This is a genomic window from Pseudomonas sp. GL-B-12 (assembly GCF_019955895.1).
Classification (GTDB): Bacteria; Pseudomonadota; Gammaproteobacteria; order Pseudomonadales; family Pseudomonadaceae; genus Aquipseudomonas.
In genome coordinates this window covers 57,672-173,014 of the sequence record NZ_JAHBCX010000088.1, presented here as the reverse complement: position 1 = coordinate 173,014, position 115,343 = coordinate 57,672, and the positions used below count along the sequence as shown (strand labels likewise).

Sequence of the window (115,343 nt, the reverse complement as noted above, 5' to 3'; positions counted from 1 at the left end):
GGAATTCTTCTTCGCTCAGCTCGCCTGCCAGATAGCGTCGGGTCTGATCACGGAACTGCTTGACGCGGTCCTCGATGATCCGCTGATCGTATTCGTCGTATACGTACATATAAGTCCTGTTCTCAGGCTTGGGCCGGTCGGAAACAGCGGCGTTTTTTTGGCTTGCTGGCGTCCGATAAAACCTCGGCAATTCTGCGCGCACGGCCGCGCACTCCCTACGGAGCCGGGGCAAGATACCAGTTTGCGTTTATGCGTAAAAGTGATGTTTGAGCATATGTAAAGAACCAAATCGCCTAATGAGAATCGTTGTTGCAAAGACCCTGTTTGTGATGCGGGCAATCGTCGTCTTTACTCTGCTCGAGTCTTTATGCAATCACCGATAAAACCGACAAGAGGCGATGCAATGAGCAACCCAACCAAAGCACGGAAAAGCGATAGCACCGTTGATGCATGGGCAATTTTGTTCCTGATCATTCTGGTCGTGGGGACGGCGGTTTTCTGGGTCAGTCATCAGTAAGCGACCCCGTCCGGGCCCGGTTCCGACGATTGTCTGACAAAAACCGGAAAAGTCGCCGTTTTACGGACGTTCGCTGGCTATAATGCACCGCGAATTTCCGGGGGCTCGGACGACCAATGTTGAAGTTTCTGTGTGGCGTATTACTGGCGCTTGGCATGGTCGTGGGACCCTGTGCCCAGGCGGCGTCAGTGCTGTTCCTGAACCCGGGAACCCCCACGGAAGCTTTTTGGGTGAGTTACTCGCAGTTCATGCAGGCCGCGGCGACCGACCTGGGGATGGACTTGCGCATCCAGTATTCCGACCGCGTCTCCGAAAACACCCTCCGCCAGGCTCGCGAAGCCCTTCAGGGCTACCATCGTCCCGACTACCTGGTCTTCGTCAACGAGCAATACATCGCCCCCGAAATCCTGCGGCTGGCCAAAGACAGTGGTGTGAAGCTGTTCATGGTCAACAATGCCCTGACCCCGGATCAGACGAAACTGATCGGTGCCCAACCTGACAAGTACCCCGATTTGCTCGGCAGCCTGGTGCCCAATGACGAGGAGGGCGGCTACCTGATGCTCAAGGAACTGATCCGACAGCACGGCCCGGTGGCCCCCGGCCAGACCATCGATTTGCTGGCTTTTTCCGGTTTGAAGATCACCCCGTCCGCGCAGTTTCGCGAGAAGGGCTTGCGGCGCGCCTTGGCCGAGCATCCGGAAGTGCGTTTGCGGCAGTTGGTGTACGGCGGCTGGACCCGGCAGCGTGCCTATGAGCAGGCCCGGTTGTTGTTCAAGCGCTACCCGCAGACGTCGCTGGTCTGGGCCGCGAATGACGAAATGGCGTTCGGTGTGATGCAGGCGTATGTCGAAGCGGGAGGTGTGCCAGGCAAAGGCGCGTTGTTCGGCGCGATCAACACTTCACCCGCCGCGTTGCAGGCACTGCTGGACCATCGCCTGAGTGTCTTGCTGGGCGGGCACTTCAGTCTGGGTGGTTGGGCGCTGGTGCAATTGCATGATTACGATGAAGGCGTGGACTTCAGTCAGTACGGCGGCCGTGACCAACAGATTCGGTCGTTGCAACTGATCGATCGGACACAGGCCAAACGACTGCTGGCGATGGGCACGGCGCAGGACTTCGGCGTGGACTTTCACAAACTCTCGGCCAAGGGACGTCCCGCGTCCTGGCGTTACCCGTTCACCCTGCAAACCCTGATGCACTGAGTCGCATCAAACCCCGGCCAGAAGCAGCACCAGCTTGACGATGCCGAACAGCATCAATGCAAACACCGCCGTGAACACAATCCCCAGAATCACGAAATGACTCGGCTTGCCGTGAGTGAAATCACGGGCCCGGTTCTTCCCGCTCTGCACCCCGAACGCCGCTGCCATGATGCTGTGCAGCATTTGCCAGAAGGTCGGTGGTTTGTTGTTGGCCGGATCGTCCATAAATCCCTCGCCTGAAGGTTAGTCCTCACAGCATAGCCAATCTGCCGATTCGTGCCGTGGCTGACTGAAACGCGTTGTCTCGCCTTTTTGAACTTGCGGTAACTATGTACCGCAGGTGTCCAGGCCTGGGGTGGTGTTCTGTCGCTCCATTTACCAGGAGAGACAGTATGAGTATTTCATCTCGCACTTCGCCCCCGACGTCGAAGGTGCAGTCGCCTATCGAAGGTTCAGAGTCGAAGCCGTTGCTGCCAGGGAAAAGCAGCATGCACAGTGAATCGCTTGAACGCATGACCCCCGACTGGTTGATCAACGCGACCTCCACAAGGCGCGCCGCAATCAAAGATAGCGCAACACGCCTGCCTGACTGGTACGTGCATGCATCCGGCGCGCAACAGCAGGCACTGAGGGCAAGTTTCAACGCCAGTTTTATTTCGCAGACCCGGCTGGACCAGACAATGTCCACGCTGCACGACGCCGAAACATTCTCCGGGCCGATATTGGCCAAGGCTCTCAAGGACAGGTTCTCGATCGACGTCGACGTCAACAAGACCTGGGTGTGCTTGCGGCGCCCCCTGGAGGCTGGCGTGTTCGATATCGAAATCTCGTCTTTCGAGGTGTTGAAGCTTTCCTTGCTCCAGGCGGGATTGCACAACTTCGAGGCCTCGGAGTGTGAAGAAGGGGCCTTTCACCGTGGTTCAGGGTTCGTCGTCGAAACGCCGACCCCCGGTACGTTCAAGGATGTTGCGCTGGGCATGACGGTCAGGCAGTTCTTGTCGCTGTGCCGATCGCTGGACATCGGAGCGCAGTATCAAACCTTCGTGAGCGGTTTTTTCCAGCCAGCCGATACGCGGGCGGAAGCCAACCTGCGCGAGCAATTCATCGACAGCCAGAAAACCGCAATGAGGGCCGCAGCCGACCTGGCGTTGTTGAAAAAGGACATCGAACCGCAAGATTACACGATGATCCTTTCGATCATTGGCGGGGAAGTCCATCCCCGGATGGGCGACAGACAGGTCTGGTTTCGCGATCTCATCCTGATGAAGCGTCGGATGACCGGCTGCGTGGTGTTCAGCATCAGCGAGCAGTATCGCTACACCAGCGATTTCATCGTCTACATCCCCCATGATCCCGAACATCCGCTCAAGCGCTACACCTCGGCGCAGCTGCGTGACGAATTCAAGCGCCAGTTCACGGCCGGCAATTCACGGTCTGCAAGCGATGGCAGGCCGACCGCACACCAGCGCTTTTTCAGTCAGTTCGTGGCTTACGCCGACCGCCCTTACTACTTCAGCCAGTTCACCCGCAAGGCCGCGGATTCTCCGAGCGATCCGTTGCACTCCATCTGGGTCAAGGTCGCCCGGTACATTCCTCCGATCTCCACGTTCGTCGGTATCAAGGAGCTGCCCCCTGAAGCCCAGGGCAAGCGCGAACCGGTGGAAGATCCTTACCTCGACCCAATGGGTACGACGCGTAATGGCGTAGCCGGAATCTGGTCTGCCAACACCGATCTGTGGACTTATCTCTACGAGCAAAACTGCGCCAAGGTCATCGCCGATGCGCGCAGCCATGCCGTCCCGACTGCTGAGGTCGATGCGAAGGTTCGGGCGGCAAAGCTCAATCACCTGCTGGAAATCGGCATGCTGGGCTTGAACATGGTGTCGATGTTCGTACCGGTGCTGGGCGAGATCATGCTGACGGTAATGGCCGGGCAATTGCTGTACGAATCGTTCGAAGGGGTTATCGAATGGAGTGAGGGGGATCGCGTTGCTGCCAAGGCGCACCTGATCGATGTGGCAGAAAACCTGGCGTTGATCGCGGCGATGGCCGGGGCCGGCAAGGTGCTCGGCAAGATCGCGCCGGTTGCACCGGAGCCCGTGATCGAAGGGCTGGACGCCATCAAGCACCCCGATGGCGCGACACGGCTGTGGAAACCCGACCTGAAGGCCTATGAGTGCAACGTTGAACTGGGCGATGACATCGCCCCCAATGCTTTGGGCCAGTTTCGTGCGAACCGCAAGACTTACATCCGCCAGGCGAGCAAGGTGTATGAGATCACCTTTGATTCCTCGCTGAAGAAATGGCGCATCAAGCATCCGTCCGATGTCAGGGCCTGGCGGCCGATTCTCGAACACAACGGCCACGGTGCCTGGCGCCATACGCTGGAGCGTCCTCTTGAGTGGGATCGCCTGACCTTGTTGCGGCGCATGGGCCATGCGACCGAGGCCCTGACTGACGAACAACTGCTTACCATCGCCGATGCCAGCGGTACCCATGACAATGCCTTGCGCAAGATGCACCTCGATCGCCTGCCTCCACCTCCCGGGCTGGCTGAGTTGTTGGCGGCGTTCGAGGCTGGCCCGGGGAACACCGAGGTGGTCAAGGGGCCGGTGGCGATGCTGCAGCGAGCTTGCCCGGGGCTGAGTGAATCGGCTGCCAACAGGGTGTTGCTCGATGCCAATGCCGAGGAGCTGGAACGGTGGCAAACGACGCGGCGGATTCCCTTGAACATGCTTGAAGAGGGCCGCTGGTATGCACGGCAAGGGCGCGTCAACCAGGCCTTTGCCGGGTTGCTTCTGGAGCGTATGGCATCGGCGGACAGCCGATGGCTCGCCCTGCATTCCCTGGAAAAGCTGCCGGGCTGGTCCGACGGCGTGCGCCTGGAAGTGCGCGACGGTCACGTCGAGGGGCCGCTGATCGATGGCATTGGCAGTCAGGCTGCCGACACGCGCAAATATGTGGTCAAGAAAGGGCCGGCTTACCAGGCGTTCGATGAGCGCGGCGAGGAACTCAACGGTATCCCCCGAAGCAGTGACAATTTTTACCCGTCGATCATGCACGCCTTGCCCGACTCGGCGCGCCAGGCGCTGGGTGTTCCCCATGTGGCTCAGGGCGGCCAGTTGCGTATGGCAATCATCGATTATGCCGTCACCCATCGTGGCGAGCTGGCGAAAGGCCTGGAGACACACACCGGCAAGAAGGCGACGTTCAAGCCTCCGGTTCGGGTCAATGAACGGTTGGTGGGGTACTACGCCAGCGGGCGCGGGCAAGGGATCAATCCTTCGCTGGCGATACGGGTTCGGAATGTTTATCCGGCGCTGACCGACCAGCAGGCCAACGGATTTGTCCTGGCGCAGTTGCGGGCAGGAAAAACCGACGCGCAGATTTACGGTTTGTTGCAGACCCGCCTGCGGGAGTGGGAGACGCTTGAAGCGACGCTCGATCAATGGGTTGGCGAGCCATCGCCGAGCTCTGCCCTGGAGCGCATGCTGGGCGGTAAGGCCTCGGTCGCGCAGAGTCTCAAGGATAGCTGGCGCAACTCGCCGTTGGCCGCAGAGCAGGCGCGCTTCACATTGCTTGACCTGACCTGTGACGAAGCGCTTCCTTCGTTGTCGGCGGATTTCTCCCATGTGCGTGATCTGTACGTGCGGGGCAGGTGCATCACCGACGCCAATGCCGATGCGCTGTTGGTCAATTTTCCCAGGTTGAAAAGACTGCGGATCAACGCCACGGGCAACCAGTTCAGCAATGTGCCCGAGGCCATCGGCACGATGCCGGAGCTCACCGATCTGAGCCTGTATTCAGCTGCTCCCTACGCCGTCGACATGCCGTCGAGGCTGAGCGCGCTGACCAGGCTTGAGGACCTCACTGTCTATTGTTCGGGGTTCACGCCGATTGCGCTGGATGTCAGCCAATTGCGCAATCTGCGCCGGCTGGATGTGCTGGCACTTCCGATGTTTGAATGGCCCGCCGGGATTCTTGAACTGCCGCGCCTTGAGCGATTGAACCTCAAGGGCACCGGAATCAGAACCTTGCCCGAGGGCATTTTCAATGGACATGAAAAGCTCTGGTCCGGGCTGTCGCTGGACTGGTCGAATGTCCTTCGTGAAAATTTCAGGCCAGCGTATGAGTACGCCAAAAGGCAATCCCCACACCTTGTTGATCTCGAGGAAATGGTCAGGGATTACAGCAAGGGTGAGTTGAGACGCCTTGGCGAGGGCATCAACGAGAATCACGAGGCCTTGTTCAATCGGTTTGTCGAGCAGTGGCAGGACGCCGAGGCGAGGTACGGGGCGATCGAAGCCTTGAGTGAGCAACACCATGTACTCAATCGCAACCTCAATGACTGGTCCTATCGTGCGCTTAAACTGCCAACCGCGATCAACGAAGTGACAGGTCGGACATTAGCGGCAAACTCCCTGAGAGCCTGCTGGCGCAACGGCGTATTCAAGCGTTACGGCGCTACAGCCAATGCCTCAGTGCTCGACTTGCCCAATCTGGGGCTGAGTAGTTTTCCCGAGCTGCCGGCCGGCGCTTTCCCAGAGGTGAAAACGCTATATTTGAGGGGGAGTAAAGCGCCTGCAGCACAGATTCGCGGTTTTATCAGCGGGTTTTCCGAACTTCAAACACTCGACTTGCGTAGTTGCGGCTTGACCGAAATCCCCATCGGCCCCAACGATCTCGGAAAATTGACTCAGCTGGATCTCTCCAGTAACGCGATTGTTGTCGATTCAGGGGTTCAGCAAGGTATTGATGGGTTGCAGAAACTCGAATATTTGGACCTGAGCAGCAATCCCGTGAACACCTTGGACGTCAGCGCAATGACTCGCCTCAAGGCCTTGAATCTGCGCGCGACAGAGCTGCGGGAGTGGCCGGCAGGTGCCCAGGACTTGCCGGAGTTGACCTGGCTGGATTTGCGCGACAGCAAGATTTCCGAGCTGCCGGTGGCTGTGCTGGAAAATGAGGTATTGCTCAAAACCAATCTCGGCGGTTCGCCCTTCACACCTCAGGCTGGCGCAATGCTCAAGACCGCCTGGCAGCGGATAGAAGTTGCCAGAGTGCTGCCGGAGGGTGCCCTGGAGCGGTTCGCCATGGAGCCGATACCGCTTGGTTTCCCGCCGTCCGATAGTGGGTTTTCCATTGCGCAGCATTTGCTGGCGCTGCCTGAGGTTGCGGCGGGAGACGGCGCCGAGGTTCTCACAAAGCGCCTGCAACGTTTGAAGCCGACACTGGCGGATGATGAAGCCTTGCAAGCGCTGGAACAGATGCGCGAGCGCGGGGCGACCGAGGTGCAAATCAGCGAGCGCCTTGCCGGTTGGGAACAGACCTTCGAAGCGCTTACGCGTCAGTTGAACGGCTGGATCTTTACCCGGGGAGTGCGCGGCACAGGCTGGATGACGTCCTCAAGCATTCGCAGGCTGGGCGCCTTGCGCATCCTCGAATGCTGGCGCGAAGGCCTGACCGGCGTGGAGGGTGTTGCCAATGCAGTATTGGATCTGAGCGGCCTGCAACTGGGCGATCTCCCAGAGATGTCGGCAACACTCGAGCACGTCGGCAGGTTGAACCTGACCGGTGTAAAACTGACCCGGACAGGCTCCGACGGGTTCCTCGCCGCCTTTACCCGGCTCAAGACCCTGGAACTCAATGGCAATGGACTGGAGGCAATACCCGAGCCGGTCCAGCACATGGGGATGCTCGAGCGGCTGGAACTGTCTTCGAATCGGCTGGACGATGCCGAGCACCTCTACGCCTCGTTGAGCAATCTGGAACGCCTGAAGTGGCTTGACCTGGGCTACAACGAACTGGATTCCTTCGATCTCGACGTTTTCGATGCTCTGGTGACACTCGATCTGCGCAATAACAATCTGACGCAATGGCCGGGCGGTGTGCTGGATGCCGCCCACCTCAGAGTCCTGAATCTGAGTGGTAACGACATCACATCGGTTCCGGCGCAGGCACTGGACGGCAATCACAACGTCCTGATGATCGGCATCGATCTGAGCGACAACAACCTGGCGCTTGAGAGCCTCGAACGCTTGAGGGCTTACCGTGACTCGGGAGCACGCGACACCGTGCTGGGGCTCTCGCGCGCTGAACTCGACGAGTTACTTGATGATGCTCACGACGAAGGCGACAGTGACAGCGTCGAGTCGGATGAAGAACTCCCTGACGTTGAGCCTGATTCCGCGCAAAAGACCCCATGGCTAGCCAATATGCCCCCGGAGGAACTGGCCGGTAAAAGCGAAATCTGGAATCGGCTGGCGGCCGAGCCGGACAATGCTGCGTTCTTTCATTTGCTCTCGCGATTGCAGGACACCCGGGAGTTTCGGGTGGCCAATGCCGACTTGACGCGACGGGTCTGGACAGTGATGGAAGCCGCGGCCAGCAACAGCGAGCTTCGGGAAGTCCTGTTCGCCAGTTCGAGTACCCATGGCACCTGCGTCGACGGGCGAATCCTCACGTTCAGCGGGCTGGAAAGCAAAGTGTTCACCCACAATGCCGTGCTCGACATTCCGCCTGGAGGCCTGAGTGTGAAGGGCGAAGCACTGCTGAAACTGTCCAGGCAGCTGTTTCGACTGGACAAGATCGATGATCTGGCGACCAAGGCCGCGGCTCATTCCGGCGAGGATGAGGCCGAGGTGCGCCTGGGCTATCGAATCGGCCTGACGGAGGGCTGGGATGACGGCCTGATCCTGCCGGGTCAGCCGAAACACATGACGTATGCCTCGGGCGTCACGCGGCAACAACTGGCGAACGCGCGCGTGGAAGTCGTCAATGCGGAGCGGTCCGACGGGTTTTTCGAAGACTTGATCCAGCGCGACTATTGGGTGGGTTATCTCAAGGAGAAATACCCTGAAGTGTTCAGGGCACTTGATGAGATGGAGAGCCAGGGAGGGGAAGATGATGGGGTTGAGAGCGCCGATGATGCCGCATTCATGAGTCAGCTTTTCGAACTGGCGGCGGCGCGCAACGCGAAGATGATCGAGTTGTCCCGCAAGGAGGTCTCGGAGCTGGCAGGTGAAGAACCGCAGCTCTGGACATCGACAGTCTGACGGCTGCCTTGACCGGCTCAGCCGCCGGATTACTACTGTAGGAGCGAGCTTGCTCGCGATGGACTCAAGAGCGCTGTGTTTAATCAGTAAACACGCGTTATCGTTAACGACCATCGCGAGCAAGCTCGCTCCCACAGTGGGTCACTCAGTTGTCGTAACCCAGATTCGGCGCCAGCCAGCGTTCGGTCACGCTCAACTCCTGGCCTTTACGCGAGGTGTAGCTCTGCACCTGGTCCTTGTCGATCTTGCCCACGGCAAAGTATTGCGCCTGCGGGTGAGCGAAGTACCAGCCGCTGACCGCTGCCGCCGGGAACATCGCGTAGTGCTCGGTGAGGAACACGCCGCTGCGGCCTGCGCGCATTTCCTGGGCCTCTGGATCGAGCAGGGCGAACAGCTGGGCTTTCTCGGTGTGGTCCGGGCAGGCTGGGTAGCCCGGTGCCGGACGGATACCGCTGTACTGTTCCTTGATCAGTGCCTCGTTATCCAGCGTTTCATCCTTGGCATAACCCCAGTAGTCCTTACGCACCTGCTGGTGCAGCCACTCGGCGCAGGCCTCGGCCAGGCGGTCGGCCAGGGCCTTGACCATGATCGAGTTGTAATCGTCGCCGGCGTCCTGGTAAGCCTTGGCCACTTCTTCGGCGCCGATCCCCGCGGTGGTGATGAATCCACCCACGTAGTCAGTCACTTCACTGCCCTTGGGCGCGACGAAGTCGGCCAGGGAGAAGTTCGGCTTGCCGTCGGTCTTGATGATCTGCTGGCGCAAGTGATGCAGCTTGGCCATTGGCTTGCCGTCATCGCCATAGAGCTCGATATCGTCGTCATGCACCTGGTTGGCTGGCCAGAAACCGAACACCGCACGGGCGCTGATCAGCTTCTCGTCGATCAGTTTGCTGAGCATTTCCCGGGCATCGTTGTACAGCGAGGTGGCAGCTTCGCCGACCACTTCGTCCTGGAGGATGCGCGGGAACTTGCCGGCCAGGTCCCAGGAGATGAAGAACGGCGTCCAGTCGATGTACTCGGCCAGAACGTTGAGGTCGATGTTGTCCAGCACCCGGCTGCCGGTGAAAGTCGGTTTGACCGGCGTGTAGCTCGCCCAGTCGAATTGCGGCTTCTTGGCGATGGCCGCGCCATAGCTCAGGCGCTCGGTGCGGGCGCTGCGGTTGGCGGTGCGCTCGCGAACCTCGATGTAATCCTGGCGGGTTTTCTCGACGAAACCGGCCTTGAGCTCCTTGGACAGCAACTGCGTCGCCACGCCCACGGCGCGGGAGGCGTCGGTGACGTAGATCACCGCATCGTTGCTGTACTTGGGCTCGATCTTCACCGCCGTGTGCGCCTTGGAGGTGGTGGCGCCACCGATCATCAACGGCAGGTGGAAGTCCTGGCGCTGCATTTCGCGGGCGACGTGGACCATCTCATCCAGCGACGGGGTGATCAGGCCGGACAGGCCGATGATGTCGCACTTCTGTTCCTTGGCCACCTGGAGGATTTTCTCCGCCGGGACCATCACGCCGAGGTCGACGATGTCATAGCCGTTGCAGCCCAGCACCACGCCAACGATGTTCTTGCCGATGTCGTGCACGTCGCCTTTGACGGTCGCCATCAGGATCTTGCCCTTGGCTTGCGGCTTGTCGCCTTTTTCCAGTTCGATGAACGGGATCAAGTGGGCCACGGCCTGCTTCATCACGCGGGCGGATTTCACCACTTGCGGCAGGAACATTTTGCCGGCACCGAACAGGTCGCCGACGATGTTCATGCCGGCCATCAGCGGACCTTCGATCACTTCGATCGGGCGAGCGAAGGACTGGCGCGATTCTTCGGTGTCTTCGACGATGTGGGTGGTGATGCCCTTGACCAGTGCGTGCTCCAGACGCTTGTTGACGTCCCAGTTGCGCCATTCTTCGGTCTCGGCTTCCTTGACGCTGCCGTCGCCCTTGTACTTGTCGGCGATGGCGAGGAGGGCGTCGGTGCCTTCCGGGGTGCGGTTGAGGATCACGTCTTCCACGGCATCGCGCAGCTCCACCGGGATCTGGTCGTAGATCTCCAGTTGCCCGGCGTTGACGATACCCATGGTCAGGCCGGCGCGGATTGCGTATAGCAGGAACACCGAGTGAATTGCCTCGCGCACCGGGTTGTTGCCACGGAACGAGAACGACACGTTGGACACGCCACCGGAGGTCAGCGCATACGGCAGTTCGTCGCGGATGTAGGCACAGGCATTGATGAAATCGACGGCGTAGTTGTTGTGTTCTTCGATACCGGTGGCGACGGCGAAGATGTTCGGGTCGAAGATGATGTCTTCCGGCGGGAAGTCCACTTCGTTGACCAGAATGTCGTAGGAGCGTTTGCAGATTTCCTTCTTGCGCGCTTCGGTGTCGGCCTGGCCGGCTTCGTCGAAGGCCATCACCACCACCGCGGCGCCGTAGCGCTTGCACAGCTTGGCGTGATGGATGAACTGCTCGACGCCTTCTTTCATGCTGATCGAGTTGACGATGCCCTTGCCCTGGATGCACTTGAGGCCGGCTTCGATCACTTCCCACTTGGAGGAGTCGATCATGATCGGTACGCGGGAGATGTCCGGTTCGCCGGCAATCAGATTGAGGAAGGTCACCATGGCCTTCTTCGAATCGAGCATCCCTTCGTCCATGTTGATGTCGATTACCTGGGCACCGGCTTCGACCTGCTGCAGGGCGACTTCCAGGGCTTCGGTGTAGTTGTCTTCGCGGATCAGGCGGGCGAACTTGGCGGAACCGGTGATGTTGGTGCGCTCGCCGACGTTGACGAACAGCGAGTTGCGATCGATGGTGAACGGCTCAAGGCCCGAGAGGCGGCAGGCTTTCGGAATGTCCGGAATTTCCCGCGGTGCATAACCGGCCACGGCCTTGGCGATGGCTTCGATGTGGTCCGGTGTGGTGCCGCAGCAGCCGCCGACGATGTTGAGGAAGCCGCTTTGGGCGAATTCTTCGATGACCTTGGCGGTTTCCGACGGCAATTCGTCGTACTCGCCGAACTCGTTCGGCAGGCCGGCGTTCGGGTGCGCGGAAACGTGGGTGTTGGCCTTGTTCGACAGCTCTTCGAGGTACGGGCGCAATTCGCGGGCGCCGAGGGCGCAGTTCAGGCCGACGGAAATCGGTTTGGCGTGGGCCACGGAGTTCCAGAAGGCTTCAGTGGTCTGGCCCGACAGCGTGCGGCCCGAGGCGTCGGTGATGGTGCCGGAAATCATGATCGGCAGCTCGATCCCCAGTTCCTCGAACACGCCTTGGACGGCGAAGATCGCCGCCTTGGCGTTGAGGGTGTCGAAAATGGTTTCGATCAGGATCAGATCGGCGCCGCCTTCGATCAGGCCTTTGGTGGACTCGGTGTAGTTTTCCACCAGTTCATCGAAGGTCACGTTGCGGTAGCCGGGGTTGTTCACGTCCGGTGACAACGAGCAGGTGCGACTTGTAGGACCGAGCACGCCGGCGACGAAGCGTGGTCGGTCCGGGGTTTCCAGGGTCTTGGCGTCGGCGACCTTGCGCGCCAGGCGTGCGCCTTCTACGTTTAACTCATACGCCAGGCCCTGCATGCCGTAGTCAGCCAGGGAGATCTGGGTGGCGTTGAAGGTGTTGGTTTCCAGAATGTCGGCGCCGGCGTCCAGGTAGGCTTTTTCAATGCCGCCAATCACGTCCGGGCGAGTCAGTACCAACAGGTCGTTGTTGCCTTTGACATCGCTTGGCCAGTCAGCGAAGCGTTTGCCACGGTAATCCTGCTCTTCGAGCTTGTAGCTCTGGATCATCGTGCCCATACCGCCATCGAGAATCAGGATGCGCTCTTTGAGGGCGTGCTTGAGAGCTTGAAGGCGTACGCTGCGATCGGACATTTGGACTACTCGGTAAGACCATGACGAAGGGCCGGGATGATAGCAAACCTGTGCGCTTTTAGAGCATGACTCGATTTTGCATGAATATCGTTCATGTTGGTAAGGATGACAGACCGGTAGAATCGCGGCGTTTTTTCAGGATTCAGGACCAGGGACATGTCGTATCGCTTCGTCATCAGCACATTGTTGTTGTTTTTAAGCTGGGGCGCTCTGGCGCAAAGTCCGGCGATTTCCTCTGCCATTTCATACAGCCGCGACATTCAACCGATCTTCACTGAAAAGTGCGTGGCCTGCCACGCCTGCAACGACGCCGCCTGTCAGCTCAACCTGGGCAGCGGCGAGGGCGCGGCACGGGGCGCGACGAAAATCCCGGTCTACGACGGTGACCGCCGCCAGGCCGTTGCGCCGACCCGACTGTTCTATGACGCCTCCGGCAAACAGGCCTGGCAGCAAAAAGGCTTTTATTCGGTACTCGATGCCCAGGGCAGCCAGGCTGCACTGATGGCGCGGATGCTGGAGCTTGGCCACAAAACTCCGTTGCAACCCAACGCGAAGCTGCCGGAGGACATCGTCCTGGGCCTGAACCGGGAAAACATGTGCGCCATGCCCGGGGAGTTCGACGGCTACGCCGCCAAGCATCCGAAGGAGGGTATGCCGCTGGCAGTGACCGGCCTGACCGACCAGCAGTACCAGACGCTGCAACGCTGGCTGGCGGCAGGCGCGCCGATCGATCAGCAGGCGCTGGCGCCCAGCGCCAAGGAAACCTTGGAGGTGGTGCAATGGGAAAACCTGCTCAATTCGCCGGGCGCCCGGGAAAGTCTGGTGGGGCGCTGGCTGTTCGAGCACTGGTTCCTCGCCCATCTCTACTTCAAGGATGGCGAGCCTGGGCATTTCTTCCAGTGGGTGCGTTCGCGCACGCCCACCGGCCAGCCGATTGACCTGATCAACACCCGTCGCCCGAACGATGATCCGGGCACGCAGTTCTACTATCGCTTGTGGCCGGTGCAGGGCGTGATCGTGCACAAGACCCACATCACCTATCCACTGAGTCCGGCGAAGCTGGCGCGGGTCAAGAGCCTGTTCTACAGCGGCAATTGGCAGGTCGACGCGTTGCCGGGCTATGGGCCACAGAGCCGGGCCAATCCGTTTGCCACCTTCGAAGCGATTCCGGCCCAGGCGCGCTATCAGTTCATGCTCGATAACGCCGAGTACTTCGTGCGTACCTTTATCCGTGGGCCGGTGTGTCGTGGTCAGATCGCCACGGACGTGATCCGCGATAATTTCTGGGCGCTGTTCCAGGCGCCCGAGCACGACCTGTATGTCACCGATCCGAACTATCGCGGGCAGGCCACGCCGTTGCTGGCGATGCCGGGGCAAAACGATGATGTCGGCAGCGTCCTCAGCCTGTGGCACGACTACCGCGACAAGCGTAATGAATACGAAGCCTTGCGCCGGGACAGCTATGCCGACGAACCTGCACCGAGCTGGTCGACCCTGTGGGCCGGTAACGACAATGCGCTGCTGAGTATCTTCCGCCATTTCGACAGTGCTTCGGTGACCAAAGGCCTGATCGGCGAGGTGCCGCAAACGATATGGCTGTTCGACTATCCGCTGCTGGAGCGCACCTACTATCAACTGGCGGTGAACTTCGATGTGTTCGGCAACGTGTCCCACCAAGCCCAGACGCGCTTGTATTTCGACCTGATCCGCAACGGCGCCGAGCAGAACTTCCTGCGCCTGATGCCTGCCGATTCCCGGGATGGCTACCTTGACGACTGGTATCAGAATAGTGGCAAATTCAAGATGTGGCTCGACTACGAGACCATCGATGACGACACGCCGACCGCGCTGAAACTCAACCCGGCTGATCCCAAGCGTGACTTTGCCAATCAGTTACTGGCCCGATACGGCGACCTCAATGCCAGGCCCGACCCGATCAATCGCTGCGACGGCGCTTACTGTTCGCGGCCGAACATCGACCCGGACCTGCAAAATGCCGAGCAGGCGCTGAGCCGCCTGACTTCGCGTCCGGCTGCCGGGCTGAAGGTCATCGATCAGTTGCCGGAAGCCACCCTGCTGCGTATCGAAACCAGCAGCGGCAAGCGTGAGGTCTATAGCCTGTTGCGTAACCGTGCCCACAGCAACGTGGCGTTTTTGCTCGGTGAATCACTGCGCTATCAGCCGGGACTCGACACCCTGACGATTTTCCCGGGTGTACTCAGTAGCTACCCGAACTTCATGTTCAACATCCCGGCCGGGCAAGTGCCGGAGTTTGTGGATGCGATGGAAAGCGCCAAGGACACCGACAGCTTCGAGAAAATCGTCGAACGTTGGGGAGTACGTCGCAGTCATCCGCAATTCTGGGCTTATTTCCATGACCTGAGTCGCTACATCCAGGAAAACGATCCGGTGGAAGAGGGCGTGCTGGACATGAACCGCTACGAGAACCTCTGAAATACCACTGATCTCTTGTGGGAAATGTCAGGAATCTTTCCCGACAAAAATACTAGGACTTTGTCCGGCGCGTTGATTGGCGTAAACTGCGCCCAAGCCTGCGAGGAGTTTCCATGACCGCTATTACCATCACTGACGCCGCCCACGATTATCTGGCTGATCTGCTCTCCAAGCAGAACACCCCGGGCATCGGCATCCGCGTCTTCATCACCCAGCCTGGCACCCAGTACGCCGAAACCTGCATTGCCTACTGCAAGCCGGGCGAAGAAAAACCCGAAGACACCGCGCTGGGGCTCAAAAGCTTCACCGCGTACATCGACCACTTCAGCGAAGCCTTCCTGGACGATGCCGTTGTCGACTACGCCACCGACCGCATGGGCGGCCAGCTGACTATCAAGGCGCCAAACGCCAAAGTACCGATGGTCAACGCTGACAGCCCGGTCAACGAGCGCATCAACTACTATCTGCAAACCGAGATCAACCCGGGGCTGGCCAGCCACGGCGGTCAGGTCAGCCTGATCGACGTGGTCGAAGACGGCATCGCTGTCCTGCAGTTCGGCGGTGGTTGCCAGGGCTGCGGCCAGGCCGACGTGACGCTGAAGGAAGGCATCGAGCGTACCTTGCTCGAGCGCATCCCGGAGCTGAAAGGCGTTCGCGACGTGACCGACCACACGCAGAAAGAAAACGCCTATTACTAAGGTGTTCGCTGCGAAACGAAAAAACGGCGCTGTGGCGAGGGAGCTTGCTCCCGCTTGATGGCATAGCCATCACAAAATCAGTCAATGCATTTTCCCGTGATGAATGCGTTGGCTGATGTTGGGACCGCTTTGCGGTCCAGCGGGAGCAAGCTCCCTCGCCACAGGTGCTTTCAGGGTCTGTAGAGATGCGCATGCCCCGCGCGATACAGCGATGACTCGCTGAAGTGATCACTGCCCAGCACCCGACCCACCAGAATCAACGCCGTACGACGAAAGCCCTTGGCTTCAACCTTCCCGGCAATATCCTCGAGCGTGCCCACCACCCAATCCTGATCCGGCCAGCTCGCGCGGTGAACCACCGCAATCGGGCAATCGGCGCCGTAATGGGGCAGCAGTTCCTCAACGATCTTCGCCAGGTGATTGACCCCCAAATGAATTGCCATGGTCGCGCCGTGCTGCGCCAGGCTGGAGAATTCCTCTCCCGGTGGCATGGCGGTCTTGTCGGCGTAGCGCGTCAGGATCACGCTCTGCGAAACGTCCGGCAGGGTCAGTTCCGCACCCAAAAGCGCTGCGCAAGCGGCTGTGGCCGTCACGCCGGGTACGATTTCGAACCCAATGCCCAACTCACGCAGATAGCGAATCTGCTCGCCAATGGCGCCATACAGGCTTGGATCGCCGGAGTGCACCCGAGCCACATCCTGACCTTTGGCGTGGGCGTTCTTGATCAGGTCGATGATCTGTTCCAGATGCAGTTCGGCGCTGTTGACCACCTGCTCGGCACAATGACCTTCCAGTACGGCGGCAGGCACCAGCGAACCGGCATAAATGATCACCGGACAACTGCGAATCAGCCGCTGGCCCTTGACGGTAATCAGTTCGGGGTCGCCGGGACCTGCGCCAATGAAGTAGACGGTCATCGTCGGTTCCTGTGGGGAAAAAAGGGGCTGAACAGGGCTTCAGATGAAGAATGTTCATGATCAAAGCGGGGGATTATCGGTTTTTTACGCAGCGCCAGCCAATGCCAGTGTTGCCTGGGCGTATTTTTGTCGTGGAATCAGCAGTTTTGCCGGGGCCTGGGCCAGTTGTTCCGCCAGGGCCAGTGCGGCGCTTTCCGCCACGCCGTAGCAACCGGTGCGTTCAAACGCTATTTGCGATTGATGACTGAGTTGCGGTTCATAAGCGGCCAGTTGTTCACTGCTGAAATACATCAATTCCAGGCCAAGCTGCTGAGCCAGTTCGATTAACGCGGGTTCGTCGCGCTTCGAATCGATGCTGGCCAGCGCCTTGATTTCATGACGAGCAATCTGGTGTGCCTCCAACGCCTGATCGAGCAGCGCCAGCAACGTGCTGACGGGGCAGCCCCGTTGGCAGCCCAGGCCGACCACCAGGGTCGGCGCTGTGCTGATGTCAGTCATGCGTGGTATTGGCCATCGCTTTTGCGACGGAACAACCAGGCGCTGATCAGGCCCAGGGCCAGCCAGAACGCCACGTTGGTCAGTTGCGAAGCGATTTTGAACTGGGCTTCCAGCGCCTCTGGAGCAAGCATCGAATGCACTTCCGGTTGCGGTGCGCCAATCACATGGGGAACGGCGATGATCGCCGCGCCGAGGACTTTCATCAGCCAGTGACGGCTGAACACGATCAGCGCGATACCGACGGCGGTGGAGGCGGCGGTACCGATCCACCACAGTTGCCGTTGTGCCAGGTCCGCTGCGGCAGTGCCGGGCAATTCAGGTGGCAGGCCGAGGGTCGGCGCGAGCACGAAGGTCGCATAACCGGCCAGGCCCCAGAGCAGGCCTTGCGAGGTTTTGGTCGGCGCACGCAAGGTGTACAGGCCGGCCAGCATCAGGGCGAAACCGACGGCCACCACCAGGTTACCGCCGGTGGTCGACAGCACGCGCTGCCAGCCGTCTTCCGGTTCCCAGGCTTGTGCATCGTGGGTGTGGGCAGCCATGGCGCCATCGGCGTGTTCATGCATTTCAACAGCGGCCGGTTCGGCTTTTTCGTAGGTTTCGGCCTGCAAAATCAGCGGGGCGACCCAGAAGCTTTGCAGCAGGGTCAGCAGCAGGGCGGCCAACAGCCCGGTGAAACCTGCGGTTTGCGCAATACGCTTGATCATGTCGACAGCTCTCAATGGCACGGGAATGCGGAGCTGTGACGGGTATCGTGGGCGGCATTGTGCACCGCTTCGATGTGCGAGAAACCGGCGAAATACACAAGGCACGCGCCCAGGATCGACGCGCAGACGGCGGCGGCCAGACGTTGGGTCAGGGTTGAGGTGGTGCTCGCGGATGTGTGTTCGGCGCTGCTGATGATCGACATGGCGTTTCCCTCTGGTCTGTCAGCGGGGAATAAGAGCGCATGCAAACCCCCGCACGACCTGGCGCGCAGAGGTTCAAACAGCGCCCGCCCACCGCGGGTTTGTTGGTTCAGTGATCGTACTCGTCACTTTGTGTTGCGGGCCGGTCTCCGGGCTCACGAGGGGCAAAGGCTTGCGCCTGAACCTGAAAACATCACCTTCCCATGCCGCAATGGCACAGTGGATCTGACGCTTCGCTCGCTTACCGTTGCGGGGGCAGCACCGGACTGACATGGCTTAAGAGTAAAGCATATGATTCACCGGTTTCCCGTTTCACCCTGTGAAGGGCACCCGTAACAAGGTGTGTAGGAGAGCATGGGCGGGGGTTGGGCGTCAATTGGCAAGGGTTCTCACTTGAAATTTACACAAGACCCTGTGGCGAGGGGGCTTGCCCCCGTTCGGCGGCGAAGCCGTCGCAAATCCGGAGTGCAGGCTTTGTCTGGATAAAAGTAAGAGGGGTCGCTTCGCACCCAACGGGACGGTGCGGCGATCCGACAAGCCCCCTCGCCACAGGGATCGCAAGCATTGACCCGCCCCAATACCATGCGTAGCCTTGCGCTTTCGAGGTTCTTCGGCGTTTGCCGAAGCTAAGAAGGGAACGCGGTCGATGCCGCGGCTGCCCCCGCAACTGTGAACGGTGATGTTCGTTGCCACGCCACTGCTGACTCAATCCATGAGGCCGGCGGGAAGGCGCAGCGAATGCCAGGCTCAAGGCCGGCACACCGTCAGCCAGGAGACCTGCCTCGTCACAGATTCTCACTTTCAACCGGGCGGGGTGATCCGGTGGCGAACTCCTCAGGCACGCGCCTCCGCGTTGCCGGTCGTCGTCCCGTATGCCCGCCACATTAGCCATAGGGCATCCGATGAAAACACTGGCCAAACTCCCCGTCACCATCGTCACCGGCTTTCTCGGCTCGGGCAAGACCACGCTGCTGCGGCACATGCTCGACAACGCCCAGGGTCGCCGCATTGCGGTGATCGTCAACGAATTTGGCGAGTTGGGCATCGACGGCGAAATCCTCAAGCAGTGCTCCATCGGTTGCACCGAAGAAGAAGCCAACGGCCGTGTCTATGAGCTGGCCAACGGCTGCCTGTGCTGCACCGTCCAGGAAGAATTCTTCCCGGTGATGCGCGAACTGGTGGCCCGTCGCGGCGATCTGGACCACATTCTCATCGAAACGTCCGGTCTGGCCCTGCCCAAGCCGCTGGTGCAGGCCTTCCAGTGGCCGGAAATCCGCAGCGCCTGCACGGTGGATGCGGTGATCACCGTGGTCGACAGCCCGGCCGTGGCCGCCGGCACCTTCGCCGCGTTCCCGGATCAGGTCGACGCCCAGCGCAAACTCGACCCGAACCTGGACCACGAATCGCCGCTGCACGAACTGTTCGCCGACCAACTGGCCAGCGCTGACCTGGTGATCCTCAACAAAACCGACCTGATCAACCCGGCGGACCTGGCCCGCGTGCGCCTGGAAGTCGCCGAAGAATTGCCGCCAGCGGTGAAAATCATCGAAGCCAGCAGCGGTCGCCTGCCGCTGGACGTGCTGATCGGCCTGGGTGCCGGCTCCGAAGAACACATCGACAGCCGTCACAGCCACCACGACCATCATCACGATGGCGACGACGATCATGATGACCACGATCACGACGCCTTCGACTCGATCTCCATCGAACTGCCGCAAGCCGACGAAAGCCTGCTGCTGGATGCGCTGACCCAACTGGTGGTCCAGCACGGCATCCTGCGGGTCAAGGGTTTTGCGGCGATCCCGAACAAGCCGATGCGGCTGCTGATCCAGGGCGTGGGCACGCGTTTCGACAAGCACTTCGACCGCCAGTGGGGCGCCGAAGAAGCACGCATCACCCGCCTGGTGCTGATCGGCCAGGAACTGGACACCACTGTTCTCGAAGCGCAATTGCGCGCCGCGCTCAGCGTGTAAGCCATGCACCTGCTCAGGACCCAGCCCGGCGGTTTCGTGTCGGATGACAACATTGCCGACCTTGGACAAACCCCCGCCGAGCTGGTGATCCTGTGCAGCGGCGACTCCAGCCTGGCGCTGCTCGCCGAAGCGGCGCAGCAGTTGCCCGACGATTACCCAAGCGTGCGCCTGGCCAACCCGATGCAGGTGCAGAACCATGCCTCGGTCGATTTGTATGTCGATGAAGTGCTGCGTCACGCCAGGGTGATCCTGATTTCGCTGCACGGCGGCATCGCCTATTGGCGTTACGGCATCGAGCGCCTGGTGGAGCTGTCGCAGCGCGGCGTGCAGGTGATTCTGGTGCCGGGCGATGATCGCCCGGACCCGGAACTCAGTGACCTGAGCACCGTCGGTACCGAGGATCGCGACCGGCTCTGGCAGTTTCTGCGCCAGGGCGGCATGGGTAACGCCCTGGATTTTTTCCGCTGTCTGGCCAACCGCTGGCTGGCGCGTGATTACAGCTGGGGCGAGCCGCAAACCCTGCCACGTACGGCGATTTACCATCCGCACAAACACTCCGCCGCACTGAGCGACTGGCAAGCCGACTGGCACGCCGATCAACCGGTGGCGGCGGTGCTGTTTTACCGCTCGCATTTGCAGGCGGCGAACACCGCTTTCATTGATATTTTTTGCCAGCGTTTGCAGGCGGCGGGGTTGAATCCGCTGCCGATTGCGCTGGCCAGCCTGAAAGAACCCGGTTGTCTTTTCGTGGTCGAGGACTGGCTGGATGAGGCCAGCGTCTCGGTGATCCTGAATACCACCGGCTTTGCCCAATCCAGTCCTGAAGCACCGCATCTGCGCCCGTTTCGCCGCAATATTCCGGTGATCCAGGCGATTTGCGCCCAGGACAACGAACCCGGTTGGCGCGCCAGCGAACAGGGCCTCGGCCCCCGTGACCTGGCGATGCACATTGCCTTGCCGGAACTGGACGGCCGAATAATCAGCCGCCCGATCAGTTTCAAGGACCTGGCGTGGCGCAGTGAGCGCAGTCAGTCGGATGTGGTCTGCTACCGGGCCCAACCGGAACGCATGGATTTCGTTGCCGAACTGGCGCGGCGCTGGGTCGATCTGGCGCGGGTGCCCAATGCGGAAAAACGCATTGCCTTGATTCTCGCCAATTACCCGACCCGCGACGGCCGCATCGGCAACGGCGTCGGCCTCGATACCCCGGCAGCGGCGCTGAATATCCTGCGGGCGCTGCATGCCGAAGGTTATCCATTGCCGGCTGAATTGCCAGGCAGTGGCACCGCGCTGATCCAGCAGTTGCTGGGCGGCGTCAGCAACGATCTCGAGACCCTCGACCTGCGTCCGTGCCAGCAAAGCCTGGGGATGGATGACTATCTGGCGATGTTCAACGCTCTGCCCGAAGCCAATCGTGCGGCGGTGCTCGAACGTTGGGGCGCGCCGGAAAACGACCCGATGTGCCGCAACGGGCGGATGATGATCGCCGGCCTGCGTTTTGGCCTGACCTTCGTCGGCATTCAGCCGGCGCGGGGTTATCAGGTCGACCCGAGCGCGGTGTATCACGACCCGGACCTGGTGCCGCCCCACGGCTACCTGGCGTTTTACTTCTGGCTGCGCAACACCTACGGCGCCCATGGCGTGATCCACGTCGGCAAACACGGCAACCTCGAATGGCTGCCGGGCAAAGGCGTCGGGCTCTCGGAAAACTGCTGGCCGGACGCACTGCTCGGGCCGCTGCCGAACATCTATCCGTTCATCGTCAACGACCCGGGCGAGGGCGCCCAGGCCAAGCGGCGTACCCAGGCCGTGATCATCGATCACTTGATGCCCCCGCTGACCCGCGCCGAAACCTACGGCCCGCTGCGCAACCTCGAACTGTTGGCCGACGAATACTACGAAGCGCAGCTGCTCGATCCGCGCCGCGCCCGAGAGTTGCAGCGCGACATCCTGCAACTGGTGCGTGACACCCACATCGACCGTGAATTGCAATTGGACGAACAGCTCGACAGTGATGCCGACGCAGCGATCTGGTTGCCGCGACTCGACACTTATCTGTGCGATTTGAAAGAGTCGCAGATCCGCGATGGCCTGCATGTGTTCGGCGAATCGCCCACCGGGCGCTTGCGCATCGATACCTTGCTGGCGTTGTTGCGCATACCACGGGGCGATGGCCGGGGTGCGCAGTCGAGTTTGCTGCGGGCACTGGCCAAGGCCTTCGTGTTGGGCTTCGACCCGCTCGATTGTGCGCTGGCCGAACCGTGGACTGGGCCGCGCCCCGAGGCTCTTGTGGACATCAGCGAAGATACCTGGCGCACGGCGGGCGATACCCGCGAACGCCTGGAACTATTTGCCGCGCAGTTGATTTCGGACGCGTTGAATAGCACCTGTGGGAGCGAGCCTGCTCGCGATGGTGTGTCAGCCACATTGATGTCAACTGATACACCATCGCGAGCAGGCTCGCTCCTACAGGAGGCGGACTGGATTGAGGTACAAGCCATTATCGAGGGTTTGCGTGACGTCATTGCCCCGCGTCTGGACGCCTGCGGTCCGGCGGAAATGCGCGGATTGCTCGATGCCCTGAGCGGTCGCTTCGTCCCGGCCGGTCCCAGCGGCGCGCCGAGTCGTGGTCGTCTGGACGTGCTGCCCACCGGTCGCAACTTCTATTCGGTGGACGTGCGCAACCTGCCGACCACCACGGCGTGGCGCATCGGGTTCCAGTCGGCCAACCTGATCCTCGAACGACACCTGCAAGACCATGGCGATCATTTGCGCCAGCTCGGCCTGTCGGTGTGGGGCACCGCGACCATGCGCACCGGCGGCGATGACATCGCCCAGGCCATGGCGCTGATGGGCGTGCGTCCGGTGTGGGCCACCGGCAGCCAGCGGGTCGATGATTTCGAGATTCTGCCGTTGAGTTTGCTCGACCGTCCGCGTGTCGACGTGACCTTGCGTGTGTCCGGTTTCTTCCGCGATGCCTTTGCCAATCTGATTCGCTTGTTCGACGCGGCGGTGCAAGCGGTGGCTGACCTCGATGAGCCAGACGACCTCAATCCGCTGGCGGCCAAGGTACGCGCCGAGCGCGCAGCCTTGCTTCAGGCGGGGCTCGACGAAGACGCTGCGCGACGCCAGGCCGGCTGGCGGATTTTCGGGGCCAAACCCGGTGCCTACGGCGCGGGTGTGCAGGGCGCCATCGATGGTCGCCTGTGGCAGAGCCGAGAGGACTTGGCCGAGGTTTACCTTAACTGGGGCGGCTACGCTTATGGCGGTTCCGACGAGGGCACCGCCGCCCGCGAACAGTTCAGCCAGCGCTTGAGCCAGGTACAGGCGGTGCTGCAAAACCAGGATAACCGCGAGCATGATTTGCTCGACTCCAACGATTACTACCAGTTCCAGGGCGGTATGCTCGCGGCGGTGGAAAGCCTGAAAGGCGAGGCGGCGGCCAGCTATCATGGCGACCACAGCCAGCCGGACCTGCCGAAGATTCGCACCTTGAAGGAAGAGCTGAACCGGGTGATCCGCTCCCGGGCGGCCAACCCGAAGTGGCTCGAAGGCGTTAAACGTCACGGCTACAAAGGTGCGTTCGAAATGGCCGCGACAGTCGACAATCTGTTTGCCTTCGATGCCACCACGCAGTTGATCGACGATCACCAGTACGCGTTGCTGGCCGATGCCTACTTGCTCGACCCGGACACCCGGGATTTTGTCCGTGAACACAATCCCCATGCCTTGCGCGACATGACCGAGCGCATGCTCGAGGCGCAACAACGGGGGATGTGGAAGGAGCCCGGCGAGTACCGCGAGGCGCTGGAGAATCTGTTGCTGGATATAGAAGAAGACGGCTGACACAGAAGCCCGGGGCCAACACTAACCTGTGGCGAGGGAGCTTGCTCCCTCGCCACAGAGATCAAGTTTGTCCTTTGGATTGTTGATCGACACAACCGACCATGATGAGACGCCTGACATGACCGACACCCCCCATTTCCCGCTCTCCGCCGTGGTCGGCGCCGACGATTTGAAACTGGCCCTGTACCTGACCGCCATCGACCCGAAGATCGGCGGCGTGCTGATCGAAGGCCCGCGGGGTATGGCCAAGTCGACCCTGGCCCGCGGTCTGGCGGACCTGCTGGCCAGCGGTCAGTTCGTCACCTTGCCGCTGGGTGCCACCGAAGAGCGTCTGGTCGGCACCCTCGATCTTGACGCGGCACTGGGCGAAGGTCGCGCACAGTTTTCCCCCGGTGTGCTGGCCAAGGCTGACGGTGGCGTGCTCTACGTCGACGAGGTCAATCTGTTGCCCGATCACCTCGTTGATCTGTTGCTCGATGTGGCCGCCAGCGGCACCAATCTGGTGGAGCGTGACGGCATTTCCCATCGGCATTCGGCGAAGTTCGTGCTGATTGGCACCATGAATCCGGAAGAGGGTGAACTGCGTCCGCAATTGCTTGACCGTTTCGGCTTGAATGTCGCCCTCGGTGGCCACACCGCGCCGGCCGAGCGCGGTCAGATCATCCGCCGTCGCCTGGATTTCGACAACGATCCGCAAGGTTTCTGCGCCGAATGGGAATCCGCGCAGGCGTCTCTGCGCGAACGTTGCCAGAACGCACGCAATGCACTGCCGAACATTCCCCTCGACGATCAAGCACTGGCGTATATCACCGAACGCTGCTTTGCCGCTGGCGTCGATGGTTTGCGCGCCGACCTGGTCTGGCTGCGCGCCGCCCGGGTGCACGCCGCCTGGCGCGGGGTGAACGCGATCGCCGAGGAAGATATCGACGCCGTTGCCGAGTTCGCCTTGCGCCATCGTCGTCGCGAGCATTGCGCACCGGCGCCTCAGCCATCCCAGGCTGCGCAACCTTCTGCGCCGCAGAACGCCAACCCGAGCGAAGGGCAGGGCCAGTGGGGCGAATTGCCTGCCCAAGCGCTGGCGGTCGGCGCACGACGTGAAGTGCCGAGCTGGCCAAAAAAGCTCTAGGCATTCGTCCTCGCTCCGACGCGGGGGCGAATGCCAGACCCCGCGCCGGGCGGCTGGACCACGGTAAACAGGGCAAGCGTCACACGGCACGCAGCGGCTCGGTCAACTGGCCGGGCACTTTGCTCAATGGCCGACCGCGTCAGCGCGACGACCTGTTGTTTCACCTGCGCACTCGCTCGCCCCATGAACTGTGGCTGGTGATCGTGGATGCCTCCGCTTCGACCCGCCGTCATCAGGCATTGAGCGATGCCAAAGGCTTGCTGGCGCAATTGTTCGACGATGCCTATCGCCAGCGTGCGCGACTGGCTCTGCTCACGGCCAGCGGTGCTGCACCCAGGTGGCAGGTGCAGGGATTGAAGGCTTCGACGGGGTTGCGCCATTGGCTCGATGACCTCGGCGCCGGTGGCGGCACGCCGTTGCTGGCAGCTTTGAACGAAGCGGGGCACTGGCTTGCCGTACGACAAAAGCGTTTTCCGGCAGAGCAGCAGCGGTTGTTGCTGGTGACCGATGGCCGGCTAAAGGACTGGCCGTTGTTGCCCGTGTTGGAGTGTCCGGGGTTGCTGATCGACATCGAGCGTGGGCCGATCCGGCTTGGGCGCAGCAGGGTGTTGGCGGCGCAGTTGCAGGCTGAATACCGGCATATCGACGAACTGCTTCCAGGCTGAACTCTCCTTTGCCCGGGCCGGCCTCTTCGCGAGCAAGCCCGCTCCCACAGGGGGGAACGCATTCCAAATGTGGGAGCGGCGGTGCGGCGATCCGACTTGCCCGCGAAAGCGGTGGGTCAGTCAACATCAATTCCGGATCACTTGCCCATCGCCTGCCGATACTGCCGGGTGCGCTTGCCAATGTATAACCGGTCGAGAATCAACGCCCACAACGCCGAGACTTCAGGCCGGGGCTTGCGCCCACGGCTCAAGCGATGCAGCTGGAACTTGACCACCGCCATGCTCGCCAGCGCCGCCAGGGGCTTGCGCTTCCAGCGGATCGGCGGCAGTTGCGGATGGCTGTCCTGGCCTTCGCGCCACTGCTTGACCAGGTGCGGTTCCACGGCCAGCGCGGTGCCAATGCCGGCCATGGCAAGGCCGCTGTCGAGCACCTGTTCGACGATCGCCAAACGCCGGATCCCGCCGGTCACCATCACTGGCATCCGCGCCACGCTGGCCAGTTCGCCGGCCATTTCCAGAAAGTACGCCTCCCGTGCCAGGGTCCGGCCGTCGCGCGCTTCGCCTTGCATGGCCGGTGCTTCGTAACTGCCGCCGGAGAGTTCCAGCAGGTCGATCGGTTGTTCGTTAAGCCACTGGATCACTTGCCGCGCATCATCGGCATCGAAACCACCGCGCTGGAAATCCGCCGAATTGAGTTTTACCGACACACAAAATTGCGGCGACACCGCTTGGCGAACCGCCTCGACGACGGACAACAGCAGGCGCGCACGATTTTCCAGGGAGCCGCCCCATTGATCGGTGCGCCGATTGGTGAGCGGCGAAAGGAACTGACTGATCAGGTAGCCGTGGGCGGCGTGGATCTGCACACCGGTAAAACCGGCTTTCTCCGCCAGTGCGGCGCTGGTGGCGAAGCGTCGGATCACCTCCTGGATATCGTCCTCGGTCATGGGCTTGGGTTCGGCGAACATCTTCGAGAACTGGCCGAGGTCCAGCGCAACTGCCGAAGGCGCCAGCGCTTGCTGGCCGAGGTTGGCCATGGTCTGGCGGCCAGGATGATTGAGCTGCACCCAGAAATGCGCACCGCCGGCCCGACCGACGCTGGCCCACTGGCGGAAGCGCTCCAGGTGGCGCTCGTCTTCCAGCGCTACACCGCCGGGGCCGGTCATGGCGCGGCGGTCGATCATCACATTGCCGGTCAGCAGCAAGCCGGCTTCACCCTTGGCCCAAGCCTGATACAGGCGAAGCAGCGCCTCATCGGGCACTTGATCGGTGTTGGCGAGATTCTCTTCCATCGCGGCTTTGGCAATGCGATTGCCGATGGTCTGGCCGTTGGGTAAATTCAATGTTTGGAAGGGCGACATGCTTGACTCCTCGTGATGATCAGCAGAGGCTAAGCTTAAAGTTAACTTTAATGTCAAGCAGGGAAATGAGGCCGCAATGAAGATTGGTGAATTGGCGCAGTTGAGCGGGTTGACCGCATCGCGCATCCGTTTTTACGAGTCTCAGGGCTTGATTCGGCAGGTCGAGCGCTCTGCCAACGGGTATCGGCGTTACTCGCAACAGGCGCTGCAGACCCTGCAAATCATCCAATGCGCACAACAAGCGGGTTTCAGCCTGGAAGAGCTCAAACAGTTACTGCCGGATAATGTGACGGGCGCGTTCAAGCACGATGAGTTGATGGCCGGCCTGCATCGCAAGATCGCGCAGATCGAAGAGATGCAACGACACCTGGCCCATAGCAAGGCGCAGTTGCTGGGCTGGATCGACACCATCCAGGCCCGGCCCGAAGGCATGAGCTGCGATGAAAATGCCGAGCGAGTGATGACGTCATTCAAGCACTAGGTCAGGACGGATTGATCATCAGCGTACCGGCCCTCCACATGCCCGGCAGTGCAGGCAACACTGGTCACACAAAGGTATTGCGGTGAACACATTTCTCACGGGATTTTTACGGTTGACCGGGCAATAAGGCAGTCGGATGGGAGTTGCCCAATGGGCTGCCCTGGCTCGCAGGTCTTGCTTCGAATGGGGTCATGTGCGCCCAATTGTGAACCAGATACCCGCCTCCCTGTAGCCAACGGTAGCGCCAGTCTGCCCGTGCGTTTGGTAACGTTTTTTCCTCCTCTCGCGCATCCCTCTGATTCAAAACAAATTTCAATCTCCCTCACATTCCCTCCACATCCTGTGGCACACTTTCTGCTGTCTATTCCGTTGTTACATACCATGTTCCGGTATAGCGGAATAAACATCACCCTGGAGTGCTTGCCATGCATCGCCGTCCTTCCTTGTTCAAAGCGTGTGTTTTTCTGTTCGCGGCTTCTGCCGCTGCCATGGGTGTAGCCCAGGCGGCGGACAGTAAGCTCGATAGCGTTCTGGCCCGCGGCAAACTGATTGTAGGCACCGGCAGCACCAACGCGCCGTGGCACTTCCAGGGCGCGGACGGCAAGTTGCAGGGTTTCGATATCGATATCGGGCACATGATCGCCAAGGGTTTGTTCAACGACCCGACCAAGGTTGAGTACGTGGTGCAGTCGTCCGATGCGCGGATTCCCAACCTGCTGACCGACAAGGTCGACATCAGTTGCCAGTTCATCACCGTGACGGCCAGCCGCGCGCAGCAAGTGGCGTTCACCCTGCCTTACTACCGCGAAGGTGTCGGCCTGCTGCTGCCGGCGAACAGCAAATACAAGGAAATCGATGACATGAAAGCCGCCGGTGACAGTCTCACCGTGGCGGTGCTGCAAAACGTCTATGCCGAAGAACTGGTGCATCAGGCGCTGCCCAAGGCCAAGGTCGATCAGTACGACAGTGTCGACCTGATGTACCAGGCCGTGAACTCCGGCCGCGCCGATGCGGCGGCCACCGACCAGTCGTCGGTGAAGTACCTGATGGTGCAGAACCCTGGCCGTTATCGCAGCCCGGCCTACGCCTGGAGCCCGCAGACCTATGCGTGCGCGGTCAAGCGCGGCGATCAGGACTGGCTGAACTTCGTCAACACCACTCTGCACGAAGCCATGACCGGCGTTGAGTTCCCGACTTACGCGGCGTCCTTCAAACAGTGGTTCGGTGTAGACCTGCCGACCCCGGCCATCGGTTTCCCAGTCGAATTCAAATGATCCCGTGAGAGCAGGGCGCCCAAATGCGCCCCGCTCAAGGTACTGCTGACCATGAACTATCAGTTGAACTTTGCCGCCGTCTGGCGCGATTTCGACACCTTGCTGGCGGGGCTCGGTATGGGTCTTGAACTGGCCCTGGTGTCGATCGCCATCGGCTGCGTGATCGGCCTGATGATGGCGTTTGCCTTGCTGTCCAAGCATCGCGCATTGCGGGTGCTGGCGTCGGTGTATGTCACGGTGATTCGTAACACGCCGATCCTGGTGTTGATCCTGTTGATCTACTTTGCGTTGCCAAGCCTGGGGATCCGCCTGGACAAGATCCCCTCGTTCATCATCACCCTGTCGCTGTATGCCGGGGCGTACCTGACTGAAGTGTTCCGCGGCGGTTTGCTGAGCATTCCCAAGGGTCTGCGTGAAGCAGGGTTGGCCATTGGCCTCGGTGAGTGGCAGGTCAAGGCCTACGTCACCGTGCCGGTGATGCTGCGCAATGTGTTGCCGGCGCTGTCGAACAACTTCATTTCGCTGTTCAAGGACACCTCGCTGGCGGCCGCGATTGCCGTACCTGAGCTGACCTATTACGCGCGCAAGATCAATGTCGAGAGCTACCGGGTGATTGAAACCTGGCTGGTGACCACGGCGCTGTATGTGGCGGCCTGTTACCTCATTGCCATGATGCTGCGTTACCTCGAACAGCGTCTGGCGATTCGCCGATAGGAGGCCCCCATGTACGAATCCCCCAGTTGGTTGCATGAGTTGTGGGTGGCGCGAGAGGTGCTGTGGCAGGGCTTTCTGACCAGTGTCCAGGTGTCGGTGCTGGCGATTGTGCTCGGCACGCTCGTTGGCGTCGTCACCGGGTTGGTGCTGACCTACGGCAAATTCTGGATGCGCGCGCCGTTTCGTTTTTATGTTGATGTGATTCGCGGTACGCCGGTGTTCGTGCTGGTGCTGGCGTGCTTCTACATGGCGCCGGCACTCGGCTGGCAGATCAGCGCGTTCCAGGCCGGTGCACTGGGTTTGACGCTGTTCTGCGGCTCCCATGTCGCCGAGATCGTGCGCGGTGCATTGCAGGCATTGCCGCTCGGGCAGATGGAGGCGAGCAAGGCCATCGGCCTGACGTTCTACCAGGCCCTCGGTTACGTGCTGTTGCCCCAGGCATTGCGGCAGATCCTGCCGACCTGGGTCAACTCGTCCACCGAGATCGTCAAGGCCTCGACCCTGTTGTCGGTGATCGGCGTGGCGGAATTGCTGCTCAGTACCCAGCAGATCATTGCCCGGACTTTCATGACCCTGGAGTTTTACCTGTTCGCCGGTTTCCTGTTCTTCGTCATCAACTACGGCATCGAGTTACTCGGCCGGCACATTGAAAAGCGGGTGGCTTTGCCATGACTCAGACTCCAACCAATGCACAAAACGGCCAACCGCTGCTGGACATTCGCGGCCTGCACAAGCGTTACGATCAGCTCGAAGTGCTCAAGGGCGTGGACCTGAGCATGCAGCGCGGCAACGTGGTGACGTTGATCGGCTCCAGCGGATCGGGCAAGACCACGCTGCTGCGCTGCGTGAACATGCTCGAAGAGTTCCAGGGCGGGCAGATTCTGCTCGACGGCGAATCCATCGGTTATGACGAGGTCAACGGCAAACGCATTCGCCACCCGGAAAGAGTCATTGCCCGCCATCGCGCCATGACCGGCATGGCGTTCCAGCAGTTCAACCTGTTTCCGCACCTGACTGCATTGCAGAACGTCACCCTGGGCCTGCTCAAGGTCAAGAAGCTGCACAAGGACGAGGCGGTGTCCCTGGCCGAGAAATGGCTGGAGCGCGTCGGCCTGCTGGAACGTCGCGATCACTTTCCCGGTCAGTTGTCCGGCGGTCAGCAGCAGCGCGTGGCGATCGCCCGGGCGATTGCGATGAACCCGAGCCTGATGCTGTTCGACGAAGTGACCTCGGCCCTCGATCCGGAACTGGTGGGCGAAGTGTTGAGCGTGATCAAAGGCCTGGCCGAAGACGGCATGACCATGCTGCTGGTGACCCACGAAATGCGCTTTGCGTTCGAGGTCTCGGACAAGATCGTTTTCATGAATCAGGGGCGTATCGAAGAGCAGGGGCCGCCCAAGGAACTGTTCGAACGCCCGCAGTCGCCACGACTGGCGGAATTTCTCAAAAGCACCCGTTTTTAACCTTCTATTTCAATCAGGAGAAACACCCATGAGCATTACTCGTTACGGCACCGGCAGCACCGCCGCTGGCGGTCAGCCTCGCCCTTTCGCCCGCGCCGTTGAAGCCGATGGCTGGTTGCACGTTTCCGGGCAGGTGCCGGCGGTGGACGGCGAGATCATTACTGGCGGCATTGTCGAACAGACCCACCAGACCATGAAGAACCTGATCGCGATTCTCGAAGAGGCAGGTTTCGGCCTGGAAGACGTGGTGCGTGCTGGCGTGTGGCTGGAGGATCCGCGGGATTTCACGAGTTTCAACAAGGTCTTCTCCGAGTACTTCAAGCCTGAACACGCCCCGGCGCGAGCCTGTGTACAGGCGAACATGATGGTCGACTGCAAGGTCGAGATCGACTGCATTGCTTACAAGAAAAAGGCTTGAACCGAGGTGGCTTCATCGCTAGCAGGCTCGCTCCCACAGGGAAACGCATTCCAATGTGGGAGCGAGCCTGCTCGCGAAGGCGGCCTAACGATCAACCCACCACTCTCGGTAAACTCCCGGCGACTATGAATGGGAACCACTGAAATGACCGAAGACACCATCAAGCGCCGGGCACGCGGTCTGGACCGGGCGTTCGATATCCTCGATTTCCTCAAGGAGATCGGCCAGCCCCTGCGCCCGAACGACATCGCCAACGGCATCGGCAGCCCCAAATCCACGGTCTACGAACTGGTGGCCTCGCTGCTGGAACGGCGCATCCTGGAGCCGGTAGGCAAGGACGGTCATGTCTACCTCGGTCGTCAGTTGTATTTTCTCGGGCAGGCACACCTGCGCCATTTCGACCTGACCCGCGAGGCCGATCACGCCTTGCAGGAAATCGTCAGCCAGACCCATGAAACGGCGCAGATGTGCCTGCTCAACGGGCGCAAGTACACCGTTGCGCTGATGAAGGAGGGGGAGCGGCATTTCCGCATTTCCTCGGACATCGGCGAAAACGCGCCCATTCCCTGGACCGCCTCCGGGCGCCTGTTGCTGGCGCACCTGAGCGACCAGGCAATCGTCGACCTGATCGACCGCGACGACTTCATCCTGCCCGATGGCGAACGCTTGCCTCTGGAGCAATTTCTCAAGGAAATCCGTCAGGCCGGTATCGATGGTTTCTTTTCCTTCGATAGCGTCGCCGACACCTTTACCCATTGCTTCGCCGCTCCGGTCAAAGACCCCGGCGGCGTGGCCATCGCGACCCTGTGCATCGTCGCCCCACGGGCCGATGCGAAGAAAAACTACAACGACTACCGCCGGGTGCTGATCGAAAGCGCCAACAGCCTGGCCCGTCGCATCAACGAATAACAGCGGCTGCCAGCGGCCGCGTGAACGAGGAGTTCGACCATGTCTTCTGCCCCCAATACTGCCACCGTGGAAAAAGGCACCGCGCCCATGGGCGCCAGCCTGGTGCGTGACGTCAGCCTGCCTGCGCTGGTACTGCACCGCGAGGCGCTGGAACACAATATTCGCTGGATGCAGGCGTTCGTCAGCGACAGCGGAGCCGAACTGGCGCCCCATGGCAAAACCAGCATGACCCCGGCGTTGTTCCGGCGCCAACTGGACGCCGGTGCCTGGGGCATTACCCTGGCCAGCGCCACGCAAACCCGTGCGGCCTACGCCCATGGTGTGCGCCGGGTGCTGATGGCCAACCAGTTGGTCGGCACGCCGAACATGGCGTTGATCGCCGACCTGCTGGCCGACCCGACGTTCGACTTCTATTGCATGGTCGATCACCCGGACAACGTCGCCGACCTCGGCGCCTATTTCGCCTCCCGCGGCGTGCGCCTGAATGTCATGATCGAATACGGCGTGGTCGGTGGTCGTTGCGGTTGCCGCAGCGAGCAGGAAGTACTCGATCTGGCCAAGGCCATCGCTGCGCAACCGGCGCTGGCCCTGACCGGGATCGAAGGCTACGAAGGCGTGATTCATGGCGATCACGCCGTGACCGGCATTCGCGATTTCGCCGCTTCACTGGTGCGCCTGGCGGTGCAATTGCAGGACAGCGGTGCGTTCGCCATTGCCAAACCGATCATCACTGCGTCGGGTTCGGCCTGGTATGACCTGATTGCCGAGTCCTTCGAAGCACAAAACGCCGCCGGGCGTTTCCTCAGCGTGCTGCGTCCCGGCAGTTACGTGGCCCACGATCATGGCATCTACAAGGAAGCGCAGTGCTGCGTACTCGACCGTCGCAGCGACCTGCACGAAGGCCTGCGTCCGGCGCTGGAAGTGTGGGCGCACGTGCAGTCGTTGCCGGAACCGGGGTTTGCGGTGATTGCCCTGGGTAAACGCGACGTGGCCTACGACGCCGGTTTGCCGGTGCCATTGCTGCGTTACAAGGCGGGCGTGGTGCCGGCCAAGGGCGATGATGTGAGCGCCTGCAAAGTGACCGCGGTGATGGACCAGCATGCGTTCATGACCGTGGCGCCGGGGGTTGATCTGCGGGTGGGTGACATCATTTCGTTCGGCACTTCGCACCCGTGCCTGACGTTCGACAAGTGGCGTGTCGGCTGTCTGGTGGATGAGCAACTGAACGTCATCGAGACCATGGAGACCTGTTTCTAAGACTGAAACCGCGGCGCGGCTTTCGCGAGCAAGCCCGCTCCCACAGGGTTTTGTGTACACCGAAGATCCAATGTGGGAACGGGCTTGCTCCGGGCGGCGATCCGACGAAGAGGCCCTACCAGACAAAAGAGAAATCCGCGTATGAACACCATCAACACTCTGGGCCCCAACACTCCACGCATCGCCCTGATCGGCGAGTGCATGATCGAGTTGCAGCATCGCGCCGACGGCAGCCTGCAACAAAGCTTCGGCGGCGACACCTTGAATACGGCCGTGTACCTGTCCCGGGAACTGGGAGAGGACGGCGCTGTGGATTACGTTACCGCCCTGGGCGATGACAGTTTCAGCGACGCGATGTGCCAGAGTTGGGCGGCGGAAAATATCGGGCTCGACATGGTTCAGCGCCTGCCCGGACGCCTGCCGGGTTTGTATTGCATCCAGACTGACGCCGCCGGTGAGCGACGCTTTCTGTACTGGCGCAACGAAGCGGCAGTCCGCGATTGCTTCACCACCCCGGCCGCCGCGCCGATCCTCGCGGCGCTGCCGGATTACGACGTGCTGTACTTCAGCGGCATCACCCTGGCGGTACTCGGCGTGCAAGGTCGGGAAAAACTGCTGGAAACCCTGATCGAAGCACGCCAGCGCGATGCGCGGATCGTGTTCGACAACAACTACCGGCCAAGGCTGTGGGCTTCGGTCGAGGATGCCCGGGCGGCGTATCGCCGTGTGCTACCGCAGGTTGATCTGGCGTTGCTGACGGTGGATGACGAACAGGCGTTGTTTGGTTATGCCGATTGTGACGCGGTGTTTGCCGCGTATGAGCAGATCGGTACGCCAGAAGTGGTGCTCAAGCGCGGCGCCCAAGCGTGCCTGATTCGTTGTGATGGAGAGTCATTCGAGGTGCCGGCGCAGAAGGTCGAGCGGGTGGTGGACACCACGGCGGCGGGGGATTCGTTCAGCGCGGCGTATCTGGCTTCGCGGCTCAAGGGCGGCAGCCCTTCGCAAGCTGCCGAGGCCGGGCATCGGTTGGCGAGCCGGGTGATTCAGGTGCCTGGGGCGCTGATTCCCAGAGATTGAATCCATTATCTGTGGCGAAGGAGCTTTTGTGGCGAGGGGGCTTGCCCCCTCGCCACAGGGGCCTGGCCAGCCACTCAATCCCGGTAAAACACCTGCACCAGGTGATACCCGAACTTGCTCTTGATCGGCCCATGCACCACCCGGAGCGGTTTCTTGAAGATCACCGCATCGATCACGCCGACCATCTGCCCCGGCCGCACTTCACCGAGATCGCCGCCGCGCTTGCCCGATGGGCAGGTCGAGTACTTCTTGGCCAGCACGTCGAACGCTTCGCCCTTGGCGATGCGTTGTTTGAGCTGCTCGGCTTCTTCCGAGGTTTTCACCAGAATATGGCGGGCTTGAGCTTTCATGTGGCGGTACCTTGCAACGGTGGTGGCTATGTGGGTGGCAGCGGGGGCGCGCGATTATGCCTCAACTCAGTCCGGTTGACTGATCATCGTGCGAATCTTGTTGGCCAGCAGGTCGATGGAAAACGGCTTGGCCACCATGTCCATGCCTTCTTCGAGGAAACCCTGGCGCTCGGCGGCGATCTCGGCGTAACCGGTCATGAACAGTACTTTCAATTCGGGACGATGCTGACGGGCGATTTCCGCCAGTTGGCGGCCGTTCATGCCCGGCAACCCGACGTCGGTCACCAGCAGGTCCACCCGCAGGTCCGACTCCAGCACCGGCAGTGCGCCCTTGGCATCTTCGGCTTCATGGGCGCGGTAACCGAGTTCCCTGAGCAGGTCCAGTACCAGCATGCGCACCGCCGCATCGTCCTCGACCAGCATCACGGTTTCGCCGGCAATCGCCGCCGGTGCCTCGCCAATGACGGGCGACAGGACTTTTTCCGGCTCGGTCGAATGCAGGCGCGGCAGGTACAAGCGCACGCTGGTGCCCCGTCCGGGCAGGCTGAACAGACTGACATGGCCCCCCGTTTGCTGGGCGAAACCGTAAATCATCGACAAGCCCAAACCGGTGCCCTGGCCGATGGGCTTGGTGGTGAAGAACGGGTCGAATGCCTTGGCCAGCACCGAGGGCGTCATGCCGGTGCCGTTGTCGCTGACGGCAATCATCACGTAGTCGCCGGCCTTGACCGGTTCCAGGGTCGTGATGTCGTTGCCGTCGAGGTACACATTGGCCGTTTCGATCTGCAACTCGCCGCCATCGGGCATGGCGTCCCGGGCATTGATCACCAGGTTGAGCAAGGCGTTTTCCAGCTGGCTGACATCGGTGCTGACCCGCCAGATGTTCTCGGCCAGTTGCAGGTTGAGCTCGATATGGTCGCCCTTGGTACGCCTGAACAAGTCCACGAGCGAGTGAATCAACTCGTTGGGGTTCAGCGGCTTGCGGTTGAGCGACTGACGCCGGGAGAACGCCAGCAAGCGATGGGTGAGGGCGGCGGCACGGTTGGCCGAGGACACGGCCGCTTCGGTAAACCTGCCTATCTCGCTGGCGCGGCCGTCGGCAATGTAGCGTTGCATCAGGTCGAGGCTGCCGATGATGCCGGTGAGCATGTTGTTGAAGTCATGGGCGATGCCGCCGGTAAGTTGGCCGACCGCATCCATTTTCTGCGCATGGCGCAAGGCGTCTTCGGCACGCTCACGCTCGAACATCTCGTTTTGCAGACGTTCGTTGGCCTCGGCCAGTTGACCGGTGCGGGCGGCAACCCGTTCCTCAAGGGTTTCGTTGAGGTTGCGCAGGGCTTCTTCGGTCTTTTTGCGTTCGGTTTCGTCGATCACGAAGATGTAGAAACCGTTCACCGCGCCATCCGCGCCGTGGCGTGGCAGGTAATTCATCAAGGCCTGGCGGATGCTGCCGTCGCGGTGTGGCGTGCTGATGCTGAAGCAGCAGGGCCGGCCGGACAGCGCCTCAGTGATGTGCGGGGCGCGCAGCGCATAGGCTTCTTCGCCGAGCACTTCAAGAATGGTTCGTCCGTAAAGCTCTTGCGGCGTCAGCCCGTACCAGTCGAGGTACGCCGCATTGTTCAGGCGAAAGCGTTCTTCGCGGTCGACGTAGCTGATCAGGATCGGCATGGCGTTGATGATCAGTTGCAGCTCGGTCTGGCTCTGGCGCAGGGCCTGTTCGGTGTGTTTGCGTTCGGTCAGGTCCAGGGCGGCGCCGAGGAAACGCATCGGCCGGCCGTGGTGATCCTTGTAGCAGCGACCTCGGGCAAACACCCAGCGCATCTGGCCGTCGGTTTGCAGCAGGCGATATTCCTCGGCGTATTCGCTGCCGTGGGTGATGCAATGCTTGATGCTGCGGGCGATTAGGGCGCGGTCTTCGGGGTGTACGCCGTGCAGGTACTCACTGATCGGCAATTGACTGGCCATGGCCGGGTCGATGCCGTGCAACTGGGCAAAATGCGCATCGGCGATGAAACGGTCCTCGCTGATGTCCCAGTCCCAGGTACCGACCGCATCGGTGGCGGCGAGGGCCAGTTGCAGGCGCTCCTCGGTTTCACGCTGGGCCTTGAGGCTGGCCGCCGAGCGCTGTTCGAGTTCGAGGGCGATGCGCCGGCGTTCGTTGGTTTCGATGGCGGTGACCAGGATCCCGGCCACCTCGGCACCCTCGTCGCGGATCGGGCTGTAGGTCAGGTCGAGCCAGAAGTCGGATTCCCGGTCCCCGCGTTGCAGGGTAAAGCGCTGCTCGCTGTAGGTTCGTACCTGACCTTGCAGGACGGCGCTGTAGATCGGGTCGGTAAAGTCTTTCAACTCTGGCCATATCAAGTGTGCCGGCTGTCCGAAAGCGTGTGGATGTTTGCTTCCGGCGAGCAGGGCGAAGCCGTCGTTATAGATCTGCGTCAGTTGTGGGCCCCATAGCAGCAGCATCGGCATCGGTGAGTGAATGACGATGTCCACGGCGGTTCGCAGGCTTTGTGGCCAAGTGCTGGCAGCGCCCAGCGGGCTGCTTGCCCAGTCGAATCGGGCGATCAAGGCCTGGGCATCGCTGGCGGTCGGTGTTGCGTTCATCTGGGAGTCCTGCGCCAATTCGCTATAGCTGTCGTCCATTCTTGCACAGGTGGTCGATTGTGGAGGACCCGTCAGGGTGAGCGGTTAAGCGACACAGAACCCTGTGGGAGCGAAAGCGTCAGCAGCCATTACCGCAGCAACGGATATGTACTCCGAACACTGAACACAACCACCCACCCCAAAACCGCAATCACCCCACCTGATACCCAATCATTCAGGACAAGCACGCATCCCCCCGGTTAACAAAAGATAACGTGGCGTCGATTGTCAGACATTAAAAAACACCGATAGGATAAGCCAGCTTCCGAAGGGGCTCTGGATTGCGGGTTTCAGGACTATGCTCTGAAACAGCCGGTCCAGACATGCACCCTTGCGGCGCCCAGAAAGGTTGAACGACCTAACAATAATAATGGGGGAAGGTCTATGAGTGAGCCTGTCATGGGTGTGGGTATCTGCCGCCCGCCGGCATTACGCAAATTCGCGTTGCTGGCCACAGCGCTCTCGCTGTTGGGCTCTGCCATGCTGTCGGCACCCGCGCTGGCCGCGGCGGCGCCAGCATCCGACGTTGTTTATTCCATTGAATCTGCCAAGGCTGCCAAAAGCCTGATGCTCGATGTCGTCCACGCCGGCAAGCGCCTGGTGGCGGTCGGGGATCGTGGGCACATCCTGTATTCCGATGACCAGGGCGCTACCTGGACCCAGGCCAAGGTCCCGACCAGGGCCCTGCTGACGTCGGTGTTTTTCGTCGACGACAAGCACGGCTGGGCCGTCGGCCATGACGCGCAGATCCTCGCCAGCGAGGACGGCGGCGCGACCTGGACCAAGCAATTCGAAGATCTGAAACGCGAATCGCCGTTGCTCGATGTCTGGTTCAAGGACGTCGACAGCGGCTTTGCCGTGGGCGCTTACGGCTCGCTGATGGAAACCACCGATGGTGGCAAGCATTGGGAAGACGCCAGCGACCGCCTCGATAACGAAGACCAGTACCACCTGAACGCGATTGCCGCGGTCAAGGACGCCGGGCTGTTCATCGTCGGCGAGCAGGGCAGCATGTTCCGCTCCGCGGACTGGGGCCAGACCTGGGAGAAACTCGAAGGTCCGTACGAAGGCTCGCTGTTCGGCGTGATCGGCACGGCGCAGCCCAATACGCTGCTGGCCTACGGACTGCGCGGCAACCTTTACCGTTCCACGGATTTCGGCACCACCTGGGAGCAAGTCGAGCTCAAGGCTGAACGTGGCGACCTGGAGTTCGGGCTGTCCGGCGGCACGCTGCTCGACGATGGTTCCATCGTGATCGTCGGCAACGGCGGCTCGGTGATTCGCAGCAGCGACAATGGCGAAACCTTCAAGGTGGTCAACCGTCCGGACCGTATTTCGGTCTCGGCAGTGACTGCGGCAGGCAATGGCAATTTGGTTCTGGCCGGGCAGGGCGGCGTTCGCGTCACTTCGCCGAACGGTACCGAGTCGGGTAAATGAGCCGAGTTAATAATAAGAAGGCGGAGCTATGACTTCCTTGAGTACTCATCACCAGGACAAGGCGACGTTCCTCGAGCGCCTGATCTTCAATAACCGTCCGGCAGTGATCTTCATCTGCCTGATGGTCAGCATTTTCCTGTTCTGGCAGGCCACGCTGATCCGTCCGTCCACCAGTTTCGAAAAAATGATCCCGCTGGAGCATCCCTTCATCCAGAAGATGATGGAGCACCGCAACGATCTGGCGAACCTGGGCAACACCGTGCGGATCTCGGTGGAAGCCACCGATGGCGACATCTTCTCCAAGGAGTACATGGAGACCCTGCGTCAGATCAACGACGAGGTGTTCTACATCTCCGGTGTCGACCGTTCCGGCCTCAAGTCGCTGTGGAGCCCGAGCGTTCGCTGGACCGAAGTGACGGAAGAGGGCTTCGCCGGCGGTGAAGTGATTCCGCAGAGCTACAACGGTTCCCAGGCCAGCCTCGATTTGTTGCGCAACAACGTGCTCAAGTCCGGTCAGGTCGGGCGGTTGGTGTCCAACGATTTCAAGTCGAGCATCGTCGACATTCCGTTGCTGGAGTCCTACCCGGACCCGCAAGACCAGGGCAAGCTGCTGGCGTTGGACTATCGCCAGTTCTCCCACGAGCTTGAAGACAAGATCCGCACCAAGTTCGAAGCGCAGAACCCGAATGTGAAGATCCACATCGTCGGTTTCGCCAAGAAAGTCGGTGACCTGATCGATGGCCTGGTGATGGTGGTGATGTTCTTCGGAGTCGCCTTCGTCATCACCCTGATCCTCTTGCTGTGGTTCACCAACTGCCTGCGCAGTACCGTCGCCGTGTTGAGCACGACTTTGGTGGCAGTGGTCTGGCAACTGGGCTTGATGCACTTCTTCGGCTTCGGGCTCGACCCCTATTCGATGCTGGTGCCGTTCCTGATCTTCGCCATCGGTATTTCCCACGGCGTACAGAAGATCAACGGGATCGCCCTGCAATCGAGTGAAGCGGACAACGCCCTGACGGCGGCGCGCCGTACGTTCCGTCAATTGTTCCTGCCGGGGATGATCGCGATCCTCGCCGATGCCGTGGGTTTCATCACACTGCTGATCATCGATATCGGTGTGATCCGTGAACTGGCCATCGGCGCGTCCATCGGCGTGGCGGTGATCGTGTTCACCAACCTGATCCTGCTGCCGGTGGCGATTTCCTATGTCGGCATCAGCAAGCGTGCTGTCGAGCGCAGCAAGAAAGATGCGGTGCGCGAACACCCGTTCTGGCGCCTGCTGGCGAATTTCGCCAGCGCCAAAGTTGCACCGGTTTCCATTCTGCTGGCGCTGATCGCCTTTGGCGGCGGCCTCTGGTACAGCCAGAACCTGAAAATCGGCGACCTCGACCAGGGTGCCCCGGAGCTGCGTCCGGACTCGCGCTACAACAAGGACAACAACTTCATCATCAACAATTACTCCACCAGTTCCGACGTATTGGTGGTGATGGTCAAGACCAAGTCCGAAGGCTGCTCGCGCTACGAAGCCATGGCGCCGATCGACGAGCTGATGTGGAAGATGCAGAACACCGAGGGCGTGCAGTCGGCGATTTCCCTGGTGACCGTGTCCAAGCAGATGATCAAGGGCATGAACGAGGGCAACCTGAAATGGGAAACCCTATCGCGTAACCCTGACGTACTGAACAACTCCATTGCCCGCGCTGACGGCCTGTACAACAACAGCTGTTCCCTGGCGCCGGTGCTGGTGTTCCTCAACGATCACAAGGCCGAGACCCTGGATCGCGCGGTGCATGCGGTGCAGGAGTTCGCCAAGGAAAACAACAAGGAAGGCCTGGAGTTCATCCTCGCGGCCGGTAACGCCGGGATCGAGGCGGCCACCAACGAGGTGATCAAGAAGTCCGAACTGACCATCCTGGTCCTGGTGTACATCTGTGTGGCGGTCATGTGCATGATCACATTCCGTTCGTGGGCGGCGACCTTGTGCATCGTGCTGCCCCTGGTGCTGACCTCGGTACTCGGCAACGCCCTGATGGCCTTCATGGGCATCGGCGTGAAAGTGGCGACCCTGCCGGTCGTGGCGCTCGGGGTGGGGATTGGCGTGGACTACGGCATCTACATCTACAGCCGCCTGGAAAGCTTCCTGCGTGCCGGCCTGCCGCTGCAAGAGGCGTACTACCAGACGCTGAAGTCCACCGGTAAGGCGGTGCTGTTCACCGGTCTGTGCCTGGCCATCGGTGTGTGCACCTGGATCTTCTCGGCCATCAAGTTCCAGGCCGACATGGGGCTGATGCTGACCTTCATGCTGTTGTGGAACATGTTCGGTGCACTGTGGCTGTTGCCGGCACTGGCGCGGTTCCTGATCAAGCCGGAGAAACTGGCGGGGCAGAAGGGCAATTCGTTGTTCGCCCACTGACCGTTTCGTTGCCCTGACACCGAAAGCCGCGACCTGAAAAGGCGCGGCTTTCGACGTTTCTGGCGGCTTGCTTCGCAGTTGGCGACTCGACTACCGAACAGGCAACAGGTCCAGAAACAGCCTTTGATCCCGTGGTGGGGTAACGGGGCTGTAGAGGTCGCGGATGATCACCTTGTTGTCCGGCCCAGCTTGGGCAATCAGATCCTTGAGGGTCATGAAGCGATGTTCGGGACGTTTGAGGTGGGCGATGGTGTAGGTCGAGGGCGCGCTGTTCGCCTGGGCGTAGTGGAAATGCGCGTACCACAGCACCGTGTCCGAGTTTTTCTCCCGAATGGCGAATTCCGTCAGATAGTCTTTGGCGGCCGTCCGCTTGAGTGCCTGTACCAGCCCGATGTCCACCGCCTGGCGATCGCGAAGGTACTCGATACTTTCCTGTCGGGGACGTTGTGCCTTGTATCCCTCGATGCAATGTTGCTGGCCTTTGAGCCGGGTTTCGCTGGCGGTGTTGCGCAATGATTCAAGCACGTTGCTGATTTGCGGGTTGTCTGGCTGGGCGTGCTCCAGTTCGCTGGCCAGCATTTCGATCCGTTCGGCCTGGTGTTCCAGCATATCGCTCCAGTCGCGGGGGTTGAGTTCATCCCGTCGTTGCGGATCACTGAGCTTTCTTTTCTGAAATTCGATTGAACGCTCAATGGCCGGGATTTCGTCGATCAGTCGCTGCCCCTCCGTGCGCAGCGCGGCAACAGTACGCGGTTGCGCGGCGTGCACAGGCCGCACCGGCGCGGCTTCGACAACTTCGACCCATCCCTCATTGGGGTGCTCCATGAACCGTCCACTGACCTGGAGGGTGACCGGGTTTCGGGTGACGATTGTCGGAAACGGCATACCTGCGCTCGCCGGTTCCAGCTCTCCCACCAAGGCGCCGTTATCCCGTGACTTGAACACCCGTTTGGTCTTCGACGGTGTTTTGACGGGTTTGAAGGCGACGGGCAATACCGGCAGAAATTCGTCCTCGCGCAACAGATCGGCCAGTTCGGTCTCGGCATTGTCCCGTGCGATCTCCAGACGCTCCATCAGCAGCGACATATAGCGGGGGCGGATCAAGGGGGACTCAAGCTCCAGCAGTGAGGTGTTGATTTGCAGGCGTCTTCTGTAGTGCCTGACCAGGTTGATCAAGACGTCCTTGCGCTCCTGGGAGGTGAAACCATCCGTGCTCAGCAGCTCCAGATGGGAGTCTTCGAGCGCTGACATGGCGCCCAGACGGTCTTCATGAACCTTGAGAAAGTACTGCTCCTGCGGGGTTTTCGCTTCGACGGTGGTATCAATGCTCAAGATGTTAAGTATGTCGAGCGATTCGAGGATGGCGGTGACTCGGTTGGAAAACCTTCGGTCAGGATGGCTTTTGAGGTATTTCAGGCGTTGTGCCGGCCCGGTCTTGAAGTCCTGCGCAAGCTCCGTCAGAACCCCATCCTGTGTGATGATTGCCTGGGTATGTCGCTCGGAGGCGGCAAAAAGGGATTGCAGAAGGTCGTACATGCGCTGGGCGGTTTCGATGTCATTGCTGTTGCGTTGCAACTCGATCAGCGACTCGCCTTGCTCGGAAACGAAGCTGGCCAGGTAGAGGGTCGCCAGCCGATAGATCCTCAGTCCGTAGGAGGACAGGATCGCCGTGTACTCGCCGGTCGCTTTTGCCTCGTATTCGAAGCGCATGTCAACGTCCTTGAGTTGTCGATAGGCCTGGATCAAATCGCGACGGGCCTGGATCAACTGATCGACAATGACCTGGTCTCTTTCCTGCAATACCTGGAAATCCAGCCGACTGCGCGATCGCGCAATGGCCTTGAGCCGATGGTCGCCCTGGAGGGCCTGATCCTCGGGCGATGCGCGAAGACGTATACCGGCGGTTTTCAGTTCGTTGTCGGCGCTGGCGTACACGATTCTTGCGGCTTCCAGTTGCCGGTCCATATCCTTTGCCTGTGTTGCCAGCGTCGATACGGTCCCACCGATTCGGTTGGCCTCAACGGTGGCTTGCTCACGTTTCTTGTCTATTTCCGCCAGTTTGGCTTTGAGTCGATTTTTGGGGCCTCCGCCCTGCAGCTTCAGACCCGTGTCCAGCGACCATCTGCCTTGTCCGTCGGTCTTGAGCTTGAAGCCGGGATGGAGCGGCTTTTCGGGGTGAATGATGTAAACGTCGCCGAACCCTGGAACGATACTGACCTTGAACAGCAATCCTCCCAGTGAGGCATGCCATTGATGGTCGATACGGTACAGCCCCTTGAACATGCCGATTTCAACGGGGGCGGGAACCGGGACGGGCCAGGCGACCTTGAGCTCGAGTAATGCATTCAACAGGCGCTGGCTTGAGGAATCCCTGGCGGTGGAGTGAATGAAATCGATCCGGGTGTGATCAGCGGCCGGAGGTTCTGCGGGCAAGCCGACCACGCCTTGCTCGATGTCGGCGGTCGCAGGAGCGACATCCTGGGGTGGACGACGCAGGCGGGCGAGGCGCGGTGGCGGCTCCGCCGGCCGGGGTGCCGGTGTCGAAAGCCCGGGCCGATGGGGTTGGGGAGAAACATGCAACAGGATCAACCCGACATTGAGCAGCAGATCGACCCAGGCCAGTTCCCTGGCTGTCGGGTCGTTGCTGTGCAGCGCCGTCACATCGCTTTTCAGGGCGACGGCCAGCTGCAGCATCCAGCCGGCCAGCATCGCAGGGCCACGAAGCACTGGCAGGAGTAAGGCGTTGAACAGCAACCAGCCGCCCTCGCGCACGATGGCCCAGCGGTTTTCGGCGTTGGAAACCGATTCTCTGTCAGCCAGGTCGATGAGCGCCCGTGCGTTGCTGGCGTAGAGGTACTGCGTCAGATTCCCGGTGGCCAGCGCCTGTACCAGCGAACCAGATACTTCTTCGGTGCTGGAGCCCTGAGCCAACTGTGCCGGCTCCGGTTTTTCCCAACGGACGGTGTCGTCTCCCGGGCCGAAACGAAGGATGTGGGGGCTGTTGAACCCGTCATTGCTGTAGATCGGCCGGGCCCTGTCCGGCAGCCAGCTCAGTACGCTGTCTTGCAGGGGACCGGCTTGTGCAATGGCGTTGAACAATGCTTCACGGCTGGAGAATTGCTGCAAGGCGTCCTGGTATACGGGCCGATACAGGATGTGCGGGCCGATGCCGGTGTCCCGCGGTTCAATGATGAACATGTTGTCGACGACATCGGCGACCGCACCGGCCTTGCGGGTAAAGGCAAGCGCACGGACGACGATGTCCTGGCCGTCGACGACGCGCTCGGGTGCTTGGATGTGCAAGACGGCCTTTATAAGTCGGTATCCCTGGAAGCTCAGCCCGTGCTCGCCGCGGATTGTGTGTTCCAGCGCCTGAAGCGGCAGGTGTACCTTGAGCGCCTGGCCAAACCGGATTTCGCGACGTTGCGATTGGCTGTTGTCATCGAGCAGCAGGGCTTTGAGGGTGTGCGGGTAACGTTCGCCGATGTTCACCCGACTGATCAGCCCTTCGGTGCTGCTAAACAGACCTTTTTCACCGAGGATGTAGTCGGCGGTCAGCCACGACGGGACGGCTTTGCCGGTCTTGTCCGTGATGGCCATGCTGCCCGAGGGCGTGGCGCTGAGGTTCTGGATGGCCAGTTCGGTCAGCGTCATGGGGACGCGGGTGATGAAGCCGCTGCCCAGATCACCGGCCGCCACCCGGAAATTGAGCACCAGATCGCCAGGTTCGCAATCGGAATCGGGATGGTCCAGGTGTATCTGATCACGCAAGGCGTTGTTGGTGAAATCATGCAGGTTTTCGATGCCGTCGAGGAAGGACTTGCCGCCGGTCTGTCGTTGCAACTGCGCCTGCTCGACCAGCAATTGACGATATTCGGTACGCTCGCTGTCGCTGGCGTCCTTGAGCCATTGGGGCAGGGTCGCGCGTATCTTTTCGACAGGTTGCTGGCCAGGTGCCGGAGCATGGCTGAAGTAAGGGGCCGGGTCGGTACTGGCCGCGAAGCGTTCTTCCAGGGCGCGAACCCCCTGGTCGGCGGGAAGCCGGATGGCGTCCAGATTCTCCAACTGACGCTCCAGCAGCAACGCGGCCTGAGTATCGAAGATATTTCCATCGGGCTCGGAACGCTTGATGACGATTTTGTCGGCGTTGAACTGGCACTCCACCTCACGGCCCCAGGCCTGATTGAGCGCTTCCATGCTGGGGTACGACTGCAGACGGCCTGAAACACGGTACAAAAAGATCCGGCTTCCTTGCACCACGAGCAGGTCCGGCGTGGTGAAGGACGTGCTTTCGCCGTTGCGGATCAAGCAGGTTTCCAGGCAATAGGCATGCACAAAACCGTCAGGGTGGGGGATGGCCAGGCGCTCACGACGGTCGGGGTGTCGAGCCAGTTCGTAGAGTGCGGCCCTGTCATCTTTTTGAGCCGTGGGAAGAAGGCTTGCCGCACTGTTCAGACCGCTTGCCAACAGGTCACCCAGCCATTGCCAGTGGCTGACCTTCGTGTCGTGCGCCTGGTTCCAGTAGGCCGTCAGGGCATCCTGAAACCGGGTGCCCAGGGTCAAGGTCAATGACTGGATTTTTTCCTGGATAACGCCCATGTCGGGACGTTTTGGCCCTTGCGCGTCATAAGTCAGGTGCGAGGGCGCGCGGTTGGTGAGGAAGTGTACGCGTCCGTCAATTTCTGCCGTGAGATTCAGGGATGTGTTGTTGCCCAGATAGTCCAGGGCCACGTCGATCAATAGCTTGAGGTCCCATCCCCCCGTCCGGTTGGGTATGGCCAGCCGGGTGACATCCAGGTCCAGGGCCAGAGGCGGGTAGTGCTCCAGGATACTGGCGTGAAGCATTTGTCCGGCGACCTGGCGCAATGTCGGTCGGCTGGCGAATCGACGGGCGACCGCTTGAGCGGGAGCGTCGCTGGTAGCGGGGCGTGTGGGTTGCCCCTGAGTTGCGTCTGGTGGGACGGCGGATTGATTCTGCATATCGGATACCGTTCTGTAGCGAAAGAAGTGTGGTTTCGCTGCCAGAATGGCGAGTTTGTCGCAGGCGAGTGCGGTATCCCGCTACCACCTGGGTACTCGAGAATTGTGTCGGATCGTGCCTGGCGATCGGCCGATGTGTCGCTCAGGACAGCTCGGAGCCGAGTACGACATTCAGCGCGCTGCGGGCATCGTCCAGTTGCACCAGCGTCGCATGCCGCGCGCCGAGGGCATCGCGGTTTTCGATGGCGGTCAGGATCGCCTTGTGCCGGGGCAGTGCCAGCTCATGCAGGTTCGGCCGCTGGTTCGAATGCTTCAAGGCTTCGGCAATGGCCACCGAGAGCATGTTGCACAAATTGGCCAGCAAGTCGTTGTGCGTTGCATCGGCGATGCGACTGTGGAAGTCCAGGTCCGGCTGCAACAGGGCCTCCGGCGTCGGCGCGGCTTCCATGCGCTGGTAGGCCTCGCCGATGGAGGCAATGTCCGCTTCCGTGGCGAATTGCGCGGCGAGGGCGGCAGCGGCCGGTTCGATGATGCTGCGCACGCTGGTCAGCAGGTCAAAGAACTGATTCTGCGGACTGCTCTGCATCAACCAGTGCAGCACGTCCGGATCGAGCATGTGCCAGTCCTTGCGCGGCTTGACCACGGTCCCGACCCGCGGGCGGGAATACACCAGGCCCTTGGCGACCAGGACCCGGGTGGCTTCACGCAGCACCGGCCGGCTGACCGCATACTCTTCGCACAACAGCGCTTCGGCGGGCAGCTTGTCGTCCGGCAGGAAACGTCCCGAGACGATCTGCATGCCCAGTTCCTGGACGATGCGCGAGTGCATGCTTTTGCGGTCGGAGGGTTTGCGGTAATCCATGGGGAACGGCGCGGTCCTGTGCGAATAGGTGTCGCGCATGATAGCAGGCGCGGGAGGTAATCATCAGGCCTGAGGATAGGGATTACTTTGTGGCGAGGGAGCTTGCTCCCGCTCGGCTGCGCAGCAGTCGAAAAATCGGTGAATGCGGTATTTCTGGAAAAGCGCATGTTCCGGTTTTGGGGCCGCTTCGCAGCCCAGCGGGAGCAAGCTCCCTCGCCACAGTAGTTGATTCACACCTTCACGAGGGTGGTGTCAGTGGGAGTGACGCGGTACCTCAGCCCCGCGGCAACCGACCAGGAAGTCGAAGTCACAACCCTGGTCCGCTTGCAGCACGTGGTCGATGTACAACTGGCGATAGCCACCCACCAACAATTGCTGTGGCGGTTGCAGATCGGCCATGCGCGCGGCCAGTTCGGCGTCCGGAATATCCAGGTGCAAACGGCCGCTAGCGCAATCGAGTTCGATCCAGTCGCCTTCTTTCACTGCGGCCAGCGGTCCGCCGGCAGCGGCTTCCGGGGCGACGTGCAGCACAACGGTGCCGTACGCGGTGCCGCTCATGCGTGCATCGGAAATACGCACCATGTCCGTCACACCTTGGGCCAGCAGCTTGGCTGGCAGGCCCATGTTGCCCACTTCAGCCATGCCCGGATAACCCTTCGGCCCGCAGTTCTTCATCACCAGGATCGAGTTGGCATCCACGTCCAGTTCCGGATCGTTGATCCGCGCCTTGTACATGTCGAAGTTCTCGAACACCACCGCGCGGCCGCGATGCTGCATCAATTCGGGCGTGGCGGCGGACGGCTTGAGCACGGCGCCCAGCGGTGCCAGGTTGCCGCGCAACACACAGATGCCGCCATCGGCACGGATCGGGTTGTCGAGGGTGCGGATCACTTCGTCCTCGCCATAGATCGGCGCGTCCTTGGTGTTCTCGCCGATGGACTTGCCGTTGACGGTCAAGGCATTCGGGTTCGGGATCAGGTTGGCTGCACCGAGGCGACGCAGCACGGCCGGCAAGCCACCGGCGTAATAGAACTCTTCCATCAGGAAGCGCCCGGACGGTTGCAGGTCGACGATGGTCGGCATGCCGCGGCCGATACGGGTCCAGTCATCCAGGTCCAGCTCCACGCCAATGCGTCCGGCGATGGCCTTGAGGTGGATCACGGCGTTGGTCGAACCGCCGATGGCGGCATTGACGCGAATGGCGTTTTCGAAGGCTTCCTTGGTGAGGATCTTCGACAGTTTCAAGTCTTCGCGCACCATTTCCACGGCTCGCATGCCGGACATGTGCGCCAGCACATAACGGCGCGCATCCACGGCCGGAATTGCCGCGTTGTGGGGCAGGGAAGTGCCCAGCGCTTCGGCCATGCAGGCCATGGTCGAGGCGGTGCCCATGGTGTTGCAGGTGCCGGCCGAGCGGGACATGCCGCCCTCGGCCGCGAGGAAATCGTCGATGCTGATGGTGCCGGCCTTGACCTGTTCGCTGAGCTGCCAGACCACGGTGCCGGAGCCGATGTCCTTGCCCTTGTGCTTGCCGTTGAGCATCGGCCCGCCGGTGACGACGATGGCCGGTACGTCGCAACTGGCGGCGCCCATCAGCAAGGCCGGGGTGGTTTTGTCGCAACCGGTCAGCAGCACCACGCCATCGATCGGGTTGCCGCGAATGGCTTCTTCGACATCCATGCTCGCCAGGTTGCGGGTGAGCATGGCGGTAGGGCGCAGGTTCGATTCGCCGTTGGAGAACACCGGAAACTCCACTGGAAAGCCCCCGGCCTCGATCACCCCGCGTTTGACGTGCTCGGCAATCTGGCGGAAATGCGCGTTGCACGGGGTCAGTTCCGACCAGGTGTTGCAGATGCCGATGATCGGCTTGCCATGGAACTGATGGTCGGCGATGCCCTGATTCTTCATCCAGCTGCGGTACATGAAGCCGTTCTTGTCGGCGGTGCCAAACCATTGGGCGGAGCGCAGGGTGGGTTTCTTATCAGACATGATCGGTTCTCTTATTGTATGACTATATTGTTCGAGCTGAGGCGTAACATAGGCTAAAATTGAGCACTTTGGAAGTGTTGTTGAGTAAATAGTATTACTATATAGTCTGCTCAAACGGAGGGATGGCCCTGGCGAATTTTTCGCGAGAGGCGTCCCCCGAGGTTCTATAACAACAACAATCGGAGACCGATCTCATGAGCCAGGAACTGCGGCTTATCCGTCGCATCACGCTGAAACTGATTCCCTTCCTGATCCTGCTGTACCTGATCGCCTATGTGGACCGCTCCGCGGTGGGCTTCGCCAAATTGCACATGGGCGCAGACATCGGCCTGGGCGATGCCGCCTACGGTCTTGGCGCCGGGCTGTTCTTCATCGGCTACTTCCTGCTGGAAATCCCCAGCAACCTGATGCTCGACCGCTTCGGCGCACGGCGCTGGTTCGCGCGGATCATGGTCACCTGGGGCGCCATCACCATCGGCATGGCCTTCGTCCAGGGGCCGAACAGCTTCTATGTGATGCGCTTTCTGCTCGGCGCCGCCGAAGCCGGGTTCTTCCCGGGCGTTCTGTACTACATCACCCAATGGTTCCCGGTGCGCCATCGCGGCAAGATCCTCGGGTTGTTCATCCTGTCGCAACCCATCGCAATGATGATCACCGGCCCGGTGTCCGGTGGCTTGCTGGGCATGGATGGCGTGTTGGGGCTGCACGGCTGGCAGTGGTTGTTCATCGTCATCGGCTGCCCGGCGATCCTGCTGACCTGGCCGGTGCTGCGCTACCTGCCGGACGGCCCGCAGCAAGTGAAGTGGATGGACCAGGCGGAAAAGGACTGGCTGAGCGGCGAGCTGAAAAAGGATCTGGATGCCTACGGCCAGACCCGTCACGGCAACCCGTTGCACGCCCTCAAGGACAAGCGCGTCCTGCTGCTGGCGCTGTTCTACCTGCCGGTGACCCTGAGCATCTATGGCCTGGGCTTGTGGCTGCCGACCCTGATCAAGCAGTTCGGCGGCAGCGACCTGGTGACCGGTTTTGTCTCGGCGGTGCCGTACGTCTTCGGGATCATCGGCCTGCTGATCATTCCGCGCAGTTCCGACCGCTTGAACGACCGCTACGGCCACCTCGCCGTGCTTTACGTGCTGGGTGCGATCGGCCTGTTCCTCAGCGCCTGGCTGTCGGTGCCGGTGCTGCAACTGGCGGCGCTGTGCCTGGTGGCGTTCGCATTGTTCTCCTGCACGGCGGTGTTCTGGACCTTGCCGGGCCGCTTCTTCGCCGGCGCCAGTGCGGCGGCGGGGATCGCCTTGATCAACTCGGTGGGCAACCTCGGCGGCTACCTCGGTCCATTCGTGATCGGCGCGTTGAAGGAATACACCGGCAACCTGGCTTCGGGCCTGTACTTTCTGTCGGGGGTGATGGTGTTCGGGCTGGTGTTGACCGGTGTGGTGTATCGCTTGCTGGAACGCAAGCACGTGTTGCCGGCCGATGAGTTTGCGGCCAGTGCACGTGGGGCTTCCCGTACCTGAATCTTGGGATCAGCCCCGATCAACTGTGGGAGCGAGCCTGCTCGCGATGAGGTCGTCACATCCGACATTGATGTCGACTGATGCACCGCTTTCGCGAGCAGGCTCGCTCCCACAGGGGGACTGCGTTGTTTTGAAGTGTTGGGTTAACAGGAGAAAATTCATGCGTTTGGTTCAGTTCGAATTGAGTAACGGCGAACGCCGTGTCGGTGTTGTCGAGGCAGGCCTGGTCCGTGAAGTACAGGACGCGCGCACCGTTCGCGATCTGGCGCTGGCGGCGATCGAGGCGGGCGCAAGCCTTGAGCAACAGGTGCAAAGTATGGGGCTGGGCATCAGCCATGACTATGCCGAACTGCTGACGCAGCGGCGCATCCTGTCGCCGCTGGACCATGTGGATCCGGCGCACCTGCTGGTCAGCGGCACGGGCCTGACCCATCTGGGCAGCGCGTCGGCCCGGGACAAGATGCACCAGCAAAGTGGCGACGAAACCGCGATGACCGACACCATGCGCATCTTCAAGTGGGGCGTGGAGGGCGGTAAGCCGGCGGCGGATGAAGCCGGTGTGCAACCGGAATGGTTCTACAAAGGCGATGGCAGCATCGTCGTCAGGCCGGGCCTGCCGTTTCCCCTGCCGCCGTTTGCCGAAGATGCCGGTGAGGAGCCCGAGATCGCTGGCCTGTACGTGATCGGTCACGACGCCAAGCCGTATCGCCTGGGCTTTGCCGTGGGCAACGAGTTCTCCGACCACGTCATGGAACGCAAGAACTACCTGTATCTGGCCCACTCGAAACTGCGCAGCTGCAGCTATGGCCCGGAACTGCGGGTCGGCGAACTGCCGCAGCATCTGGCGGGCACCAGCCGCATCCTGCGCGGCGGCGAAGTGCTGTGGCAGAACGATTTTCTCAGTGGCGAGGCGAACATGTGCCACAGCCTCGCCAACCTCGAATTCCATCATTTCAAGTACAGCCAGTTCCTGCGCCCGGGGGATGTGCACATTCACTTCTTCGGCACCGCGACCCTGTCCTTTGCCGACGGCATTCGCACGCAGCCGGGTGACGTGTTCGAGATCACCCAGGCCGAATTCGGCGCGCCATTGGTCAATGGCATCGCACCGGTCGCAGCGGCTTTCGCGCCCGGCACCGTCGGCACACTTTGAGGACTTACCCATGACCCGGATTCTTGGTCACAACTACATCGGCGGCCAACGCAGCGCCGCTGGTAGCGTCAAGTTGCAGAGTGTCGATGCGACGACGGGCGAGGCCTTGCCCGACGATTTTTATCAGGCGACCCCGCAGGAAGTCGATGCGGCGGCCAGTGCGGCGGCGGCCGCGTACCCGGCCTATCGCAGCCTGAGCGCGGAGCGGCGGGCGCAGTTTCTCGAGGCCATTGCCGATGAACTGGATGCCCTCGGTGATGATTTTGTCGCTGTGGTCTGCCGCGAAACGGCGTTGCCCGCAGGCCGAATTCAAGGCGAGCGTGGGCGTACTTGCGGGCAGATGCGCCTGTTTGCCAAAGTCTTGCGTCGCGGTGATTTCTACGGCGCACGGATCGACCGGGCATTGCCGGAGCGTCAACCGTTGCCGCGTCCGGACCTGCGTCAATACCGTATCGGCCTCGGGCCGGTGGCGGTGTTCGGTGCCAGCAACTTTCCGCTGGCGTTCTCCACCGCCGGCGGCGATACCGCCTCGGCGCTGGCCGCCGGTTGCCCGGTGGTGTTCAAGGCCCACAGCGGTCACATGGCCACGGCTGAACGGGTGGCGGATGCGATCATTCGCGCCGCCGAGAAAACCGGCATGCCGGCGGGCGTGTTCAACATGATCTACGGCGGGGGCGTCGGCGAGGCACTGGTCAAGCATCCGGCGATTCAGGCCGTGGGCTTCACCGGTTCGCTCAAGGGCGGTCGAGCCTTGTGCGACATGGCGGCGGCCCGTGCGCAACCGATTCCGGTGTTCGCCGAGATGTCCAGCATCAACCCGGTGATCGTGTTGCCCCAGGCGTTGCAGGCGCGGGCCGACACGGTCGCCCGGGACCTCACGGCGTCGGTGGTCCAGGGCTGCGGCCAGTTCTGCACCAATCCCGGTCTGGTGATCGGCATTCGTTCCGCGTCATTCAGTGCCTTTGTGCAGCAAGTGGCCGGGTTGATGGGCGACCAGCCGGCGCAAACCATGCTCAATGCCGGAACCCTGAGCAGCTATGGCCAAGGGTTGCAAAAGCTCCTCGTGCATCCGGGGATCGAGCATCTGGCCGGCAATCCGCAACAGGGCAAGCAGGCACAGCCACAGTTGTTCAAGGCCGATGTCAGCCTGCTGCTCGATGGCGATGAAGTGTTGCAAGAGGAAGTGTTCGGTCCGACCACGGTGGTGGTTGAAGTGGCGGATCCTGCACAACTGACGGCCGCCTTGAACGGCCTGCACGGCCAGTTGACCGCCACCGTCATTGGCGAGCCGGAAGACTTCGAGCAGTTCGCCGGGCTGACGGCGTTGCTGGAACAGAAGGTCGGACGCATCCTGCTCAATGGCTATCCGACGGGCGTGGAAGTCTGCGATTCGATGGTCCACGGCGGGCCTTACCCGGCAACATCCGATGCGCGCGGTACGTCGGTGGGCACACTGGCCATCGATCGTTTCCTGCGCCCGGTGTGCTTCCAGAACTACCCGGACAGCTTGCTGCCGGATGCGCTGAAGAACGGCAATCCGCTGCGTATCCAGCGACTGGTGGATGGGCAATCGTCCCGCGAGGCGCTTTAACTGTCAGTCACAATCCCACAGGTTGGTCATTCCAACCGAGGGAAATGGGGTGCTATGAGCTATCATTGCGTCTTTCTCATTCAAAGACTGATTGCCATGACTGCCCCAACCGACACCTTGCTCAATGCCCTCGAACACTGCGGAATGGTCGAAATCGACGGGCTGCATGCCTTCGAATTCGCCCTCGACGAGTTCGATAACCTGCACATTGAATGCATGGATGGCCGTGCGGCCAAACACTGGGAGTTCACCCCGGCGCAGATCCAGGCCGCGACCTTCGACACCACGCTGCAAAGCTGGTTGATCACCGGTGACTCGGGTGAACACCGTTTGGTGTGCCTGGGTGATGTCGTCAGCGGTGACAACGAAGATGACGACCAGGACGATGCGTAACCTCTGGCCACTGTTGATGGCCGGCAGCATCGGCGCCATGGGCGTCCAGGTCGCATCCGCCGATGACTATCAACTGCTGGTGGGCTCCTACACCGCCGGTCAAAGCCAAGGCATCTACCGCCTGGCTTTCGACAGCAGCACCGGGCAGATCGATGCCAGCCCCCTGCAAGTGATCAAGAGTGAAAACCCGTCGTGGCTGACCCTGTCGAAGGATCAGCGACACCTGTTCGTGGTCAACGAAAACGGCCCGGGCCAGACGGACCCGGTAGGGCGCGTCAGCAGTTTCGCGATCGATCCCAAGACCCATGCGCTGAGCCTGGTCAGCCAGGCCCAAAGCCTGGGCAACGAGCCGACCCATTCCAGTCTCAGCGCCGATGGCAGCCATTTGTTTGTCAGCAATTACTCGGTGGCCGAAGACCCGGGCGGCACCCTTGCGGTATTGCCGGTGGCGGCCGATGGCAAGCTCAAACCGGTGGTGCAGATGAGCAGCCACCCGGCGAGCCGGGTCAATCCCGAGCGCCAGGCCTCGGCCCACGTGCATTCGACCATCCCGTCACCGGATGGCAAATACGTGTTCGCCAATGACTTGGGCGCTGACAAGGTGTTTGCCTACCGCTTCGACCCCAAGGCCAATCCGGAACGGCCGTTGACCCCGGCCACCCCGGCATTCGTGCAGCTGCCGCCGGGCAGCGGGCCGCGCCACCTGCTGTTCAGCGCCGATGGCAAACACGCCTGGCTGACCATGGAAATGAGCGCGCAAGTAGCGGTGTTCGATTACCACGACGGCCAACTCAAACAGACGCAGATGGTCGATCTGGCTGCTGGGCAACCTGTCTCGGACAAGGCTGCGGCGGCGTTGCATGCCTCGGCTGACGGCAAGTTCCTCTACGTCAGCAACCGTGGCACGGCCAATCAACTGTTGGTGTTTGCCATCGATCCGGCGACCGGCCACCTCAGTGAGCTGCAACGGCGGGCGGTGGAGGGCGATCATCCGCGGGAATTCAGCCTCGATCCGAGCGGCAAATTCCTGTTGATCGCCAACCAGAAAAGCAACCAGATTGTCGTCGTCGAGCGCGATGCCAGGAGCGGTCTGCTGGGCAAGACCGTGCAAAAACTGCCGATGGACGCCCCGAGCGACCTCAGGTTTCTGCTGCGTCAATAAGCCGCAGGCCCCGGTTGATGGGGCCTGCCTGCTTTTATCAATGACGCTGATATCTGGTACTGCTACAAAGCATTTCAAGGCACGAACCCTCGAGGGTTAAGTTTGCTTCACGGCCCCACCGGGCAAGCAAGCCAACTGAATCCGAGGAATACCGCCATGAACTTCAACATCTTCTCTGTCATTGCCGCTTCCGCCATTTCTGCCACCGTTGCGCTGCCAGCCAGTGCCAACGTTGAAATCAGCGACAAAAAAGCCCACACCCAGAGCTACACCCAGAAGTACCTGCAACAGAGCGCCAACTTCTACGCCGCGCTGGATCACAAAACCCAAGCCTGAACGTTCAACCCTGCCTTTATGCAGGAGCGAAGTCACTGATGATCGAAGACCCTGATGTTGAAACACGGGTGTTGAAAACGATCAGAGTGATGTTGCTCCTGCATAACGCATTTGCGTCAGTATCAGTTTGCCATCAATGTCGCGCTTGATATCACATGGCCATACGTCTAAATTGACGCTGATTCTTTGACTCCCCCTCACGGCAAGGATCGGCAGCATGGTGACGCGTCTGGCATTGGTTCTTCTGTTTCTCTATTCCACTCCCATTCTGTCGGCAGCCGACCCTGTCCCTGGTGAGCCGGAGGCTGCGCGCGAGCGCTTGATAAGTTTTATTGAAGACTGAAATAGTCTGGCTTAATGATCAATGAGGTTGATGGTCACTATGGATAACCCTGAGTGGTTACCCAGGCTTTTTTGATCGATTCTGTGGGCATTGAAACATGCCTGCGGAGAACATCATGGCCAGCACAATTCTCACTTCTGCCAAACACGGCGCCTATGTGGCGATCGGTCTTTACCTTGCCATGGTGCTGGTGGTCAGCCTTTCAGCGCAGTCGCAATCCACCTTTGAAGCGCCGATCCAGGTTGCTTATCCCGGCATCCAGTTTGAACACCGTGCGCAAAACGCGGACGTTGATCAGGCTGAACTCGCAGGAGTCGTCGGCGCATGAAAGGGCACAGACTCTGGGTCATCGCCTTCCTGGCGTTCATGACCAACGGATCCTCCCTGTTGGGGATCGGCCAGGGCTCGGCGGGCTCGGTGGCACGGGCCATCGAAGCCAACCACAACATTGCCCGCAGCATCGAAAACGCCAATGCCCAGGGGATGTTGGCCGGCAATCCGCCGATCAGGAATGAAGGGGTGGTTTTTGGGCCGTTCCAGGTGGATTGCACGGCGATCGGGATGTGTGAGGTGTTGGTCTGAAGCCTGCTGTCGATGAAGGGCTTTTGTGGCGAGGGAGCTTGCTCCCGCTCGGCTGCGCAGCAGTCGCAAATCGCCTAACGCGGTCTGCCTGGAAAAACCAACCGCCTGACATTGGGGCCGCTTCGCAGCCCAGCGGGAGCAAGCTCCCTCGCCACAGTGTCGGTGTTTTTACTTGCGCATCACACCGGTAAACAAGTCCGACTCCAAAAACCGCTGCAACCAATCCTGCAAACGCCGATACGGCGTCTGCGCAAACCAGTCGCGGTCTACATGGGCGAACTGCCGCACGAAGGGCATCAACGCCGCATCGGCCAGGCTTGGATGATCGGCCAGCAAGTAGTCGCGTCCCTCCAGCAACTCATCCAGCCTTTGCAAAAACACCTCGCCCTCACCGCGATAAACCTCCATCGGCTGCTCGGGATAACGCTCGGCGTACTTGTAGCGATTCAAGTGCACCTTGAACACCTGATCGTTCTGTTCGATCAGGGGGGCGATTTGCGCCGCTGCGGCAGGATCGTCCTTGAGCAGCCAGTCCTGCGGATCGTTCTGTGCCAGGGCCCAGCGCATGATGTCGAGGCTTTCGTCGATCACCCGGCCATCGGCGCTCAGCACCGGCACCGTGCCTTTACTCGACAGCGCGAGCATCTCGGCGGGCTTGGCCTTCAGGCTGACTTCGACAATGTCCACGGCCACGCCCGAGTAGCGCAGGGCCATGCGTGCGCGCATGGCGTACGGGCAGCGGCGGAAGGAGTACAGCGTGTTCATTTCACCTCCAGGGTGCTCAGGCCGTTGCCCTGGCGCTGGACCTGAATCTGCACCGGGATCCGTTCATGCATTTCCTGTACGTGGGAAATCACCGCGACCTTGCGGCCCTGGGCCTGCAAGCCGTCGAGGGCGTCCATGGCCAGTTGCAGGGATTCCGGATCGAGGCTGCCGAAGCCTTCGTCGATGAACAACGACTCGATTTTCAATGTGCTCGATGCCATCGACGCCAGGCCGAGGGCCAGCGCCAGCGAGACCAGGAAGGTCTCGCCACCGGACAGCGAATGCACCGAACGCAGTTCGTCGCCCATTTCGGTGTCCATCACCAGCAAGCCGAGCATGCTGCCGCCGCGCTTGAGGCGATAGCGGCGCACCAGTTGGCGCAATTGCACGTTGGCATGGTGCACCAGCAGGTCGAGGTTGTAGGCCTGGGCGATCTTGCGGAAGGTGTCGCCGGTAGCGGAGCCGATCAACGCATTCAGGCGTGCCCAGCGTTGGTACTCGCTATAGGCATCGGCAATCTGCTGCGCCAGGGCCTGATTGGCGTTCTGCCGGCGCTGGTCCTCGGCCTGTTCTGCGCGCAGTTCGGCGCAGTGTTGCTCGCTGGTGGCAGCGAGGTTTTGCAGGTCGATCAGCGCACTGGCCAACTGCTCGGCGTCAAGGTCGCCGTTGTGTTGCGCCTGATGATCGAGCAGGCGCTTGTCGCGCTCCTGCACCAGGACGCTGGCCTGTTCGATGGCTTTTTCGCTGTGCTGCAAGCGCTGGCGCAGTTCGCTGACCTGGGTGTCGTCGACGCGCAGCAGGTCTTCGAGGCCGCCGTCGTCCAGTTCGGGATGGCGGGCGCGCCAGTCGCCGATCTTGCCGGCGAGTTCACGGTCCTCGTTTTCCAACACGTGCAAGTGCTGTTGCTGGGACTTGAGCTCGGCGGCGATTTGCACTGACTGCGTGAGGACGTTCTGCAGGGCCTGGCCGGTAGTGGCTTCGGCGCTGCGCGCCTGTTCCACGGCCTGTTCCAGTTGCTGCTGCCAATGCTCGGCGCTGCTGTGTTCGCCGAGTAATTGCCCGAGCGTGTGCTGGCTCGCCTGTTGCTGCTCGGCCAGTCCAGTGAACTGCTGTTCGGCGGCGTGCAATTGCTGCACGCGGCTGTGCTGGCGATCCTGTTCCTTCTCCAGGTTTTGCTGGCGCTGTTGCTGCTCGGCCAGTTCTTCCTTTTGTTGCTCGAGTTGCGCCAGGCGTTCGGCGATCTGCCGGTCGAGCTGCATGAAGGTCGCGGCCGGTTCGACGCGCAGTGCTTGCAGGGTTTCGGCCGGCAGCAGGTTGGCGAATGCGCTGAGTTCTTCGTCCAGGCGCTGGCGGTCGTTGCCCAGCTCGCGCTGTTGATTGCTCAGGTGCTGGGCCGCTTGCTGGTGCGCGGTTTCGGCATGGCGCGTTTGCTGGGTCAGGCGTGCGGCATCCTGTTGCAGGGTGAGCAGCGCGCTCTGCCGTTGCTCGTCCTGGCTGATGCTCTGGTTGAGCTGACTGTTTTGCTGGACGAGCCAGGCATCGCGTTTGGCGACATCCTGGCTCAGCAGTTGGGTCGCCAGCGGATGCGCTTCCAGACTTGGGGCGAGGGCCTGCTGCTGGGTCGCCAGTTGCTCCTGTTGTTGCAGCAGTTCCTTTTGCTGGGCGATCAGCCCGCCGACCTCAGCTCGCAAGTCAGTAAGTTTTTCCTTGAGCAGGTCGACGGCCTTTTGCGCGTTGGCCTGTTCGCTTTCATCAAAACGGCCGAGGCTCTGCAGCAGGGCTTCGGGCTGATGATAGGGATGTTCGTTACTGCCGCAGACCGGGCAAGGCTGGTCGTCCTGCAACTGCGCGCGCAGCTCTTCGACACTGGCACTGCGCGCCAGACGTTGACGCTCCAGCAGTTCGCGCGTGACGTTGAGGGTCTGTTCGGCAACGCTCAGATCAGCCTTGGCCTTGACCCCGTCCTGGGTCAGGCGTTCGCGTTCCTGCTGCGCGGTGAGCTGGCGCTGTTGCAGCTCGGCGCCGCGCTTGTCCAGGTCCTGCTGGCTGGCCCACAGGCGCGCAAGGTCTTCGACGGCGCGCAGTTGCTTACGGTTGTCCTGCAACAGGCTGCCCAGGATGCCGATCTGCTCGGCGACAGCATCCGGTTCGGCACCAGCCTCCTTGAACAACACCTCCAGTTGCTGCTTGTGCGCGGTGAGTGCCTGGTCGGTGCTCGCGGCGTTTTGTTTGAGGCTGACCAGTTCGGCCTGGCCCTGATTCAACCGGTTGCCGATCAACATCAACTGTTGCAGGCGATCACGGTAGGCATTCCAGGCATCGCTCAACGGAGCCAGATGCGTGCTTTGCTCCAGCCCGGTGGCGATGCGCTGCAAGTCCCCGGCGCCACGTGTTTGCTGATCGAGCAAGGTCTGAATCGTGCCCTGGCCCTGAGTACAGGCTTGTTGCGCCTGTTGCCTGGCTTCGGCGCTGAGGGCGGTGTCCTTGGCCAGGCGGGCGAGGGTGCTTTGCGCTTCGAAGGCCTGACGCAGCAACGGCGTGCTGTCGGCTTGTCGTTGTTGGGTTTCGCTCAAGGCGATCCGGGCGCTGCTCAGCAGTTGCTCAAGCTGTGTCTGGCGCTCGCCGAGTTCGCCGTGCTGCTGCGCATGCAAGGCAATTTGCGCCGCCAAGGGTGTCAGCAGCGCATCGACCTCGGCCTTACGGGCGAACTGGTGCCGTTGTGGGGCCAGCTGTTCGAGGCGGGTGAACCTCAAACGCTCGCTGGCCAGGGCTTCCCAGTGGGTCTGCGCCGATTGCAGTTGTTCGCTGGCGGCCAGATGTTCGTCCTGCAATCGACGCAGGTCCTTGAGCCAGGTGTCCTGCAGTTCAAGCTGTTTGAGCTGCGCCTGTCGGGTCTTGAGTTGTTGCTGCGCCTGGTTGAAGCGCTCATCCAGTTCTGCGCGGGCTTCGGGTGACAGCGGCGTCACACCGCTGGCCTGATCCTGCAGCAGCTTGTGCGCCTCGCGAGCCTCCTTGGTCTTGTCGAAGGCCCGACGACCGAGGCGGGTGTAGAGCGCCGTGTCGGTGAGTTTTTCCAGCAGTTCGCTGCGGTCGTTGTCATCGGCCTTGAGGAATGCGCTGAACTCGCTTTGCGCCAACATCACCGCGCGGGTGAACTGCTCGAAATTCAGCCCCAGCGCGGCTTCGAGCTGAGTCTTGTATTCGCCTTTCTGGCTGGCGAGCAATTGATCCTGATCGATATCACGCAAGCTCTGGCGGCTGGCCTGCAGCTTGCCAGCGGCCTTGTCCCGGGCGCGATTGGCTTCCCAGCGGGCACGGTAACGACGGCCGTCGACACCAACGAAATCCACTTCCGCATAGCCTTCACCCGTGCCGCGACGCAGCAGGGTGCGCGGGTCGCCAGTAGCGATTTCGCCGTCGGCGTCCGGCACCTTGGCATCGCGGCCGGTGTTGTTCAGGCGCGGTACGGCGCCAAACAGCGCCAGGCACAGGGCATCGAGCAAGGTGCTTTTGCCGGCGCCGGTGGGGCCGGTGATGGCGAACAGTCCGGCACTGGCCAGGGGTTCAGCGGTGAAGTCGATTTCAAACGGCCCGGCCAGGGAGGCGAGGTTTTTCAGGCGGATCGCGAGAATTTTCATGGTTGTTCGCTCTCCATTTGCACGTCCTGCAACAGCTCGGCAAAGTCCTTGAGGGTCTGCTCGTCGACCTCGCTGCCGTAGTTGTCCTGCCAGGCGCGGCTGAACAGTTCCTGAGGCGTGAGCTGGTCCAGTTCGATCAGCGTGTTGCCGTCCTCGACGCCGTCACGGCCGCCGTTGCCGGCGTACTCGGCGGCGATGCGCACCAGGCGCACGGCCTTGCCTTGCAGGGCGTTTTCCATTTGATTGCGCAGGTCGGGCTGCGGCTCGTCGAGGCGCACCCGCACCTCCAGCCATGGCTGGCGCTGGATGTCGGCCAACAGGTCGATGTTCGGCAGGTCCGCCAGTTGCAGCAGGATCTCGCTCAATGGCGCCGGGCCGATGCGTTGCAGGTTGACCGCGCGGGGGATCAGTTTCGGCTCGACGCTAAGCAGGGTTTCGCCGTCGAGCTTGATGTCGAGAATCTGGTGCTGATAGCTGATCTCGGAGAATGACAGCGGAATCGGCGAGCCGCTGTAGCGGATGCGCTCCTCGCCGTTGACCTTCTGCGGCTTGTGCAAGTGGCCGAGGGCGACGTAGCTGATGCTCGGCCCGAACAGGCTGGCGGGCAGGGCTTCGGCGTTGCCGATGATCAGGCTGCGCTCGGAGTCTTCCGACACCGAGCCGCCGGCCATGTGCGCGTGGCTGATGGCGATCAGTGCCTGACCCGGCTGGCGCTTGGCGTTGGCCGCTTCGATCAGCGACTCGTGCACCTGACCGATCCCGCGCAGGTAGTTGTCGCCCAAGTGCGCGCCGGTGACTTCCGCCGGGCGCAAGAATGGCAGCGCCAGGCACCAGCCGGCGATTTCACCACTGGCATCGGGCAAGGGCAGCAACAGGCGTTCGGCGTCCAGTTGACCGTCGTCGAGCCACAACACACGACCGAGGGCATGAGTGCGCAAGCGACGCATCAACGGCGCGGGCAGTTCGATCCGCGAGCCGGAATCGTGGTTGCCGGCGATCATCACGATGGTCAGCAACGGCTGCTGTTCGTGGGCGCTAACGATGAAGTCGTAGAGGCGTTCCTGGGCTTTGACCGGCGGATTGACCGTGTCGAAGATATCGCCGGCAATCAACAGCACATCCGGTTGATCCAGTTTCAGCTGGCGCAGCAGCCAGTCGAGAAAACAGCCGTGTTCGAAATCGCGATCCTGGCCGTGCAGGTTCTGCCCGAGGTGCCAGTCGGAGGTGTGAAACAAGCGCAAGGCGGACTCCGCTACAAAATAGGTAATGGCCGCGGGAAAAATGAAGGCGGCGAAAGGGGAGAGAGTTTACTGGTTTAAATGCCCGGTCGCGCAATGGAATGCTTTGTGGCGAGGGAGCTTGCTCCCGTTGGGCCGCGAAGCGGCCCCAAGTTTTTTCTGGTACACCGAGTTGCCCGGATTTACGGCCGCTTCGCGACCGAGCGGGAGCAAGCTCCCTCGCCACAGGCAATCGCCCTCGCCACAAGGGTCGGTGTTTATTTGGGGTAAAGCGGCGGCAACCCACTGTCACCGACCGGGTCCTGCGCCCGTTCGGCAATCGGGATCGCCTTGATCGCCCGCCACAACTCGTCACCCTGCCAGTACTGGCCGGTTTCGCTGTACAGCGCGCCGTTCAGGCCGTCGAGGGCGTCGGATAGAGGCACAAAGCGGGCGGCCATGTCGGCCAGGGTTTCCGGCTGTTGGCGGGCCCAGGCGTCGAGGGCCTGGCGAGTGGCGTGGGAGTCGTTGGCCTGGCAGGCGCGCTTTAGGTCGTCGAGCACGGTGCGCGGGCTAGGGCCGGTTTGAGCGACACGCGCCACCGCCGGTTGCCAGCGGCCACGCCACCAGAGGCCGAAGCCGAGCAGGGTGGTGCAGGCCAGGATCAAAGTACTGAGCTTCCAGCGCCAAAGTGCTTCGCTGTCGGCGCTGGCATCGATCGGTGAGGCGCCGGACGGGGTGTCGACCATCAGGCTCGGGTTGGCCGCCACGTGCAGCGTGCGGGCAGGCAGGCTGCTGTGTTCCAGATGGTCTTCGAGGGTGTTCCACCAGACTACGTCGACGGTGGGTAACTCGATGGCGCCGGTCCGTGTAGGCACCAGGGCTTCTCGGTCTTCACGGCTGCCGACCAGGCCGCGTTCGCTGTTCTGGTTGCCGAGCACCGGTTGATCCGGGTAGCGACGCAGACCGCCGACTTCGGTGCCGGGCAGCGGTGGCAGTTGGGTGCTGGACAAGCCTTCGGCTTTCACCGTCAGGCTGCGGGTCAGTGAATCGCCGACCTGGGCGTGATCCGGTTCCGGGTTCCAGCTTTCGCTCAGGGTCAGGCTGCGTGCAGGGAGCCAGGGCGCGTCGGCCGGATAGGTGATGGGTTTGGCCTTGACCGTCAACAGCAGTTCGGTCGAGGTGACGCGCATCAACTTGCCGGCTTTCGGCCCCTGGGCGGTGTCCTGTACCGGTTGTGCGTCGACCAGCGCGGCGTTGAAGACCTGCGCCGGAATGATCAGTTCGCCACTGTGTTGCGGGTAGATCGCGTAGCGCATTTCGATCACGCCATGGCGCTGGCCGTCGATGTCTTTTTCGTAGGTGCGTGATTCGCCCAATTGTTCGATGCGTGCGTCAGGTATCTGCAAGGGCGGCAGGCTGCTGTCGTCGTACAGCGACACCGAATGGTAGATGCGCAGGGTCAGGACTGCCTGAGCCTGAACGTAGACGCTGGTTTGATCGAGGCTGGCATCAATGAACACCGGGGCCCGCTTGTCCGGGTTGTCCGGTGTTTCGCTCTCGACCACTTGCAGGGTGATCGGCTGGCTCTGCAGTTCACCCAGTTGCAGTGACGGAATCACCACGCTGCCGTTTTGCCGGGGCAGGAGGGTGACGATCCAGCGGGTAGTGGCCTGGTTTTCACCGCTCAGGGTGTTCAACTGGTTGACCTGGCGTGTGCCGCGCACTTCGAACAACGGCTCCAGCGCTGTCAGGTCAGGTTTGCCGAACTGAGTGACATCGCTGGATTCCAGGGTCAGTTCGACCGTCTCGCCCGAGCTCAGGCGACTGCGATCAACACTGGCGACCAGTTCTGCTGCCTGTGCCTGAACCGTGCAGAACAACAGGCCATGCAGCAGCGCGAGCAATAAAACGGTGAAGCGGGTCATCGAGTTTCTTCCTGATCCTGATGTTGTTGCTGTTCGTACCAAAATTTGCGCCTGAGCAGTTCACCGGGGTCATCCGGGATCTGTCGCAGCCACTGCTCCAGTGCCTGGCGCTGTTCACCTTCGATGCTGTCGGTGGCCGGGCGCAAGGGCGGTGTGGTGTGTTGTTCGTCATCCAGTTCGCTGCCCGGTACTTCGTTGGTCCCCGGTTTTGGCGGTGTGGTGGGCGATTGTTCTTCTCCCGGGCGGGGCGGTTGCCCCTCGGTTTTCGGTTCGCCGCTGCTCGAGGGTTGGGCGGCGGCGCCGGGCGGTGGCTCCTGGGATTCGGCTTCGGGCCGGGCGTTGCTGGCTGCGTCTGGCTCAGGAGCGGGTGGCGTGTTTTTCTCCTTGAGCAGACGTTCGACCAGCGCCTTGTTGGTCAGTGCCGGACGCAAATCCGGTTGACGTTCCAGTGCCTGTTCGTAAGCGTCCAGGGCTGCCTCCAGCTCACCGCTTTTGGCCAGGGCATTGCCTCGATTGTAGTGGGCGTGGGCATTGTCGCCTTCGGCAAACCGCTCGGCGGCGCCTGCGTAGTCGCCGGCCTCATAGAGCGCCACGCCTTGCCACTGATGGTCTTCGAAGCGCCGGGAGGCCTCCGCCGGACGCTTCTGTCTGAGTAAGTGCACGCCTTGTTGATCAGGACGCAGCCACAGGTCCGCGAGGTCGAAGGCGTAGCTCGGTTGAGGCAGCGCCAATAGCAGCGGCAGGCACAGCAGCCAACCGCGACGTCCCGCGCAGGCCGCGAGCAGCAACAGTGGCAGCAGCAACCAGTAACCCTGATCGGCCCAGGTGTCCAGGCGCAAGGTCTGACCGTCATTGCGCAAGTTGCGTGGACCGTCGAGCAGGCCAAGGGCGTGCAGGTCGCTATCGTCCAGGCGCGCCTGGCGATAGCGACCATCCAGGTCGTTGGCAAAACTTTTCAAGCCAGGCTCGTCGAGGCGCGGCACGAGAATGGCGCCTTGTTCATCCTTGAGGAAGCTGCCGTCCTCCTGAGTGATGGGCGAGCCTTCGGCGGTGCCGATGCCGAGCATCAGGAATTGAGTCGATTTGCCGTTCAGCGCGCGACGGATGCCCAGCCGCTCTGGTTCGGTCAGGGACGAACCAATCAGCAGGATCCGGCCGTCGCCCAAAGCCGCCTGTTCGAGCAGCGCCAGGGCCTTGAGCACCGCCAGATCGGCGCGATGACCGGCCTCTGGCATCAATGACGGTTTCAGTGCATCCAACAGGTTGCGGCTGGTGGAAAGATCATCTGACAGCGGTACCAGCGTGTGGGCACTACCGGCGTAGACGACGATGGCGGTTTGCGCGTCGCTGCGGATCTGCAGCAGGTCAAGCAGCTTGCGTCGTGCCTGTTCGAGTCGGTTGGGCGTGACGTCGGTGGCGAGCATTTCCGGGGTCAGCTCGAGAATCACCACCAGCGGGTCGGCAGGCTTTTGACTGGTCTGCTCGACACGCTGCCAGCCCGGACCCAGCAGGGCGAGCACGGTCAACAGCCAGGCGAGGCCGAGGGCGATCCAGGGCAATTTACTGTCACGTCCACTGCCACCGCTGAGCAGTGCCGTGTGAAAGGCTGGAGGTAGAATCATCTGCCAGCGTCCGGCGCGCTTCTTGCGGTGCCAGAGTTGCCAGAGCAACCAGCCAAGCACCGGCAGCAACAGTAGCCACCAGGGGCGGAACCAGTAGGGCCACAGCGCACTCATCGGCGCCTCCGCAGGCGCAGGCGTTTGAGACGCTGGCGCCAGTCGGGCAGCAATTGCGTTTGCAAATACAGATCCTTGGTAAACAGGCGTTGCAACGGGTTGTCCGGCCAGAGTACGGGGGCCAGCAGCAGCATGCTCAACCACAGAGCCAGGGCCAGCGGCCAGTGATACAAGGCTTGGGTCGGGCGGGCCTGGGTCGGTTGCTGGGCCACGGGCTCCAGTTGGTCAAGGGTGTCCTTGATCGTCTGCAGTTCCTTGCCGTCGCGCGCACGGAAGTACTGGCCACCCGTGGCCTCGGCGATTGCCTTGAGGGAAGGCTCGTCAAGGTCCAGGCTCGGATTGACGCCGAGAAAGCCGACCGTGCCGCTTTGCTCCGGATCGGCACCGATGCCGATCGGGTAGATTTTCACGCCTTCCTTGGCCGCCAGCCGCGCCGCGGTGAGCGGGTCGATTTCGCCGCCATTGTTGGCGCCGTCGGTGACCAGTATCAGCACGCGGCTTGTTGCCGGACGCGAGCGCAGGCGCTTGAGGGCCAGGCCGATAGCATCGCCGATGGCGGTGTTTTTGCCGGCAATGCCGATGCGTGCCTCATCGAGCCAGACGCGCACGGTGTGGCGGTCGAAGGTCAGCGGTGCCTGCAGGTAGGCCTGGCTACCGAACAGGATCAGGCCGACCCGGTCACCTTCGCGGCTTTCGAGAAAGTCTCCGAGCAGATGCTGGACCAACGCCAGTCGGCTCACATCTTCGTCCTGCCACTGCATGTCAGGGAAGTCCATGGAACCGGAAACGTCCACTGCCACCAGCAGATCGCGGCCACTGGCGGCAATCGGCAAGGGTTCGCCGAGCCACTGCGGGCGCGCCGCCGCGACCAGCAGCAACATCCACAGCAGTATGAACGGTGCCTGCTGACGCCATGCCGGCAGGTTGGCCCGGGCGCGACGCCCGGCGAGGCCTTCCAGGTCGCTGAGGAAGCTGACCTTGAGCGCCGGTTCGCCACTGTCGGCCACCGGCAATACGATGCGCATCAGCCACGGCAGCGGCAACAGGGCAAAAATCCACGGCCAGGCGAACTCAAACATGCTTGCGAATCCATGTTTCGACGGCCTGGGTCAGGCCGGCGATGGCCTTGTCGTCGAGTTTGCATTCGGGTTTGTAGGCGCCTTCGACCAGCACCATCCAGCGGGTCAGCCCGGCTGCCGGGCAGCGATTGTCGAGGAACGCCAGCCACTTGCGCCCGTTGAGGGTGTGGCTCTGACTGTAGGGATAGTGGTTGCGGCACAGGCGCTTGAGCAAGCCATTGAGTTGCTGCAGCCAGGCACCGGCTGGCGCACCGTCGTAGGGTTTGGGCATCAAGGCCAGCTCTGCCAGGGCGGCCAGGCGCACCGGGTCAAGCGGTTGTTCGGCGCGTACCACGGGGCGTTTGCGTGGAATGAAGCGCCACAACTTCCACAGGCCCAAACCGATCAGTGGCACCAATAGAAGCAGCAACCACCAACCCGGTGCCGGAGGCCAGAATTCCACCGGTGGCGGGGATATCAATGGTTGCAGTTGATCAAGGCTGCTCATCGACCTTTCCCCGGTTTCTGTGGGTTCAGGTATTCGCGCAATTGCTCGACCATCTCGCTCTGGGTACTCAGGGGCATCATCAACACCCGCAGTTTCTGTGCGAGCAGCTCCCAGCGCGCGATGCGTGCTTCGGCCTGTGCCCGGTAAGCCTGGCGCAGGTCGAAATTCAGCGTGTCGAGTTCCAGTTTCGCACCGCGTTCGGCGAAACGTAAAAGGCCAGCAGCGGGCAGGGCATGATCCAGCGGATCGGACACCGGCAGCAGCAGCAGGTCGCAATGACGCGATAACAGGCTCAGCTGTTGCTCGGCGCTTTCCGATAGCGCGCGTTCATCGCAAATCACAATGACAAGGCTGCCCGGGCGTGACACCTCCCGCGCTCGGCGCAAGGCAATGCCAAAGGCGTCGCGGTCCGGCTCGCCTTCGGTGGTCAGCGACTGGTTGACCCGCACCAGCCGGTTGAGCAACTGCAGCAGGCTTTGTTTGCTGCGCCGAGGCTTGATTTCGTAGTGCACATTGTCGCCATACACCAGGCCGCCGACCCGGTCGTTGTGCCCCAGGGCTGCCCAACCGATCAGGCTCGCGGCCTGGGCGGCGAGCACCGACTTGAACATCAGGCCCGAGCCGAAAAACAACCGGCGGCTTTGTTCGACCATGATGAAAATCGGCCGCTCACGTTCTTCGTGGAACAGCTTGGTGTGGGGTTCCTGGGTGCGCGCAGTCACGCGCCAGTCAATGGTGCGCACATCGTCGCCGGCCTGATAGACCCGCACCTGATCGAAGTCGACACCACGCCCGCGCAATTTTGAATGGTGCAGGCCGATCAGCGGGCTGCGTTGGCTCGGCGTGGAAAACAGCTGCACTTCGCGCACGCGATGGCGCATCTCGATCAGGTCGGCGAGGCTGACACGGATGCCCGGCTCGGGCGGCAGGCTGGCGTTCATCGGGGTCAAGCGACGGCTACGACGTCGAGAATCCGCTGGACCACCCGGTCCTGATCGATGCCAGCGGCTTCGGCTTCAAAGGACAGAATGATGCGATGGCGCAGCACGTCGAACAGCACGGCCTGGATGTCTTCCGGGCTTACAAAATCACGCCCGGCCAGCCAGGCGTGGGCGCGGGCGCAGCGGTCCAAGGCAATCGAACCGCGCGGGCTGGCGCCGTAAGCGATCCACTCGGCCATCTCCGGATCGAACTTGGCCGGGGTGCGGGTGGCCATGACCAGCTGCACCAGGTACTCCTCCACAGCGTCGGCCATGTACAAACCGAGGATTTCCTTGCGTGCGACAAAAATCGTCTGTTGAGTAACCCGACGTTCAGGCTTCGCTTCGCCGTTCAGGGCTTCTCCACGGGCTTGCTGCAGAATCCGGCGCTCAACAGTGGCATCGGGAAAGCCGATTTTCACGTGCATCAGGAACCGGTCAAGTTGGGCTTCTGGCAGCGGATAGGTACCTTCCTGCTCGATGGGGTTTTGCGTGGCCATCACCAGGAACAGCGGCGACAGCTCATAGGTGCTGCGCCCGACGCTGACTTGTCGCTCGCCCATGGCTTCGAGCAAGGCCGACTGAACCTTGGCCGGTGCGCGGTTGATTTCGTCCGCCAGTACCAGGTTGTGGAAGATCGGGCCTTGCTGGAACACGAAACTGCCGGTTTCCGGGCGGTAGATTTCCGTACCGGTAATGTCGGCCGGCAACAGGTCAGGGGTGAACTGGATGCGGTGGAACTGAGCTTCGATGCCTTCGGCAAGTTCTTTGATGGCCTTGGTCTTGGCCAGGCCAGGGGCGCCTTCGACCAGCATATGGCCGTCGGCGAGCAGGGCGATAAGCAAGCGCTCGATGAGCTTTTCCTGGCCGAGAATCTGCGTTGAAAGAAAGGTTCGCAGCGCTAATAGCGCTTCACGATGTTCCATCGATGACTGTTCCTGCAAAAGGGTGGCCGAGGACGTTCGAAGTACGCCAAGGCTGGGGGCGTTACTTTAATCCATCGCGGGGGGCGGCGACTAACGGCATTTTGCGCAAAGTGCGGGAAATGGTTAGCAATAGTTGTAGGGATTTTCTACAGGTCACAGGGTGGCGGTGCTCTCTCGGGCCTCTTCGTCGGAACAGACACTGAGAACTCAGAGCTGACTGATATAGGTGCCAGTACCCTTAAGAATGTTCTGCAACGTTTCTTCTACTTCCGCCAGATCACCCGCATCGGTGCTATGGGTAATTTCCAGCACATCATCCCCATTCAACGCATCAGCATCCGCCGCCGCAATTTCAATCTTCAGCAGGGAAGGGCTGAGGGTGACTTTCACGCCATCCAGGGTCGAAGGCTCGCCGTCCAGAGTGATTTCCAGCTCGTCTTCATCCGGGTAGCGGCTCATCAGGAACATGTCGCCCTGGTCGCTGTGGCAGCAGAGCATGGCCATGTTGTCTTCTTCGTCGTCGCAAGGGTTGACGATCAAGAGGGCGGTTTTCATTTTCATGGGAAATTCCTGGCTCGACGGGCGTGGTAAACGCAACAAAGGGCGATTCTGCCAGCCCGCGCACATTTCTGCTCGTCCGAGTGTCGACGAGCGGGTCGTGGGCGGCCAGAGTGTTACTGGTCATTTCTGGTACGAATGTCCCGTAAAACCGGACGGAAAACCGTCATTTTCCTGTGCGAATGCTAGTGTTGTTCGATGCGCATGCCTTGAGCTGCGTACCGATGACCGAATATGTCGCAGCACCGCAAGCACGGGCCTTGCCGCACTGGTTAAGCTGCGCAACGGATGAGCACCCGTAAAGACATTGCGCTGCATGTGGCCCAGTCGTTTTTGCAGATGCCCATTCACGGAAGGTGAATGTGACCTGAGTGTCTCGTCCAGCTTCACCCACCTGTCACCCTGTTTCCTCTGCCCGAGAATCAGGACCAGGGTGACGGGTAGCCCCGAACAGGGGTTTTGCACGCGACGCTTCCATCAATAACAAGCCCAAGCGGAGTACCACAGATGGCGTTCTTCACCGCAGCCAGCAAAGCCGACTTCCAGCACCAACTGCAAGCGGCACTGGCGCAGCACATCAGTGAACAGGCACTGCCACAAGTGGCGCTGTTCGCTGAACAATTCTTCGGCATCATTTCCCTTGACGAGCTGACCCAGCGTCGGTTGTCCGACCTTGCTGGCTGCACCCTTTCTGCGTGGCGCCTGCTTGAGCGCTTCGATCACGCGCAGCCGCAAGTGCGCGTCTACAACCCCGATTACGAACGCCACGGCTGGCAGTCGACCCACACCGCGGTCGAAGTGCTGCACCACGACCTGCCATTCCTGGTGGACTCGGTGCGTACCGAGCTGAACCGCCGCGGCTACAGCATCCATACCCTGCAAACCACCGTGCTGAGCGTGCGTCGTGGCGGCAAGGGCGAGTTGCTGGAAATCCTGCCTAAAGGCACCCAGGGCGACGACATTCAGCAAGAGTCGCTGATGTACCTGGAAATCGACCGCTGCGCCAACACCGCCGAGCTCAATGTGCTGAGCAAAGAGCTGGAGCAGGTGCTCGGTGAAGTCCGCGTGGCCGTCGGCGATTTCGAGCCGATGAAGGCCAAGGTCCAGGACATCCTGACCATGCTGGACAACAGCCAGTTCGCCGTCGATGGCGACGAGAAGAACGAAATCAAGAGCTTCCTGGAATGGCTGGTGGGCAACCACTTCACCTTCCTCGGCTACGAAGAGTTCGTGGTCAGCGATGAAGCCGATGGCGGCCATATCGTCTACGACAAGGAATCCTTCCTCGGCCTGACCAAGCTGTTGCGTGCCGGCCTGACCTACGATGACCTGCGCATCGAAGACTACGCCGTGAACTACCTGCGCGAACCGACCCTGCTGTCGTTCGCCAAGGCTTCGCACCCAAGCCGTGTCCACCGTCCGGCTTACCCGGATTTCGTGTCGATCCGTGAAGTTGACGCCAACGGCAAGGTCATCAAGGAATGCCGTTTCATGGGCCTGTACACCTCGTCGGTGTATGGCGAGAGCGTGCGGGTGATCCCGTACATCCGCCGCAAGGTCGAGGAAATCGAACACCGTTCCGGCTTCCAGGCCAAGGCTCACCTGGGCAAGGAACTGGCGCAGGTGCTCGAAGTGCTGCCGCGCGACGACCTGTTCCAGACCCCGGTGGACGAGTTGTTCAGCACCGTGATGTCGATCGTGCAGATCCAGGAACGCAACAAGATTCGCGTGTTCCTGCGCAAAGACCCGTACGGCCGTTTCTGCTACTGCCTGGCCTACGTACCGCGTGACATCTATTCCACCGAAGTGCGCCAGAAGATCCAGCAAGTGCTGATGGATCGCCTGAAAGCGACCGATTGCGAGTTCTGGACCTTCTTCTCCGAGTCCGTGCTGGCTCGCGTGCAGCTGATCCTGCGCGTCGACCCGAAAAACCGCCTCGATATCGACCCGCTGCTGCTGGAAAAAGAAGTGGTGCAGGCCTGCCGCAGCTGGCAGGACGACTACGCCGCCCTGACCATTGAAAGCTTCGGTGAAGCCCACGGCACCAACGTGCTGGCTGACTTCCCGAAAGGCTTCCCGGCCGGTTACCGCGAGCGCTTCGCAGCCCACTCGGCTGTGGTCGACATGCAGCACCTGCTGAGCCTCAACGAAAAAAATCCGCTGGTGATGAGCTTCTACCAGCCGCTGGGCCAGGTTTCCGGCCAGCGCATGCTGCACTGCAAGCTGTACCACGCCGATACCCCGCTGGCGCTGTCGGACGTGCTGCCGATCCTGGAAAACCTCGGCCTGCGCGTGCTGGGTGAGTTCCCGTATCGCCTGCGCCACAACAGTGGCCGCGAGTTCTGGATTCACGATTTCGCGTTCACCGCCGCCGAAGGCCTGGAGCTCGACATCCAGCAACTCAACGACACGCTGCAGGACGCATTCGTCCACATCGTGCGAGGCGATGCCGAGAACGACGCGTTCAACCGTCTGGTACTGACCGCGGGCCTGCCATGGCGCGACGTGGCGCTGCTGCGTGCCTACGCCCGTTACATGAAGCAGATCCGTCTGGGCTTCGACCTGGGCTACATCGCCAGCACCCTGAACAACCACACCGATATCGCTCGCGAGTTGACCCGGTTGTTCAAGACCCGTTTCTACCTGGCGCGCAAGCTGACCGGCGACGATCTGGACGACAAGCAGCAACGCCTGGAACACGCGATTCACAGCGCCCTGGACGACGTCCAGGTACTGAACGAAGACCGCATCCTGCGTCGCTACCTGGACCTGATCAAGGCCACCCTGCGCACCAACTTCTACCAGACCGATGCCAACGGCAATAACAAGTCGTACTTCAGCTTCAAGTTCAACCCGCACTTGATTCCCGAACTGCCAAAGCCGGTACCGAAGTTCGAAATCTTCGTTTACTCGCCGCGCGTCGAAGGCGTGCACCTGCGCTTCGGCAACGTGGCTCGTGGTGGCCTGCGCTGGTCCGACCGTGAAGAAGACTTCCGTACCGAAGTCCTGGGCCTGGTAAAAGCCCAGCAAGTGAAGAACTCGGTGATCGTGCCGGTGGGTGCGAAGGGCGGCTTCCTGCCGCGTCGCCTGCCACTGGGCGGCAGCCGTGACGAGATCGCGGCCGAGGGCATCGCCTGCTACCGCATCTTCATTTCGGGCCTGTTGGACATCACCGACAACCTGAAAGACGGCGCCCTGGTACCACCGGCCAACGTCGTGCGTCATGACCACGATGACCCGTACCTGGTAGTGGCGGCGGACAAGGGCACTGCGACCTTCTCCGACATCGCCAACGGCATCGCCATCGACTACGGCTTCTGGCTGGGTGACGCGTTTGCGTCCGGTGGTTCGGCCGGTTACGACCACAAGAAGATGGGCATCACCGCCAAGGGCGCGTGGGTTGGCGTACAGCGCCACTTCCGCGAGCGCGGCATCAATGTCCAGGAAGACAACATCACCGTGGTGGGCGTCGGCGACATGGCCGGTGACGTGTTCGGTAACGGCTTGCTGATGTCCGACAAGCTGCAACTGGTCGCAGCGTTCAACCACCTGCACATCTTCATCGATCCGAACCCTGAACCAGCCAGCAGCTTCGCCGAGCGTCAGCGCCTGTTCGACCTGCCGCGTTCGGCCTGGTCGGACTACGACACCAGCCTGATGTCCGAAGGTGGCGGCATCTTCTCCCGTAGCGCGAAGAGCATTGCGATTTCCCCGCAAATGCAGGAACGCTTCGACATCAAGGCCGACAAGCTGACCCCGACCGAACTGCTGAACGCCTTGCTCAAGGCACCGGTGGATCTGCTGTGGAACGGCGGTATCGGTACTTACGTCAAGGCCAGCAGCGAAACCCACACCGATGTCGGCGACAAGGCCAACGATGCACTGCGCGTGAACGGCAACGAACTGCGCTGCAAAGTCGTGGGCGAGGGCGGTAACCTGGGCATGACCCAACTGGGTCGCGTCGAGTTCGGCCTCAATGGCGGCGGTTCCAACACCGACTTCATCGACAACGCCGGTGGTGTGGACTGCTCTGACCACGAAGTGAACATCAAGATCCTGCTGAACGAAGTGGTTCAGGCCGGCGACATGACCGACAAGCAACGTAACCAGTTGCTGGCGAGCATGACCGACGAAGTCGGTGGTCTGGTGCTGGGCAACAACTACAAGCAGACTCAGGCCCTGTCCCTGGCAGCCCGTCGCGCCTTGCCGCGGATTGCCGAATACAAGCGCCTGATGAACGACCTGGAAGGCCGTGGCAAGCTGGATCGCGCCATCGAGTTCCTGCCGGCCGAAGATGCCATCAACGAGCGCATCGCGGCTGGCCATGGCCTGACCCGTGCCGAGCTGTCGGTGCTGATCTCGTACAGCAAGATCGACCTCAAGGAGCAGTTGCTGGGCTCCCTGGTGCCGGACGACGACTACCTGACCCGCGACATGGAAACCGCTTTCCCGCCAACCCTGGTGAGCAAGTTCTCCGCGGCGATGCGTCGTCACCGTCTGAAGCGCGAAATCGTCAGCACCCAGATCGCCAACGATCTGGTCAACCACATGGGCATCACCTTCGTTCAGCGACTCAAAGAGTCGACCGGCATGAGCCCGGCGAACGTGGCTGGCGCTTATGTGATCGTGCGTGACATTTTCCATCTCCCGCACTGGTTCCGTCAGATCGAGAACCTGGACTACCAGGTCTCCGCCGACGTGCAATTGGAGCTGATGGATGAGCTGATGCGTCTGGGGCGTCGAGCCACGCGCTGGTTCCTGCGTGCCCGTCGCAACGAGCAAAACGCTGCACGTGACGTCGCGCACTTCGGTCCGCACCTGAAGGAGTTGGGTCTGAAGCTCGACGAGCTGCTCAGTGGCGAGATCCGTGAAACCTGGCAGAGCCGTTATCAGGCTTACGTCGAAGCCGGTGTTCCGGAGCTTCTGGCGCGTATGGTGGCTGGCACCTCGCACCTGTATACCCTGCTGCCGATCATCGAGGCTTCCGACGTGACTGGCCAGGACCCGGCAGAGGTGGCCAAGGCCTACTTCGCCGTGGGCAGCGCGCTGGACATCACCTGGTACATCCAACAGATCAGCGCTCTGCCGGTTGAAAACAACTGGCAGGCCCTGGCCCGTGAAGCGTTCCGTGATGACGTCGACTGGCAGCAACGCGCGATCACCATCTCGGTCCTGCAACAGGGCGACGGCACCCAGGACGTGGAAACACGGCTCTCCCTGTGGATGGCACAGCACGAGAGCATGATCGAACGCTGGCGCGTCATGCTGGTGGAAATTCGTGCCGCCAGCGGCACCGACTACGCCATGTACGCGGTGGCCAACCGCGAACTGCTGGACCTGGCGTTGAGCGGTCAAGCGGTAGTGCCTGCCGCTGTCGCCGCCGAGCTGGAACCGGCGGCCTGATCAGGCGCTGAATGAAAAAGCCCCGCATCGAGAGATGCGGGGCTTTTTTTTGCGTTCATTGTTGCTTCATGCGCAGTAGATACAGTTCGCGTTCTGAGTGATCGGCCCAGGTTTCAGGGCACAAGCGCTAGCTCCCTCGCCACGGGTTTCTCTCTGACTGAAGACACGCTTAAGTGAACAGCATTACCGTGAGCGCGGGGCCTTTTTGAGTTTCTGTGGTGACTGATCGGGCCTCTTCGCGAGCAGGCCTTCAGTTTCAATAAAACTTTTGGCCTGATTTTTTATCAAGCATCGACACATTACTTGTCGGGCTGGTCAGTAAATTACTGAGCGACTGGTCAAACTTTTGCAGCGCCCTGACTTGTACATTTTGTTGTTCGTTAATGTCCGCAACTATCTCTTCACTGCGTTTATAGTCGGCCCAAACCGGACTAAGTGCTTTGGCGTCATGCCCTTGTGCAGTACCGATGTAGTTAAAGTTCTTGTCGTAAAAATCCGCACTGACATCTGCCTGGATGTCTGAACTGCGCGAGGTCATCAGTTGGCTGCGGGTGTCGATTACCGCCATCACATCCGGTTTCGCCGCCCTGAGGCTCTGCATGTCCGGGTATACCGTGACCGAGCCGAATTGCCGCTGCAGGGAGGCCTTGACCCAATCCACGGCCATGTCCGGCCTGGAGGTGGCTACGTAGGCGTCATGAATCGGCTGCACCAGCAGGCTCTGGCCGAAACCGGTGCCGGCGTTGGCCTGGTAGTCCTGAAGATAGGCGCGGTTGGCCTGGGTATTCTGGCTGTAGACAATGCCCAGCGAGACATGGCTGCCGTTGGTAATGCTGGTGGCACCGCTACGGCCTACCGGCTCGGTGAAGATACCGTTCAGCGAAGAGACCGCCGTCGGCGCAGTGGGAATCGAACAGCCGGTTAAAACAACAGCCATGGTCAACGTACTGGCAAGCGCAAGTTTCATGGTGTTTCTCCAGTGAAACAACTTCAGAAGAAAGTTAAAGTTGCCGGTGTTATGCCGGCGGTGAGTCAAGACTAAACCCTGGATGATTTATTTAAATAGCCAATATCCACACTTGTCAGTCGACCAATAGTTTTGTTTGGTTTAAAAGTCTTCGGTTAATTGCGTGAGGAAATAAAAAGGCCCGAATCCGCGATTCGAGCCTTTTTATTTATAGCTGTACGTTCAGCCATCAGTGTTCCAGTGGGATCAACACTTTCTGGTCGGGGGCCAATACCATGAACACCAGCAACTTGACCGGCTTGGTTGCGCTGGCGTTTTTCGACACCATGTGTTCCGAACCCGCCGGCTCATACCAGAATTCTCCGGGCTTGTAGGTTTTCGCTGGCTGGCCCTTCACCTGGGAGGTGATTTCTCCGGAAATGACATAGGCCATGGTGGTGCCATCGTGTTTGTGGGCGATGGACGACTGACCGGGTTGGTAATCGACTTCGATCATCAGCGCTTTTTGGCCAGGGACGTTCTTCAGCATTTCGTCCTGCAAAACGGTGACCTTTTCCGAAGGGTCATGGGCAAAGGCCGATGCGGACACAATCAGGGCCAGGGCGGCAAGGGGGGCAGCACAGAAGCGCAACATGTTCATGGTTTTTTACCTGCGGTGGTTGGTTGTTGCAAACCACAGTAGTGCGCAAGCAGTAGCGGTTAAACAGCCAATATTCTGGAAGGCGGGGGGACCAATTGCAGAAGGGCCAACGGAGAAAAAATGATGGTGAGGGAGCAAGCTCCCTCACCACAGGAAATGGTTAAACGATCGGAAAACTGTTGAAGTCCACGGCATTGGCCAGTTGGCTATCGATCAGGCTGATGAAGCCCTGAACCTGCGGGCAGTTGAAATGCGATCGCATGGCCGCTTCCGATTGCCAGTGGGCGCTGACGGTCCAGCGATTGGTGTCCTCGGGGCAGCGGTCGACCATATAGGATTCGCAGCCGGGTAGTTCACGCAGGGTTTCGACGATCTTCTGCAGTTGCTTGCCCAGTTCATCCGAGCGGCCGGCGACGGCCTGCACCTGTACGGTATTGATCACTTCATGGGACATTGCTCACACTCCTGAATCAGGCCGGACGAATCCTGCTCATTGAGGGATAACGCCTATGCAGGATAGGCCCGGCCCCCGGGACCGCCAATAGCCAATTGCCGGATAAAGCCGCAGGCCAATCCGTCAGGCCACCTGCTGCAGGATGTCGCGCAAACGGTCCAGGGCGATGTCGATGTCGAGGGTTTCGATGGCGCCAAAACCGAAGAAAAGCCCGGCCCTGGGCGCTTGCTGATAGAAAAAGCTGTCGATGGCATAGAGCCCGACTTCGACTTTTTTCGCCAGTTCGATCACCAATGGAATATCCATCGACACTTTACACATCACCACCATGTGGAATCCGGCAGTGGATGGCACCGCCTCCAGCCAGGGCGAAAGATCGCCCGCCATGCGCGTCAGGATCCGTTCGCGACGCCCGGCATAGACCGTATGGCAGCGCCGGATGTGCTTGAGCAGGCAGCCTTCGGCGATGAACTTGGCCAGCGCCCATTGCGGCAGGGTCGAGGTGTGCAGGTCGGTGAGCTGTTTGGCGCGCACCACGGCCTCGAGGATCGCCGGCGGCAGGATGGCATAGCCGAGCCGCAGTTCCGGCAACAGGGTTTTGGAGAACGTCCCGACGTACGCGACGATCCCCCGTTCATCCATGCTTTGCAGGGAATCGGTGGGGCGGCCTTCATAGCGGAATTCGCTGTCGTAGTCGTCCTCGATGATGATCGCACCCAGCTCATGGGCCTTGACCAGCAGTGCTTCCCGGCGCGCCTGGCTCATCGGCATGCCCAGCGGGAACTGGTGCGACGGGGTGACGTAGATCAGGCGCGTGCCGCGAGGAATCTGCTCCACCACGATACCTTCGGCGTCCACCGGCACGCCAATCACCGTGGCGCCGTGGCTGCCGAACAGCAGGCGCGCCGGCGGGTAGCCGGGGTCCTCCATGGCGACCAGGCTGCCCGGACTGATCAGCACCCGGGCAATCAGGTCCAGCGCCTGCTGCGCGCCGTTGCACACCACCACATCCTCGTCCTGACAATTGACCCCGCGGGAGAACGCGATGTGCTGCGCAATGGCGTTACGCAGCGCCGGCAAGCCCTCGGGCAGGCTGTAGAGGCCCTTGGAACCGGCCATCTGGCGCAGCGCATGAGAGGTGCAGCGCCGCCAGTCATCCTGGGGAAACTGGCCCTTGCTGGTGGCGCCACCAATGAAGTCGTAGCGCAGCGAGCCTTCCAGGGTCGGGTGACGCAGAAACACCGGCAGGTTGCGCCAGGACTCGATCACCTCGAAGCCGCCAAGCTCGGTGTGGCTCTGTTTACGCTGCACCTTCGACGAGCGCGCGTTGACGTATGTGCCTTTGCCGACCACCCCGGTGAGGAAGTTTTCGTAGGTCAGCTGGGCGTAGGTATCGGAAATGGTTTTGCGCGAAATACCCAGTTGTTCGGCCAGCAAACGGCTGGGCGGCAGCTGCGTCCCGGCGCTCAGGCGTCCGGACTCGATGGCGCTGCGCAGTTGGTTGTACAGCTGGCCGGCCAGGTCCTTGCGGCCGTTGATGACAACATGTAGTTCCATACCGGCGAGGCTCCGGGGCTGTTGAGGCGCGTGTGCGTCGCGCAAGATTACCCTTATCCGCTTGTGGTACAGAAGTTGTGCAGTGGAAAAACCGTCCATTGGTCTGGTGGCGGTGGTCCCCGGGGAATTCGCCTGATTGGATCTGTCATGCCCCCGCGCCAGCGACTACCGTGAAGATCACCTCACGGCTGCACGAGATCGCTCCATGAACCCCCGTCTGGATTACTACAGCGCGTCCCCCAAAGCGATGAAGGCCATGATCGCCATGGAGGCCCTGACCAGCAGCCTGAGCATCGAGCAGGGCCTGCTGCACCTGATCAAGATCCGTGCTTCGCAGCTCAATGGCTGTGCCTTTTGCACCGACATGCACTCGGTGGATGCACGGCGCCTGGGCGAAAGCGACCGGCGTCTGTATTCCATTGTGGTCTGGCGCGACAGCAACTTTTTCAATCCGCGGGAAAGAGCTGCGCTGGCCTGGACCGAGGCGGTCACCTTGCTCTCCGAAAGCCATGTGCCAGACGATGTCTACACCCAAACCCGGGAGCAGTTCAGTGAAAGCGAAATGGTCGACCTGACCATCGCCGTCACCACCATCAACAGCTGGAATCGCCTGGCCGTGAGCTTCCGGCAGACACCCAGCGCCTGAGTCATTGTCACAGCAGGTTCATGAACGTTCTGCAGGATGCAACTGTCAGTGTCAGGTCGACAGGGAGTCTTCGATGTCAGTCATGGAAATCTGCGCCCAACAGGGTGCTGCCGAGTATCGTGTAGCCATCGATAAAAACGCGTCCTGGCGCCAATTGGCGGTGGCAATCGACCCCGAACTGGCGCTGTGTTTCACCGTCAGCGCCCGTTGCGGTTGTTTCATGCAGGCCGCCCGCAGTCTCAACATCAAGGCCACCCGCCTGCGCCGGCAACTGGTGCTGCTGGAAACGCAGCTCCGGTGTTCGCTGTTCAACCCTTCCGACAATGGTTTCAGCCTCAGCCGCGATGGCTTGCGCTTGCACGCACAATTGATCGCCCTGGCCCATGAGCGCAATTTGCCAGTGATCGAGCAGCCGTTGATTCGCCTGGCGGTGGCGGATTCGATCCTGCATGACATTCTCGGACGTGACCTGGTTGCACTGCTGCGGCGCAACGCCAGCGTGCGCCTGGACATCATCACGCTCGACAGCGAGTTGGCATTGCAGGCGGTCAGCGCCGACGTGGTGGTGTGGCTGGGTGAAACCGGATCGCCGTTACCGGGGCCAAGCTTTGCCACCACCGAACCCCGTCGTCTGGCGCAACTGGAATACCTGCCGCATATTGCCAAGCGCTACTCGCGGGTCGCTTCCAGGCCGGAATGCCTGGATGAACTGGCCGATTTTCTCTTGGTGCAATGGCGACAGGACAGTCAGGTTGAAAGCTTCCGGCCTTGGAATGCACTGGTGGATCAACGCCTGGCGGGGGCGGTGCAACTGCAATCCTACGGGCTGATGCTGGAGATGATCCGATGCAGCGCCTGCATCGGCCTGCTGCCGCACTACATGAGTCACTTCGACCGCGGGCTGATTGCCTTGCCGGGTTTGTTTGACCAGCCAATGCGGCGTCAGGTGTGGATGGCGGTCAATGCCTATTCCGGGGACGACGCGCAGGTGCGGATGATCGTCGAGTTGATCGAAAACACCTTCAGCGAGCGCCGGGAGTGGTTCGAATGAAGATAGCTTGAATAGACTGCAAGCCCCCTCGCCACAAAGGTTTTGTTCGTTATAGAGTGAACGGCCATGTCTGCTTCAAGGATGATTCACCCATGCCAACCACCGAACCCGTCATCACCCTCGAACGCTTCAACGAATCCCATATCGAAGGCATTGCGGCGCTGTACAACGATCCGGCAATCGCCCGTCAAACCCTGCAAATGCCGTTTCAGTCCTCCGAGCTCTGGCGCAGTCGCCTTGCGCTGGATAACGAACGCTTGGTGAAAGTGGTGGCCCTGCATCAGGGCACGGTTATCGGCAACATTGGCCTGGAGCAGTTCTCACGCATACGCCGCAGCCATGCCGGCAGTTTCGGCATGGGCGTTGCGGTGGCGTGGCAGGGCAAGGGCGTAGGGTCGAAGCTGCTCGCAACAGCATTGGATATTGCCGACAACTGGATGAATCTGCAGCGCATCGAGCTTTCGGTGTATGCCGACAACGAAGCGGCCATTGCCCTGTACTGCAAGTTCGGCTTCGAAACCGAGGGCCTGTTCCGTGATTACGCCGTGCGCGACGGCGTGCTGGTGGACACCTTGAGCATGGCGCGCCTGCGCCGCCCGCCCAAGGCCGGTTGAGTCAGTCGCCCAGGGCGAACGCCACCGCAGCTTGCGCATGCAGCTCGGTGGTGTCGAGCAAGGGCAGGGCACTGTGTTCGGGTTTGATCAGCAAGCCAATTTCCGTGCAACCAAGGATGATCGCCTGGGCGCCGCGCTGTGCCAGTGATGCGATGACCTGCTGATACACCCGGCGAGAGGCTTCGCTGATGACGCCGACGCACAACTCGTCGTAGATGATCCGGTGCACGGCCTGACGCTCCTCGGTCTCCGGTACCAGCACGGTCAAGCCCCGGGCGGCGAGGCGTTCCTTGAGGAAGTCCTGTTCCATGGTGAACGCGGTGCCCAGCAAGCCCACCTTCAATGCACCGGCCTCGACCGCGGCCTGAGCGGCCGGATCGGCGATGTGCAGGAAGGGAATGTCGATGGCCGCCTGAATCTGCCCGGCGACCTTGTGCATGGTGTTGGTGCACAACACCACGCAATCGGCTCCGCCCGCCTGCAAGCGCTGCGCGGCATCCACCAGGATCAGTGCCGCATCGTCCCAGCGACCGGCGTGCTGGGCCTGTTCGACAGGGCCGAAGTCGACGCTGTACATGAGCAATTTCGCCGAACGCAACGGCCCGAGGCGCTCGCGTACCTGCTGGTTGATCAGGCGGTAATACTCGGCGCTGGACTCCCAGCTCATGCCGCCGATCAGGCCGATGGTGCGCATATCGTGCTCCGTTTGTCAGGTGAAGTGCGCACCTACAGTGCCCGCGATTACGCGACGGTGCAAACTGTCGTCAGGTTTTAGTCGTACGCAGCGTGCGGGCATCTGCCATGCTCCAGGTCCGCAACACCGGTCTATTCAGGGAACACCGCTATGGACGATGTACAGCAACTGGGCGAAATGCTTCGCCACTACGCCGAAAGCGAAGCGCACAAAAAGCAAGTGTTCGAGTCGCAATCGGCCGAGTGGGCGAAGCGCATTGGTGCGCTGTTCGAGCAGATCCAGCAGTGGCTGGAACCGGTCAAGGCACCTAACCTGCTTGAAGTGAACCGCGAAGTGTATGTCGCGTCGGGGCCGAGTGTTCCGGTGGAGACCTCTGCATTCAAGACCGAAAAGCTGAGCATCCTGATCGCTGGCAAACCGGTGGAATTCGTGCCGGAGGTGATGGGTGTCGGCGGGCAGATTTCCGTGGCGGTGATGGGCTTTACAGCAGCACGTTATGGCAGCGTGTCACTGGTGTGCCTGCCGCCATCCACTGGCTGGCAGTGGCGCAAGACCAATGGCTTGAAAGACCCGGACACTTTTGAGTTCGATGCAAACTTCCTGGCGCAACAACTGCAAAGCCTGATTCCCCGGGAGCGTACCTGAAATCTCGACATACAACCCTGTGGAAGCGAGCTTGCTCCCACAGAAATCGGTGCTACATCAAATATCCAGGGTTCCCCAATCCGGTTTCGCCTCTTCCGGCGGCAGTGTTCTAACGGTTTTCCCGGTCGCCAATTCCACCCGCCGCGCCACTTCCGGGTCATCCGCAAACGGGATCAGGCTCGCATCGTCCAGGCTCTCGGCGGTCTGGTGGCGCAGACAATACTCGATGGCGAACCACAAAAATGCCACACCCAGAATGTTCAATATGACTTCAATCATCAGGCTAACCGCGCCTCGCGTTCGGCCATCGCCACGTCCGTTACCCGCACCGTGCGCCACACGTTGTAGGCCATCAGCAGCATGCCACTGAGGAAGAACACCCCGCCGGCAAAGCGCACGACGAATCCCGGATGGCTGGCCTGCAAGGCTTCGACGAAGGAGTAGGTCAGCGTGCCGTCATCGTTGATCGCGCGCCACATCAGGCCCTGGGTGATGCCGTTGACCCACATCGAGGCGATGTACAGCACGGTGCCGATGGTTGCCAGCCAAAAGTGCAGGTTGATCAGCGGCGTGCTGTGCATCTGATCGCGTCCGAATACCTTCGGCACCATGTGATAGGTCGCACCGAAGGTAATCATCGCCACCCAGCCCAGCGCCCCGGCGTGCACGTGGCCGATGGTCCAGTCGGTATAGTGGGAGAGAGCGTTGACGGTCTTGATCGCCATCATCGGCCCTTCGAAGGTCGACATGCCGTAGAAGGCCAGGGACAGCACCAGGAAACGCAGGATCGGGTCGGTGCGCAACTTATGCCAGGCACCGGACAGGGTCATCATACCGTTGATCATCCCGCCCCAACTCGGCGCCAGCAGGATCAGCGACATGGCCATGCCCAGCGACTGCGCCCAGTCCGGCAGCGCGGTGTAGTGCAAGTGGTGCGGGCCGGCCCAGATGTACAAGGTGATCAGCGCCCAGAAGTGCACAATTGACAGGCGATAGGAATACACCGGCCGGCCCACCTGTTTCGGCACGAAGTAATACATCATCCCCAGGAAACCGGTGGTCAGGAAAAAGCCCACGGCATTGTGCCCGTACCACCATTGCACCATGGCGTCGGTGGCCCCGGAATACACCGGATAGGACTTGAACCAGTCGACTGGAATCGACAGGTGATTGACCACGTGCAGCATGGCGATGACCACGATGAATGCACCGAAGAACCAGTTGCCGACGTAGATGTGTTTGGTCTTGCGTTGCACTACGGTAGTGAAAAACACCACGGCGTATGCAATCCAGACCACGGTCATCCACACCGCGCCGGTGAATTCGATTTCGGCGTATTCCTTGGTGGTGGTGTAGCCCAGCGGCAGGGTGATCAGCATCACCACAATCACCGACTGCCAGCCCCAGAACGTGAAGGCGGCGAGTGTGTCCGAGAACAGCCGCACCTGGCAGGTACGCTGCACCGCGTAATAGCTGGCGGCGAATTGCGCGCTGCCGGCGAAACCGAAAATCACCAGGCTGGTGTGCAGCGGGCGCAAGCGGCCGAAGGTGGTCCACGGCAGGTCCAGGTTCATCTGCGGCCACACCAGTTGCGAGGCGATCCACACGCCCATCGCCATCCCCACGACACCCCAGATCACGGTCGCCACGATGAATTGGCGGACGACCTTGTAGTTATAGGCCTGTCCGATAGTTGTTGTGCTCATGATCGATGCTTCCACGGTTGCAATGACGTGCACTGTAAAAACCGTGGCGAAAACAAAACAGGCTCAGGAATATTTCATTTGTGCGGATCAGATAAGTTGCGCTGCTGCGGCGATCTTAAACGCTCTGATACGGTTTTTAACGATTCAGGTGAATCTGTAACACGCTGCACCGCTGGCGCATAGTCGCTCTTATGAACGAGCCACAGAGCCCGATGCCCCGCAATCCTGATGAGGTAGCTATGTATCAATACGATGATTACGATCGGGCACTGGTGCTCGAACGGGTTGCGCAGTTTCGCGATCAGGTCGAGCGCTTCATGGCCGGTGAGCTGAACGAAGAAGAGTTCCTGCCGTTGCGCCTGCAGAACGGCCTGTACATGCAAAAGCACGCCTACATGCTGCGGGTGGCGATTCCCTACGGCACGCTGAGTGCACGGCAGATGCGTACGTTGGCGAGCATCGCCCGGGATTATGATCGCGGCTACGGTCATTTCACCACCCGGCAGAACATGCAGTTCAACTGGATCGAACTGGCTCAGGTGCCGGACATCCTCGAACGCCTGGCCGAGGTGGAAATGCATGCGATCCAGACCTCCGGCAACTGCGTGCGCAACATCACCACCGAAGCCTTTGCCGGGGTTGCGGCCGACGAAATGATTGACCCGCGACCGTTGGCGGAAATTCTGCGGCAGTGGTCGACCATCAACCCGGAATTCCTGTTTCTGCCGCGCAAGTTCAAGATCGCCATCTGCTCGGCCGAGCAGGACCGCGCGGCGATCATGATGCATGACATCGGCCTTTATCTTTACCCAGGTTTCGAAGGACACATGCTCCTGCGAGTCATGGTGGGCGGCGGTCTGGGGCGCACGCCGATCCTCGGCTTGCAGATCCGCGAAGGCTTGCCGTGGCAGCACCTGCTGTCTTACGTAGAGGCGGTGCTGCGGGTGTATAACCGCCATGGCCGGCGGGACAACAAGTACAAGGCGCGAATCAAGATTCTGGTCAAAGCCTTGGGTATCGAGGCCTTCGCCCGGGAAGTGGAGCAAGAGTGGCAGTACCTCAAGGACGGCCCGGCGCAACTGACCCTTGACGAGTTCGAGCGTGTGGCCAGTGCGTTCGTCGCACCGCCATATCGTGATCTGTCCGACACCCATCTCGATTTCGGCACGCACCTGGCCGAAAACCCGGCGTTCGCTCGTTGGGTGCAGCGTAATGTGCAGCCGCACAAAATATCGGGCTATGCCAGCGTGGTGTTGTCGACCAAGCCCGGCAGCGCTGCGCCACCGGGCGATGTCACTACCGGACAGATGGAGGCGGTGGCCGAGTGGTCCGAACGCTTCGGCTTCGGTGAAATCCGCATTGCCCATGAGCAGAATATCGTCCTTCCTGACGTGTCCAAGGCCGATCTATTCACCCTGTGGCGCCTGGCCTGCGGACACAATCTGGGCAGTGCCAACGCCGGATTGCTCACCGACATCATCGCCTGCCCCGGTGGCGACTTCTGCGCGCTGGCCAACGCCAAGTCGATCCCCATCGCCAAGGCTATTGCCGCACGCTTCGAAGACCTCGACTACCTGCACGACCTGGGCGACATCAGCCTCAATATCTCTGGCTGCATGAATGCCTGCGGTCACCATCACATCGGCAACATCGGCATTCTGGGGGTCGATAAGAACGGCGCCGAGTGGTACCAGATCACCCTCGGCGGAGCCCAGGGCAAGCACAGCGCGTTGGGCAAGGTCATTGGCCCGTCCTTCAGCGCCGCCGAAGTGCCCGAGGTGATCGAGCGCATCATCGACACCTTCGTGCGTTATCGCGAGAGCGAAGAACTGTTCGTCGACGCCTTCCAACGGATCGGGCTAGAGCCGTTCAAGGAGGCGGTATATGCGAAAGTGCTGGAGGTGTCGGCATGAACAATCTGTTGCGGCTGGAAGAGGGCATGGCGCGGATTGTCGCGGATGATCCGTGGAAGCTCGTGCGCGACCCGCAAGCACCGCTGCCCGTGGGTGCCGCGATTCTGCCGCTGAGCCGTTGGCTGGAAAACCCGTCGCAAAGCGGCGTGTGGCTGGGGCCGGACGATGAAGTGGAAAGCCTTCAGCCATGGTTTGCTCAACTGCCCTTGATCGCCCTGGATTTTCCGAGCTTTCGCGATGGCCGCGGGTACAGTCAGGCGTATCTGCTGCGCACGCGATTGGGCTGGGCCGGCGAGTTGCGCGCCATCGGCGATGTCTTGCGCGATCAACTCAGCCACATGCGCCAATGCGGTTTCGACAGCTTTGCCGTACGTGAAGACAAATCCGCAGAAGATGCATTGAAGGGATTGGCGGGGATGAGCGTGTTGTACGGGCGTTCGGTGATTGAGCCGCGGCCGTTGTTCAGGCGCCGCTGAATTCGGTCCCTGTAGGAGCGAGCTTGCTCCGGGCGGCGCTCCGACGATGGACGTCAACGAAAACGCGATTTTTTTGGATAAACGCGTCGCCTGTAACGCCATCGCGAGCAAGCTCGCTCCTACAAGAATCTCCCGTCACTTCAACGCCGGATCCCCCATGTTCATTTTCTTCCAGCCCTGCAACAGCACTTGCGCCTTGGGTTCCTGGCCGTTGTCCAGGTAGTACTGGATCAGCGACAGCCGTGCATTGCGGTTGGCCGGTTGTTCTTTCAACAGCCGTTCCAGTTCTGCGCACGCCTGGTCAATCTTGCCGCTGTCATGCAGGGCCACCGCCAGCACGTAACCGAACTGTCCGCTCTGCGGTTCCAGTTGCGCGGCCTTGCGCAGGTACGGCATGGCTTGAGCGGCCTGGCCCGCACGAATCAGCGCCAGGCCCTGGGTGTGTTGCAGCAGACCTGAGTCGGGGTGGTCCTTGAGGCTTTGCGCCAGCAGGGCATGGGCTTCCTGACGGCGACCGTTGGCCTCCAGCCATTGCACCAGGGTGACCAGCGCCGGGTAGAAGTCCGGATCGCGCTGCAGGGCGGTACGCAGCAAAGCTTCGACTTCTACGCTGCGGCCATCGGCCTGATAGAGCATGGCCAGGTTCAGGTTGGCCTCGGCACGTTCGGGCAGGCTCTTTTGCACCGCTTCATATTCGGCGATGGCGGCATTCCAGCTGTCCTGGGCGCTGTCCAAACCATTGCGCGCCACGCTGAGCAGGTCCCGGGCGACGGCGATGCGCACGGCCCGCACCGGGTCGCTCAGCAACGGCGTGAGCAATGGCGCGCGCTCCGCTGGCGGCAGGAACGCACTGACTGCTCGCACCGCGCTCTCGCGGACCTGTGGCGCCGGGTTGCTCAGGTCCTTGGTGGCCAGTTTCAACGCCTGTTCGCTCGGGTATGCCGGCAGTTCGGCCAGCAGCGTCGCCCGTTGAATCGCTGGCAGGTTGCTGCGTTGCAGTTGCTCGAACAATGCCTGGGCGGCGCCGGCCTGACCGTTGCGAATCAGCCACAGGCTCTCGTCGTAGCGAGGGGCTTGTACCGCGCTGGCGTTGGCGGTGTTCCACAGCTTGAACTGCTCGGTGACCTTGTCGCCGGCCTTGCCTTGGTGGCAGGTCAGGCAGGCGTCAGGCGTCCCTAGCTTTTTCGCCCGCTCAGGGTTGGGGATGCTGAAGCTGTGGTCATGCCGGAAGTCGTTGCCCATGTAGAACTTGCCGGGCATGTGGCAATCCACGCACTGCGAACCCGGCTGGCCCACGGTGTGGCGAGTGTGTTCGATGGAATCGTAGTTCTTCGCTTGCAGGCCTTTGTCGTCGACACCTTCCACAGTGGTTTTGCCGGCGGTGTTGTGACATTGCAGACACACGCCATTACCTGGCGCCTTTAGCTGCGTGCTGTGCGGGTTGTGGCAATTGCTGCAACGCACGCCCTTGTCGGACATTTTGCTTTGGGCAAAGGAGCCGTGTTCGAACACTTCGTCCTTGATCTTGCCGTCCAGCGCGTACAGTTCGCGGGTCAGGACGCTCGGCAGGTAGTCGTCCATCAGCCGCTTGCCGACCGTGTAGCCATCGTCCAAGGGGGCGCGGCGCGAGTGGCAGCGGGCGCAGGTTTCGATTTCGACGCTGGCGTTCTTGTCCTTGAGATCGACGGCAAACCCGGCATGGATCAGGTCGGTTTTCTTCGCCGTCCACTCCAGGTGATTGGACGCCGGCCCATGGCAGGCCTGGCAGCCGACGCCGAGGCTGTTCCAGTGGCTGTCGAAGGTGTTTTTCGCCGCATCGAAATTGCGCTTGTAACCGGTGGTGTGGCATTCGACGCACATGAAGTTGGCGTTCTGGCTCGGCTTGCTCCAGTGCAGCGGGTTCTTGAACGTCACGCCCTGGCCCGGATAGAGGTGAAACCAGCGGTGCTTCTCGGTATCCCAGGCCACCGCGAGGGCCTGCAAGCGGCCTTCGCCGACCTCGATCAGGTATTGCTGCAAGGGGGCGATGCCAAAGGTATAGGCCACCTTGAAATCGGCATTCTTGCCATCGATACCTGGCGTGTTGACCCAGAATTCGTCGCCTTTGCGCGAGAACACCGTGGTCTCTTTTTCGGCCTTGAAGGTGACGTTGTTGAAGTCGCCGAGCAGGGTGTCCGCGTTGGCTTGCTGCATCGCCAGTTGGTGATGGGAGCCTTGCCAGTCCTTGACCTGCTCGCCGTGGCAGCCCTGGCATTGTTGCTCATCGACCATTTTCGCCGGCTTGACAGCGACCGGTTGCGGTTTGGCCGGTTGCACGGCAGGGGCGCTGACGGGGACTGGCTTGAGCGGCGTCGGTGTACTGCCCAGCAAAAACCAGCCGATGCCCGCCACAGCCAGCAGCAGGATGCCGATGGTGACAGGGAACAGATAACGGTTGATCAGGGTCGGTTGCGAATCAGGGTTTGGGGTTGCAGCTTTATTTTTATGGTTCGGCATTGCGACTTCCATGGTCCAGGTGCGTTTGCCTTGCGGCGCGCGATGAAGCTTGATGCAGCTTTGTCGGATGGTCGGCGTCTGTCAAATGGCAGATGCTGTGAAGCTGATGGCCCCTTCGCGGGCTTGCCCGCGAAGGCGATCTATCAGGCACCCAATCACTCCCCGACAAACCACCGGTAATACGGATTCCCCGCATCCCCGCGCATCACCTCGCGCATATCCCTGGCCCAAGCGTCACGGTCACCGTCGTAGGCATGCAGGCTCGCGCGATAGAACTGCATCAGGCGTTGTTGCTGGGTGTTCATGCGCTCGATGAACCCGGCGTCGGCGTTCAACACGGCTGGCGGCTGGTGCAAGTCGAGCAGGGCGGGCAACACGCGGCTGATCTCTTTTGAGCGAACCCACGGCGCGTATTCGATCCTGGGCTGATCGTCCGTCACCGGTTGCGCGTCGCCAGCGAAGCGTTCCAGCCCCGCACGGTCAGTCACCCAGGTGGCGAGCAGCGCCGCGGCCGAACCGACGCCGACATCCTGTAAGGTGCTGCGCACGCTGTCTTGCTGGAAGCGTGCGTTGATCTTCGCCGCATCCAGTTCAATTGGCTCCATCGAACCCACCAGCAGCATCTCGTGGAATTCGCTGGTCCACAGGGTCGCGTAAGGGAACACGTCGAGGAGGCTGCGCACCAATGAGCGCGAGTCGTCAATGTTCTGCGTCGGCAGCGGCAGCCATTGGGCGACCAGGCCTTGTTTGTGCAAACGGCTGGCGGCCAGTTGGTAGAAGTCCCGGGAATACAGGTTGACCACGCCGACAGCGGAGGGCGGTGGCGGTTCGAGGGTGATCAGGTCGTAGCGTTGCGGATTGCGCAGCAGTTCCTGGCGACCGTCACGCAAGCGCACATCGACCCCCGGATCGGCCGCGGCATTGAAATTGCCCTTGAACAAAGGTGCTGCCTTGATCACCGAAGGCAGCAGTTCGGCGACCACGCGATGTTCCAGGCCGGGGTAGCGGGTCAGGGCGCCCGCGGTGATGCCGGTACCGAAACCGATCACCAGTGCCGAGCGCGGCTCACCGTTGTGGATCAGCAGGGGCAGCAGCGCCTGGATCCGCATGTAGCGCAGGGACGGCATGGCGTCGCCGGTATTGGACACGCCCTGAATGTACAAGCGCTGGAATGCTCTTTCGCCCTTGCCCTGGGATACCACGGCGACGGTCCCGCCACGGCCTTCTTCGTAGAACGTCAGCGTGCCATTGCGCGCCCCGGGCAGCAGGCTGGCGAGCTTGTTGACCGGCGTGAACACGGCGAGTGCCAGCGACACCAGGCCGATTGTGACCACCGCCTGACGTCGACCTTTCTTCACCCCATGGCCCTTGTGCACGGCGAGGTATGCGATACCGGCGGCGATCATCGCCAGCAGGCCCAGAGTCCGTACCAGACCCAGCATCGGGATCAGGACAAAACCGCAAAGCATTACGCCGATGATGCCGCCAAGGGTATTGAACGCGACGACTTCGCCGACATGGCGCCCCACCTGTTCACCGCCGACGCTCAAGCGCAGGGCCAACGGGAAAGCCGCACCCAGCAACAGGGTCGGTACAAACACGATGCTCAAGGCGGCCACTGCAAACCGCGTGCTCATGCCCGACAGTTCACTGCCGCCCAATGCCAATACCCAGGATTCGGCCAGGGTTTGTGCAAGCACCAGCCAGCGTCCGAGCAACGCCACTTCCAGCAAAGCAATCACTCCGGCTGCGGCAATCAGCAAACCGAACACCCCCCAGGGATCGCGCAGGCGATCGACCCGACGGGCCAGCAGCATGCTGCCCAGGAACAACCCGGTGAGGTAAGTGGCCAGCACCACGGCAAAGGCGTAGGTACGGGTGCTCATGAACTGCACGATCGATTGCGACCACACCACTTCGTAGCCCAGGGCCACACCGCCGGCAATGGAGTACAGCCACAGGGCCAGGCGGTCGGGGGCTTTTTCACTGTGATGTTTCACCGGGGCATTGACGGGTGTCACGCGCTGGCGCTGGAGCCACAAGGCCCCTGCGGCAGCCAGCAGGTTCAGCATGGCGGCGGCCAGCGCGCTGCCGCGCACGCCGAGGGTAGCAATCAGCACGAACGCGGCGAGCAGGGTGCCGGCAATGGCCCCGGCGGTGTTCGCCGCATACAGTTGCCCGCCGGCCTTGCCCAGGTGTTGCGGGTCAGTGGCCAGGGAACGAACCAGCACCGGCAAGGTGCCGCCCATCAACAGCGCGGGAATGCCCACCAGCGCGAACGGCAGTACCCAGGCCAGCAAACCCACGTGTTCTTCCAGCCAGGCAAAGGGGCTGGCCGCCAGGCTCATGGCGAACGTCGCGCCGACACCGAGTATCGCCACCAGCACTTCCAGCCCGGCGTACAGCACAACCGGTTGCTGCATCCGGTCCGCCCAGCGGCCGAACAGCAAGCCGCCCAGGGCCAGCCCGGCGAAAAACGCGCTGATCCCGGTGGTGATGGCATAGACCTCGACGCCCACCACCAACGACAGCTGCTTGATCCACAGCACCTGATACACCAGCGCGGCGGCGCCGGAGACAAACAGCAACAGGGCGGGGATCAACAGCGCCGGGGAGGTGACTTGAGGGGCAGGTATGGCCGACGACTTGCTGGCGACACGTGAGGTCATTGCGGATTGCCTTGTTCCGGTACGTAAAAACAATGACTGATGGATCTGAGTCAGTCAGATAATTTCAAACCTTACAAACCTATTGTGGCGAGGGGGCTTGCCCCCTCGCCACAGAGTCCAGTGTTCGCCATGAATAAGTCCGCTCGCCAATGAAGGCGAGCGGTGGTCCAGCGGTCTTACTGTGCAGCTTTCATTTTTTCAGCGATTTTGGCGTCTACCGCAGCACGGATCTGGTCGATGCTGAAGCTGGCCGGTTTCTGGCTAGGTGGATAGTCGATGAAGGTTTGCAGGAATGCCGCCGATTTGCCCACGGCAACCGCAGCCAGGTAGACGTTCTTGGTTTGCCAATCGTAATACTGATCGGAAACCACGTCGGCCCGCTCGTACGGGTCCATGCGCAGGTTGAAGATCTTCGGTACGCGCAGGCAAACGAACGGTTCGCTCCAGACCTTGAACCCGCCCGGTGCGCGCTGCTCGCAGAACACGGCTTTCCAGTTGTCGAAACGCATGGAAACCAGCATGCCGTCGTCGTTGAAGTAGTAGAACTCCTTGCGCTCGCCTTTAGGCTGTTGGCCGGTCAGGTAAGGCATTTGGTTGTAGCCGTCCAGGTGAACCTTGAAATTGCTGCCGCCAGACGTTGGAGCCCAGCCCTTGAGCAGTTTTTCCTTTACCTCGGCATCACCTGCCGCCGCGAGCAAGGTCGGGAACCAGTCAAGCCCCGAGAACATCTCGTTCGAGACCTCACCCGGCTTGATCTTGCCAGGCCAGCGAATCATCGCCGGAACCCGGTAGGCACCTTCCCAGTTGGAGTTCTTCTCGTTACGGAACGGCGTGGTCGCCGCGTCCGGCCAGGAGAACTGGTTCGGGCCGTTGTCGGTGGTGTAGACGACGATGGTGTTGTCGGTGATCTTCAGGTCGTCGAGGGTTTTCAGCAGTTTGCCGACGTCGCCGTCGTGCTCGATCATGCCGTCGGCGTAATCGTTGCCGGGCATGCCGCTCTGGCCCTTCATCGACTCGCGCACGTGGGTGAACAAGTGCATGCGGGTGGTGTTCATCCAGACGAAGAACGGTTTGTCCGCCTTGGCCTGTTTCTCGATGAACGCTTGTGCGGCGGCGGTGGTTTCGTCGTCGATGGTTTCCATGCGCTTGGTGTTCAGCGGGCCGGTGTCTTCGATCTTGCCGTCAGCGAAGCTATGGATCACGCCACGCGGGGTGTTGGCCTTGACGAAGGCAGCGTCGTCCTTGGGCCAGTACGGGCGTTCAGGCTCTTCTTCAGCGTTGAGGTGGTACAGGTTGCCGAAGAACTCGTCGAAACCGTGGTTGGTCGGCAGGTATTCATCCTTGTCGCCCAAGTGGTTCTTGCCGAACTGGCCGGTGGCGTAGCCCTGTGACTTGAGTGCCTGGGCAATGGTGATGTCACGCTTTTGCAAACCCACCGGAGCACCCGGGATGCCGACTTTCGACAAGCCGGTGCGCAATGGTGTCTGGCCAGTGATAAACGATGACCGTCCGGCCGTGCAGCTGTTCTCCGCGTAATAGTCGGTGAACATCATGCCTTCTTTGGCGATGCGGTCGATGTTCGGAGTCTTGTAGCCGACCACGCCCATGGAATAGGCGCTGATGTTGGTCTGGCCGATATCGTCGCCGAAGATCACGAGAATGTTGGGTTTTTCGGCGGCCCCGGCAGTTGCCGAAATCGCCATGACCGACGCTGCCACAAAGGCGAGTTTCGGTATCCACTTACGTATGCGAGTCATCTGACTGGCTCCTTATGCTCACTTGCGTCGCGTACTGCGACAAACGTTTTTTGCGGTCCTGCATTACGTCTTTTTATTGCACTTGCTCAGGTGTGGCGGCATCGAACGGATAGATCCGACGCCATTCGGACGCCATATCGACGACCGTCCAGCCGCGTTTGTTTGCTTCGTCCAGGGCTTTGTCCAGACGACCGATCTGTGACTGCCGGTCGTATGCCCATTCACGTTTGGCGTCGGTGTGATGCACCAGGCCCATGAAGCGTTTGCCAGGACCGGCGGCGGTCCACTGGAGCATTTGCAGATCGCCGTCGGAGTTGCCGAAGGCGAGGATCGGCCGACGACCGATCACCGCGTCGATGCTTTCCGGTTTGCCCGGGCCATCGTCGTTGTGGGCCAGTTTGGGCGTGCGCAGGATCGACGCCTTGCCGTCCTTGAACTGATACGCGGTGATGAAGGTGGTGCCGATCACTTGTTCAGGCGGGATGCCGTAGACCTTCTCGGCGAAGGCGCGCATGAACCCGGTGTCGCCACCGGAGACGATGTAGGTCTTGAAGTCCTGGCTGCGCAGGTAGTCGAGCATCTCCAGCATCGGCTGGAAGATCATCTCGGTGTACGGCTTGCCGGTTTTCGGATGGCGGGCCTGGCTCAGCCAGGTCTTGGCGTAGTCATCGAAGGCTTCGGTGGTCATGCCAGTGTGGGTCGCGGCGAAAATCTTCAGCAGGCCCTCCATGCCGGTGGCGGCCAGCGCCTTGTGATCGTTTTCCAGCACCGCCTGGAACGGCTGGGTGGTTTTCCATTCCGGATGATGCGATGCGGTGCGTTTGACTTCGTCGAGGGCGAACAGCAACTCGAAGTACATCGGCTGCTCACTCCACAAAGTGCCGTCGTTGTCGAACACGGCAATGCGGTCCTCGGGCTTGACGAAGTCCTTGCTGCTTTGATCGGTGACCGTCTGTACGAACTCGATGATCTGCTTTTTCGACGGCCCGTCGTTCCACGAAGGCAGCGGCTCGGCGGCCTGCACCAGCAACGGCAGGCTCAAGGCCAGGGTCAGCAGGAAACTGAATGCGCGATGATGGCTCAGCGATATCGAACTCGTCATGGGAAATCCTTCTCGTGAACGGGGTTGAGCGGATGCAGTGCAGAAGAGACTGATTCTCTGTTGCGCTCGGACTGACTATGCAGCGTAGACAAGGATTCCCCGATTTGGCGCAGGGCCTGCTCTTTGTCCGGTTCGCGGCCATAACAGGCCCGCAGGAAGGTTTGCAGGCGCGGGCCGAGGCCGGTCAGTTTCAGGCCGTGGCGGCTGCGTCGGGTCCACAGGTACAGGGCGCTGAGTTGCGCCGGTTTGCCCTCGATTTGTGCCGGGATCTGCCGCCACGCGTAGTCGGCGGACTCGAGCCAGGCGGCGTGTCGGGCGCGGCGTCGGGCTTGCCACTTGAGGTGCGCGCGGCGTACGAGCGGGCGACTGAACCTACCGAGTGCCACCACCGCCAATACCAGTGCCAATAGTCCGAACCAGTGCCCGGAAAGGTGCAGGCGATTCTGCTGGCCGAGTTTTTTCAGGTCTTCGGTGATTGAAAACACCGGCTTGTAGGCGCTGTTGGCCGCCGCGTCGAAGGTCACGGCAGACACTGTGGCCGTGCGGGTTTGCTGGCTGCTGGCATCCCACCATTTCAGTTCGACGGATGGCAGGGTGTAGTGGCCTTCCTGGTCGATTCGGTAAGTCACGCTGTCGATGCGCTGGCCGCCATTGAAGTTGCCCCGCCCGTCATCCAGATTGCGGATTTGCGGGGCTTTCGGGTAGCGGCTCAGGCCCTTGATGTCGTCCAGCGTCGGTGTCGGCAGTGACATGGCCAGGGCACCGTCGGCCTGCAAGGTCAGTTCCCGGGTGATGCTGTCGCCGACCTTCAGCGGTGTGGCCGAATTGACGGTCTTCTGGGTAAACCGCAGCCCTTGGGCCACCAGCACCGCCTCACCGGGCTGGAACCCTGGTGGTTGCGCGGCGTTGAAATGCAAAGGCTGGCTCTGGGCGCTGAGTTCGTGGCTGGCCTGACCCGGTGTGGCTTGTACCGTCAGTGCCGGAATGTCGAAGCCCTGGGCCAGGTTCGGGGTGATCAGGTAGCTGTAGCGCATGCCGCTGAAGGATTGGCCGTCGAAGGTCTGGTTGATGTGCTGGGCATGGCCGTCCGGTGGCATCACCAATGCGCCGGGCAGTTTCAGGTCGGGCAGGGTGGGGGCGCTGGTGAACCAGGAGTCGGTGAAGACATCGAGTTGCAACTCGACCAGGCTGCCGACCATGACTTGGGTGGTGGGTTGCAGGGTGGCCTGGACTTTCAGCTGAGGGTCGGCGGCGAATGTGTTGAGGCTGATCAGGCCAATGAGCAGGGCGCCGAGTTTTGTGGTGAGTGCACGGGCCCTTTCGCGGGCAAGCCCGCTCCTACAGGGGATCGGTGGCGCACACAAATCCAGTGTGGGAGCGAGCCTGCTCGCGATGACGGCGACTCGGTCTTGAAGGTAGCTCATGGCTTGGCCCCCGCCTGATCCTGCAAGCTGAATTTATGCTTGAGGAATTTCGCCGGGGATGTGGTGAGGTTCTGTAACCATTGCTCATCCGAGGCCGCTTGCTGGGTCTGCACCTTTTTGCTTTGGCCTTTACCCGGTGCCTTGTCCATCTTGATTTCGTCGGGTTTGACCTCTGGCGTGTTTTTCTCGGCGCTTTCGGTGTCTTTCTGCAAGGCAATGGCCAGGGCCAGATTGGCCGAGGCTTGCGGGAACTGCGGCTGCAACTTCAGCGCCTGGGTATAGGCCGCGATGGCCTGATCGAACTTGAAGCGCCGCACATAGATGTTGCCCAGGTAGAAATATGCCTGCGGTGTATTGAGCCGCGCGAAACTGGCCAGCGCCAAGTCGAAATCGGCCGCGTGGTAGGCGGCAACGCCTTTCCAGTACGGATCGACAAACAGCGCCGCCGCCTGAGGGTAGTGCTCATGCTCGAAGGCCCAGCGGCCTTGCTGGTCGCGAGTGAAAAAGGCATCGGTCAGCGCGTTGGCCTGTGCCGGCGCCGGTTGCAGGCCCAGGCCCAGGCCCACCGCCAGCAGTAGTGCGGCCATCCAGTTCAGGCTCCAGCCCCTGCGTACGCTGAAGAAGGCGATCAGCAACAGCGGCCAGCACAGCCAGTAACCGGCGTCTTTCCAGTGCAGTTCGCGCTGTTCGTCGCTGGCTGACTGGAAGTGCTGCTCGGCGTGCAGTTCGATCCAGTCCAGGTCGTCATCGTTGAGGGTCAGGCTGCCCAGCGGGGCATCCAGCGTTGAGGCAAGCTGCTTGAGGGCGTCCTGATCGAAACTGCCCATTTGCGGGCGACCGTTGCTGTCGGTGCGTGGCTGGCCGCTGGCATCGCGGATGATCCAACCGTCGGTGCTGCCAGCCGCCAATATCAGCACTTGCAGCGCACTGTCCGCCAGTTGCTTGTCCAGTCCGGCCAGCGCCGAGGTGTCGGCGCCATCGGTGATCACCAGCAGGGTGCCGGGCGTTTTCTCGGCGGTGAGCAGGCGCTTGGCCTGATCGATGACCGCGCCGACATTTTTCCCCGGTTTGTCGATCAGGTCGGTACTCAGGGCCTGAATGAACGTATCGAGCAGCGCCGGGTCGTCGGTGGCGGGCAACACCAGGTGCGCGCTGCCGGCGTAGGCAATCAGGGCGTTGCGTGAACCGGCGCGGCGCTGGATCAAGTCGTGGAGCTTGTGCTTGACCGCTTCCAGACGACTGGGGGGAACGTCGCTGGCGTCCATGGAGGGCGACAGGTCGACGGCGATGATCAGCGGCGCACGATTTTCCAGAAAGTCCGGTCGATCCTGCTCCCAGGTCGGCCCGGCAGCGGCGATGGCGCCCAGTACCAGCAGCGCAGACACCAGATGCACCGGACGCAGACGTTGCCGGTCTTGCGGGGTGATCAGCAGATGCGGCAGCAGGTGCGCGGCGATGTTGCTGCGCAGGCGCCGTTGCAGGTCCTGGTTGCGCCGCCACAGCAACGGCAGTAGTGCACCGAACACCGCAAGCAACAGCCACAAAGGGCGCAGGAAATGGAAGTCGCTGAGGTTGATGTCCATGTCATGCCTCCTGCCGTTGACGGGCGAGCATCAGCCGTGGAAGCAGCAGGGCGCCCAAGTGATAAATCGCCAGCAGGGCAATGGCCGCGCCCAGCGGCCACCAGAACAGATCGCGTTTGGGCTGGTGGCTGAGGGTTTTCACCTGATGCGGAGTGAGTTTGTCGAGGGTGCTGTAGACCTGATCCAGGGCGTTGCGGTCTTCGGCGCGGAAGAAGCGTCCGCCCGTGGCTTGGGCAATCTCCTGCAAGCCTTGCAGGTTGACCTTGGCTTCGCCCTCGGCATTCGGGTCGCCGATGCCGATGGTGTGAATCACCACGCCTTTGGCCGCGGCCATGGCGGCCGCGTGATCCGGGGTGATGGCGCTGCTGGTGTCATTGCCGTCGGTGAGCAGGATCAGCACTTTTTCCTGCTCGTGGGCCTGATCCAGCAGTTTCAGGCTCAGGCCGATGGCGTCGCCAATGGCCGTGTTGGGACCGGCCATGCCGATGCCGGTGTCGTCCAGCAGCAGTGACAGGCTGGCGTGGTCGAGGGTCAACGGTGCCTGCGGATAGGCACCGGTGCCGAATACGATCAGTCCGATTCGATCGTCTTTACGTTTGTCGATGAACCCGTGCACCACTTCCTTGACCGCGGCCAGGCGATTGATCTTCTGGCCGTTGGCGTCGGTGAAATCGGTGGTTTCCATCGACTGGGAAATGTCGATGGCCAACATCAGATCCCGCACCGGCTGCTGGCGTTCGATGGGTTTTTCCACCAACACCGGCCGACTCGCTGCCACCAGCAGCAGCGTCCAGACCAGCAGGTTCAGGAGCAATTGCCAGCGGTTGCTGCGGGTGCCGGCCTGGCTCGGGGCCTGGCCGACAGCACGGCTCATCGCCGCGAAAAACGGTACACGCACGGCGCTGCGCGCCTCGCGGTAATCGGGCAGGTATCGATAACCGAACCACGGCAGCGGCAACAGGATCAGCAGCCAGGGGTAATCAAGCTGCCACATGATGACGCTCGACCCAGGTTTTGCAGGTGCTGAACAGCTGTTGGCGCTGTTCAGTGGGCATGGCCTGCAATGTTGCGTCGGGGGCGTAGGCCAGCAGCGAGAGTTGTTGGCTGAAGTCGGATGGCAGGGGGTGTTCAATGTGCCGCTGCAAAAACACCTGCCAGTCCTCTTTCCCCAACGCCGCAGGCGATCCCTGTGGGAGCGGCGGTGCGACGATTCGACTTGCTCGCGAAGGCGTCCGGTCAGTCGACATAGATATTAAGTTTAAGGCCCTCTTCGCGAGCAAGCCCGCTCCCACAGGGGATGTGGAGGGCATCGAGAGGGCCACGCGCTTGAGCAATTCGGGAAGCTCACGCAACGCGCTCAGGTCATTACTGCGCTGCTGCAATTCCTCCAGCCGCACTAACGCCTCGCGCCGATAGCGGTCGCGCCGCCATTGCCAGTATCGCCGCGCACCCATCACCAGCAGCGTAACGATCAGCAGCGCCAGCAACGCCCACCAACCCCAGGTTTGCGGTGCATAACTGACCGGCGCCGGCAGTGCCATTTCCTTGAGTTGGTCGATGCTCGGGATCGCGGGGTTCATCGGCGCCGTCCGGCAAACTTGCCCAGTTCGGCGCGCAGTTGTTCGTGGGCTTCTGTAGCGGTGCTGAACATCATCAGCGGCACCTGGCTGCGGCGCAGCAGGGTAGCGACGTCCTTGAGCCGCCCGCTGAGGAAATCCCCGAGCGGCTGGTGCACCTGTTGCCGATCCACCGCCAGCTCCACCTGCAATTGCCCTTGGGTGACCTGCACGCGGCCGTTTTTCGGCAGGTTCAGCGCCAGCGGGTCGTAGACCTGCATGGCAATCACATCGTTGTGCGCCGCCAGTTGCCGCATCAGTTGCAAGGTGCGTTCGCCGGCACCGGCAAAGTCGCTGACGATGCAGATCAGGTGATCGTGACCGGCCACCGCCAGGCAATGCTGTAGGACCTTGTCGAGCTGGTCTTCGCCTTCGGCGTCCGGGTTGGCGGCATTGAGTGCCTGGTTCTGCCGGGCGATGCGGCTGCACAGCGCTTCGATCCGTTTGCGGCTGCGCAGCGGGGCGACGCTGTCGATGCGTTGATCGTTGAAGACCAGTCCACCGACGCGGTCGCCGGCGTTGAACACCATCCACGCCGCCAGGGCGCCAAGCTCTGCGGCGACGGCGGATTTGAAGCTGCGTTGCGAGCCAATGAACATCGACATGCGCTGGTCCACGAGGATCAGGGCCGGGCGGTCGCGCTCTTCGGTGAACGTGCGTACCACCGGTTTGCCGGTGCGCAGGGACGCGCGCCAGTCGAGGTGACGCAAATCGTCCCCCGGCTGATAGCGGCGCAGTTCATCGAAGTTCAGGCCCCGGCCACGCAAACGCGAAGCGTGGTTACCGGCCAGGATGCTGCCCTGGGGCTGACGCGCCAGAAAACTCAGGTCACGGGCCTTGAACTCCAGGGCCATCAACTGCGCCAGAGAGACATACACCAGGCCGTCGACGCTGTTCATGGACATCAGGCCGCAATCGCCACTTTATCGAGCAGACGGTCGAGCACCTGATCGGCGCTGACGCCATCGGCCACCGCGTCGTAGCTCAGTTGCAGACGATGGCGCAGCACCGGGTGCACCACGGCGCGGACGTTGTCCGGAGAAACGAAATCCTGGCCCTGCAACCAGGCGTCGGCCCGGGCACAACGGTCCAGGCCGATGCCGCCGCGGGGGCTGGCGCCGATGCTGATCCAGCGCCCGAGGTCGGCGTCGTAATCGGCCGGGTGGCGAGTGGCGTTGATCAGGTCGATCAGGTAGCGGTCGATGGCCGGAGAGACGTGCACGGCACTGACTTCCCGGCGCGCGGCGAAGATTACGTCCTGAGACAAGGAGAAGCCCTGCACGGCAGAGGTCTTGGCACCGAGGGCCTGTTCTTCTTCGCGCAACAGGCGCAGCACCTGGCTTTCGTTTTCCGCGCTCGGGTAATCGAGCAGCACTTTCATCAGGAACCGGTCCATCTGCGCTTCCGGCAGCGGATACGTGCCTTCCTGTTCGATCGGGTTCTGGGTGGCGACCACGATGAACAGTTCCGGCAGCGCATGGCTGTTGCCGGCCACGGTGATCTGGCGTTCTTCCATGGCTTCGAGCAACGCCGCCTGGACCTTGGCCGGCGCACGGTTGATTTCGTCGGCGAGGATCAGGTTGCCGAACAGCGGACCGGGCTGGAAGCGGATTTCGTTCTTGCCTTCGACCTGATGCAGCACCTCGGCACCGGTGATGTCCGACGGCAGCAAGTCCGGGGTGAACTGGATGCGGCTCATCTTTGCGTCCAGGTGTCTGGCCAGTGACTTGACCGTGCGGGTCTTGGCCAGGCCGGGCAGGCTTTCGAGGAGCAAATGCCCGTTGGCGAGCAAGCCGACGAGCATCTGTCGGATCACCTGGTCCTGGCCGAGCACCGCTTCGGCGATGCTGGCTTGCAGGGCGTTGAGGTCGTTGAGTGCGCTCATGGAGTCTCCTAGAAAAACGCCAGGGTCATGTTGACGCTCAAACCATTGCCTTCAGGGCGGTTCTTGGTGTCGAACTCCGGCACCCAGCGCGCATTGAAGTTGGCCTGGGCGTCGGCGAACTTGCCGCTCCAGCCCACTGTCGGGCCGGCACCCACCGAACGTCCACGGAAGCCGCTGTCGGCACCCGACCCCGAGTCATCGGTGATTTGCTGGATGTAACCGGCTGCGATACCGGCGTTCCATCCGTTGCCAAAGCCGTGGGTCCACAGCGCATCGAGGGTATAGATGTTGCCGTTGCGATAATCGGTGGCGTCGTTCTCGGTGTAGAACTCCAGGCCGCTCGACAGCGTGAATTCGCCGCCCTTGCCGTCCAGATGAGTGAACGCCACGGTAGGCATGAAGGTGTAATTGTTCTGCCCGGGGTTGGCCAGGCGATCGACGTTGTAGGCACCGGTGGGCACGTAGATCGGCAGTTCGAACGCGATGTGATTGAGTTCGTCGAAGTGGTAGCCGGCGGCAATCGGTGTCACCAGCATGTCGGCGAACTGGGTGCCGGTGTCCGAAGAGCCTAGGGTTCTGCCGCGAGGGCCGGTGACGCTCGCGGTGATGTCGGTGTACTGCACCGGCACGCCGATGGCCGAGGCGTAGTTCCAGCGACCCTTGCCGGTGTCCCAGACATGGGTGAAGTCGGCCATGGTGTAGGACACTTTCATGTCCAGCCCGGTACTCAGGGCACCCACGATCGGCACCTGGGCGTTGCCCTTGAGGTTGCCGTCGTACCAGATGCTGGTCAGGGACATGATCCAGCCGGGTTCGGGCGGCACGATCCCGGCATTGGAGATCACTTGCTGGCCGGTAATCGGCCGTCCGACACCACCCTCGGCCGCCAGTACCAACGGACTGCCGCTGACCATGCACAGCGCCAACAGGGGGCGCACTACGAAAGGCCTGATCATGACTGACTCCACTTATTGTTTTTGAGTGACGGGGTTCAACAGCGGCATTTTCCATTCGCCGTTGCTGACTTCCGGTTTTGGCAAATACAGGCGCAATATCCCGTAGAACGGTCCATTCGGAGCGGGCAGCCAATTGCTTTGCAGGTCTTTGGCCGGCGCTTTGTGCTGCACGTACAAAGTCAGGCCGCCATCCGCATCGAGCTTGAGGTCAGGCAGCATGCGCGAGTTGATCAGGTAGCGATTGAGCGGGTTGGCCACCAGCAGCTTGTTCTTGCCGTCGTACATGGTCAGGGACCAGAACGCATCGGCCGGGGGCAGGGCGCCCTTGTCGAAATGCAGGGTGTAGTCATTTTTCGAGGCATCGACCGGTTTGCCGTCCTTGTCGACGAAATAACCGATGTAGTTCGCCTCTTCGGCGGAGTTGCCGAAAATCCCCATGTTGGCACCGGCATAGCGGTACAGGTAATTGCCCTTGAGGTGATCGCGGGTGCCGAAGAAATCACCGCTGGTGATTTCGTGGGTATCGACTTTGGTTTTCTTGAACTCGGCAAACCCGGCCTTGGCGTCGCTGATGCCGTCTTCCAGCGCTTTGCGCTGCTCGGCGCTGAGTGTGTTCACGTTGAATGGCTTGCCGGCCTCGACACCGATCCTGGCAAAGCGCGCCAACAGGTCTTTTTCCACGTCCTGGGCCGGGGCGAACGCCAGCATGAAATTCAGGTAGCGGAACAGGTCCGGGGTTTCGCTCATGGTCGGCGTGGGTTTAGGCCAGTCGATCTTCGGTGCGGCCGCCGGGGCTTTGTGTTTGTCGTAATGACTCAGAGTTTCAACCTTGTAACCCTTCTGGATCTGCTTGACCTTGGGCAGATCCTTCTCATCGAACAGTTGTGTGCGGTACAGCGCATAGGCGATGTTGCTTTCACTGCGCAGCAAACGGTCGATGTTCAGCGGTTGCTGGCCCTGCCAGTTGGGCCCGGCGATCATGAAATGCCCGCCATTGTTGCCAGTGCTGCGGGTGCCCAGGTACGCAAAGTTCTGCGTATAGGCGTCGATCAGTTGCACCGAGTAATAACGATGCTCTTCGATGGGCGGCAGGGTCAGTACCAGTGGCTCGGCGCGCAAATCCATCCAGACAAAGGAGTAGGGCGTGTCGGCGTTCGGCGTGACAAACGCAGTGTCCTTGGCAGTGAAGGCCTTGGCGGTATTGCCGATCTGGTTGAACGGCGCCTTGAAGTTCGGGCTCTTCTTGTCCACGGCCTGGGTGTAGAGCGTCTTGTACATCTCCACCACCGGAAAGCCGTACAGATAAGCTTCCCTGGCAATGGCCCGGGCTTCGTCCGGGGTGGCGGTGAAGTCGGCCCAGGCGCTGGTGCTGAGGGTCAGCGCAAGGCCGGTGAACAAAGTGCGGTGATTCATATACATCCCTTATTGAACGTTCGGCGTCATTGCACAGCCGTGATGTCGTCGAGTTTCCAGCTCTTGTCGAAATAGGCTTCTGTCGGCGCATACAGACGGAAGTAGCTGAACCAGTGTTTACCCGGCAGGGTTTGCACCCAGTTGTCCTCGAAACCTTTTGGCGCGGTCGGGCCGAAGTACAGGTCCACCGAGCCGTCGGCGTTTTTCTTCAAGTCCTGACGGGACGACAGGTCGGCCTTGCGCTGCGGGTTGTCGATCAGGCAGCGGCTGTCGATGTCGTATACGGTCATCGACCAGAACTGCCTGGCCGGCGGGTTAGCGTCGACGTGCAGGCGATAGCTTTTGCCGCCGTCGAGCCAGTTGCCCTTGCTGTCGGTGTAGGCACCGAGGTAGGTCTGGCCCAGCCCCGGGGTTTTCGAGACCATGCCTTTGGTGTTGGTCACCGCCTCGTAGAACCAGGCGCTGCGCTCCCACAACTGGTCGTAATAGGCCACGCGCTGGGACGGATCGGCGATGTTCAGCACGCTGTCCCATTGCCGGTCCGGCCAATACTGGGCATTGGGGAAACGCTTGGCGAAGGTGTTGGCCTTGGCGATCAGTTCACCGACCTGTGCACCCTGTTCCAGGGCCGCGCGTTGCTTGTCATTGGGGTTGAACGGCTTGTCCTTCTCGATACCCAGGCTGGCCAGCATGGCCATGTAGAAACGGTCGCGCTCGTTGACCGGTTCCTTCTGGATGATCTGGTGCAAGCGCTCCCAGTACGCCAGGCCACGAGGCTGGGTGCCGGACCAGGCTTTACCACCGGGAGACAGCAGTCTGGTTTTGGCAGGTTCCGCTCGCTTGGCATACGGGTACATCTTGAATTGCTCGACTAGCGCCTTGCCCTTGGCCGGGTCCGGATCCAGCACACGAAAGCCCACCAGCACGTTCATGGTTTCGGATTTGGCCAGGTAGTATTTATGGGCATCCGCTGGCGGCTCGGCACCCGGTGGCAATACCAGGTACTTGCCGCCCTTGCCTTTGTCCGGGCCGGTCTGGCCCATGTCGATAATCGCCCGCTGCCAGAAATCGCCCACACCGCCAGCAGTCGGGCCAGGTGGTAGTTCAATCACCAGCGGCCCGGTTTCGTTGAGATCGACAAAGCCCAGGATGTACGGCGTGGTGGCGTTGGCCGTGATCACCCCGAGCTTGTCTTCGTAACTGTTGAGCACCATCAGGTCGCCGTTATGGGCACCCAGTTTGTCGCGGAATTCTTCCTGCCACTGGGCGTAGGACACCAGTGGCAAGGCCCATAGATAACTCTGGGTGGCCTGCTGGAAATCCAGTTCGGCGTAGAGCCTGGCGATCGACTCGTGGGCTGGCAGTTCGCCTTCCATGGCAATTTTGCCGATGCGGGTATCAAGTTCCTGGGCGCCCACGCCGCAACTGGCGAACAGGGCCATCAGGCTGAAACCGGCTGTGCGAATTGCTCCGTGCATATATGAGTCCTTATTTACCGAAGGTGACGTTGATCCCGGCGTACAGCGTGAACTGTGGCAAGCCGTCGCCTTTGCGGTCCACGGTCCACTGCGGCTCGACAAAGGCGTTGAGGATATTGGACCCGGATTTCCAGGCTTTGCCGCCACCCAAACCGAGTGGGATGTAATGGGTGTTGTTCTTCAGGTCGAACGTCCAGGTGCCTGTGGAACGCAGGTACCAGCCTTTTTCCAGGTTGTGGATGATGAACGGCTGGAAGGTGGCGGATTCCACGTGAGGACGGTCGTGATCACCGGCGAATGAACTCTGGTACTGCACCAGTGCGCCGAGCAGCCCGCGTGGCGAGGAGTCGATGGCGATGGCGGAAAGTCCGGCCTGCCATTTGCCGGTTCCCAACTCATCCTGCTCGGCGGTAGGCGCGGTAATTTGCGGGCCGACGCCCAACTGCACGCCTTCGGTCTTGAGCAGGAAAATATCAAACACATTAAGGTCGCCGATGCCGGTGCTGTAACCGTTATGCGGATCGGGACGAGTGCTGACGGGGAGCGTGACGCGCAGTAATTGCGGGACACCGATAAAGTCATTCGGGGCCATCGGCAGCGCACCGCGCAACAGCGCATCGTTGGTGTGCGCGTTGGTATCGAACAGTTTGGGTGTGTAGTAATCCTGAAGGTTGACGCCAGGCGCCAGATTCAGCGGGTTGTTGCTTTTGTTGGCCGTCTCGGCGTTATCCGCGTGAGCACAAAAAGCGGGTGCGAGCGAAGTCACCCAGACAAAGGCGTACTTCCCCAATTTCTTAGACATTATTCCCCCGGTTCCTTGGTGGCTGATTGGGCATACGGCCGTTATGTTTGGCCGTAACTGCGTAATCCCTTTCCGATCAAGCCTGTAGGACTCGTCGGATGAAGTTAGCAGTTAACCACGGGTTATCCAGTTGAATGGCTTAATTCTTTCGTTTTGTGTGCAAATTTTTGTTAATTTCTTGTACTAATAAGTTAATACAGATCAATGGCTTGCCCGAACAATTTAAGCTGCTATCTAGCCAATGTGGGAGCGAGCCTGCTGGCGAAGTCGGCCAGTCAGTCAACATAAGTGTTGAATGTGACGAGCTCTTCGCGAGCAGGCTCGCTCCCACAGGAAACTGAAGCAATAGCCGGTCCAGTCAACGTCAGTTCTTCTTCGCCTGCTCCCAAACCCGCTGTTCCTGCTCGCGCAGTTCAGGTGTGAACTCGGCACCAAAATCTTCGGCTTCAAATACCTGGCGAATCTCGATTTCGGCTTCGGTGCCCGGCATCGGGTTGGGGCAGCGCTTGACCCACTCGATGGCTTCTTCCCTGGACTTCACTTTCCACAACCAGAAACCGGCGATCAGTTCCTTGGTTTCGATGAAGGGGCCGTCGATCACCGTGTGTTTGTCACCGGAAAATTTTACCAGTGCGCCTTTGCTGCTCGGGTGCAGGCCTTCACCCGCGAGCATGATGCCGGCCTTGACCAGTTCCTCGTTGTAGTTGCCCATGGCCGTTAGCAGTTCCTGGCTGGGCATGACGCCGGCTTCGGAATCCTGGCTGGCCTTGATGATGATCATGAATCGCATGGTCTCGTCTCCGTTGCAGTTGAGTGGCTCGATTTATAGTCGAACGACGGTGGAGCAATTCGACAGAGTGTTAACAAAAGTGTTCGTCGATTACGTGTCGCGTGCCTTTCGTCATGAACATCGGGCGGCGGCGGGTGAGGGCGTACTCTGTACTTTTGCCGACTCGTTCGGCTAACACACGAACCCTGTGTGCGAGCCTGCTCGCGATGGCGTCAGGTCAATCACCAGCGATGTTGAATGACATTGCGCTTTCGCGAGCAGGCCCGCTCCCACAGGATTGTGGGTTGTATCCAGTTTTGTGCCCTGTTACATGACAATTTATGTTTGACCGTAGGTCGTAGGACAATTTCATGGTTAACTTCGGCCTCGTCAAAATTCTCCACCACAACGTTCAGAAGGACTCCGTTCATGGCTCAAGTCACTCTTAAAGGCAACCCGGTTCAAGTCAACGGTCAACTGCCCCAAGCCGGTTCCAAGGCGCCAGCCTTTTCCCTGGTTGCCGGCAATCTGTCCGACGTCACCCTCAAAGACTTTGCCGGCAAGCGCAAAGTACTGAACATCTTCCCAAGCATCGACACTCCGACCTGCGCCACCTCCGTGCGCCAGTTCAACGCCAAGGCCGGCAGCGTCGACAACACTGTCGTACTGTGCATCTCCGCTGACCTGCCGTTCGCCCAGGCGCGTTTCTGCGGCGCCGAAGGCCTGGAAAACGTACAGAACCTGTCGACCCTGCGCGGTGCCGAGTTCATCGAGAACTACGGCGTTGCCATCGCTGACGGCCCGCTCAAAGGCCTGACCGCTCGTGCCGTCGTTGTTCTGGACGAAAACGACAACGTGCTGCACAGCGAACTGGTTGGCGAAATCGCTGACGAGCCGAACTACGAAGCGGCACTTGCTGTTCTGAAATAAGCGTAGCTTTACAATGTTTAACGGCCTGGCCCTGTCCAGGCCGTTTTCATTTGTGCTTCAGTGTCTTACACAAAACTCCTGTTACGTAAGCCAAAGGTAAATTGCCGGTAAAGGCGCTTTGCTTAAAACCCGCCAGTGCTTATCGTTCAGCCTCATGTAAAAAAGCCCACGCGCCCAATGGTTGATCACTCAATGCAATCCTCCGCTTCCCGTAGTCCTCGTCGCTGGCTGTTCGGCCTGCTTGTCCTGTTGGTCATCGCTGGCCTGTGCTGGAAATTCTGGCCCGGCAGCGCTGCACCCAAAGAGGCTGCGGGGCAGAAAGCCGTCGCCGGGCAAACCGGCAGGTCGGGCGGGATGCGCCCTGGATTCGGTGGCGCGTCCGGGCCGGTACCAGTGCGTGTGGCGCCGGCGGTCAAGGGGGATTTCCCGCTGTATTTCAAGGCGCTGGGCACGGTCACGGCGCTGAACACCATCAATGTGCGCAGCCGCGTCGGTGGTGAACTGGTCAAGATCTATTTCGAAGAAGGGCAGATGGTCAAGGCCGGCGACCTGCTGGCCGAAATCGATCCGCGCCCGTACCAGAATGCCTTGCTTCAGGCCGAGGGCACCTTGCTGCAAAATCAGGCGCAGCTGAAAAACGCTCAGGTCGACGTCGAGCGCTATCGCGGCCTGTACCGCGAAGACAGTATTGCCAAGCAGACCCTGGACACCGCCGAAGCGCTGGTCGGTCAGTTCCAGGGCACGGTCAAGACCAATCAGGCGGCGGTCAACGACGCCAAGCTCAATCTCGAATTCACCCGGATCCGCGCACCGATCACCGGTCGCGTCGGCCTGCGTCAACTGGACGTCGGCAACCTGGTAGCAGCCAACGACACCACGGCATTGGCGATCATCACCCAGACCCAACCGATCAGCGTGGCCTTCACCCTCCCGGAAAACAGCCTCGACACCGTACTCGCCCGTTATCGCAGCGGCGCCAAGCTACCGGCTGAAGCCTGGGATCGCGGTGATACCAAATTGCAAGCCACTGGCGTGCTGCAGAGCCTGGACAACCAGATCGACGTCACCACTGGCACCCTGAAATTCAAGGCTCGTTACGAGAACCGCGATCAGTCGCTGTTCCCCAACCAGTTCGTCAATGTGCGCCTGTTGGCCGACACCCTCAAAGACGTAGTACTGGCGCCTTCCGCCGCGATCCAGTTCGGCACCAACGGCACGTTCGCCTATGTCCTGGACGGTGACAAGAAGGTCAAGATCCGTCAGTTGAAAGTCGGCGCCAGCGACGGCGTGAACACCGTGGTCACCGAAGGCCTGTCGGCGGGCGAGCGGGTCGTGCTGGAGGGCACCGACCGCCTGAAGGACGGCAGCGACGTGGAGGTGGTCAACGACAGCCAGGACGTGCCGACCACGCCAACCGAACACCTGCAAGGCAAGTCGGCGACCAACGCGGCTGAGCCTGCGACCACCGACAAGGCGAAAAAGGGCGGCGCATGAATCTCTCGCGGCTGTTCATCCTTCGCCCGGTAGCCACCACGCTGAGCATGCTGGCGATTATCCTGGCCGGCGTCATCGCCTATCGGTTGCTGCCGGTTTCGGCGCTGCCCCAGGTCGATTACCCGACCATTCGCGTCATGACCCTGTACCCCGGCGCCAGCCCGGATGTCATGACCAGCGCGGTGACGGCACCGCTTGAACGGCAGTTCGGGCAGATGCCCGGCCTGACGCAAATGGCCTCCACCAGTTCCGGCGGCGCGTCGGTGCTGACCCTGCGTTTCAGCCTCGACATCAACATGGACGTGGCCGAGCAACAAGTGCAGGCGGCAATCAACGCCGCGACCAACCTGTTGCCCAAGGACCTGCCGGCACCGCCGGTGTACAACAAGGTCAACCCGGCCGATACGCCGGTGCTGACCCTGGCCATCACCTCCAAGACCATGCTGCTGCCCAAGCTCAACGATCTGGTCGATACGCGCATGGCGCAGAAGATTGCCCAGATCAGCGGCGTCGGCATGGTCAGCATTGCCGGCGGTCAACGCCAGGCTGTGCGGATCAAGGTCAATCCGGAAGCGCTGGCCGCCAATGGTTTGAACCTGTCAGATGTGCGCACTCTGATCGGCGCCTCCAACGTCAACCAGCCCAAGGGTAACTTCGACGGACCGACCCGGGTCTCGATGCTCGATGCAAACGATCAACTGACGTCGCCCAAGGACTACGCCAACCTGATCCTGGCCTACGCCAATGGCGCACCGTTGCGGCTCAAGGACGTGGCGGAAATCGTCGACGGCGCCGAGAACGAGCGTCTGGCCGCGTGGGCCAACGAGAACCAGTCCGTGCTGCTGAACATCCAGCGTCAGCCCGGCGCCAACGTGATCGAGGTGGTGGACCGGATCAAGGCCCTGCTACCGAGCATCACCGACAACCTGCCGGCCGGCCTCGACGTGGTGGTGCTGACCGACCGTACCCAGACCATCCGCGCCTCGGTCAAGGACGTGCAGCACGAATTGCTGATCGCCATCGCCCTGGTGGTCATGGTCACCTTCCTGTTCCTGCGTCGCGCCAGCGCCACGATCATTCCGTCGGTGGCCGTGCCGCTGTCGCTGATCGGTACGTTCGGCGTGATGTACCTGGCAGGCTTCTCGGTGAACAACCTGACCCTGATGGCCCTGACCATCGCCACCGGTTTCGTGGTGGACGATGCGATCGTCATGCTGGAGAACATTGCGCGCTTTATCGAGGAGGGCGACAGCCCGCTGAACGCGGCGCTCAAGGGCGCCAAGCAGATCGGTTTCACCCTGATCTCCCTGACGTTGTCGCTGATCGCCGTGCTGATCCCGCTGCTGTTCATGGCGGACGTGGTCGGGCGGCTATTCCGCGAATTTGCCATTACGCTGGCGGTGGCGATCCTGATTTCCCTGGTAGTTTCCCTGACCCTGACGCCGATGATGTGCGCGCGGTTGCTCAAGCGTGAACCCAAGGAAGCAGAGCAGGGCCGCTTCTACCGTGCCAGCGGCGCGTTCATCGACTGGATGATTGCCGCCTACGGACGCAAGTTGCAGTGGGTGCTCAAGCACCAGCCACTGACCTTGATGGTGGCCATTGGCACTTTGGCGCTGACGGTATTCCTGTACATGGTGGTGCCCAAGGGTTTCTTCCCGGTACAGGACACCGGCGTTATCCAGGGCATTTCCGAAGCGCCGCAATCGATTTCCTTCACCGCCATGAGCGAGCGCCAGCAGGAACTGGCCAAGGTCATCCTGGCCGACCCGGCGGTCGAGAGCCTGTCCTCTTATATTGGCGTGGATGGCGACAACTCGACCCTCAACAGCGGTCGGTTGCTGATCAACCTCAAGTCGCACCACAACCGCGACCTGAGCGCCACGCAAGTGATTGCCCGCCTGCAACCGGAGCTGGACAAACTGGTCGGCATCCGCCTGTTCATGCAGCCGGTGCAGGACCTGACCATCGAAGACCGGGTCAGCCGCACACAGTACCAGTTCAGCATGTCGTCGCCGGATTCGGAGTTGCTCAGCCTGTGGAGCGGGCGTCTGGTGGAGGCCTTGGCCGACCGGCCGGAATTGACCGACGTCGCCAGCGATTTGCAGGACAAGGGCTTGCAGGTCTACCTGGTGATCGACCGCGATGCGGCGTCGCGGGTCGGTGTATCGGTGTCGAACATCACCGATGCGCTGTACGACGCCTTCGGTCAGCGGCAGATTTCCACGATCTACACCCAGGCCAGTCAGTACCGCGTGGTGCTGCAATCGCAGTCCGGCGAGAAGATCGGCCCGGATGCGTTGAACCAGATTCACGTCAAGACCACCGATGGCGGGCAGGTGCGCCTGTCCAGCCTGGCGCATATCGAAGAGCGCCAGGCGCAACTGGCAATCACCCATATCGGCCAGTTCCCGGCGGTGATGATGTCCTTCAACCTGGCGCCCGGCGTGGCGTTGGGGCATGCGGTCGAGCTCATCGAGCAGGTGCAGAAGGACATCGGCATGCCGATTGGCGTACAGACCCAGTTCCAGGGCGCGGCCGAAGCTTTCCAGGCGTCGTTGTCGAGCACCTTGCTGCTGATCCTGGCGGCGGTGGTGACCATGTACATCGTGCTGGGCGTGCTCTACGAGAGCTACATCCACCCGATCACCATTCTCTCGACCTTGCCGTCGGCGGCGGTGGGCGCCTTGCTGGCGTTGATCCTCAGCGGCAACGACCTGGGCATGATCGCGATCATCGGCATCATTCTGCTGATCGGCATCGTGAAGAAAAACGCGATCATGATGATCGACTTCGCCCTCGACGCCGAGCGCAACCAGGGCATGGACCCGCAGACGGCGATCTATCAGGCGGCCTTGCTGCGTTTCCGGCCGATCCTGATGACCACCCTGGCCGCGCTGTTCGGTGCCGTACCGTTGATGCTGGCCACCGGTTCCGGCGCGGAACTGCGCCAGCCACTGGGTCTGGTGATGGTCGGCGGCCTGTTGCTGAGCCAGATTCTGACGTTGTTCACTACGCCTGTGATTTACCTGTATTTCGATCGTCTCGGTCGGCGCTGGGGCCGCAAGCCTGAGTCCGTGGAAGCGGTAGAGCAGCCATGAACCTTTCGGGACCTTTCATCAAGCGCCCGGTGGCGACCATGTTGCTGAGCCTGGCGATCATGCTGCTGGGCGGCGTGAGCTTCGGTTTGCTGCCCGTGTCGCCGCTGCCGCAAATGGACTTTCCGGTGATCGTGGTCCAGGCCAGCCTGCCCGGGGCCAGCCCCGAGGTGATGGCGTCGACGGTGGCCACACCGCTGGAACGCTCCTTCGGCAGCATTGCCGGGGTCAACACCATGAGCAGTCGCTCCAGCCAGGGTTCGACCCGGGTGATCCTGCAATTCGACCTGGACCGCGACATCAACGGCGCGGCGCGGGAAGTGCAGGCGGCCATCAACGCCTCACGCACCCTGCTGCCGAGCGGGATGCGCAGCATGCCGACCTACAAGAAGGTCAACCCGTCCCAGGCGCCGATCATGGTGCTGTCGCTGACGTCCGATGTGCTGGAAAAAGGCCAGCTCTATGACCTAGCCTCGACGATCCTGTCCCAGAGCCTGTCCCAGGTGCAGGGTGTCGGTGAAGTGCAGATCGGCGGCAGTTCGCTGCCGGCGGTACGTATCGAGCTCGAACCGCAGTCGCTGAACCAGTACGGCGTGGCCCTGGACGATGTGCGCAACACCATCGCCAATGCCAACGTGCGCCGGCCCAAGGGCTCGGTGGAAGACGATCAGCGGCTGTGGCAGGTCCAGGCCAACGACCAGCTGGAAAAAGCCAAGGACTACGAGTCGCTGATCATCCACTACAACGGCGGCGCGGCCCTGCGCCTGAAGGACGTGGCCAAGGTCAGCGATGGCGTCGAGGACCGCTACAACAGCGGTTTCTTCAACGACGACGCGGCGGTGCTGCTGGTGATCAACCGGCAGGCCGGCGCCAACATCATCGAGACAGTCAAAGAGATCAAGGCGCAGTTGCCGGCGTTGCAGGCGGTGCTGCCGGCCAGCGTCAAGCTGAACCTGGCCATGGACCGCTCGCCGGTGATCAAGGCCACGCTGCACGAGGCGGAAATGACCCTGCTGATCGCTGTGGCGCTGGTGATCCTGGTGGTGTTCCTGTTCCTCGGCAACTTCCGCGCTTCGCTGATCCCGACCCTGGCGGTGCCGGTGTCGCTGGTCGGTACCTTTGCCGTGATGTACCTCTACGGCTTTTCGCTGAACAACCTGTCGCTGATGGCGCTGATCCTGGCCACCGGGCTGGTGGTGGACGATGCCATCGTGGTACTGGAGAACATTTCCCGGCACATCGACGAAGGGGTGCGGCCGATGCGGGCCGCGTACCTGGGTGCCCAGGAAGTCGGCTTTACTTTGTTATCGATGAACGTGTCGCTGGTGGCGGTGTTCCTGTCGATCCTGTTCATGGGCGGGATCATTGAAAGCCTGTTCCGCGAATTCTCCATCACCCTGGCGGCGGCCATCGTGGTTTCGCTGGTGGTGTCGTTGACGCTGACCCCGATGCTCTGCGCCCGCTGGCTCAAGCCACACACGCCGGGGCAGGAGAACCGCCTGCAACGCTGGAGCCGGCGGGCCAATGACTGGATGGTCGGCAAATACGCCACCAGCCTCGACTGGGTGCTGCGCCACAAACGCCTGACCCTACTCAGTCTGTTCGTTACAATCGGCGTTAATATCGCGCTGTATGTAGTTGTTCCTAAAACATTTTTACCGCAGCAGGATACCGGCCAGCTGATCGGTTTCGTGCGCGGCGACGACGGCCTGTCCTTCAGTGTGATGCAGCCGAAGATGGAGATTTTCCGCCGCGCGGTGTTGAAGGACGAGGCGGTAGAAAGCGTCGCCGGCTTCATTGGCGGCAACAACGGCACCAACAACGCCTTCATGCTGGTGCGCCTGAAGCCGATCAAGGAACGTAATATTTCCGCGCAGAAAGTCATCGAACGCCTGCGCAAGGAGATGCCCAAGGTTCCCGGTGCGCAACTGATGCTGATGGCAGACCAGGACCTGCAATTCGGTGGCGGTCGCGAGCAGACCACCTCGCAATACTCGTACATCCTGCAAAGCGGGGATCTGGGGGCGTTGCGCCAGTGGTATCCGAAAGTTGTCACCGCGCTTAGGGCCTTGCCGGAGCTGACGGCGATCGATGCGCGGGAAGGCCGGGGCGCCCGGCAAGTGACCCTGATCGTCGACCGTGACCAGGCCAAGCGCCTGGGTGTCGACATGGACATGGTCACGGCGGTGCTGAACAACGCCTACAGCCAGCGGCAGATTTCGACCATCTACGACAGCCTCAACCAGTATCAGGTGGTGATGGAGGTCAATCCGAAGTACGCCCAGGACCCGATCACCCTGAAGCAAGTCCAGGTGATCACCGCTGATGGCGCGCGGATCCCGCTGTCGACCATTGCCCATTACGAAAACAGCCTCGAAAACGACCGGGTCAGCCACGAAGGCCAGTTTGCTTCAGAAAGCATTGCCTTCGACATGGCCGAAGGCGTGACGGTGGAGCAGGGCAGTGCCGCCATTGAACGAGCGATTGCCAAGGTCGGCCTGCCGGAAGACGTGATCGCGAAAATGGCCGGCACAGCCAACGCTTTCGCGGCGACTCAAAAAAGTCAGCCGTGGATGATTCTGGGGGCACTGGTGGCGGTGTATCTGGTATTGGGTGTGTTGTATGAAAGCTACATTCACCCGCTGACGATCCTCTCCACCTTGCCGTCTGCCGGCGTCGGGGCGTTGCTGTCGATCTATGTGCTGGGCGGCGAGTTCAGCCTGATTTCGTTGCTGGGGCTGTTTCTGCTGATCGGCGTGGTGAAGAAAAACGCCATCCTGATGATCGACCTGGCGTTGCAGCTGGAACGAAACCAAGGCATGGCCCCGCTGGAATCGATCCGCAGCGCTTGCCTGCAACGTTTGCGACCTATTCTGATGACCACCCTGGCGGCGATCCTCGGTGCCTTGCCGTTGCTGCTGAGCCGCGCCGAAGGGGCGGAAATGCGCCAGCCGCTGGGCCTGACCATCATCGGCGGGCTGATCTTCAGCCAGGTGCTGACGCTTTATACCACCCCGGTGGTTTACCTCTATCTCGACAAACTGCGCCATCGCTTCAATAAATGGCGTGGGGTGCGTACCGATGCTGCTCTGGAAACTCCGCTATGACTGAACGTTCGCTTTTCAACCTGGCTGCACCACTGATCACGGCTCGAGGCTCGCGTGTGTTGAGCCTGTCACTGTGCGTGGCGATGCTCAGTGCCTGCGCCGTCGGCCCGGATTACCAGCGCCCGCAAACCGCGGAACCTGCGCAGTACAAGGCAGCAGAGGGCTGGCGTCAGGCCAACCCGAGCGATGCCCTGGCGCGTGGTGCGTGGTGGGAGTTGTATGGCGACCGGCAGCTCAACGACCTGATCGAAAAACTCAACAACGCCA

The 115,343-nt window shown here is 61.2% G+C and carries 85 protein-coding genes and 2 riboswitches (2 of these 87 cut by a window edge); of the genes, 40 read left to right on the top strand and 45 right to left on the bottom strand.

Going from position 1 to position 115,343, the window contains the following annotated elements:
- A protein-coding gene (locus KGA85_RS31075; protein ID WP_008050678.1) for a nitrite/sulfite reductase crosses the window boundary here: on the bottom strand, positions 1-109 show its 5' end (the start). It extends 1,550 nt beyond the left edge of the window; 109 of the gene's 1,659 nt are visible here — the first part of the coding sequence; its start codon is at positions 107-109; the stop codon falls past the left edge of the window.
- Positions 110-633: 524 nt separating this feature from the next.
- Here KGA85_RS31075 and KGA85_RS31070 point away from each other — a divergent pair.
- Positions 634-1,719 carry an ABC transporter substrate-binding protein gene (locus tag KGA85_RS31070; RefSeq protein WP_223460937.1) on the top strand — a complete coding sequence of 362 codons (1,086 nt, stop codon included), beginning with the start codon at positions 634-636 and terminating at the stop codon, positions 1,717-1,719.
- 6 nt (positions 1,720-1,725) lie between these two features.
- Here the strand turns inward: KGA85_RS31070 and KGA85_RS31065 are convergent, their stop codons facing one another.
- Positions 1,726-1,944, bottom strand: a complete 219-nt coding sequence (locus tag KGA85_RS31065) for a DUF2970 domain-containing protein (protein ID WP_223460938.1) — start codon at positions 1,942-1,944, stop codon at positions 1,726-1,728.
- A 263-nt stretch (positions 1,945-2,207) separates the two neighbouring features.
- Here KGA85_RS31065 and KGA85_RS31060 point away from each other — a divergent pair, with 263 nt between their 5' ends.
- Positions 2,208-8,774 carry an NEL-type E3 ubiquitin ligase domain-containing protein gene (locus tag KGA85_RS31060; protein ID WP_223460940.1) on the top strand — a complete coding sequence of 2,189 codons (6,567 nt, stop codon included), beginning with the start codon at positions 2,208-2,210 and terminating at the stop codon, positions 8,772-8,774.
- Positions 8,775-8,919: 145 nt separating this feature from the next.
- Here the strand turns inward: KGA85_RS31060 and metH are convergent, their stop codons facing one another.
- Positions 8,920-12,630 (bottom strand): methionine synthase, encoded by a 3,711-nt coding sequence (metH, locus tag KGA85_RS31055; protein ID WP_223543639.1) that lies wholly within the window; start codon positions 12,628-12,630, stop codon positions 8,920-8,922.
- 156 nt (positions 12,631-12,786) lie between these two features.
- Here metH and KGA85_RS31050 point away from each other — a divergent pair, with 156 nt between their 5' ends.
- Both KGA85_RS31050 and nfuA read left to right on the top strand, forming a co-directional pair.
- A complete protein-coding gene (locus tag KGA85_RS31050) occupies positions 12,787-15,084 on the top strand; it encodes a fatty acid cis/trans isomerase (RefSeq protein ID WP_223532078.1) in 2,298 nt (765 codons plus the stop codon).
- A 113-nt stretch (positions 15,085-15,197) separates the two neighbouring features.
- The gene (nfuA, locus tag KGA85_RS31045) at positions 15,198-15,782 is read left to right on the top strand and encodes a Fe-S biogenesis protein NfuA (RefSeq protein WP_007912592.1); all 585 of its coding nucleotides are present in this window, start codon (positions 15,198-15,200) and stop codon (positions 15,780-15,782) included.
- Positions 15,783-15,952: 170 nt separating this feature from the next.
- On the opposite strand, the gene cobM is transcribed toward nfuA, so the two are convergent.
- The 4 genes from cobM to KGA85_RS31025 all read right to left on the bottom strand — a co-directional run bounded on the left by cobM (position 15,953) and on the right by KGA85_RS31025 (position 18,104).
- Positions 15,953-16,699 (bottom strand): precorrin-4 C(11)-methyltransferase, encoded by a 747-nt coding sequence (cobM, locus tag KGA85_RS31040; RefSeq protein WP_223532076.1) that lies wholly within the window; start codon positions 16,697-16,699, stop codon positions 15,953-15,955.
- An 84-nt stretch (positions 16,700-16,783) separates the two neighbouring features.
- Positions 16,784-17,197 carry a cobalamin biosynthesis protein gene (locus KGA85_RS31035; RefSeq protein ID WP_223460948.1) on the bottom strand — a complete coding sequence of 138 codons (414 nt, stop codon included), beginning with the start codon at positions 17,195-17,197 and terminating at the stop codon, positions 16,784-16,786.
- Positions 17,194-17,901 carry a CbtA family protein gene (locus KGA85_RS31030; protein ID WP_223460949.1) on the bottom strand — a complete coding sequence of 236 codons (708 nt, stop codon included), beginning with the start codon at positions 17,899-17,901 and terminating at the stop codon, positions 17,194-17,196. The genes KGA85_RS31035 and KGA85_RS31030 overlap by 4 nt, the downstream gene beginning before the upstream one ends.
- Positions 17,902-17,912: 11 nt before the next feature.
- A complete protein-coding gene (locus tag KGA85_RS31025; RefSeq protein WP_218430808.1) occupies positions 17,913-18,104 on the bottom strand; it encodes a CbtB domain-containing protein in 192 nt (63 codons plus the stop codon).
- 120 nt (positions 18,105-18,224) lie between these two features.
- A riboswitch (cobalamin riboswitch) is annotated at positions 18,225-18,451 on the bottom strand.
- A 237-nt stretch (positions 18,452-18,688) separates the two neighbouring features.
- Positions 18,689-18,902, top strand: a riboswitch (cobalamin riboswitch).
- A 102-nt stretch (positions 18,903-19,004) separates the two neighbouring features.
- On the opposite strand from KGA85_RS31025, the gene cobW reads away from it, so the two are divergent.
- The 4 genes from cobW (at position 19,005) to KGA85_RS31005 (ending at position 25,712) form a co-directional block, all read left to right on the top strand.
- The gene (cobW, locus tag KGA85_RS31020; protein ID WP_317848677.1) at positions 19,005-20,075 is read left to right on the top strand and encodes a cobalamin biosynthesis protein CobW; all 1,071 of its coding nucleotides are present in this window, start codon (positions 19,005-19,007) and stop codon (positions 20,073-20,075) included.
- A gap of 3 nt (positions 20,076-20,078) precedes the next feature.
- On the top strand, positions 20,079-23,921 hold the full coding sequence (gene cobN, locus KGA85_RS31015; protein WP_223460951.1) for a cobaltochelatase subunit CobN: 3,843 nt from the start codon (positions 20,079-20,081) through the stop codon (positions 23,919-23,921).
- A gap of 118 nt (positions 23,922-24,039) precedes the next feature.
- Positions 24,040-25,047, top strand: a complete 1,008-nt coding sequence (locus KGA85_RS31010; RefSeq protein WP_223543638.1) for an ATP-binding protein — start codon at positions 24,040-24,042, stop codon at positions 25,045-25,047.
- Between the two features lie 119 nt (positions 25,048-25,166).
- Entirely contained in the window at positions 25,167-25,712 is a 546-nt protein-coding gene (locus KGA85_RS31005) for a vWA domain-containing protein (protein WP_317848676.1), read from the top strand.
- 137 nt (positions 25,713-25,849) lie between these two features.
- Here KGA85_RS31005 and KGA85_RS31000 read toward each other — a convergent pair whose 3' ends face one another.
- Positions 25,850-27,073: an NADH:flavin oxidoreductase/NADH oxidase family protein gene (locus KGA85_RS31000; RefSeq protein WP_223460955.1), complete on the bottom strand. Its 1,224-nt coding sequence runs from the start codon at positions 27,071-27,073 to the stop codon at positions 25,850-25,852.
- A gap of 76 nt (positions 27,074-27,149) precedes the next feature.
- On the opposite strand from KGA85_RS31000, the gene KGA85_RS30995 reads away from it, so the two are divergent.
- The 9 genes from KGA85_RS30995 (at position 27,150) to KGA85_RS30955 (ending at position 34,666) form a co-directional block, all read left to right on the top strand.
- A complete protein-coding gene (locus tag KGA85_RS30995) occupies positions 27,150-27,554 on the top strand; it encodes a MerR family transcriptional regulator (RefSeq protein WP_223532074.1) in 405 nt (134 codons plus the stop codon).
- Between the two features lie 425 nt (positions 27,555-27,979).
- Complete coding sequence (locus KGA85_RS30990; RefSeq protein ID WP_150753471.1) at positions 27,980-28,828, top strand: transporter substrate-binding domain-containing protein; 849 nt, start codon at positions 27,980-27,982, stop codon at positions 28,826-28,828.
- Between the two features lie 51 nt (positions 28,829-28,879).
- On the top strand, positions 28,880-29,542 hold the full coding sequence (locus tag KGA85_RS30985) for an amino acid ABC transporter permease (protein ID WP_032829783.1): 663 nt from the start codon (positions 28,880-28,882) through the stop codon (positions 29,540-29,542).
- A gap of 9 nt (positions 29,543-29,551) precedes the next feature.
- Positions 29,552-30,214: an amino acid ABC transporter permease gene (locus KGA85_RS30980; protein WP_223460958.1), complete on the top strand. Its 663-nt coding sequence runs from the start codon at positions 29,552-29,554 to the stop codon at positions 30,212-30,214.
- The gene (locus KGA85_RS30975) at positions 30,211-31,005 is read left to right on the top strand and encodes an amino acid ABC transporter ATP-binding protein (protein WP_223460960.1); all 795 of its coding nucleotides are present in this window, start codon (positions 30,211-30,213) and stop codon (positions 31,003-31,005) included. Before KGA85_RS30980 ends, KGA85_RS30975 begins: the two co-directional genes overlap by 4 nt.
- Before the next feature lie 28 nt (positions 31,006-31,033).
- Positions 31,034-31,423, top strand: a complete 390-nt coding sequence (locus KGA85_RS30970; protein WP_046038467.1) for a RidA family protein — start codon at positions 31,034-31,036, stop codon at positions 31,421-31,423.
- 144 nt (positions 31,424-31,567) lie between these two features.
- Positions 31,568-32,332 carry an IclR family transcriptional regulator gene (locus KGA85_RS30965; RefSeq protein ID WP_223461251.1) on the top strand — a complete coding sequence of 255 codons (765 nt, stop codon included), beginning with the start codon at positions 31,568-31,570 and terminating at the stop codon, positions 32,330-32,332.
- A gap of 39 nt (positions 32,333-32,371) precedes the next feature.
- Positions 32,372-33,589, top strand: a complete 1,218-nt coding sequence (locus tag KGA85_RS30960; protein WP_223460962.1) for an amino acid deaminase — start codon at positions 32,372-32,374, stop codon at positions 33,587-33,589.
- A gap of 141 nt (positions 33,590-33,730) precedes the next feature.
- Positions 33,731-34,666 carry a sugar kinase gene (locus tag KGA85_RS30955; RefSeq protein ID WP_223460964.1) on the top strand — a complete coding sequence of 312 codons (936 nt, stop codon included), beginning with the start codon at positions 33,731-33,733 and terminating at the stop codon, positions 34,664-34,666.
- A 74-nt stretch (positions 34,667-34,740) separates the two neighbouring features.
- On the opposite strand, the gene KGA85_RS30950 is transcribed toward KGA85_RS30955, so the two are convergent.
- On the bottom strand, positions 34,741-35,016 hold the full coding sequence (locus tag KGA85_RS30950; RefSeq protein WP_007898282.1) for a peptidylprolyl isomerase: 276 nt from the start codon (positions 35,014-35,016) through the stop codon (positions 34,741-34,743).
- Between the two features lie 66 nt (positions 35,017-35,082).
- On the bottom strand, positions 35,083-37,620 hold the full coding sequence (locus tag KGA85_RS30945) for a PAS domain-containing protein (protein WP_223460966.1): 2,538 nt from the start codon (positions 37,618-37,620) through the stop codon (positions 35,083-35,085).
- 423 nt (positions 37,621-38,043) lie between these two features.
- On the opposite strand from KGA85_RS30945, the gene KGA85_RS30940 reads away from it, so the two are divergent.
- Both KGA85_RS30940 and KGA85_RS30935 read left to right on the top strand, forming a co-directional pair.
- The gene (locus tag KGA85_RS30940; RefSeq protein ID WP_223460968.1) at positions 38,044-39,096 is read left to right on the top strand and encodes a WD40/YVTN/BNR-like repeat-containing protein; all 1,053 of its coding nucleotides are present in this window, start codon (positions 38,044-38,046) and stop codon (positions 39,094-39,096) included.
- A 28-nt stretch (positions 39,097-39,124) separates the two neighbouring features.
- Positions 39,125-41,509: an efflux RND transporter permease subunit gene (locus KGA85_RS30935; RefSeq protein WP_223460969.1), complete on the top strand. Its 2,385-nt coding sequence runs from the start codon at positions 39,125-39,127 to the stop codon at positions 41,507-41,509.
- Positions 41,510-41,599: 90 nt separating this feature from the next.
- Here the strand turns inward: KGA85_RS30935 and KGA85_RS30930 are convergent, their stop codons facing one another.
- The 3 genes from KGA85_RS30930 to KGA85_RS30920 all read right to left on the bottom strand — a co-directional run bounded on the left by KGA85_RS30930 (position 41,600) and on the right by KGA85_RS30920 (position 49,340).
- Complete coding sequence (locus KGA85_RS30930; RefSeq protein WP_223460971.1) at positions 41,600-46,354, bottom strand: dermonecrotic toxin domain-containing protein; 4,755 nt, start codon at positions 46,352-46,354, stop codon at positions 41,600-41,602.
- Between the two features lie 277 nt (positions 46,355-46,631).
- Positions 46,632-47,351, bottom strand: coding sequence for a FadR/GntR family transcriptional regulator (locus KGA85_RS30925; protein WP_191628001.1), 720 nt, complete (start codon positions 47,349-47,351; stop codon positions 46,632-46,634).
- 252 nt (positions 47,352-47,603) lie between these two features.
- Positions 47,604-49,340: an IlvD/Edd family dehydratase gene (locus KGA85_RS30920; RefSeq protein WP_223460973.1), complete on the bottom strand. Its 1,737-nt coding sequence runs from the start codon at positions 49,338-49,340 to the stop codon at positions 47,604-47,606.
- A 194-nt stretch (positions 49,341-49,534) separates the two neighbouring features.
- Between KGA85_RS30920 and KGA85_RS30915 the strand changes: the two genes are divergently transcribed.
- The 9 genes from KGA85_RS30915 to KGA85_RS30880 all read left to right on the top strand — a co-directional run bounded on the left by KGA85_RS30915 (position 49,535) and on the right by KGA85_RS30880 (position 56,417).
- Entirely contained in the window at positions 49,535-50,857 is a 1,323-nt protein-coding gene (locus KGA85_RS30915) for an MFS transporter (RefSeq protein WP_223460974.1), read from the top strand.
- 160 nt (positions 50,858-51,017) lie between these two features.
- On the top strand, positions 51,018-52,010 hold the full coding sequence (gene araD1, locus KGA85_RS30910) for an AraD1 family protein (protein ID WP_223460976.1): 993 nt from the start codon (positions 51,018-51,020) through the stop codon (positions 52,008-52,010).
- Between the two features lie 10 nt (positions 52,011-52,020).
- Positions 52,021-53,601, top strand: coding sequence for an aldehyde dehydrogenase (NADP(+)) (locus tag KGA85_RS30905; RefSeq protein ID WP_223460978.1), 1,581 nt, complete (start codon positions 52,021-52,023; stop codon positions 53,599-53,601).
- Positions 53,602-53,655: 54 nt separating this feature from the next.
- Positions 53,656-53,994, top strand: a complete 339-nt coding sequence (locus KGA85_RS30900) for a DUF5629 family protein (RefSeq protein WP_223460979.1) — start codon at positions 53,656-53,658, stop codon at positions 53,992-53,994.
- Complete coding sequence (locus tag KGA85_RS30895) at positions 53,987-55,156, top strand: lactonase family protein (RefSeq protein ID WP_223460981.1); 1,170 nt, start codon at positions 53,987-53,989, stop codon at positions 55,154-55,156. The genes KGA85_RS30900 and KGA85_RS30895 overlap by 8 nt, the downstream gene beginning before the upstream one ends.
- A 156-nt stretch (positions 55,157-55,312) precedes the next feature.
- Positions 55,313-55,492, top strand: a complete 180-nt coding sequence (locus tag KGA85_RS30890) for a hypothetical protein (protein WP_007979950.1) — start codon at positions 55,313-55,315, stop codon at positions 55,490-55,492.
- A gap of 217 nt (positions 55,493-55,709) precedes the next feature.
- Complete coding sequence (locus KGA85_RS31230) at positions 55,710-55,835, top strand: hypothetical protein (protein WP_259674415.1); 126 nt, start codon at positions 55,710-55,712, stop codon at positions 55,833-55,835.
- 115 nt (positions 55,836-55,950) lie between these two features.
- Positions 55,951-56,163 carry a hypothetical protein gene (locus KGA85_RS30885; RefSeq protein ID WP_223460982.1) on the top strand — a complete coding sequence of 71 codons (213 nt, stop codon included), beginning with the start codon at positions 55,951-55,953 and terminating at the stop codon, positions 56,161-56,163.
- Positions 56,160-56,417, top strand: a complete 258-nt coding sequence (locus KGA85_RS30880; RefSeq protein WP_223460985.1) for a hypothetical protein — start codon at positions 56,160-56,162, stop codon at positions 56,415-56,417. Before KGA85_RS30885 ends, KGA85_RS30880 begins: the two co-directional genes overlap by 4 nt.
- A 168-nt stretch (positions 56,418-56,585) precedes the next feature.
- Here the strand turns inward: KGA85_RS30880 and KGA85_RS30875 are convergent, their stop codons facing one another.
- The 10 genes from KGA85_RS30875 to KGA85_RS30830 form a co-directional block, all read right to left on the bottom strand.
- Positions 56,586-57,182, bottom strand: coding sequence for a glutathione S-transferase (locus KGA85_RS30875; RefSeq protein ID WP_223460987.1), 597 nt, complete (start codon positions 57,180-57,182; stop codon positions 56,586-56,588).
- Positions 57,179-60,820 (bottom strand): AAA family ATPase, encoded by a 3,642-nt coding sequence (locus tag KGA85_RS30870; protein ID WP_223543637.1) that lies wholly within the window; start codon positions 60,818-60,820, stop codon positions 57,179-57,181. Before KGA85_RS30870 ends, KGA85_RS30875 begins: the two co-directional genes overlap by 4 nt.
- Positions 60,817-62,061, bottom strand: a complete 1,245-nt coding sequence (locus KGA85_RS30865) for an exonuclease SbcCD subunit D C-terminal domain-containing protein (RefSeq protein ID WP_223543636.1) — start codon at positions 62,059-62,061, stop codon at positions 60,817-60,819. The genes KGA85_RS30870 and KGA85_RS30865 overlap by 4 nt, the downstream gene beginning before the upstream one ends.
- Positions 62,062-62,315: 254 nt before the next feature.
- Positions 62,316-63,965: a BatD family protein gene (locus KGA85_RS30860; RefSeq protein WP_223460993.1), complete on the bottom strand. Its 1,650-nt coding sequence runs from the start codon at positions 63,963-63,965 to the stop codon at positions 62,316-62,318.
- Positions 63,962-65,701, bottom strand: a complete 1,740-nt coding sequence (locus KGA85_RS30855) for a VWA domain-containing protein (protein ID WP_223543635.1) — start codon at positions 65,699-65,701, stop codon at positions 63,962-63,964. The genes KGA85_RS30860 and KGA85_RS30855 overlap by 4 nt, the downstream gene beginning before the upstream one ends.
- Positions 65,698-66,780 carry a vWA domain-containing protein gene (locus KGA85_RS30850; RefSeq protein ID WP_223460997.1) on the bottom strand — a complete coding sequence of 361 codons (1,083 nt, stop codon included), beginning with the start codon at positions 66,778-66,780 and terminating at the stop codon, positions 65,698-65,700. Before KGA85_RS30850 ends, KGA85_RS30855 begins: the two co-directional genes overlap by 4 nt.
- Entirely contained in the window at positions 66,773-67,267 is a 495-nt protein-coding gene (locus KGA85_RS30845; protein ID WP_223460999.1) for a DUF4381 domain-containing protein, read from the bottom strand. The genes KGA85_RS30850 and KGA85_RS30845 overlap by 8 nt, the downstream gene beginning before the upstream one ends.
- Positions 67,264-68,208: a DUF58 domain-containing protein gene (locus KGA85_RS30840; protein WP_046037168.1), complete on the bottom strand. Its 945-nt coding sequence runs from the start codon at positions 68,206-68,208 to the stop codon at positions 67,264-67,266. The genes KGA85_RS30845 and KGA85_RS30840 overlap by 4 nt, the downstream gene beginning before the upstream one ends.
- 5 nt (positions 68,209-68,213) lie before the next feature.
- On the bottom strand, positions 68,214-69,173 hold the full coding sequence (locus KGA85_RS30835; protein WP_057715002.1) for an AAA family ATPase: 960 nt from the start codon (positions 69,171-69,173) through the stop codon (positions 68,214-68,216).
- Positions 69,174-69,380: 207 nt separating this feature from the next.
- On the bottom strand, positions 69,381-69,734 hold the full coding sequence (locus KGA85_RS30830; protein WP_223461001.1) for a hypothetical protein: 354 nt from the start codon (positions 69,732-69,734) through the stop codon (positions 69,381-69,383).
- 504 nt (positions 69,735-70,238) lie between these two features.
- Between KGA85_RS30830 and KGA85_RS30825 the strand changes: the two genes are divergently transcribed.
- Positions 70,239-75,134 carry an NAD-glutamate dehydrogenase gene (locus KGA85_RS30825; protein ID WP_223461003.1) on the top strand — a complete coding sequence of 1,632 codons (4,896 nt, stop codon included), beginning with the start codon at positions 70,239-70,241 and terminating at the stop codon, positions 75,132-75,134.
- A 256-nt stretch (positions 75,135-75,390) separates the two neighbouring features.
- On the opposite strand, the gene KGA85_RS30820 is transcribed toward KGA85_RS30825, so the two are convergent.
- From KGA85_RS30820 to KGA85_RS30805, 4 genes are all read right to left on the bottom strand, one after another.
- Positions 75,391-76,101 carry an ATPase gene (locus tag KGA85_RS30820; RefSeq protein WP_223461005.1) on the bottom strand — a complete coding sequence of 237 codons (711 nt, stop codon included), beginning with the start codon at positions 76,099-76,101 and terminating at the stop codon, positions 75,391-75,393.
- A gap of 229 nt (positions 76,102-76,330) precedes the next feature.
- Positions 76,331-76,741 (bottom strand): cupin domain-containing protein, encoded by a 411-nt coding sequence (locus KGA85_RS30815; RefSeq protein ID WP_223461007.1) that lies wholly within the window; start codon positions 76,739-76,741, stop codon positions 76,331-76,333.
- A 160-nt stretch (positions 76,742-76,901) separates the two neighbouring features.
- Positions 76,902-77,195 carry an antibiotic biosynthesis monooxygenase family protein gene (locus KGA85_RS30810; RefSeq protein ID WP_223461009.1) on the bottom strand — a complete coding sequence of 98 codons (294 nt, stop codon included), beginning with the start codon at positions 77,193-77,195 and terminating at the stop codon, positions 76,902-76,904.
- A 123-nt stretch (positions 77,196-77,318) separates the two neighbouring features.
- Positions 77,319-78,752, bottom strand: a complete 1,434-nt coding sequence (locus KGA85_RS30805; RefSeq protein WP_223461010.1) for a PLP-dependent aminotransferase family protein — start codon at positions 78,750-78,752, stop codon at positions 77,319-77,321.
- A gap of 205 nt (positions 78,753-78,957) precedes the next feature.
- Here KGA85_RS30805 and KGA85_RS30800 point away from each other — a divergent pair, with 205 nt between their 5' ends.
- From KGA85_RS30800 to KGA85_RS30790, 3 genes are all read left to right on the top strand, one after another.
- Complete coding sequence (locus KGA85_RS30800; RefSeq protein WP_046037159.1) at positions 78,958-79,398, top strand: carboxymuconolactone decarboxylase family protein; 441 nt, start codon at positions 78,958-78,960, stop codon at positions 79,396-79,398.
- Positions 79,399-79,471: 73 nt separating this feature from the next.
- The gene (locus tag KGA85_RS30795) at positions 79,472-80,449 is read left to right on the top strand and encodes a LysR family transcriptional regulator (RefSeq protein WP_223461012.1); all 978 of its coding nucleotides are present in this window, start codon (positions 79,472-79,474) and stop codon (positions 80,447-80,449) included.
- A 92-nt stretch (positions 80,450-80,541) separates the two neighbouring features.
- A complete protein-coding gene (locus KGA85_RS30790) occupies positions 80,542-81,063 on the top strand; it encodes a GNAT family N-acetyltransferase (protein WP_223461014.1) in 522 nt (173 codons plus the stop codon).
- A 1-nt stretch (position 81,064) separates the two neighbouring features.
- Here KGA85_RS30790 and KGA85_RS30785 read toward each other — a convergent pair whose 3' ends face one another.
- Positions 81,065-81,757: an aspartate/glutamate racemase family protein gene (locus KGA85_RS30785; protein WP_223461016.1), complete on the bottom strand. Its 693-nt coding sequence runs from the start codon at positions 81,755-81,757 to the stop codon at positions 81,065-81,067.
- Between the two features lie 150 nt (positions 81,758-81,907).
- On the opposite strand from KGA85_RS30785, the gene KGA85_RS30780 reads away from it, so the two are divergent.
- On the top strand, positions 81,908-82,402 hold the full coding sequence (locus KGA85_RS30780; protein ID WP_223461018.1) for a hypothetical protein: 495 nt from the start codon (positions 81,908-81,910) through the stop codon (positions 82,400-82,402).
- Between the two features lie 57 nt (positions 82,403-82,459).
- On the opposite strand, the gene KGA85_RS30775 is transcribed toward KGA85_RS30780, so the two are convergent.
- Together KGA85_RS30775 and ccoN are read right to left on the bottom strand one after the other, a co-directional pair.
- Entirely contained in the window at positions 82,460-82,681 is a 222-nt protein-coding gene (locus KGA85_RS30775; protein ID WP_223448729.1) for a cbb3-type cytochrome c oxidase subunit 3, read from the bottom strand.
- Positions 82,681-84,108: a cytochrome-c oxidase, cbb3-type subunit I gene (ccoN, locus tag KGA85_RS30770; RefSeq protein ID WP_223461020.1), complete on the bottom strand. Its 1,428-nt coding sequence runs from the start codon at positions 84,106-84,108 to the stop codon at positions 82,681-82,683. The genes KGA85_RS30775 and ccoN overlap by 1 nt, the downstream gene beginning before the upstream one ends.
- 239 nt (positions 84,109-84,347) lie before the next feature.
- On the opposite strand from ccoN, the gene KGA85_RS30765 reads away from it, so the two are divergent.
- Both KGA85_RS30765 and KGA85_RS30760 read left to right on the top strand, forming a co-directional pair.
- On the top strand, positions 84,348-86,021 hold the full coding sequence (locus KGA85_RS30765) for a nitrite/sulfite reductase (protein WP_223461022.1): 1,674 nt from the start codon (positions 84,348-84,350) through the stop codon (positions 86,019-86,021).
- Positions 86,018-86,497, top strand: coding sequence for a DUF934 domain-containing protein (locus tag KGA85_RS30760; RefSeq protein WP_223461024.1), 480 nt, complete (start codon positions 86,018-86,020; stop codon positions 86,495-86,497). Before KGA85_RS30765 ends, KGA85_RS30760 begins: the two co-directional genes overlap by 4 nt.
- A 135-nt stretch (positions 86,498-86,632) precedes the next feature.
- Here the strand turns inward: KGA85_RS30760 and KGA85_RS30755 are convergent, their stop codons facing one another.
- The 15 genes from KGA85_RS30755 to KGA85_RS30685 all read right to left on the bottom strand — a co-directional run bounded on the left by KGA85_RS30755 (position 86,633) and on the right by KGA85_RS30685 (position 106,468).
- On the bottom strand, positions 86,633-88,993 hold the full coding sequence (locus KGA85_RS30755) for a tetratricopeptide repeat protein (protein ID WP_223461026.1): 2,361 nt from the start codon (positions 88,991-88,993) through the stop codon (positions 86,633-86,635).
- 155 nt (positions 88,994-89,148) lie between these two features.
- On the bottom strand, positions 89,149-91,662 hold the full coding sequence (locus KGA85_RS30750; RefSeq protein WP_223543634.1) for a fused MFS/spermidine synthase: 2,514 nt from the start codon (positions 91,660-91,662) through the stop codon (positions 89,149-89,151).
- A 176-nt stretch (positions 91,663-91,838) separates the two neighbouring features.
- On the bottom strand, positions 91,839-93,419 hold the full coding sequence (locus tag KGA85_RS30745) for an arylsulfatase (protein WP_223532057.1): 1,581 nt from the start codon (positions 93,417-93,419) through the stop codon (positions 91,839-91,841).
- A gap of 73 nt (positions 93,420-93,492) precedes the next feature.
- A complete protein-coding gene (locus KGA85_RS30740; protein WP_223461032.1) occupies positions 93,493-94,521 on the bottom strand; it encodes an HAD family hydrolase in 1,029 nt (342 codons plus the stop codon).
- Positions 94,518-95,945: a hypothetical protein gene (locus KGA85_RS30735; RefSeq protein WP_223461034.1), complete on the bottom strand. Its 1,428-nt coding sequence runs from the start codon at positions 95,943-95,945 to the stop codon at positions 94,518-94,520. Before KGA85_RS30735 ends, KGA85_RS30740 begins: the two co-directional genes overlap by 4 nt.
- Positions 95,942-97,528 (bottom strand): VWA domain-containing protein, encoded by a 1,587-nt coding sequence (locus KGA85_RS30730; RefSeq protein ID WP_223461036.1) that lies wholly within the window; start codon positions 97,526-97,528, stop codon positions 95,942-95,944. Before KGA85_RS30730 ends, KGA85_RS30735 begins: the two co-directional genes overlap by 4 nt.
- A gap of 1 nt (position 97,529) precedes the next feature.
- Complete coding sequence (locus KGA85_RS30725) at positions 97,530-98,522, bottom strand: vWA domain-containing protein (protein ID WP_223461038.1); 993 nt, start codon at positions 98,520-98,522, stop codon at positions 97,530-97,532.
- Positions 98,509-99,108: a DUF4381 domain-containing protein gene (locus tag KGA85_RS30720; protein ID WP_223461040.1), complete on the bottom strand. Its 600-nt coding sequence runs from the start codon at positions 99,106-99,108 to the stop codon at positions 98,509-98,511. Before KGA85_RS30720 ends, KGA85_RS30725 begins: the two co-directional genes overlap by 14 nt.
- Positions 99,105-100,049 (bottom strand): DUF58 domain-containing protein, encoded by a 945-nt coding sequence (locus KGA85_RS30715; protein WP_411741751.1) that lies wholly within the window; start codon positions 100,047-100,049, stop codon positions 99,105-99,107. The genes KGA85_RS30720 and KGA85_RS30715 overlap by 4 nt, the downstream gene beginning before the upstream one ends.
- On the bottom strand, positions 100,049-101,029 hold the full coding sequence (locus tag KGA85_RS30710) for an AAA family ATPase (RefSeq protein WP_223461042.1): 981 nt from the start codon (positions 101,027-101,029) through the stop codon (positions 100,049-100,051). The genes KGA85_RS30715 and KGA85_RS30710 overlap by 1 nt, the downstream gene beginning before the upstream one ends.
- 8 nt (positions 101,030-101,037) lie before the next feature.
- Positions 101,038-101,985, bottom strand: coding sequence for a transporter (locus KGA85_RS30705; RefSeq protein ID WP_223461044.1), 948 nt, complete (start codon positions 101,983-101,985; stop codon positions 101,038-101,040).
- A 12-nt stretch (positions 101,986-101,997) separates the two neighbouring features.
- A complete protein-coding gene (locus KGA85_RS30700; RefSeq protein WP_223461046.1) occupies positions 101,998-103,398 on the bottom strand; it encodes a DUF1254 domain-containing protein in 1,401 nt (466 codons plus the stop codon).
- 26 nt (positions 103,399-103,424) lie between these two features.
- Positions 103,425-104,876, bottom strand: coding sequence for a DUF1254 domain-containing protein (locus tag KGA85_RS30695; RefSeq protein ID WP_223461047.1), 1,452 nt, complete (start codon positions 104,874-104,876; stop codon positions 103,425-103,427).
- A 10-nt stretch (positions 104,877-104,886) separates the two neighbouring features.
- Entirely contained in the window at positions 104,887-105,678 is a 792-nt protein-coding gene (locus KGA85_RS30690) for a hypothetical protein (RefSeq protein WP_223461049.1), read from the bottom strand.
- A 364-nt stretch (positions 105,679-106,042) separates the two neighbouring features.
- The gene (locus KGA85_RS30685; protein ID WP_223461051.1) at positions 106,043-106,468 is read right to left on the bottom strand and encodes a YciI family protein; all 426 of its coding nucleotides are present in this window, start codon (positions 106,466-106,468) and stop codon (positions 106,043-106,045) included.
- Positions 106,469-106,876: 408 nt separating this feature from the next.
- Between KGA85_RS30685 and tpx the strand changes: the two genes are divergently transcribed.
- The 5 genes from tpx to KGA85_RS30660 form a co-directional block, all read left to right on the top strand.
- Positions 106,877-107,377 carry a thiol peroxidase gene (gene tpx / locus KGA85_RS30680; protein WP_223461053.1) on the top strand — a complete coding sequence of 167 codons (501 nt, stop codon included), beginning with the start codon at positions 106,877-106,879 and terminating at the stop codon, positions 107,375-107,377.
- A gap of 177 nt (positions 107,378-107,554) precedes the next feature.
- The gene (locus KGA85_RS30675) at positions 107,555-108,871 is read left to right on the top strand and encodes an MdtA/MuxA family multidrug efflux RND transporter periplasmic adaptor subunit (RefSeq protein WP_223543632.1); all 1,317 of its coding nucleotides are present in this window, start codon (positions 107,555-107,557) and stop codon (positions 108,869-108,871) included.
- Positions 108,868-111,972 carry an MdtB/MuxB family multidrug efflux RND transporter permease subunit gene (locus tag KGA85_RS30670; protein ID WP_223543631.1) on the top strand — a complete coding sequence of 1,035 codons (3,105 nt, stop codon included), beginning with the start codon at positions 108,868-108,870 and terminating at the stop codon, positions 111,970-111,972. The genes KGA85_RS30675 and KGA85_RS30670 overlap by 4 nt, the downstream gene beginning before the upstream one ends.
- Complete coding sequence (locus KGA85_RS30665) at positions 111,969-115,076, top strand: efflux RND transporter permease subunit (RefSeq protein ID WP_223534007.1); 3,108 nt, start codon at positions 111,969-111,971, stop codon at positions 115,074-115,076. The genes KGA85_RS30670 and KGA85_RS30665 overlap by 4 nt, the downstream gene beginning before the upstream one ends.
- Positions 115,073-115,343, top strand: partial view of an efflux transporter outer membrane subunit gene (locus KGA85_RS30660; protein WP_223532049.1) — the 5' portion only. 1,211 nt of this gene lie beyond the right edge of the window; the window shows 271 of its 1,482 coding nt (coding positions 1-271); the start codon lies at positions 115,073-115,075; its stop codon lies beyond the right edge, outside the window. The genes KGA85_RS30665 and KGA85_RS30660 overlap by 4 nt, the downstream gene beginning before the upstream one ends.

Coding starts and splice junctions, on each gene's coding strand:
- KGA85_RS30985 (WP_032829783.1), top strand. CDS start 28,880: ATGAACTATCAGTTGAACTTTGCCGCCGTCTGGCGCGATTTCGACACC.
- KGA85_RS31230 (WP_259674415.1), top strand. CDS start 55,710: ATGGTGACGCGTCTGGCATTGGTTCTTCTGTTTCTCTATTCCACTCCC.
- KGA85_RS30920 (WP_223460973.1), bottom strand. CDS start 49,340: ATGTCTGATAAGAAACCCACCCTGCGCTCCGCCCAATGGTTTGGCACC.
- cobM (WP_223532076.1), bottom strand. CDS start 16,699: ATGACCGTCTACTTCATTGGCGCAGGTCCCGGCGACCCCGAACTGATT.
- KGA85_RS30990 (WP_150753471.1), top strand. CDS start 27,980: ATGCATCGCCGTCCTTCCTTGTTCAAAGCGTGTGTTTTTCTGTTCGCG.
- KGA85_RS30695 (WP_223461047.1), bottom strand. CDS start 104,876: ATGCACGGAGCAATTCGCACAGCCGGTTTCAGCCTGATGGCCCTGTTC.
- KGA85_RS30845 (WP_223460999.1), bottom strand. CDS start 67,267: ATGAGCAGCCTTGATCAACTGCAACCATTGATATCCCCGCCACCGGTG.
- KGA85_RS31000 (WP_223460955.1), bottom strand. CDS start 27,073: ATGTCGCCCTTCCAAACATTGAATTTACCCAACGGCCAGACCATCGGC.
- metH (WP_223543639.1), bottom strand. CDS start 12,630: ATGTCCGATCGCAGCGTACGCCTTCAAGCTCTCAAGCACGCCCTCAAA.
- KGA85_RS30840 (WP_046037168.1), bottom strand. CDS start 68,208: ATGAACGCCAGCCTGCCGCCCGAGCCGGGCATCCGTGTCAGCCTCGCC.
- KGA85_RS30850 (WP_223460997.1), bottom strand. CDS start 66,780: ATGTTTGAGTTCGCCTGGCCGTGGATTTTTGCCCTGTTGCCGCTGCCG.
- KGA85_RS30755 (WP_223461026.1), bottom strand. CDS start 88,993: ATGCCGAACCATAAAAATAAAGCTGCAACCCCAAACCCTGATTCGCAA.
- KGA85_RS30760 (WP_223461024.1), top strand. CDS start 86,018: ATGAACAATCTGTTGCGGCTGGAAGAGGGCATGGCGCGGATTGTCGCG.
- KGA85_RS30875 (WP_223460987.1), bottom strand. CDS start 57,182: ATGAACACGCTGTACTCCTTCCGCCGCTGCCCGTACGCCATGCGCGCA.
- tpx (WP_223461053.1), top strand. CDS start 106,877: ATGGCTCAAGTCACTCTTAAAGGCAACCCGGTTCAAGTCAACGGTCAA.
- KGA85_RS30725 (WP_223461038.1), bottom strand. CDS start 98,522: ATGTGGCAGCTTGATTACCCCTGGCTGCTGATCCTGTTGCCGCTGCCG.
- KGA85_RS30890 (WP_007979950.1), top strand. CDS start 55,313: ATGAACTTCAACATCTTCTCTGTCATTGCCGCTTCCGCCATTTCTGCC.
- KGA85_RS30745 (WP_223532057.1), bottom strand. CDS start 93,419: ATGACTCGCATACGTAAGTGGATACCGAAACTCGCCTTTGTGGCAGCG.
- KGA85_RS31035 (WP_223460948.1), bottom strand. CDS start 17,197: ATGACTGACATCAGCACAGCGCCGACCCTGGTGGTCGGCCTGGGCTGC.
- KGA85_RS31025 (WP_218430808.1), bottom strand. CDS start 18,104: ATGTCGATCATCAGCAGCGCCGAACACACATCCGCGAGCACCACCTCA.
- KGA85_RS31060 (WP_223460940.1), top strand. CDS start 2,208: ATGCACAGTGAATCGCTTGAACGCATGACCCCCGACTGGTTGATCAAC.
- KGA85_RS30880 (WP_223460985.1), top strand. CDS start 56,160: ATGAAAGGGCACAGACTCTGGGTCATCGCCTTCCTGGCGTTCATGACC.
- araD1 (WP_223460976.1), top strand. CDS start 51,018: ATGCGTTTGGTTCAGTTCGAATTGAGTAACGGCGAACGCCGTGTCGGT.
- KGA85_RS30870 (WP_223543637.1), bottom strand. CDS start 60,820: ATGAAAATTCTCGCGATCCGCCTGAAAAACCTCGCCTCCCTGGCCGGG.
- KGA85_RS30925 (WP_191628001.1), bottom strand. CDS start 47,351: ATGGATTACCGCAAACCCTCCGACCGCAAAAGCATGCACTCGCGCATC.
- KGA85_RS30885 (WP_223460982.1), top strand. CDS start 55,951: ATGGCCAGCACAATTCTCACTTCTGCCAAACACGGCGCCTATGTGGCG.
- KGA85_RS30815 (WP_223461007.1), bottom strand. CDS start 76,741: ATGAACATGTTGCGCTTCTGTGCTGCCCCCCTTGCCGCCCTGGCCCTG.
- cobN (WP_223460951.1), top strand. CDS start 20,079: ATGCACCTGCTCAGGACCCAGCCCGGCGGTTTCGTGTCGGATGACAAC.
- KGA85_RS30705 (WP_223461044.1), bottom strand. CDS start 101,985: ATGATCAGGCCTTTCGTAGTGCGCCCCCTGTTGGCGCTGTGCATGGTC.
- KGA85_RS30750 (WP_223543634.1), bottom strand. CDS start 91,662: ATGACCTCACGTGTCGCCAGCAAGTCGTCGGCCATACCTGCCCCTCAA.
- KGA85_RS30825 (WP_223461003.1), top strand. CDS start 70,239: ATGGCGTTCTTCACCGCAGCCAGCAAAGCCGACTTCCAGCACCAACTG.
- KGA85_RS30830 (WP_223461001.1), bottom strand. CDS start 69,734: ATGAAAATGAAAACCGCCCTCTTGATCGTCAACCCTTGCGACGACGAA.
- nfuA (WP_007912592.1), top strand. CDS start 15,198: ATGACCGCTATTACCATCACTGACGCCGCCCACGATTATCTGGCTGAT.
- KGA85_RS30700 (WP_223461046.1), bottom strand. CDS start 103,398: ATGAATCACCGCACTTTGTTCACCGGCCTTGCGCTGACCCTCAGCACC.
- KGA85_RS30795 (WP_223461012.1), top strand. CDS start 79,472: ATGTCAGTCATGGAAATCTGCGCCCAACAGGGTGCTGCCGAGTATCGT.
- KGA85_RS30805 (WP_223461010.1), bottom strand. CDS start 78,752: ATGGAACTACATGTTGTCATCAACGGCCGCAAGGACCTGGCCGGCCAG.
- KGA85_RS30665 (WP_223534007.1), top strand. CDS start 111,969: ATGAACCTTTCGGGACCTTTCATCAAGCGCCCGGTGGCGACCATGTTG.
- KGA85_RS30915 (WP_223460974.1), top strand. CDS start 49,535: ATGAGCCAGGAACTGCGGCTTATCCGTCGCATCACGCTGAAACTGATT.
- KGA85_RS30835 (WP_057715002.1), bottom strand. CDS start 69,173: ATGGAACATCGTGAAGCGCTATTAGCGCTGCGAACCTTTCTTTCAACG.
- KGA85_RS30775 (WP_223448729.1), bottom strand. CDS start 82,681: ATGATTGAAGTCATATTGAACATTCTGGGTGTGGCATTTTTGTGGTTC.
- KGA85_RS30670 (WP_223543631.1), top strand. CDS start 108,868: ATGAATCTCTCGCGGCTGTTCATCCTTCGCCCGGTAGCCACCACGCTG.
- KGA85_RS30955 (WP_223460964.1), top strand. CDS start 33,731: ATGAACACCATCAACACTCTGGGCCCCAACACTCCACGCATCGCCCTG.
- KGA85_RS30895 (WP_223460981.1), top strand. CDS start 53,987: ATGCGTAACCTCTGGCCACTGTTGATGGCCGGCAGCATCGGCGCCATG.
- KGA85_RS30730 (WP_223461036.1), bottom strand. CDS start 97,528: ATGGACATCAACCTCAGCGACTTCCATTTCCTGCGCCCTTTGTGGCTG.
- KGA85_RS31065 (WP_223460938.1), bottom strand. CDS start 1,944: ATGGACGATCCGGCCAACAACAAACCACCGACCTTCTGGCAAATGCTG.
- ccoN (WP_223461020.1), bottom strand. CDS start 84,108: ATGAGCACAACAACTATCGGACAGGCCTATAACTACAAGGTCGTCCGC.
- KGA85_RS30900 (WP_223460979.1), top strand. CDS start 53,656: ATGAGCTATCATTGCGTCTTTCTCATTCAAAGACTGATTGCCATGACT.
- KGA85_RS31030 (WP_223460949.1), bottom strand. CDS start 17,901: ATGATCAAGCGTATTGCGCAAACCGCAGGTTTCACCGGGCTGTTGGCC.
- KGA85_RS30970 (WP_046038467.1), top strand. CDS start 31,034: ATGAGCATTACTCGTTACGGCACCGGCAGCACCGCCGCTGGCGGTCAG.
- KGA85_RS30940 (WP_223460968.1), top strand. CDS start 38,044: ATGAGTGAGCCTGTCATGGGTGTGGGTATCTGCCGCCCGCCGGCATTA.
- KGA85_RS30810 (WP_223461009.1), bottom strand. CDS start 77,195: ATGTCCCATGAAGTGATCAATACCGTACAGGTGCAGGCCGTCGCCGGC.
- KGA85_RS30935 (WP_223460969.1), top strand. CDS start 39,125: ATGACTTCCTTGAGTACTCATCACCAGGACAAGGCGACGTTCCTCGAG.
- KGA85_RS30980 (WP_223460958.1), top strand. CDS start 29,552: ATGTACGAATCCCCCAGTTGGTTGCATGAGTTGTGGGTGGCGCGAGAG.
- KGA85_RS31050 (WP_223532078.1), top strand. CDS start 12,787: ATGTCGTATCGCTTCGTCATCAGCACATTGTTGTTGTTTTTAAGCTGG.
- KGA85_RS30855 (WP_223543635.1), bottom strand. CDS start 65,701: ATGAGTGCGCTGTGGCCCTACTGGTTCCGCCCCTGGTGGCTACTGTTG.
- KGA85_RS30735 (WP_223461034.1), bottom strand. CDS start 95,945: ATGAGCTACCTTCAAGACCGAGTCGCCGTCATCGCGAGCAGGCTCGCT.
- KGA85_RS30995 (WP_223532074.1), top strand. CDS start 27,150: ATGAAGATTGGTGAATTGGCGCAGTTGAGCGGGTTGACCGCATCGCGC.
- KGA85_RS31070 (WP_223460937.1), top strand. CDS start 634: ATGTTGAAGTTTCTGTGTGGCGTATTACTGGCGCTTGGCATGGTCGTG.
- KGA85_RS30975 (WP_223460960.1), top strand. CDS start 30,211: ATGACTCAGACTCCAACCAATGCACAAAACGGCCAACCGCTGCTGGAC.
- KGA85_RS30820 (WP_223461005.1), bottom strand. CDS start 76,101: ATGAAACTTGCGCTTGCCAGTACGTTGACCATGGCTGTTGTTTTAACC.
- KGA85_RS30790 (WP_223461014.1), top strand. CDS start 80,542: ATGCCAACCACCGAACCCGTCATCACCCTCGAACGCTTCAACGAATCC.
- KGA85_RS30945 (WP_223460966.1), bottom strand. CDS start 37,620: ATGAACGCAACACCGACCGCCAGCGATGCCCAGGCCTTGATCGCCCGA.
- KGA85_RS31010 (WP_223543638.1), top strand. CDS start 24,040: ATGACCGACACCCCCCATTTCCCGCTCTCCGCCGTGGTCGGCGCCGAC.
- KGA85_RS30780 (WP_223461018.1), top strand. CDS start 81,908: ATGGACGATGTACAGCAACTGGGCGAAATGCTTCGCCACTACGCCGAA.
- KGA85_RS30785 (WP_223461016.1), bottom strand. CDS start 81,757: ATGCGCACCATCGGCCTGATCGGCGGCATGAGCTGGGAGTCCAGCGCC.
- KGA85_RS30765 (WP_223461022.1), top strand. CDS start 84,348: ATGTATCAATACGATGATTACGATCGGGCACTGGTGCTCGAACGGGTT.
- KGA85_RS30720 (WP_223461040.1), bottom strand. CDS start 99,108: ATGAACCCCGCGATCCCGAGCATCGACCAACTCAAGGAAATGGCACTG.
- KGA85_RS30690 (WP_223461049.1), bottom strand. CDS start 105,678: ATGTCTAAGAAATTGGGGAAGTACGCCTTTGTCTGGGTGACTTCGCTC.
- KGA85_RS30905 (WP_223460978.1), top strand. CDS start 52,021: ATGACCCGGATTCTTGGTCACAACTACATCGGCGGCCAACGCAGCGCC.
- KGA85_RS30710 (WP_223461042.1), bottom strand. CDS start 101,029: ATGAGCGCACTCAACGACCTCAACGCCCTGCAAGCCAGCATCGCCGAA.
- KGA85_RS30740 (WP_223461032.1), bottom strand. CDS start 94,521: ATGACGAGTTCGATATCGCTGAGCCATCATCGCGCATTCAGTTTCCTG.
- KGA85_RS30960 (WP_223460962.1), top strand. CDS start 32,372: ATGTCTTCTGCCCCCAATACTGCCACCGTGGAAAAAGGCACCGCGCCC.
- KGA85_RS30950 (WP_007898282.1), bottom strand. CDS start 35,016: ATGAAAGCTCAAGCCCGCCATATTCTGGTGAAAACCTCGGAAGAAGCC.
- KGA85_RS30965 (WP_223461251.1), top strand. CDS start 31,568: ATGACCGAAGACACCATCAAGCGCCGGGCACGCGGTCTGGACCGGGCG.
- KGA85_RS30930 (WP_223460971.1), bottom strand. CDS start 46,354: ATGCTTCACGCCAGTATCCTGGAGCACTACCCGCCTCTGGCCCTGGAC.
- KGA85_RS30860 (WP_223460993.1), bottom strand. CDS start 63,965: ATGACCCGCTTCACCGTTTTATTGCTCGCGCTGCTGCATGGCCTGTTG.
- KGA85_RS30800 (WP_046037159.1), top strand. CDS start 78,958: ATGAACCCCCGTCTGGATTACTACAGCGCGTCCCCCAAAGCGATGAAG.
- KGA85_RS30685 (WP_223461051.1), bottom strand. CDS start 106,468: ATGCGATTCATGATCATCATCAAGGCCAGCCAGGATTCCGAAGCCGGC.
- KGA85_RS30675 (WP_223543632.1), top strand. CDS start 107,555: ATGGTTGATCACTCAATGCAATCCTCCGCTTCCCGTAGTCCTCGTCGC.
- cobW (WP_317848677.1), top strand. CDS start 19,005: ATGAAAACACTGGCCAAACTCCCCGTCACCATCGTCACCGGCTTTCTC.
- KGA85_RS30715 (WP_411741751.1), bottom strand. CDS start 100,049: ATGTCCATGAACAGCGTCGACGGCCTGGTGTATGTCTCTCTGGCGCAG.